Origin of the sequence: Ruegeria sp. ANG-R, from assembly GCF_000813985.1 — a bacterium.
In the GTDB taxonomy this organism is placed as follows: Bacteria; Pseudomonadota; Alphaproteobacteria; order Rhodobacterales; family Rhodobacteraceae; genus Ruegeria.
Genome location: NZ_JWLJ01000004.1, coordinates 173,015 through 285,333 on the forward strand (window position 1 = coordinate 173,015; position 112,319 = coordinate 285,333).

The 112,319-nt window shown below is 58.1% G+C and carries 116 protein-coding genes and 1 riboswitch (2 of these 117 running past the window's edge); of the genes, 75 read left to right on the plus strand and 41 right to left on the minus strand.

Annotated elements, in window-relative coordinates; genetic code table 11:
- The 5 genes from RA27_RS12680 to RA27_RS12700 all read left to right on the plus strand — a co-directional run.
- Positions 1–169: the final stretch of a carbohydrate ABC transporter permease gene (locus RA27_RS12680; RefSeq protein WP_039539381.1), read on the plus strand. 629 nt of this gene lie to the left of the window's left edge; only the last 169 of its 798 coding nucleotides appear in the window; its start codon lies beyond the left edge, outside the window; it ends in the stop codon at positions 167–169.
- 8 nt (positions 170–177) lie between these two features.
- Positions 178–582, plus strand: a complete 405-nt coding sequence (locus RA27_RS12685; RefSeq protein ID WP_039539384.1) for a DUF2160 domain-containing protein — start codon at positions 178–180, stop codon at positions 580–582.
- A gap of 66 nt (positions 583–648) precedes the next feature.
- On the plus strand, positions 649–1,044 hold the full coding sequence (locus tag RA27_RS12690; protein WP_039539387.1) for a BlaI/MecI/CopY family transcriptional regulator: 396 nt from the start codon (positions 649–651) through the stop codon (positions 1,042–1,044).
- On the plus strand, positions 1,031–2,128 hold the full coding sequence (locus tag RA27_RS12695) for a M56 family metallopeptidase (protein WP_039539391.1): 1,098 nt from the start codon (positions 1,031–1,033) through the stop codon (positions 2,126–2,128). The genes RA27_RS12690 and RA27_RS12695 overlap by 14 nt, the downstream gene beginning before the upstream one ends.
- A gap of 424 nt (positions 2,129–2,552) precedes the next feature.
- Positions 2,553–3,878 carry a UDP-glucose/GDP-mannose dehydrogenase family protein gene (locus RA27_RS12700; RefSeq protein WP_039539394.1) on the plus strand — a complete coding sequence of 442 codons (1,326 nt, stop codon included), beginning with the start codon at positions 2,553–2,555 and terminating at the stop codon, positions 3,876–3,878.
- A gap of 115 nt (positions 3,879–3,993) precedes the next feature.
- Here the strand turns inward: RA27_RS12700 and RA27_RS12705 are convergent, their stop codons facing one another.
- The 7 genes from RA27_RS12705 to RA27_RS12735 all read right to left on the minus strand — a co-directional run bounded on the left by RA27_RS12705 (position 3,994) and on the right by RA27_RS12735 (position 11,973).
- Positions 3,994–5,580, minus strand: coding sequence for a BCCT family transporter (locus tag RA27_RS12705; protein ID WP_039539397.1), 1,587 nt, complete (start codon positions 5,578–5,580; stop codon positions 3,994–3,996).
- A gap of 122 nt (positions 5,581–5,702) precedes the next feature.
- Positions 5,703–6,635, minus strand: a complete 933-nt coding sequence (locus RA27_RS12710) for a hypothetical protein (protein ID WP_039539400.1) — start codon at positions 6,633–6,635, stop codon at positions 5,703–5,705.
- Between the two features lie 6 nt (positions 6,636–6,641).
- On the minus strand, positions 6,642–7,955 hold the full coding sequence (locus RA27_RS12715; protein WP_039539403.1) for a TRAP transporter large permease subunit: 1,314 nt from the start codon (positions 7,953–7,955) through the stop codon (positions 6,642–6,644).
- Between the two features lie 4 nt (positions 7,956–7,959).
- On the minus strand, positions 7,960–8,493 hold the full coding sequence (locus RA27_RS12720) for a TRAP transporter small permease (RefSeq protein ID WP_039539406.1): 534 nt from the start codon (positions 8,491–8,493) through the stop codon (positions 7,960–7,962).
- 70 nt (positions 8,494–8,563) lie between these two features.
- Positions 8,564–9,541, minus strand: coding sequence for a TRAP transporter substrate-binding protein (locus RA27_RS12725; protein ID WP_039539408.1), 978 nt, complete (start codon positions 9,539–9,541; stop codon positions 8,564–8,566).
- A 51-nt stretch (positions 9,542–9,592) separates the two neighbouring features.
- Entirely contained in the window at positions 9,593–10,843 is a 1,251-nt protein-coding gene (locus RA27_RS12730) for an FAD-binding oxidoreductase (protein ID WP_039539410.1), read from the minus strand.
- Positions 10,840–11,973: an enolase C-terminal domain-like protein gene (locus RA27_RS12735; RefSeq protein ID WP_039539412.1), complete on the minus strand. Its 1,134-nt coding sequence runs from the start codon at positions 11,971–11,973 to the stop codon at positions 10,840–10,842. Before RA27_RS12735 ends, RA27_RS12730 begins: the two co-directional genes overlap by 4 nt.
- 97 nt (positions 11,974–12,070) lie before the next feature.
- On the opposite strand from RA27_RS12735, the gene RA27_RS12740 reads away from it, so the two are divergent.
- Complete coding sequence (locus RA27_RS12740; RefSeq protein WP_039539414.1) at positions 12,071–12,991, plus strand: LysR family transcriptional regulator; 921 nt, start codon at positions 12,071–12,073, stop codon at positions 12,989–12,991.
- Here the strand turns inward: RA27_RS12740 and RA27_RS12745 are convergent.
- Positions 12,952–14,646 carry a thiamine pyrophosphate-binding protein gene (locus RA27_RS12745; protein WP_039539997.1) on the minus strand — a complete coding sequence of 565 codons (1,695 nt, stop codon included), beginning with the start codon at positions 14,644–14,646 and terminating at the stop codon, positions 12,952–12,954. The two genes, RA27_RS12740 and RA27_RS12745, sit on opposite strands and share 40 nt — an antisense overlap.
- 112 nt (positions 14,647–14,758) lie before the next feature.
- Between RA27_RS12745 and RA27_RS12750 the strand changes: the two genes are divergently transcribed.
- The 9 genes from RA27_RS12750 (at position 14,759) to RA27_RS12790 (ending at position 23,330) form a co-directional block, all read left to right on the plus strand.
- Positions 14,759–15,463: a GntR family transcriptional regulator gene (locus RA27_RS12750; RefSeq protein WP_039539417.1), complete on the plus strand. Its 705-nt coding sequence runs from the start codon at positions 14,759–14,761 to the stop codon at positions 15,461–15,463.
- The gene (locus RA27_RS12755; RefSeq protein ID WP_039539419.1) at positions 15,460–16,170 is read left to right on the plus strand and encodes an aspartate/glutamate racemase family protein; all 711 of its coding nucleotides are present in this window, start codon (positions 15,460–15,462) and stop codon (positions 16,168–16,170) included. Before RA27_RS12750 ends, RA27_RS12755 begins: the two co-directional genes overlap by 4 nt.
- A gap of 298 nt (positions 16,171–16,468) precedes the next feature.
- Positions 16,469–17,476, plus strand: a complete 1,008-nt coding sequence (pta, locus tag RA27_RS12760) for a phosphate acetyltransferase (RefSeq protein WP_039539422.1) — start codon at positions 16,469–16,471, stop codon at positions 17,474–17,476.
- A 148-nt stretch (positions 17,477–17,624) separates the two neighbouring features.
- Complete coding sequence (locus RA27_RS12765; RefSeq protein ID WP_241484076.1) at positions 17,625–18,578, plus strand: putative sulfate exporter family transporter; 954 nt, start codon at positions 17,625–17,627, stop codon at positions 18,576–18,578.
- Between the two features lie 369 nt (positions 18,579–18,947).
- Positions 18,948–19,925: a CoA ester lyase gene (locus tag RA27_RS12770; RefSeq protein ID WP_039539428.1), complete on the plus strand. Its 978-nt coding sequence runs from the start codon at positions 18,948–18,950 to the stop codon at positions 19,923–19,925.
- A 213-nt stretch (positions 19,926–20,138) separates the two neighbouring features.
- A complete protein-coding gene (locus RA27_RS12775) occupies positions 20,139–21,368 on the plus strand; it encodes an AGE family epimerase/isomerase (protein WP_039540000.1) in 1,230 nt (409 codons plus the stop codon).
- 147 nt (positions 21,369–21,515) lie between these two features.
- The gene (locus RA27_RS12780) at positions 21,516–21,758 is read left to right on the plus strand and encodes a hypothetical protein (RefSeq protein WP_039539430.1); all 243 of its coding nucleotides are present in this window, start codon (positions 21,516–21,518) and stop codon (positions 21,756–21,758) included.
- Positions 21,759–21,881: 123 nt separating this feature from the next.
- The gene (locus tag RA27_RS12785) at positions 21,882–23,078 is read left to right on the plus strand and encodes a hypothetical protein (protein WP_241484066.1); all 1,197 of its coding nucleotides are present in this window, start codon (positions 21,882–21,884) and stop codon (positions 23,076–23,078) included.
- A 36-nt stretch (positions 23,079–23,114) separates the two neighbouring features.
- The gene (locus RA27_RS12790; protein WP_039539436.1) at positions 23,115–23,330 is read left to right on the plus strand and encodes a hypothetical protein; all 216 of its coding nucleotides are present in this window, start codon (positions 23,115–23,117) and stop codon (positions 23,328–23,330) included.
- Between the two features lie 59 nt (positions 23,331–23,389).
- On the opposite strand, the gene RA27_RS12795 is transcribed toward RA27_RS12790, so the two are convergent.
- Positions 23,390–24,859, minus strand: a complete 1,470-nt coding sequence (locus tag RA27_RS12795) for a PLP-dependent aminotransferase family protein (protein WP_241484067.1) — start codon at positions 24,857–24,859, stop codon at positions 23,390–23,392.
- Positions 24,860–25,677: 818 nt separating this feature from the next.
- On the opposite strand from RA27_RS12795, the gene RA27_RS12805 reads away from it, so the two are divergent.
- From RA27_RS12805 to RA27_RS12820, 4 genes are all read left to right on the plus strand, one after another.
- Entirely contained in the window at positions 25,678–26,178 is a 501-nt protein-coding gene (locus RA27_RS12805) for a TRAP transporter small permease subunit (protein ID WP_039539443.1), read from the plus strand.
- A gap of 68 nt (positions 26,179–26,246) precedes the next feature.
- Positions 26,247–27,296 carry a TRAP transporter substrate-binding protein DctP gene (gene dctP / locus RA27_RS12810; protein ID WP_082025120.1) on the plus strand — a complete coding sequence of 350 codons (1,050 nt, stop codon included), beginning with the start codon at positions 26,247–26,249 and terminating at the stop codon, positions 27,294–27,296.
- Positions 27,297–27,456: 160 nt separating this feature from the next.
- The gene (locus tag RA27_RS12815) at positions 27,457–28,764 is read left to right on the plus strand and encodes a TRAP transporter large permease subunit (protein WP_039539449.1); all 1,308 of its coding nucleotides are present in this window, start codon (positions 27,457–27,459) and stop codon (positions 28,762–28,764) included.
- Positions 28,765–28,777: 13 nt separating this feature from the next.
- Positions 28,778–29,188 (plus strand): universal stress protein, encoded by a 411-nt coding sequence (locus RA27_RS12820; RefSeq protein ID WP_039539453.1) that lies wholly within the window; start codon positions 28,778–28,780, stop codon positions 29,186–29,188.
- Positions 29,189–29,259: 71 nt separating this feature from the next.
- Here the strand turns inward: RA27_RS12820 and RA27_RS12825 are convergent, their stop codons facing one another.
- Complete coding sequence (locus RA27_RS12825; protein WP_039539456.1) at positions 29,260–29,559, minus strand: CcdB family protein; 300 nt, start codon at positions 29,557–29,559, stop codon at positions 29,260–29,262.
- Positions 29,559–29,789 (minus strand): type II toxin-antitoxin system CcdA family antitoxin, encoded by a 231-nt coding sequence (locus RA27_RS12830; protein ID WP_039539460.1) that lies wholly within the window; start codon positions 29,787–29,789, stop codon positions 29,559–29,561. Before RA27_RS12830 ends, RA27_RS12825 begins: the two co-directional genes overlap by 1 nt.
- 176 nt (positions 29,790–29,965) lie before the next feature.
- A riboswitch (TPP riboswitch) is annotated at positions 29,966–30,071 on the plus strand.
- A 32-nt stretch (positions 30,072–30,103) separates the two neighbouring features.
- Between RA27_RS12830 and thiB the strand changes: the two genes are divergently transcribed.
- Genes thiB through RA27_RS12845 form a run of 3 tightly spaced genes read left to right on the plus strand, consistent with a single transcriptional unit; the run spans position 30,104 to position 33,286 of the window.
- Positions 30,104–31,084 (plus strand): thiamine ABC transporter substrate binding subunit, encoded by a 981-nt coding sequence (thiB, locus tag RA27_RS12835; protein WP_039539462.1) that lies wholly within the window; start codon positions 30,104–30,106, stop codon positions 31,082–31,084.
- Positions 31,060–32,607 carry a thiamine/thiamine pyrophosphate ABC transporter permease ThiP gene (locus tag RA27_RS12840; protein ID WP_039539465.1) on the plus strand — a complete coding sequence of 516 codons (1,548 nt, stop codon included), beginning with the start codon at positions 31,060–31,062 and terminating at the stop codon, positions 32,605–32,607. The genes thiB and RA27_RS12840 overlap by 25 nt, the downstream gene beginning before the upstream one ends.
- Positions 32,594–33,286: an ATP-binding cassette domain-containing protein gene (locus RA27_RS12845; RefSeq protein WP_039539467.1), complete on the plus strand. Its 693-nt coding sequence runs from the start codon at positions 32,594–32,596 to the stop codon at positions 33,284–33,286. The genes RA27_RS12840 and RA27_RS12845 overlap by 14 nt, the downstream gene beginning before the upstream one ends.
- Here the strand turns inward: RA27_RS12845 and RA27_RS12850 are convergent.
- The 6 genes from RA27_RS12850 to RA27_RS12875 all read right to left on the minus strand — a co-directional run bounded on the left by RA27_RS12850 (position 33,274) and on the right by RA27_RS12875 (position 38,418).
- Positions 33,274–33,735 carry a putative molybdenum carrier protein gene (locus RA27_RS12850; RefSeq protein ID WP_241484077.1) on the minus strand — a complete coding sequence of 154 codons (462 nt, stop codon included), beginning with the start codon at positions 33,733–33,735 and terminating at the stop codon, positions 33,274–33,276. The two genes, RA27_RS12845 and RA27_RS12850, sit on opposite strands and share 13 nt — an antisense overlap.
- Positions 33,736–33,799: 64 nt before the next feature.
- Complete coding sequence (locus tag RA27_RS12855; RefSeq protein WP_039539470.1) at positions 33,800–34,483, minus strand: GntR family transcriptional regulator; 684 nt, start codon at positions 34,481–34,483, stop codon at positions 33,800–33,802.
- A gap of 109 nt (positions 34,484–34,592) precedes the next feature.
- The gene (locus RA27_RS12860) at positions 34,593–35,618 is read right to left on the minus strand and encodes a proline racemase family protein (protein ID WP_039539473.1); all 1,026 of its coding nucleotides are present in this window, start codon (positions 35,616–35,618) and stop codon (positions 34,593–34,595) included.
- Positions 35,619–35,685: 67 nt separating this feature from the next.
- Complete coding sequence (locus RA27_RS12865; protein ID WP_039539476.1) at positions 35,686–36,618, minus strand: proline racemase family protein; 933 nt, start codon at positions 36,616–36,618, stop codon at positions 35,686–35,688.
- Positions 36,609–37,568 (minus strand): dihydrodipicolinate synthase family protein, encoded by a 960-nt coding sequence (locus RA27_RS12870; protein WP_039539479.1) that lies wholly within the window; start codon positions 37,566–37,568, stop codon positions 36,609–36,611. Before RA27_RS12870 ends, RA27_RS12865 begins: the two co-directional genes overlap by 10 nt.
- Positions 37,569–37,815: 247 nt before the next feature.
- Positions 37,816–38,418, minus strand: coding sequence for an XRE family transcriptional regulator (locus tag RA27_RS12875; RefSeq protein WP_039539483.1), 603 nt, complete (start codon positions 38,416–38,418; stop codon positions 37,816–37,818).
- Between the two features lie 147 nt (positions 38,419–38,565).
- On the opposite strand from RA27_RS12875, the gene glyA reads away from it, so the two are divergent.
- The 11 genes from glyA to RA27_RS12930 all read left to right on the plus strand — a co-directional run bounded on the left by glyA (position 38,566) and on the right by RA27_RS12930 (position 52,487).
- Positions 38,566–39,819, plus strand: a complete 1,254-nt coding sequence (gene glyA, locus RA27_RS12880; RefSeq protein WP_039539486.1) for a serine hydroxymethyltransferase — start codon at positions 38,566–38,568, stop codon at positions 39,817–39,819.
- 11 nt (positions 39,820–39,830) lie between these two features.
- Positions 39,831–41,210: a dihydrolipoyl dehydrogenase gene (lpdA, locus tag RA27_RS12885; RefSeq protein WP_039539489.1), complete on the plus strand. Its 1,380-nt coding sequence runs from the start codon at positions 39,831–39,833 to the stop codon at positions 41,208–41,210.
- A gap of 14 nt (positions 41,211–41,224) precedes the next feature.
- Complete coding sequence (lipA, locus tag RA27_RS12890) at positions 41,225–42,169, plus strand: lipoyl synthase (protein WP_039539492.1); 945 nt, start codon at positions 41,225–41,227, stop codon at positions 42,167–42,169.
- A gap of 25 nt (positions 42,170–42,194) precedes the next feature.
- Positions 42,195–43,565, plus strand: a complete 1,371-nt coding sequence (locus RA27_RS12895) for a sodium:alanine symporter family protein (protein WP_039539495.1) — start codon at positions 42,195–42,197, stop codon at positions 43,563–43,565.
- Between the two features lie 75 nt (positions 43,566–43,640).
- Complete coding sequence (locus RA27_RS12900; RefSeq protein WP_039539497.1) at positions 43,641–44,063, plus strand: universal stress protein; 423 nt, start codon at positions 43,641–43,643, stop codon at positions 44,061–44,063.
- 16 nt (positions 44,064–44,079) lie between these two features.
- Entirely contained in the window at positions 44,080–45,174 is a 1,095-nt protein-coding gene (gene gcvT, locus RA27_RS12905) for a glycine cleavage system aminomethyltransferase GcvT (RefSeq protein WP_039539500.1), read from the plus strand.
- Between the two features lie 17 nt (positions 45,175–45,191).
- Positions 45,192–45,557, plus strand: a complete 366-nt coding sequence (gene gcvH / locus RA27_RS12910) for a glycine cleavage system protein GcvH (RefSeq protein ID WP_039539502.1) — start codon at positions 45,192–45,194, stop codon at positions 45,555–45,557.
- Positions 45,558–45,740: 183 nt separating this feature from the next.
- Positions 45,741–48,596 (plus strand): aminomethyl-transferring glycine dehydrogenase, encoded by a 2,856-nt coding sequence (gene gcvP / locus RA27_RS12915; protein WP_039539504.1) that lies wholly within the window; start codon positions 45,741–45,743, stop codon positions 48,594–48,596.
- A gap of 193 nt (positions 48,597–48,789) precedes the next feature.
- Entirely contained in the window at positions 48,790–49,944 is a 1,155-nt protein-coding gene (locus RA27_RS12920; protein WP_039539507.1) for a phosphoserine transaminase, read from the plus strand.
- Positions 49,945–50,038: 94 nt separating this feature from the next.
- Positions 50,039–51,634 carry a phosphoglycerate dehydrogenase gene (gene serA, locus RA27_RS12925; protein WP_039539509.1) on the plus strand — a complete coding sequence of 532 codons (1,596 nt, stop codon included), beginning with the start codon at positions 50,039–50,041 and terminating at the stop codon, positions 51,632–51,634.
- Positions 51,635–51,758: 124 nt separating this feature from the next.
- On the plus strand, positions 51,759–52,487 hold the full coding sequence (locus RA27_RS12930; RefSeq protein ID WP_193746511.1) for a metallophosphoesterase family protein: 729 nt from the start codon (positions 51,759–51,761) through the stop codon (positions 52,485–52,487).
- A 3-nt stretch (positions 52,488–52,490) separates the two neighbouring features.
- Here the strand turns inward: RA27_RS12930 and RA27_RS12935 are convergent, their stop codons facing one another.
- From RA27_RS12935 to RA27_RS12945, 3 genes are all read right to left on the minus strand, one after another.
- Positions 52,491–54,008 carry a malonyl-CoA synthase gene (locus RA27_RS12935; RefSeq protein WP_039539514.1) on the minus strand — a complete coding sequence of 506 codons (1,518 nt, stop codon included), beginning with the start codon at positions 54,006–54,008 and terminating at the stop codon, positions 52,491–52,493.
- Positions 54,009–54,085: 77 nt separating this feature from the next.
- A complete protein-coding gene (locus RA27_RS12940) occupies positions 54,086–54,790 on the minus strand; it encodes a GntR family transcriptional regulator (RefSeq protein ID WP_039540006.1) in 705 nt (234 codons plus the stop codon).
- Positions 54,791–54,812: 22 nt separating this feature from the next.
- On the minus strand, positions 54,813–56,168 hold the full coding sequence (locus RA27_RS12945; RefSeq protein ID WP_039539517.1) for a formimidoylglutamate deiminase: 1,356 nt from the start codon (positions 56,166–56,168) through the stop codon (positions 54,813–54,815).
- An 80-nt stretch (positions 56,169–56,248) separates the two neighbouring features.
- Between RA27_RS12945 and hutI the strand changes: the two genes are divergently transcribed.
- The 8 genes from hutI to RA27_RS12985 all read left to right on the plus strand — a co-directional run bounded on the left by hutI (position 56,249) and on the right by RA27_RS12985 (position 63,536).
- On the plus strand, positions 56,249–57,454 hold the full coding sequence (hutI, locus tag RA27_RS12950) for an imidazolonepropionase (protein WP_039539520.1): 1,206 nt from the start codon (positions 56,249–56,251) through the stop codon (positions 57,452–57,454).
- On the plus strand, positions 57,451–58,986 hold the full coding sequence (gene hutH, locus RA27_RS12955) for a histidine ammonia-lyase (protein ID WP_039539522.1): 1,536 nt from the start codon (positions 57,451–57,453) through the stop codon (positions 58,984–58,986). Before hutI ends, hutH begins: the two co-directional genes overlap by 4 nt.
- Positions 58,986–59,777: an N-formylglutamate deformylase gene (hutG, locus tag RA27_RS12960; RefSeq protein WP_039539523.1), complete on the plus strand. Its 792-nt coding sequence runs from the start codon at positions 58,986–58,988 to the stop codon at positions 59,775–59,777. Before hutH ends, hutG begins: the two co-directional genes overlap by 1 nt.
- A 1-nt stretch (position 59,778) precedes the next feature.
- Positions 59,779–61,461: a urocanate hydratase gene (gene hutU, locus RA27_RS12965; protein WP_039539525.1), complete on the plus strand. Its 1,683-nt coding sequence runs from the start codon at positions 59,779–59,781 to the stop codon at positions 61,459–61,461.
- A gap of 68 nt (positions 61,462–61,529) precedes the next feature.
- Positions 61,530–62,408: a phosphoserine phosphatase SerB gene (gene serB, locus RA27_RS12970; RefSeq protein WP_039539528.1), complete on the plus strand. Its 879-nt coding sequence runs from the start codon at positions 61,530–61,532 to the stop codon at positions 62,406–62,408.
- Positions 62,409–62,447: 39 nt separating this feature from the next.
- Positions 62,448–62,777 carry a metalloregulator ArsR/SmtB family transcription factor gene (locus RA27_RS12975; protein WP_039540009.1) on the plus strand — a complete coding sequence of 110 codons (330 nt, stop codon included), beginning with the start codon at positions 62,448–62,450 and terminating at the stop codon, positions 62,775–62,777.
- Positions 62,765–63,193, plus strand: coding sequence for an SRPBCC domain-containing protein (locus RA27_RS12980; protein ID WP_039539530.1), 429 nt, complete (start codon positions 62,765–62,767; stop codon positions 63,191–63,193). The genes RA27_RS12975 and RA27_RS12980 overlap by 13 nt, the downstream gene beginning before the upstream one ends.
- A gap of 22 nt (positions 63,194–63,215) precedes the next feature.
- On the plus strand, positions 63,216–63,536 hold the full coding sequence (locus tag RA27_RS12985; protein ID WP_039539532.1) for a YciI family protein: 321 nt from the start codon (positions 63,216–63,218) through the stop codon (positions 63,534–63,536).
- 3 nt (positions 63,537–63,539) lie between these two features.
- Here RA27_RS12985 and RA27_RS12990 read toward each other — a convergent pair whose 3' ends face one another.
- Positions 63,540–64,538: an asparaginase gene (locus tag RA27_RS12990; RefSeq protein WP_039540012.1), complete on the minus strand. Its 999-nt coding sequence runs from the start codon at positions 64,536–64,538 to the stop codon at positions 63,540–63,542.
- Between the two features lie 179 nt (positions 64,539–64,717).
- Here RA27_RS12990 and RA27_RS12995 point away from each other — a divergent pair, with 179 nt between their 5' ends.
- A complete protein-coding gene (locus RA27_RS12995; RefSeq protein WP_039539533.1) occupies positions 64,718–65,251 on the plus strand; it encodes an invasion associated locus B family protein in 534 nt (177 codons plus the stop codon).
- 9 nt (positions 65,252–65,260) lie between these two features.
- Here the strand turns inward: RA27_RS12995 and RA27_RS24400 are convergent, their stop codons facing one another.
- Entirely contained in the window at positions 65,261–65,431 is a 171-nt protein-coding gene (locus tag RA27_RS24400; RefSeq protein ID WP_193746512.1) for a hypothetical protein, read from the minus strand.
- Between RA27_RS24400 and RA27_RS24405 the strand changes: the two genes are divergently transcribed.
- The 4 genes from RA27_RS24405 (at position 65,424) to RA27_RS13010 (ending at position 68,183) form a co-directional block, all read left to right on the plus strand.
- Positions 65,424–65,594, plus strand: coding sequence for a hypothetical protein (locus tag RA27_RS24405; protein WP_193746513.1), 171 nt, complete (start codon positions 65,424–65,426; stop codon positions 65,592–65,594). The two genes, RA27_RS24400 and RA27_RS24405, sit on opposite strands and share 8 nt — an antisense overlap.
- 99 nt (positions 65,595–65,693) lie before the next feature.
- Positions 65,694–66,071, plus strand: coding sequence for a lysozyme inhibitor LprI family protein (locus tag RA27_RS13000; RefSeq protein WP_039539535.1), 378 nt, complete (start codon positions 65,694–65,696; stop codon positions 66,069–66,071).
- A gap of 77 nt (positions 66,072–66,148) precedes the next feature.
- Positions 66,149–67,336, plus strand: a complete 1,188-nt coding sequence (rlmN, locus tag RA27_RS13005; RefSeq protein WP_039539536.1) for a 23S rRNA (adenine(2503)-C(2))-methyltransferase RlmN — start codon at positions 66,149–66,151, stop codon at positions 67,334–67,336.
- Positions 67,337–67,559: 223 nt separating this feature from the next.
- Positions 67,560–68,183 (plus strand): cytochrome P460 family protein, encoded by a 624-nt coding sequence (locus tag RA27_RS13010; RefSeq protein ID WP_039539538.1) that lies wholly within the window; start codon positions 67,560–67,562, stop codon positions 68,181–68,183.
- A 3-nt stretch (positions 68,184–68,186) separates the two neighbouring features.
- Here RA27_RS13010 and RA27_RS13015 read toward each other — a convergent pair whose 3' ends face one another.
- The 3 genes from RA27_RS13015 to RA27_RS13025 form a co-directional block, all read right to left on the minus strand.
- Complete coding sequence (locus RA27_RS13015; protein ID WP_039539541.1) at positions 68,187–69,845, minus strand: U32 family peptidase; 1,659 nt, start codon at positions 69,843–69,845, stop codon at positions 68,187–68,189.
- A gap of 63 nt (positions 69,846–69,908) precedes the next feature.
- Positions 69,909–70,253 (minus strand): hypothetical protein, encoded by a 345-nt coding sequence (locus RA27_RS13020; protein WP_039539543.1) that lies wholly within the window; start codon positions 70,251–70,253, stop codon positions 69,909–69,911.
- The gene (locus tag RA27_RS13025; RefSeq protein ID WP_039539545.1) at positions 70,250–71,167 is read right to left on the minus strand and encodes a J domain-containing protein; all 918 of its coding nucleotides are present in this window, start codon (positions 71,165–71,167) and stop codon (positions 70,250–70,252) included. The genes RA27_RS13020 and RA27_RS13025 overlap by 4 nt, the downstream gene beginning before the upstream one ends.
- Positions 71,168–71,329: 162 nt before the next feature.
- Here RA27_RS13025 and RA27_RS13030 point away from each other — a divergent pair, with 162 nt between their 5' ends.
- Complete coding sequence (locus RA27_RS13030) at positions 71,330–71,713, plus strand: hypothetical protein (RefSeq protein WP_039539548.1); 384 nt, start codon at positions 71,330–71,332, stop codon at positions 71,711–71,713.
- On the opposite strand, the gene RA27_RS13035 is transcribed toward RA27_RS13030, so the two are convergent.
- On the minus strand, positions 71,714–72,811 hold the full coding sequence (locus RA27_RS13035; RefSeq protein WP_039539550.1) for a cystathionine gamma-lyase: 1,098 nt from the start codon (positions 72,809–72,811) through the stop codon (positions 71,714–71,716).
- 3 nt (positions 72,812–72,814) lie between these two features.
- Positions 72,815–73,657 (minus strand): TIGR00730 family Rossman fold protein, encoded by an 843-nt coding sequence (locus tag RA27_RS13040; RefSeq protein ID WP_039539551.1) that lies wholly within the window; start codon positions 73,655–73,657, stop codon positions 72,815–72,817.
- 78 nt (positions 73,658–73,735) lie between these two features.
- On the opposite strand from RA27_RS13040, the gene RA27_RS13045 reads away from it, so the two are divergent.
- From RA27_RS13045 to dapD, 5 genes are all read left to right on the plus strand, one after another.
- On the plus strand, positions 73,736–74,647 hold the full coding sequence (locus RA27_RS13045; protein WP_039539557.1) for a threonine/serine dehydratase: 912 nt from the start codon (positions 73,736–73,738) through the stop codon (positions 74,645–74,647).
- A gap of 44 nt (positions 74,648–74,691) precedes the next feature.
- Positions 74,692–75,291, plus strand: a complete 600-nt coding sequence (locus RA27_RS13050) for a GntR family transcriptional regulator (RefSeq protein ID WP_039539559.1) — start codon at positions 74,692–74,694, stop codon at positions 75,289–75,291.
- A gap of 119 nt (positions 75,292–75,410) precedes the next feature.
- On the plus strand, positions 75,411–75,998 hold the full coding sequence (locus RA27_RS13055) for a biotin transporter BioY (RefSeq protein ID WP_039539561.1): 588 nt from the start codon (positions 75,411–75,413) through the stop codon (positions 75,996–75,998).
- A complete protein-coding gene (bioB, locus tag RA27_RS13060) occupies positions 75,991–76,956 on the plus strand; it encodes a biotin synthase BioB (RefSeq protein WP_039539563.1) in 966 nt (321 codons plus the stop codon). Before RA27_RS13055 ends, bioB begins: the two co-directional genes overlap by 8 nt.
- 92 nt (positions 76,957–77,048) lie before the next feature.
- The gene (gene dapD, locus RA27_RS13065; protein WP_039539565.1) at positions 77,049–77,876 is read left to right on the plus strand and encodes a 2,3,4,5-tetrahydropyridine-2,6-dicarboxylate N-succinyltransferase; all 828 of its coding nucleotides are present in this window, start codon (positions 77,049–77,051) and stop codon (positions 77,874–77,876) included.
- A gap of 116 nt (positions 77,877–77,992) precedes the next feature.
- Here the strand turns inward: dapD and RA27_RS13070 are convergent, their stop codons facing one another.
- The gene (locus RA27_RS13070) at positions 77,993–78,835 is read right to left on the minus strand and encodes an isocitrate lyase/phosphoenolpyruvate mutase family protein (protein WP_039539566.1); all 843 of its coding nucleotides are present in this window, start codon (positions 78,833–78,835) and stop codon (positions 77,993–77,995) included.
- Between the two features lie 167 nt (positions 78,836–79,002).
- Here RA27_RS13070 and RA27_RS13075 point away from each other — a divergent pair, with 167 nt between their 5' ends.
- Positions 79,003–79,347, plus strand: a complete 345-nt coding sequence (locus RA27_RS13075; protein WP_039539567.1) for a hypothetical protein — start codon at positions 79,003–79,005, stop codon at positions 79,345–79,347.
- On the opposite strand, the gene RA27_RS13080 is transcribed toward RA27_RS13075, so the two are convergent.
- Positions 79,344–80,402 carry a transporter substrate-binding domain-containing protein gene (locus tag RA27_RS13080; protein ID WP_039539569.1) on the minus strand — a complete coding sequence of 353 codons (1,059 nt, stop codon included), beginning with the start codon at positions 80,400–80,402 and terminating at the stop codon, positions 79,344–79,346. The genes RA27_RS13075 and RA27_RS13080 overlap by 4 nt on opposite strands.
- A 207-nt stretch (positions 80,403–80,609) precedes the next feature.
- Between RA27_RS13080 and dapE the strand changes: the two genes are divergently transcribed.
- From dapE to rnr, 4 genes are read left to right on the plus strand one after another with little or no spacing between them, the layout of a single operon-like run.
- Complete coding sequence (gene dapE, locus RA27_RS13085; RefSeq protein WP_039539570.1) at positions 80,610–81,749, plus strand: succinyl-diaminopimelate desuccinylase; 1,140 nt, start codon at positions 80,610–80,612, stop codon at positions 81,747–81,749.
- Positions 81,746–82,171, plus strand: coding sequence for a GNAT family N-acetyltransferase (locus RA27_RS13090; RefSeq protein WP_039539575.1), 426 nt, complete (start codon positions 81,746–81,748; stop codon positions 82,169–82,171). The genes dapE and RA27_RS13090 overlap by 4 nt, the downstream gene beginning before the upstream one ends.
- A complete protein-coding gene (locus tag RA27_RS13095) occupies positions 82,168–82,743 on the plus strand; it encodes a TIGR04282 family arsenosugar biosynthesis glycosyltransferase (RefSeq protein ID WP_039539578.1) in 576 nt (191 codons plus the stop codon). The genes RA27_RS13090 and RA27_RS13095 overlap by 4 nt, the downstream gene beginning before the upstream one ends.
- A 57-nt stretch (positions 82,744–82,800) precedes the next feature.
- The gene (gene rnr / locus RA27_RS13100) at positions 82,801–85,059 is read left to right on the plus strand and encodes a ribonuclease R (RefSeq protein ID WP_039539581.1); all 2,259 of its coding nucleotides are present in this window, start codon (positions 82,801–82,803) and stop codon (positions 85,057–85,059) included.
- On the opposite strand, the gene RA27_RS13105 is transcribed toward rnr, so the two are convergent.
- Together RA27_RS13105 and RA27_RS13110 are read right to left on the minus strand one after the other, a co-directional pair.
- Complete coding sequence (locus RA27_RS13105; protein ID WP_039539583.1) at positions 85,050–85,436, minus strand: DUF1801 domain-containing protein; 387 nt, start codon at positions 85,434–85,436, stop codon at positions 85,050–85,052. The two genes, rnr and RA27_RS13105, sit on opposite strands and share 10 nt — an antisense overlap.
- Positions 85,433–86,131 (minus strand): glutathione S-transferase family protein, encoded by a 699-nt coding sequence (locus RA27_RS13110; RefSeq protein ID WP_039540015.1) that lies wholly within the window; start codon positions 86,129–86,131, stop codon positions 85,433–85,435. The genes RA27_RS13105 and RA27_RS13110 overlap by 4 nt, the downstream gene beginning before the upstream one ends.
- Before the next feature lie 82 nt (positions 86,132–86,213).
- Here RA27_RS13110 and RA27_RS13115 point away from each other — a divergent pair, with 82 nt between their 5' ends.
- Both RA27_RS13115 and RA27_RS13120 read left to right on the plus strand, forming a co-directional pair.
- On the plus strand, positions 86,214–86,921 hold the full coding sequence (locus RA27_RS13115; protein ID WP_039539585.1) for a YafY family protein: 708 nt from the start codon (positions 86,214–86,216) through the stop codon (positions 86,919–86,921).
- A gap of 69 nt (positions 86,922–86,990) precedes the next feature.
- Positions 86,991–88,307, plus strand: a complete 1,317-nt coding sequence (locus RA27_RS13120; protein ID WP_039539587.1) for a lytic murein transglycosylase — start codon at positions 86,991–86,993, stop codon at positions 88,305–88,307.
- A 40-nt stretch (positions 88,308–88,347) separates the two neighbouring features.
- On the opposite strand, the gene RA27_RS13125 is transcribed toward RA27_RS13120, so the two are convergent.
- Together RA27_RS13125 and RA27_RS13130 are read right to left on the minus strand one after the other, a co-directional pair.
- The gene (locus tag RA27_RS13125; RefSeq protein WP_039539589.1) at positions 88,348–89,745 is read right to left on the minus strand and encodes an aspartate aminotransferase family protein; all 1,398 of its coding nucleotides are present in this window, start codon (positions 89,743–89,745) and stop codon (positions 88,348–88,350) included.
- Between the two features lie 75 nt (positions 89,746–89,820).
- Positions 89,821–90,504 (minus strand): GntR family transcriptional regulator, encoded by a 684-nt coding sequence (locus tag RA27_RS13130; RefSeq protein ID WP_039539591.1) that lies wholly within the window; start codon positions 90,502–90,504, stop codon positions 89,821–89,823.
- Between the two features lie 140 nt (positions 90,505–90,644).
- Here RA27_RS13130 and RA27_RS13135 point away from each other — a divergent pair, with 140 nt between their 5' ends.
- The 5 genes from RA27_RS13135 to RA27_RS13155 all read left to right on the plus strand — a co-directional run bounded on the left by RA27_RS13135 (position 90,645) and on the right by RA27_RS13155 (position 95,931).
- Entirely contained in the window at positions 90,645–91,730 is a 1,086-nt protein-coding gene (locus tag RA27_RS13135; RefSeq protein ID WP_039539593.1) for a polyamine ABC transporter substrate-binding protein, read from the plus strand.
- Positions 91,731–91,800: 70 nt separating this feature from the next.
- Positions 91,801–92,928: an ABC transporter ATP-binding protein gene (locus tag RA27_RS13140; RefSeq protein ID WP_039539596.1), complete on the plus strand. Its 1,128-nt coding sequence runs from the start codon at positions 91,801–91,803 to the stop codon at positions 92,926–92,928.
- Complete coding sequence (locus tag RA27_RS13145; protein WP_039539598.1) at positions 92,928–93,818, plus strand: ABC transporter permease subunit; 891 nt, start codon at positions 92,928–92,930, stop codon at positions 93,816–93,818. The genes RA27_RS13140 and RA27_RS13145 overlap by 1 nt, the downstream gene beginning before the upstream one ends.
- Positions 93,815–94,633: an ABC transporter permease gene (locus tag RA27_RS13150; protein WP_039539600.1), complete on the plus strand. Its 819-nt coding sequence runs from the start codon at positions 93,815–93,817 to the stop codon at positions 94,631–94,633. Before RA27_RS13145 ends, RA27_RS13150 begins: the two co-directional genes overlap by 4 nt.
- A complete protein-coding gene (locus RA27_RS13155; protein WP_039539602.1) occupies positions 94,630–95,931 on the plus strand; it encodes an FAD-binding oxidoreductase in 1,302 nt (433 codons plus the stop codon). Before RA27_RS13150 ends, RA27_RS13155 begins: the two co-directional genes overlap by 4 nt.
- Here the strand turns inward: RA27_RS13155 and RA27_RS13160 are convergent.
- Genes RA27_RS13160 through RA27_RS13170 form a run of 3 tightly spaced genes read right to left on the minus strand, consistent with a single transcriptional unit; the run spans position 95,926 to position 98,737 of the window.
- On the minus strand, positions 95,926–96,822 hold the full coding sequence (locus RA27_RS13160; protein WP_241484068.1) for an aminoglycoside phosphotransferase family protein: 897 nt from the start codon (positions 96,820–96,822) through the stop codon (positions 95,926–95,928). The two genes, RA27_RS13155 and RA27_RS13160, sit on opposite strands and share 6 nt — an antisense overlap.
- Positions 96,823–96,847: 25 nt before the next feature.
- Entirely contained in the window at positions 96,848–97,513 is a 666-nt protein-coding gene (locus tag RA27_RS13165; protein ID WP_052265286.1) for a flagellar hook capping FlgD N-terminal domain-containing protein, read from the minus strand.
- 3 nt (positions 97,514–97,516) lie between these two features.
- Positions 97,517–98,737: a flagellar hook-length control protein FliK gene (locus tag RA27_RS13170; protein WP_039539604.1), complete on the minus strand. Its 1,221-nt coding sequence runs from the start codon at positions 98,735–98,737 to the stop codon at positions 97,517–97,519.
- Between the two features lie 113 nt (positions 98,738–98,850).
- Here RA27_RS13170 and RA27_RS13175 point away from each other — a divergent pair, with 113 nt between their 5' ends.
- The 6 genes from RA27_RS13175 (at position 98,851) to RA27_RS13200 (ending at position 102,562) form a co-directional block, all read left to right on the plus strand.
- The gene (locus RA27_RS13175; protein ID WP_039539606.1) at positions 98,851–99,123 is read left to right on the plus strand and encodes a rod-binding protein; all 273 of its coding nucleotides are present in this window, start codon (positions 98,851–98,853) and stop codon (positions 99,121–99,123) included.
- On the plus strand, positions 99,116–99,463 hold the full coding sequence (locus RA27_RS13180; protein ID WP_039539609.1) for a flagellar biosynthesis protein FlgN: 348 nt from the start codon (positions 99,116–99,118) through the stop codon (positions 99,461–99,463). The genes RA27_RS13175 and RA27_RS13180 overlap by 8 nt, the downstream gene beginning before the upstream one ends.
- Positions 99,464–99,673: 210 nt before the next feature.
- Entirely contained in the window at positions 99,674–100,915 is a 1,242-nt protein-coding gene (locus RA27_RS13185; protein WP_039540025.1) for a flagellin, read from the plus strand.
- 77 nt (positions 100,916–100,992) lie between these two features.
- A complete protein-coding gene (gene flaF, locus RA27_RS13190; RefSeq protein ID WP_039539611.1) occupies positions 100,993–101,367 on the plus strand; it encodes a flagellar biosynthesis regulator FlaF in 375 nt (124 codons plus the stop codon).
- On the plus strand, positions 101,367–101,768 hold the full coding sequence (flbT, locus tag RA27_RS13195; protein WP_039539614.1) for a flagellar biosynthesis repressor FlbT: 402 nt from the start codon (positions 101,367–101,369) through the stop codon (positions 101,766–101,768). The genes flaF and flbT overlap by 1 nt, the downstream gene beginning before the upstream one ends.
- Positions 101,765–102,562: a DUF1217 domain-containing protein gene (locus tag RA27_RS13200; RefSeq protein WP_039539616.1), complete on the plus strand. Its 798-nt coding sequence runs from the start codon at positions 101,765–101,767 to the stop codon at positions 102,560–102,562. Before flbT ends, RA27_RS13200 begins: the two co-directional genes overlap by 4 nt.
- Positions 102,563–102,706: 144 nt before the next feature.
- Here RA27_RS13200 and RA27_RS13205 read toward each other — a convergent pair whose 3' ends face one another.
- The 3 genes from RA27_RS13205 to RA27_RS13215 form a co-directional block, all read right to left on the minus strand.
- Positions 102,707–104,278, minus strand: coding sequence for a DUF427 domain-containing protein (locus RA27_RS13205; RefSeq protein ID WP_039539619.1), 1,572 nt, complete (start codon positions 104,276–104,278; stop codon positions 102,707–102,709).
- A 90-nt stretch (positions 104,279–104,368) separates the two neighbouring features.
- Positions 104,369–105,070 (minus strand): helix-turn-helix domain-containing protein, encoded by a 702-nt coding sequence (locus RA27_RS13210; protein ID WP_039539621.1) that lies wholly within the window; start codon positions 105,068–105,070, stop codon positions 104,369–104,371.
- Complete coding sequence (locus RA27_RS13215) at positions 105,042–105,329, minus strand: hypothetical protein (RefSeq protein ID WP_039540028.1); 288 nt, start codon at positions 105,327–105,329, stop codon at positions 105,042–105,044. Before RA27_RS13215 ends, RA27_RS13210 begins: the two co-directional genes overlap by 29 nt.
- A 175-nt stretch (positions 105,330–105,504) precedes the next feature.
- Between RA27_RS13215 and RA27_RS13220 the strand changes: the two genes are divergently transcribed.
- The 4 genes from RA27_RS13220 (at position 105,505) to RA27_RS13235 (ending at position 109,444) form a co-directional block, all read left to right on the plus strand.
- Positions 105,505–105,984: a hypothetical protein gene (locus RA27_RS13220; protein WP_052265287.1), complete on the plus strand. Its 480-nt coding sequence runs from the start codon at positions 105,505–105,507 to the stop codon at positions 105,982–105,984.
- A 110-nt stretch (positions 105,985–106,094) separates the two neighbouring features.
- Positions 106,095–106,712, plus strand: coding sequence for a ribonuclease HII (locus tag RA27_RS13225; RefSeq protein WP_039540035.1), 618 nt, complete (start codon positions 106,095–106,097; stop codon positions 106,710–106,712).
- A 105-nt stretch (positions 106,713–106,817) separates the two neighbouring features.
- Positions 106,818–107,921: a site-specific DNA-methyltransferase gene (locus RA27_RS13230; RefSeq protein WP_039539625.1), complete on the plus strand. Its 1,104-nt coding sequence runs from the start codon at positions 106,818–106,820 to the stop codon at positions 107,919–107,921.
- Positions 107,922–108,061: 140 nt separating this feature from the next.
- Complete coding sequence (locus tag RA27_RS13235) at positions 108,062–109,444, plus strand: adenylate/guanylate cyclase domain-containing protein (protein WP_039539627.1); 1,383 nt, start codon at positions 108,062–108,064, stop codon at positions 109,442–109,444.
- Positions 109,445–109,540: 96 nt separating this feature from the next.
- Here the strand turns inward: RA27_RS13235 and RA27_RS13240 are convergent, their stop codons facing one another.
- A complete protein-coding gene (locus RA27_RS13240) occupies positions 109,541–110,677 on the minus strand; it encodes an alkane 1-monooxygenase (RefSeq protein ID WP_039539630.1) in 1,137 nt (378 codons plus the stop codon).
- 59 nt (positions 110,678–110,736) lie between these two features.
- The gene (mutY, locus tag RA27_RS13245) at positions 110,737–111,792 is read right to left on the minus strand and encodes an A/G-specific adenine glycosylase (protein ID WP_039539635.1); all 1,056 of its coding nucleotides are present in this window, start codon (positions 111,790–111,792) and stop codon (positions 110,737–110,739) included.
- Positions 111,793–111,873: 81 nt separating this feature from the next.
- Here mutY and RA27_RS13250 point away from each other — a divergent pair, with 81 nt between their 5' ends.
- A protein-coding gene (locus tag RA27_RS13250) for a DciA family protein (protein WP_039539637.1) crosses the window boundary here: on the plus strand, positions 111,874–112,319 show its 5' portion. It continues 61 nt past the right edge of the window; only the first 446 of its 507 coding nucleotides appear in the window; the start codon lies at positions 111,874–111,876; its stop codon lies off the right edge, out of view.

Consider the following 112,319-nt stretch of genomic DNA (forward strand, 5'->3'; position numbering starts at 1 on the left):
GGTTGAGGCCAAACCCATCGCTGCGGTGATGACCCGCACGGCCTCCAGCGCGGGGTACGAGTTGGGCCTGCTGGCGGCAGCGGGCACCCTGACCATCATTCCCGGAGCCATCGTTATCTGGTTTGTCCGCAACTACATCGCGCGCGGCTTCGCGATGGGACGTGTGTGAGGTTCGATATGCGCAAACTTCTTCTCGCCCTCCCCTTTCTTCCCTCCGCAGCTTATGCCCAGGCGCAGGCCGGATGGGGCAATGTCGGTCAGCAAGAGGAAAAGGGGTTTTCCTGGACCGATCCGCTGTGGCCCGATTTCTGGATGGCCTGGACGCCGGCAACGCTGGCGGTATTCGTTGGCATTTTCTCAGCAATCGCCCTGATCGGCATTCTGGAAGGGTTCAAGTTCCGGGACGGAATCGAACGGCGCGGCGTGCTGGGGCTAACCACTACGCTGGGGGATCGGCTGTTCATCACCCTGCTGGGTTCGGCGTATATCTTCCTCGCGTGGCTCGGTCTGGTCGGCCAACCTGTCTGGACACCCCTTTTCCTGTCTGTGGGCTGGGGCATTTTCGTGTTCTGGAAAGTTTAGGCTTTGAGAAATGACGAAAGGATGCTTGTCTGGCGGGCATACTAAGACATGGCGACAACAAGACCGATGCGAAAGAAAAAAACATCCAATCTGCTGACCGAGGTCGAACTGGAGTTCATGAACGAGCTTTGGGCCCTTGGTGAGGGCTCGGTCCGTGACGTTCTTGATCGCCTGCCACCAGAGCGCAATCTGGCCTATACATCCGGCGCAACCATCTTGCGTATTCTCGATGAGAAAGGCTTTGTCGAAAGCCGCAAGGATGGAAAAACACTGATCTACAGGCCCCTTCTGGAAAAAGACAGATATCAGGCGCGGTCGCTTCAGAATCTGTCCCGCACATTGTTCGATGATACGCCCGCCACCTTGGTGGCGCGGCTGGTCGACGATGCGGGGCTGACAGAAGCCGACCTTGAGGACATTCGAGCACTGGTAGAGAGGAGACTGCAAAATGACAGCAGTTAAACCGGTTCTCGATATTTATCTCGAACTCAATTTGGTTATGGTTCTATCTTTGTTGGTCTGGCTCGGGGCGCGTTTCGCTATGAAACACACGTCTCTTCGCTTTGCGTATTTTGCTCAGTTGCGCGTCCTCAAGGTGCTGTTACTGTGCATTGTGCTAAGCCCGATGCTTGCGATCGGACTATCGGAAATTCTGAAAGTTGCGCTTCCGGGCCGGCCTGTCGCCATCGGTGACATAGCGGTTGCAGCGTACTTGCGCGGAGACATAGCGTTGCCCGCGACCCAGTTTGAAAGCTTGCTCAACGCTCGGGAACGGTGGGCTGAAAACGTCCTGAATGGGGGCTCTTTCGGTGCAACCCTGATCTTTGTCGTACTTGCCATCGGTGCGGTCGCACTGGTGTTGCGCGTCGCACATGCCGCCCTCCGGGTTCGTGAAACGGTCAACACAAGCTTTCTCTGGCGGCGATCCGCCAAAGTGGATATCCGTTTGTCAGATCGTATATCGGTGCCATTTGCAGTGCGCGGTCTCTGGCGGCGGCATGTGGTGTTGCCCACCTATCTGCTCGACAAACCGGATGAGCTGCGGTTCGCAATCGCGCACGAATTTCAACACGTGCGCGCCGGTGATGTGGAGTGGCAGTTGATGCTGGAACTCCTGCGTCCACTTCTTTTCTGGAACCCTGCCTATATCGTACTGAAATACGAATTCGAGCGCCTGCGCGAACTGGGGTGCGATCAGTCCATAGTGTCAAGGCGCCGCCTGAATGCTTCCGACTATGCAAACTGCCTGCTGGACTATTGCGGTCGGATTATCTCGCGCGATGGCTCCTATGTACTGAACGTCGCGTTGGTCAGCGGTGGTCGGGCCAAGCGTGTACTTCGGCAGCGTGTCCTGGCGTTGTCCGAGGCGCCTCGACGGTACCGTCCTTTCAATTCACTGGTGTGTGGATGTGCATTGGCGTTTGTCGGGATTCTGGCCTTCGGATCAGCGTCCGTACGTCAGGCCGATGGTTGGAGTCACGACAGGCTCATGTTGTCCACAGTCGTCAATCTCGAACGGCTGGCCGAAAGAAACCAGGGCAACTGAGGAAGGCCCACGGACCAGTAGGCTCACGCACCAAGCTCGGTCGGATAAAACCCCCGCTTTGCATCCAGATACGGTTTGACCTTCCTGACCGTACAATCGGGCGGGACGATAACCGCGATTCAAGTACCCAGGGTTTTTCTGAGCGGGCCAGTTTTTTTGTGCCAACCAGAATGCCTGATCTTACCGGAGCACTAACAGCACTTGAACATTCCACCACAAAAAGCATATTCGGTCGCGAAGAAAAACGTCCCGTTGGATTTTCACATGCATACCGATCAACACTCCTGTATTTCGAGCGGTCGTTTATAGCGAAAAGAAAAACTTACGCGGTCGTAAATCCCGAGCAACCAAAGCTCTCAGGTCAGCGGTCGACAGAGACCAATACATGCGCCACTGGCGAAAACCAAAGAAAGGAATTCGATAAATGCGCATTGCGATGATTGGCACCGGGTATGTTGGATTGGTGTCCGGTGTTTGCTTTTCGGACTTTGGTCATGATGTGATTTGTGTCGATAAATCCGAACGTAAGATCGAGATGCTCCAGGCCGGCGAAGTACCGATCTATGAACCGGGTCTCGACGTCCTGATGGCCAAGAACGTAGCTGCCGGTCGCCTGACCTTCACCACCGATCTCTCCACAGCCGTCGATGGGGCAGATGCAGTCTTTATTGCGGTTGGAACGCCGACGCGGCGCGGAGATGGACATGCCGACCTGACCTATGTGATGGCTGCCGCCGAAGAGATCGCCCGCGCCATAACCGACTATACCGTTGTCGTCACAAAATCGACCGTCCCGGTCGGAACCAACCGCAAGGTTCACGCGGTGGTATCGAACGCCAATCCCAAAGCGGAATTTGATGTAGCCTCGAACCCGGAGTTCCTGCGTGAGGGGGCCGCGATCGATGATTTCATGCGCCCCGACCGCGTCGTCGTTGGCGTCGAAAGCGAGCGCGCCGCAGAGGTCATGGGCGAGATTTATCGCCCACTCTATTTGCGCGACTTCCCGATCCTGACCACCGATCTGGAAAGCGCCGAGATGATCAAATATGCCGCCAACGCTTTTCTTGCCACAAAGATCACTTTCATCAACGAAATCGCCGGTCTGTGCGAACGCGTCGGTGGCGATGTCAAAGAGGTCGCACGCGGCATTGGTCTGGATGGACGGATCGGCAACAAGTTTCTGCACGCGGGACCCGGCTATGGCGGGTCATGCTTCCCGAAAGATACCGCCGCGCTGGCGCGGATCGGTCAGGAACACGCCCACCCGATGCAGATCACCGAAACAGTGATCCGTGTGAATGATGGCATCAAGAAGCGGATGATCGAAAAGATCAGGGACGTCTGCGATGATACGTTCAACGGCAAGACCGTTGCGGTACTGGGTGTTACGTTCAAACCCAACACCGATGACATGCGCGACGCGCCATCCCTGACCATAGTCCCAGCCCTTATCGGCGGTGGAGCCCGCGTACGCGTGGTTGATCCGCAGGGCCGCGCCGAAGGAGAAGCCTTGCTGCCGGGCGTCGAGTGGCTGGATGACCCTTATGCCGCCGCAGCTGATGCGGATGCGGTTGTCCTGCTGACCGAGTGGAACGAGTTCCGCGCGCTGAACCTGAATGAACTGGCCGAGAAGATGAAATCGGCCCGCATGGTCGACCTGCGCAACATCTATTCCCCGGGCATTGTAATGGGTTCAGGATTCGAGACCTACATCGGCGTTGGCGTTGGCGACCAGCAACAGAGCGGATAGCGGCGCAACGCCCGCTAGCGGTGGACACCGCCTGATCAGCGTCAACAGATGTTTTGTTAGCGAGATGTAGAACTGCCCGGCGCGAAGCCGGGCAGTTTCCGTGTTGATGCAATCCCTAGCGACGGCGGCGTTCGTTCGCCAGTCCTATGAAGATCGACACGCACATCAGCACCAGAACAATGGCAAATGGGAAGCCGGTCGCGATCGCCGCGGCCTGCAACGCGCCTAACCCACCGCCCAACAGCAACACAACTGCAATAGCACCTTCCAGAATGCACCAGAACACGCGCTGCGCGGTAGGGGCATCGGTTTTTCCGCCGGCAGTGATGGTATCGATCACCAGCGAACCCGAATCCGAACTGGTCACGAAGAACACGACCACAAGAATAATCCCGATGAAGGAAAGCAATCCGGTCATCGGGAAAGCCTCGAACATGGTGAACATCTTCAGTTCCAGGGCTGCATCCGACAGCTCCTGCCCGTTGCCGGACATCACCTGATCCAGAGCTGCACCGCCAAATACGCTCATCCAGAGCGCACCGACAATTGTCGGGATCAGGATGACACATACGACGAACTCACGAACAGTTCTACCTTTGGAAATACGGGCAATAAACATCCCGACAAAGGGCGACCAGGAGATCCACCAGGCCCAGTAGAACGTGGTCCAACCCTGCATGAAGTTGGTATCTTCACGACCGATCCAGTTCGAGAGGGACGGCAGTGCAACCACATATTCAAACAGACTATCCAGAAACCCGGTCAGTATCGCCACGGTTGGTCCGACAATCAGAACCAGCAAAAGCAATGCTGCTGCCAGGATCATGTTGGCCTCGGACAGACGTTTGACACCTTTGTCCAGACCAGCAACAACCGACACCAGCGCAAATGCGGTGATCAGCCCGATCAAAAGCACCTTCATCCCGTCGGTAACGGGCACGTCAAACAAGTAGTTCAAACCTGCAAGAGCTTGTGTCGCGCCAAGCCCCAGCGAGGTCGCAAGACCAAAGATAGTCGCAAAAACAGCAAGCACATCAATGATGTGTCCCAGCGGACCCCAGGTTGCTTCCCCAAAAATCGGATAGAAAACGGAACGCATGGTCAGTGGCAGGCCGCGATTGAAGCTGAAAAATGCCAGCGCCAGCGCAACCACCGCATAAATTGCCCAAGGGTGTGCACCCCAGTGGAAAATGGTCGCCGCCATCGCCAATCTGCGCGACGCTTCGGGGTCTTCAAGACCCGCACCCAGAGGTGCCCAATCGGTCCGCACGCCGTCTTCTCCGAAAGCCACTCCACCAAATGAAGCACCGTAGTGGGAAATCGGTTCGGCCACGCCCCAGAACACCAGCCCGATACCCATCCCCGCTGCAAACAGCATCGAGAACCAGCCAGCGTAGCTGTAGTCAGGTTTGGCGTCATCGCCACCCAGCCGGATCGAGCCGTAAGGCGTCACGACCAGCAGGATCGAAAAGACGACGAAGATGTTACATGCGATCATGAACACCCAGTCAAAATTGCTTGTCAGTGCCGGGCGAAGCCAACCAAAGAACTCGGCCGCTTGCTCTCGGAACACGAGCGAGAAGAACACGAAGGCAATGATCGTAAGACCCGAAACAGCAAAGACCGGATTATGGACGTCGAGGCCCATGATCTGGACGTTGTCCTGCCCAACCTCATAGTCGGTTTCCGAATTATCGGACATTTGTTTTCCTTTTTGCTAGTCTGCGAATGCTCTGTTCATCAGGCAGCCAGCAAAACGGAGTCGACTCACGCACGACCTATTTTAACCGGAAATCGACTTTCTGATCCGCTCGAACAACCCAGTCAACTTGTCGAACCTGTCCGCCGGTAAAGGCGGCGCATGATCAGCGGCGTAAGGTACATCGGAATCTGATAGGCCCCGATAAACACCATGATAGGCGCGGTCACTTCAGGTGGCAGAGCCACAAAGAAAATCGCGATATTCCTGTTCCCGGCGATCAACGACACTGCTGTCGCTTCGGCTGCGGGCATTCTGGTCTGCGTCAGCTGGAACGAGATAATCTGCGCCCCAAAATTGATCAGGCAGGCAAACACGATCCAGAAAACCGCTACACTTGGGTGCAGAAGCGCCGTCGCGCTGACAGATGGCATCAGACCCACCACAAAAACGGCAAGCGTGATCGTAGCCGCGCCTTCCAGATTTAGAAGCGTCGCCGTTGACGGTTGGCGCAGAAAGGTCCGTCGCAAAACTACGGCTGCAAGAATTGCGATTGCAATCGTAAGAAACAGACGAAGCGCGGCGATCAGGACGGTCTGAATATCACCCAGTTCCGGCATCAGCCAGAATATGGGCAACGCGGTCAATGGCAGAACCGCGGTCCCGACCACGACCAGACGCATCGCATATTCCGCAGGGTACCCCATCATCAGACACATATTGGGGCTTCCCGAAATTGAGGGCGCCGAAGCCATGATCAGCAAAGACAGGAAAACCGGCGCGCCGGTCCAACCACCGGCAAACCCTATTGCGGCCACTATCAAGGGCACGATGAGCTGGAAACCGACAATCGCTCTGGCAACCTGACGCAGATCAGCCAACGATCCCAGAATGGCGCCCGGTTCCATTCGCAGCAGCGTCAGAAACAGCAGGACCATGACCAGAGGCGACAGCAGCGGTCGCATGGGCTCGGCCAATCCGGGCAGCAGAAGGCCCGCCGCCAGCCCTGAAACCAGCACGTAAGGGCCGTGACGCGCCGCGAGGTGGAGCGGGCTCAATACCCACTACCCTCCGGGGCTCTGACGCAGGTTTTCGGGTAACCAAGTGGCCAGTTCAGGGAACCAGATCAGCACGAACACCATCAGAACCATGATCAGGAACATCGGTATTGCAGCCCGCGCAATATAGCTCATTTCGTGGTTGGTCATTCCCTGCATGACGAACAGGTTGAAGCCGATCGGCGGAGTGATCTGCGCCATTTCGACAACGACCACGATGAAGATGCCGAACCAGATCAGATCGATCCCGGCGTCGCGGATCATCGGCTCAACGACGGCCATGGTCAGCACAACTGATGAAATCCCATCAAGGAAACAGCCCAGGATGACGTAGAACACCAGCAGAACCATCAGCAGTTCGAACCGCGTCAGTTCCCATCCTGCAATCAAATCCGCAAGCCCGCGCGGCAGGCCGGTGAAACCCATCGACAGCGACAGGAACGCGGCGCCCGCAAGGATCAGAGCAATCATGGCACTGGTGCGGGTTGCGCCCATCAGGCTTTCGGTGAACGTCTTCCAGTTCAGCGACCCCTGCCCTGCGGCCAGTAAAAGGCCCCCGATCACGCCAAAAGCGGCGGCCTCGGTGGCCGTGGCATAGCCCAGATACATCGACCCGATCACAACTACTATCAGCAAGATAACCGGCAGCAGGAAGCGAGAGTTTTTGATCTTTTCAGAGAAGGTCAGTTTGCCCTCATCATTCGGGTTCCAATCCTTGCCGATCTTGGAATAGATCGCGACATACCCCATGAACATCGCCGCCAGCACGAGGCCCGGCAGGATACCTGCGAAGAACAGTTTGGTGATGGATTCATTGATCGTCACCCCGTAGACGATCAACGTCAGTGACGGCGGGATCATCAGACCCAGCGTAGCTGCCCCCGTCAGAGTGCCGATGATCATGCGCTCAGGGTAATTGCGTTTGCGCAGTTCCGGGATCGACATCTTGCCGACCGTGGTCAGGGTGGCTGCGGATGACCCGGATACGGCGGCAAAAACCGTGCATCCAACGATGTTCGTATGAACCAGCCCTCCGGGCAGAGGCGCCATCCAGGGGGACAAGCCTTTGAACATGTCCTCGGATAATCGCGTTCGATAGAGAATCTCACCCATCCAGATGAACATCGGCAACGCGGTCAGCGTCCAGGACGAGGACGCCGACCAGATGGTCGTGATCATCACGTCACCGACGGGACGGGAGGTGAACAGTTCCATCCCGACCCAGGCAACGCCCATCAGGGCCAGCCCGACCCAGACACCGGTGCCCAGCAATGTAAAGAGAACGAAGAGGAAGAGGATAATGACAGATACGTTTTCCATGTTCTCACTCCCCGTGGCTCTGATCGGCCAGATCGCGGGTGATGCGGTGATCCCCCTTGAACAGAACATGGAACAGGTGATCGGTCAGCGCGATGGCGAGGATGACCGCTCCGATCAGCATGGTTGATTGCGGTATCCAAAGGGCGGTTTTGTCCTGCCCCTGGCTTATGTCGTTGAACTTCCAGCTCCAGAACACAAAGCGATAAGCGTACCAGCAGAAATACCACATGACGGCCGAGCCGATGGTAAAGCACCAGATTTCGAGAATCCTGCGAAAGCCATCCGGCACCGCGTTCAGCAGGATGGACACCCTGATATGGCTGCCCCGATTCAGGGCATTGGCAAAGGCCAGAAAGGAGGCGGCGGCCATGGCATATCCGGCGTAGTCCGGCGCGCCGGGGAAAACCTCTCCGGTCCAGCGGGCTAGCATCTGAACCACGATGAGCAATAGTATGGCAATCAGGCTCAGCGCGGCCAGAACACCCGCCGCCTGATAGATGAAATCCAGTACGGACCGTAGCCCTCGTAATGCCGCCATGCCGTCCCCGCTTGTCGTTGATTGAGTGCAGAATGGGCGGCAGAGGACCCCGCCGCCCGTTACTCAGCCGTTACTGAGAGGAATTGAACGCGTCGACGATAGCTTTGCCCTCGTCGCCCGCGGCTTCAAGCCATTCATTGGTCATGATGACGCCGATCTCTTTCAACTCATTCGTCATCTGCTCAGACGCGGGACCGACGGTCATGCCACCATCGCGCAGACCCTGAAGCGTAAAGCCGGTATACTCCTTGGCGCGCCAATTCCCGGCATATTCGGCCAGCTCCGCACAGCCCTTGATGACGTTCTTGTTGGCATCCGAGACACCGGCCCAGACATCCGAGTTCACCATCACATAGTTACGCGGCAGCCACGCATCGACTTCGTAGAAGTAGTTCAGGCTTTCCCAGACCTTGCGGTCATAACCGGTTGAGCCGGACGATACCATGGAATCCGCCACACCGGTTGCAAATGCCTGGCTGATTTCAGCCGCTTCGATGGTGACAGGCAGCATCCCCGTCAGCTCGGCCAGCCGCGAAGTGGCATTGTTGTAGGAGCGGAACTTGATCCCCTCCATATCCGCGACCGAGTTCACTTCGTCCTTGAAGTAAAGGCCCTGCGGCGGCCATGGCACCGCATAAAGCAGGGTCAGGTTCTGCTCGGCCAACAGCTTTTCGATCGAAGGTTTGGCCGCTTCCCAAAGCTTGTTGCTGTCATCGAATGACGTTGCCAGAAACGGGATCGAGTCAAACCCGAACAGCGCGTTTTCGTTCTGGTGACCCGATAGCAGACGCTCACCAATCGGAGCTTGTCCGGTCTGGATCGCACGCTTGATGTCGGCGCCTTTGAACAAAGATCCCGAGGGGTGCGTTACAATTTCAATGTCACCGCCCGTACCGGTGGTCACGCATTTGGCGAATTCCGCACCTGTTGCCGAGTGGAAATTCGATGCCGAATAGGCCATCGGCATATCCCATTTCTCGGCCATCGCCGGCGCTGCAGCGGCAGCTGTCAGAGCGGTTGCGGCCAGAAGGCTTGTCAGTTTCTTCATCATGTTTCTCCCTGTTGGATGTCGAGTTGCCGATGTTTGGTACCGGCCATTTTATGTTGCGAACCGTGAGGGTGCGTAGACGCTCATGTCCGTATTCGGGGTTCTGCCCGCAATCATCTGCGCCAGGAGCCGACCTGTTTTAGGCCCACCCGTCAGGCCGATATGATGGTGCCCAAAACCCATATACGCGCCGCTGATGCCCGGAGCCTCGCCAATGATCGGGATCGAGTCAGACGGTGCGGGGCGGTGCCCCATCCATTCCACTTCCTCCTTCCATGTCAAACCCGGGAAGGCCATCCGGGCGTTCTTGCGCATCAGTTCAAACGGAGCCCGCGACGGCGGTGCATCAAGCCCGCCGAATTCCACAATTCCAGCCAGCCGGATACGCCCTTCCATCGGCGTGGCGACAAACTTGCCCGAGACCACCATGACCGGACTGCGCGGCATGGCAGAAGGCTCCACCAATTCAAGATGATACCCGCGTTCGCTTTCAAGGGGAACCGAAACGCCCAAACGTTTGGCCAGAGGGCCTGACCACACGCCAGCGGTTACGATCACTGTGTCGCAGGCGATGGTTTCTCCACCTGCACGGACACCCGTTATCCTGCCGTTTTCCTGGACGACATCATCAACAGAGGCGCGCAGAACCGCACCTCCGTTTGCTTCCACGTGCTTCGCCAGATCTTTGACGTAACGACCCGGATCAGTGATATGCCCATGATCCGAGAGCTTCGCCGCGAAACCGATGTCTTCACTATAAACCGGATCATAGGCATGAAAGGCCGGGCCCTCCAACTCGTCCCACGTAAAGCCATTCCGTCGCCGGACATCCCAGCCAAACGCGTCATCCTGGTAATGTGCGCGGTCTTTGTACAGAAACAGGTAGTCGGATGGCACGATCCATTTCTCGGCGCCTGTGCCCTCGGCCAGCGCCTTGTGGTCGTTCACGCTGTCACCAACTATGCCTGTCAGCGCCAAGGCGATGCGTTCTACATCGGCAGCGTTTGCGTGGCTTAGATAACGCGTAAGCCAAGGGAATAATTTTGGCAGATATCCCCATTTTAGAAACAGAGGTTGCGACGGGCTGAGCAACATTTTGGGCGCTTTTCTCAGCAGCCCCGGAACGGTTACCGGAACAATCGAACAGGATGCCAGTACGCCACCGTTGCCATGTGAGGTGCCCTCACCAGGTCCCGCCTTATCGATCAGGATTACCTTATGACCGTCCCGTTGCAGCCAGACTGCGGCTGAAACGCCGACAATCCCCGCGCCAATGATAGCTATAGTCTTTTTCCCGCTCACGCTGCCACCGCCTTGGCCACTGCATAGTGCTCCAGCTTGGTCATATCGGGTTTGCTACCCAGACCTGGCCCGTCGGGAACCACAACCTGGCCGCCACTTATCTGGAAGGGTTCTTCCAGAATGTCTTCTTTAAGGAAGTAAGTTGCTTGATAGAACTCACAGCCCAAAGTGATTTCCGGCGTCGCCGCGATCATGTGCGTTCCCGCCAGATGCGCCAATCCCGCTTCGAACATATCCCCGCCATACGCCGTAAGACCATGTGCGGCAGCGATACGGGCAACGGTTTGCCCACGGGTCAGGCCGCCCGATTTCATGATTTTCACGGAAACCCCATCACAAATACCTTCGCGCGCCGCCCGTTCCATGTCCTCCGGACCAAAGACGCTTTCGTCCGCCAGCAATGGCACCTCTGTCATCTGTCTCAACTTGCCCATCATGCCATAGTGATGGGCGCGCACGGGTTGTTCGATGAAATCAGGGGCAAACTGCGCGACGTCCCGAACCTGTGCCGGTGCATCCTCGATACCGAGCCCCTGATTGTAATCCACACGGACCGAGATGTCTGGGTGGTTCTGCGCAAGATACTCCAACCGCATGATATCGAAAGCGTGGTCCCTGAACCCGGTCTTGAGCTTTATGATCCGAACGCCATCCTCCCGCAAACGCGCCAGCAACTCGATGTCCTGAGAAAAATCCGGGTTGGCAATCGAGCAACTGAGCGGAATGGCATCGCGGCACCGCCCACCCAGAAGGGACCAGACCGGAATTCTGCTGATCCGTCCAGCAAGATCCAGCAGGGCGGTTTCCAGTGCGGCCTTGGCCTCGGTGCAATGGGCCACGGCATATGCCGCCCGCGCCATAATCGCCGAACGGTCGCCGACTCTGGCCCCGACGACGAGGGGCCGCAAATAGCGATTAAGCGCGGCATAAGTGGCCTCTGGCGTGCCGGTGAACACCGACCAAGGGGATGCTTCCCCAAAACCCTCACTGCCGTCCTCGGACCGCAGCCGCAGAATAACCACCTCGCATACGCCCTCGACGGACCCGATACCGTGATCTCGGCGGGACGTCACCGGCAACTCAAGGTGCCAAAGATCGTACCCTATGATTTTCTGCGTCAGATCGCCCATTACACCCCCAACCAGTGGCGGCAGCGTGCCTTGACCGCACCATCATTTCAAATACTATCTTTTCAAGAGATCATCAGGAAAAATGATGTAGTAAGAGATGTCCCTGCGTTTTCGCCAGCTACAGGCCTTTCACGCCATCATGGAGACCGGCACCGTGACGGGCGCAGCTTCGGTGCTGGGAATTTCACAACCCGGTATCAGCAACCTGCTGGCTCAGCTTGAACGCGAAGCGCGGTTGCCGTTGTTTGAGCGAAACAGAGGTCGCCTGTTGCCAACCCCCGAGGCCGAGCTTCTTTATCGCGAGGTCGATACGGTCGTTCGCGGGCTGGATCACGTGGCGCAGGCCGTGTCGGACCTGCAGAACAAGCACCCCGGCCAGTTGCAGGTCGCCGCCCCGCATCTGCTATCCTTCGGCTTCATGCCGCGCGAGATTGCGCGGTTTGCAAGGAGCCGCCCAAACCTCTCCGTCAGCTTCCAATCGCAATACTCGTCCAAGATCCAGGAATGGGTGATCTCGGGCCTGTTTGAAATCGGCATTGTCGAGATGCCCATTCTGCATGACACGCTGAACTATCAGGTCTTTCAGTTCGAAACGCTGGCGACCTTTCCCGAAAACAGTCCCTTGGCCGCCCATGACATTCTGACGCCTGAGATACTGGAACACGAACCGTTCATCGTGATGGGACCGGAACATCAAACTCATCGGCGGACCCGGGATATCTTCCAATCTGCGGGACGCTCCTGGCGCACCCAAATTCATACCCATCTGTCAGAAAACCTGCTGAGTTTCGTCAAGCAGGGCATGGGGGTCGCTATGATCGACCCTTTCACCGTCACCTTTGATGGCGAGAGCGGGTACCTGACCCGCCCCTTTCGACCAGCCGTCATGCTGGATTTGGCCATCATCACCGCCAAAGGACGCCCGCTTTCGACGATCGCGCAGGATTTTCTGGCTCAGCTGACCCCTTCGATCGCCTCTTACGCGACCCATTCCGAGACAGGCGCCGCCGCCTCGTGAAGCGGTTGTGAATGGATGTCGACCAGCGTTGGCCCATCATGCTCAACAGCCTGTTTCAGAACCTTCGACAGGTCTTCCGGGTCCTTCACCGTCCATGATTTCACGCCGAAGGCTCCGGCAACGGCGGCGTGGTCGGTGCGGTTGAAATCGACATTGTAGTATCTCTGACCAAACCCAGCATTCTGCCCCGCTTTGATCCAGCCAAAGACCGAGTTAGAGAAGACAATGGACGTGATAGGCATGTTGTGCCGCACCATGGTCTCGAACTCACCACAGGTAAAACCAAAAGAACCGTCGCCCATCACTGACAGAGTCTTCACCGACGGTCGCCCGACATGCGCGCCCATTGCAGCGCCCAGAGAATACCCCAACGCGCCGTGTGCCCGGTTGGTGATAAAATGCCGCCCCGCTTTTCGCCAACGGTAGTGCGCGCTGAAGTACGGGCATGGCGTTCCCGGATCGGCTACGACAATCGCGTCATCATCAAGGATATCCATCAGCGAAGCCATAACCGCCTCGGGCCGGATCGGTGTGTCGCGGCTGGCGGCAAGTGGGTTGAAGGCAGCCATCTTGGACGTCCATGCGGCGCTGGCCTTGGCGGCACCGCCGAACCTTGGCAGGTCTTGCCGCACTTCCAGCGCCTCTGCCAAGGCTTCGAGCGCCAGACGGGCGTCGGCACAAATCGCCACTTCGGTCGGATAGTTGGCTCCAATCACCATCGGATCGCTGTCGATATGAATGATGACGGCATTGCGCGCGGGACTCCTCCAACGCTCGGTCGTGACCGAGCCTGCGCGACATCCGATGAACAGAACGACATCGGCCTCATCTACGACCGCGCGCGTTGCAGGCACCCCACCGTTCGATCCAACGACACCCAACGCCAGTGGGTCCGTTTCGGCGAGTGAACCCTGCCCCGACACTGTCGTGGCAACGGGCATATCCAGCAGGCCAGCCACCCGGCGCAGCGCGTCGCTGGCCCCGGACAGAACCGGCCCCCCTCCGCAGACAGCCACAACGGATTTAGCCTTGGCGAGAATCTCTGCGGCCGCCTCAATCGCATCCAGATCGGGTCCTGCGCGTTCCGCCGGATAGCTGCGATGTCGCGCGTCGGCCCAAATCTCGGCCTCGTCCACCTGCGCTTTTTGAGTGTCGAAGGGCAGAGCCAGATGTGTCGCCCCGGGTGTTCCGGTCGTCATCGCCCGGAACGCGGCACGCACCATTGCTGGCAACCGGGTCGCATCGTCCAAAGACGCGTTCCATTTGGTCAGCGGGCTGAACAGCGCAGGCTGATCCAACTCGGTCAGCGGGTACTTCCCCCGGCTGGTCGTCGCCACGTCGGAGGTGATCGCCAGTATTGGAACAGAGCTTTCATTGGCCTCGACCACGCCCGGTAAAATATAGGTTGCTCCACCCCCGGACGGACCTTCACATACACCGGGCTTACCTGTCACCCGGGCGTAGCCATCCGCCATATAGGCCGCATGACGCTCATCGCGGGTCAGAATGTGCTGAATACCGTGATCCATCCGGGCCAGCGCATCATAGAATGGCAGAGTTGTATCGCCACACAGGCCGAACATGTGCTGCACGCCATGCGCCTCGAGCATCCGCACCATCGCCTCGGCTCCGGTCAAGTAGTTCGTCCCCGTCATGGTCTGCGATTCCTTTGCTTCAAATTGCACACAGATCTGTATACAGTTTTGTATATTGATTTCAAGGATTGCCTGTGGCACCTATGGGCCACAGAGTAAAAAGACGGAACTCATGGCGGGTCCACGCGTTGATGATATCTACGATCAGGTGAAGGCGATGGCCGTCTCTTTTCGCCTGCGCCCAGGCGACCGTCTGAACGAGGTGGCCCTGTCAAAAGAGCTGGGGGTCAGCCGCACTCCGTTGCGTGAGGCGCTGAACCGGCTGGTTGCGGAACGGTTGTTCGACTTTCGGCCGGGTCAGGGTTTCTTTTGCCGTCCACTGGATGCCCAAAGCGTGTTCGATCTGTTTGAGCTGCGCCAAATCATCGAAACCGCCGCCGTCCGCACGGCCTGCACCAAAGCCACAACCGACGAACTGAGGGCACTTCACGATGAGTTGTATGCGACGGGAATCGACATCTCCGGACTTACGGTCGAAGAGGCCGTGACCCGGGACGAGGCGTTCCATCTGGGTATCGCAAGACTGTCAGGCAACATGGAGTTGCTGCAGACCCTGACGCGGATCAATGAGCGCATACGCTATATCCGCTGGATTTCCATGAGCCTTGACCGGGTTCAACGCTCAAAAGACGAACACAAGCGCGTCATGCAGGCCTTGATGAACCGCGACGCGGATGAGGCCGCACATGTTCTGGGCGCACACATAAACAAGCGGATGGATCAGGTGCAGGATGCCGTGCGCCACGGGATATCCAGCATCTACATGGAGGGGTCCGAAGATATCTCGGCCCGCATTATTCAGGAGGCGCAGCCATGATCGCGCAGGGTGGGAAATCCATCTACGGGGCCTCAGTCGGCATTCTTATGCTGGACGCGCAATTTCCGCGAATCCCCGGCGATATGGGCAATGCTCTGACCTGGCCGTTTCCGGTGCTTTACCGCATCGTTCGGGACGCTACGCCTGATCTTGTGGTTCGGAAGCGCGCCGAGGGGATGCTGGGCACATTCATCGATGCCGCCCGGGACCTCGTCAAAGATGGGGTAGACGGGATTACCACCAACTGCGGCTTTCTCTCGCTGTTTCAGGAAGAACTGGCCGAGGCGGTCCCGGTCCCGGTCGCAACATCTTCTATGATGCAGGTCGATATGGTGAACCGCATTCTTCCCGCCGGAAAGCGTGCGGGTATTCTGACCGTTTCAGCATCGACACTTACCGAAAGGCATCTTGAGAGCGCTCGGGTCCCCGCAGGTACGCCGATTGGTTCGACCGAGGGCGGTCGCGAATTCACCTCAGCGATCCTTGGAAACAGGTTGACGCTGGATGTGGACAAAGCCCGCGCCGACAATGTTGAAGCCGCGCTTGCACTGCAGTCAGACAACCCTGACCTTGGCGCAATCGTTTTGGAGTGTACAAACATGTGCCCCTATGCGCCCGACATTCAACAAGCGACAGGTTTGCCGGTGTTTTCCATTGTTACATTTGTAAGCTGGTTTCAGGCCGGACTGACCCCGCCGAGGTACTGACCGGGCAGGAACTGTACCGTCGGCGGCACCCGGACAGATGTCGGCAACCCCGGCTCTGATCAGGTGCGGCTCTGGTGCCGCTATTCAACAATGGCGGGCTTGGACGGGCACACCAATCAGTCCAGAACAGCCGTCGTTTATAGCCAGATAACGAATCTGGACCTATCGGCAACGGCTTGACGGTAACCTGGAACCAAGCGATCAAAAGGCGAACCTGGGGCAGTGAGCCCACAATGATCGAACAGGAGCCGAAGGCCCCGTTCTGATACCGTCAACACCAGCGCAGGACCCGTGACGCATGACGAAAACACCGATCGAGTTGTTGGCGGCCAGCGCCCCGGACACACGCCCCGTCGTCGCCCTGAGCGAGGGCACCGATCCTCGCATCGTCGCCGGTGCTCTGGCAGCCCAAAAGGCTGGTTTGACCGACATCATTCTCGTCGGGCCTCAGGCCGACGTTGAAGCCGCCCTGCACGCCGAAGACGCCTCTGCCGGAGATGGCATTGAGATCCACGACCCGACGCAATCAGCTTTGACCGCCACCTTTGCCGCCGAGTACCTTGACCTGCGCAAGCACAAAGGAATCGATGACGCCGCCGCGCGCAAAGCGGCCGAGACTCCTTTGGTGTATGCCGCAATGCTGGTTCGGCTGGGACATGCCACGGGGACCGTAGGTGGCGCGGTACATACAACCGGTGACGTCGTCAGAACTGCAATCCAGGTCATCGGAATGAGCCCTGATGCCGGAATGGTATCATCGTTCTTCCTGATGTACCCACCCGAAACCGCATCGGCGGGTGCTAGGGCGATGCTGTATTCCGACTGCGGCCTCGTGATCGACCCGAACTCCGAGGAACTGGCAAGCATCGCTGCTGCATCTGCCGTTTCTGCACGCGCGTTGCTGCAGGAAGAGCCTAAAATCGCGATGCTGAGCTTTTCTACCAAAGGCAGCGCGCGGCACCCTGCAGTGGACAAGGTCATCAACGCAACCAATATTCTGCGGGCGAAACACCCAGAACTGAATGTGGATGGAGAACTGCAATTCGATGCGGCCTTTGTCCCCTCGATTGGCGAACGTAAATCGCCGGGTTCGCCCGTTGCCGGTCAGGCGAATGTCAAGATTTTCCCCAATCTGGACGCGGGGAACATCGGCTACAAGATGACGCAAAGGTTGGGTGGATATCTGGCAATCGGACCGGTCCTGCAGGGCCTTGCCAAACCGGCTAACGACCTGTCGCGCGGATGCAGTGCCGAAGATGTGACGCAGATCATCGCTGTCACCATTCTGCAGGCCCGCAAAACCTGAAAAACGGCAGCCCGCCTGCCACGTCGAGCAGGTCCGCGACCCAAGTATTACCAACAAAGGACCATCAGCTATGGCGTCCGCCGATTCCTCATCCCTGCCCCTCACCGAGCGGACCAAAGAGCGTGTTCGCACGCTCTTTCCCGGTATCATGATTGCCGTGACCGTCGCTGTTGCCGCCAAGTTCCTGTCCGAACACTATGCCACCCCAGCCATGCTGCTGGCCCTTCTGCTGGGCATCGCGGTCAGCTTTCTTGGCGAAGAAGGAAAAACCGTTGAGGGGATCGCATTTTCCGCCCGCACACTACTGCGCCTCGGCGTGGCCCTTCTGGGGGTACGTGTGTCGATGACCCTGATGCTGGGATTGGGCTGGGACCTGATTGCTTTGGTGATCGCAGGGGTGTTGCTGACCATAGGCTTTGGTCTGTCCGTCGCCCGTTTCTTTGGCCACAAATGGCGCTTTGCCTTTCTGACTGCAGGTTCGGTCGCAATCTGCGGTGCATCGGCAGCGATGGCGATCAGCGCAATTCTGCCAAAGGACGAACGCTCGGAAGAGCGCCTGATCTTCACGGTGATGGGTGTAACCGTGCTGTCCACCATCGCCATGATCGCCTATCCGATCCTTGTGCGCACATTGGGTATGAACGAGATTGCGGGCGGTGTCTTTCTGGGCGGCACCATTCATGATGTGGCTCAGGTGGTAGGTGCCGGCTTCTCGATCTCGGAACAAACCGGAGATACGGCGACCCTCGTCAAATTGTTCCGCGTTGCGATGCTTGCGCCCGTGGTTCTGGTCGCCTCGCTGATCATCCGCAGCTTTGCCGAAATGGACGAAGAAGGCAAGCGCCCACCGCTGCTACCCGGCTTCGTACTGGGGTTTCTGATACTGGCGGCGGCATCCTCGTTCGGACTGATCCCGCCGGTGCTTGCTGAATTTCTCAGCCAGTCTTCCCGCTGGCTTTTGCTTGTCGCAATCGCGGCTGTGGGAATGAAGACAAACCTTAAACAGATTCTGTCTGTCGGCGCTGCGGCAATCGCGCTCATCATTGCGGAAACGCTGTTCATCGCCGGAGTCATCCTGGCGGGAATCACCGTGCTGACCTGAAGCATCCGCTTCGCTCTGCAAGAGCCAGCCATGCATCTGATCAGTATCCCCGGTTTGGTAAGGCTGGGGATGCCCGCGCACGGTGCCGATTGGTCCTTGCCCATTGAATTTGCGGTCTAAATAAATCCCAGCCACTCTGATGGGTAGGCAGGGCGTTGGTATACAGCGGTATATTTACCGAAATGGGTGGGGAATTACCTATCCAAATAGATGTGCCGTGACAGTAGTAAGTTACGTTGCATCCTGACGTGTGGATCGGTTCTTCTGCTCGGCAATAACACCGTCAAAGCCAGAGACAAATCTGAATTAGCAATACTCTGTGCCAAGCCACTGATCGATCCCAATCCCTGAGACGAAGGACCAAACCCCATGAGTTTTTTCGCCATTGACCAAGCCACTGCACGTCTGAACCGCAGCGAGCTGGCAGTTCCCGGAAGCCAGCCAAGTATGTTTGAAAAGGCTGCTCAATCGGATGTCGATGTGATCTTTCTTGACCTCGAAGATGCGGTAGCACCCGATGAAAAGGAACAAGCCCGCAAGAACATCATCCGGGCCCTGAATGATATTGACTGGGGCAGCAAAACGATGTCAGTGCGCATCAACGGGCTGGACACGCATTACATGTATCGCGATGTGGTGGACGTAGTCGAACAGGCCGGGGAACGGCTGGACCTGATCATGATCCCCAAGGTCGGCACGGCGGCGGATGTCTACGCGGTCGATATGATGGTCACGCAGATCGAAGACGCGATGGGCTACAAAAACCGCATCGGGTTTGAACACATCATCGAAACCGCGCTTGGGATGCAGAATGTCAGCGAGATTGCGGCGGCCTCAAAGCGCAATGAAAGCCTGCATTTCGGTGTCGCGGATTATGCCGCGTCGACCCGGGCCCGCACCACAATCATTGGCGGGGTGAATCCGGACTATTCGGTACTGACCGACCCCGATCACGGCGCCAACCGCGCGACCCACTGGGGCGATATGTGGCATTACGCACTTGCCCGCATGGTGGTTGCTGCACGCGCCAATGGGTTGCGCCCGATTGACGGACCATTCGGAGATTTCCAGGACCCTGAGGGCTACAAGGCTGCTGCAAAACGCGCCGCCGTTTTGGGGTGCGAGGGGAAATGGGCGATCCATCCAAGCCAGATCGCCCTGGCAAACGAGGTGATGTCCCCCAGCGAAGCGGAGGTGACCAAAGCACAGCGCATACTGGTCGCCATGTCAGAGGCGGAAACCGCCGGGAAAGGGGCTGTATCTCTGGATGGCCGACTGATCGACTATGCCTCGATCCGTCAGGCGGAAGTCATGGTTGAAAAGGCCAGACAAATCGCAGCTGCCTGACGCCCTTGCATAATGCAAGAACGCGACAGGTTTGTCCGCGGCGCATGTCGCGGGCAACACCGTCACTCTGAGGTCGAGTACTTTTTTGTGCCGGGCCGACAAATGACACCTATCATCCGCACGGAATTGATGCGTATGTAGGTGCATCCGCAGAACGGCACCACTGCTGAAGCGCGCTTTACGCCCGATTGACCCCCTTGTGAGATGAAGAAGATGGACAATGCTCAGTCGCTACCACCCGGTCAAAATGCCGAGCCGGGCTTCTGGCTTGATACATCCGAGCACCGCAGCTGGTTGAAGGATCAGGCTGTCCGTCAACTGGAGTTCTTCAGCACGAGTTGCCGGGACGAGCCCGGATTTTTCATCCTCGGATACGACGGCAGCGCGCTACCGAACAAGCTGCAGGAACTGCACACAACCACGCGTCTCGTGCATTCATATGCTCTGGGACATCTTGTCGGCTTTCGGGGCGCCGAGCGGATCATTGACCACGGCATGGCATATCTCAACAGCCACCACAGAGACCGGGATCATACCGGTTATCTCTGGGCGCTGGAGGGTGATCAAATCAAGGATGATCGCAAGCTTGCCTACGGGCATGCCTTTGTTCTTCTGGCCGCATCGAGCGCAGAGCAAGCGGGTCACCCGGATGCAGATAGGCTCCTGTCAGACGTCCGGCGGGTTTTGGACACGCATTTTTGGGACGAAGATGCAGGACTGTTCTGCGATGAATGGAACCGGGACTGGACGCCTTTCTCCTCGTACCGGGGAATGAACGCGAATATGCACAGCGTTGAGGCGATGCTTGCAGCCTATGAGGCGACGGACGATGAAATCTACCTTTCGCGCGCCGGTCGCATTCTCGACTTCTTTACCGGTCGGATCGCGCCCGCAGAAAGCTGGCGTTTGCCCGAGCACTACACAGCCGACTGGCAGATTGATCGCGACTATGTGGGCGACCCGATGTTCCGGCCCGCGGGAACAACCCCGGGCCATTCATTCGAACTTGGACGGCTGCAGCTGCAGCATTGGGATTTGTCGGGCCGACCGGACACGGATGCACCGGTTGCGGCGCGTCGATTGATTGAACGGGCTCTGGACGATGCATGGCTGCCCGGCGGAGGCTTGGCCTACACTTTGAACTTTAAAGGTCAGGTCGCCAATGCGTCACGGTTTTGGTGGCCGGTGACCGAAGCCATCGGCGCGGTCGCCGCATTGATCGCAATGGACAAAAGACCGGAAGATGAAATCTGGTACAGGAAGCTTTGGACCTATGCGAATGAAACGCTTGTGGATCATCAAAATGGTGGCTGGTTTCCTGCCGTGGACGACGCCGGGAACATCGTGACATCAATTTTCGATGGCAAACCGGATATCTACCATTCGCTGCAGGCTTGTCTGTTCCCTCTCTCGGGCCGCCTGTCGAGAATGCTACCTCTTTAGTTGACGCGAATTCGGACAGAGTGAGAACCGCATCCGACCAGTTAAATTGAAGATTCGGGCAAAACCTGCTATATTTGCCACATTCAACATCATCTGACGACCTGACCAATTCGGATGCGTTTATCAACGAACGGATAGGAGAGTTGAATGGCAAATCAAGCACGTGGAAAGCGAAGTACCCGCAAGGGCAAGGTCGAGGTGCGACCGCAACCATCAGCCCATTCCGCATTGGGAGAGCGGGCAGAAGCAGCGGGCCTCATGACCCCCCAAATGCTGAGTGAACGCGACGAGAGAGTGTCGAAAATCCGCAAAAAGGGCGGTCCCGACCTCGAAGAGGACAACTCGGACCGTTCCGGCAGCGAAGCCGGACCGACTGAACTGGATTACTAATCGATTCTTCGCATCTTTTGACATGAGTAATTTACGGAGGCTGCTATGCCCTCGACCCACCAGCCAAGGATATTTAATACTGTAAATCTAACCGATTTTGACACCAATGGACAAACTTCAACCGTGGGCGAACCGACGGTGTCCAATAACGGAAATCAGATTCTGGCCACCGGGAACTGGTATGCAAGCCGGTCTTTGGACGGTGGCCAAAGCTGGTCTCATATGAGCCCGTTTACGTTGTTCCCACCTGTAGACGGAGGCTTCTGCTGTGATCAAACCACCATATACGACCCAAGCCGGGATCTGCTGATTTGGCTGCTTCAATACATCGAGCAAGGCGGCACCAACACGCTGAGGGTTGCTGTAAAACAGGGCCGCACGCTGGGAAACGACACATGGAACTTGTGGGATTTTACACCTGCGGGGATTGATCCGGCCTGGGCCGGAGAGTGGTTTGACTACAACCACGTTTCACTGTCTGAAAACTACATGTACGCGGGCACAAATGTGTTCTCAGCCGCAAGCAACCTTTTTACAAGATCCGTCATTCTGCGGATATCTCTGGACGAGCTGGCGGCTGCAGCCGCGCTGTCATTTGACATATTCGAAACGGAAGACAACTTTTCCCTGCGATGCGTTCAGGGCGCCCGCGGGGCAATGTACTTTGCCAGCCACAACACGAACTCGCAGATCCGCGTATTCAGATGGCCCGAGAACTCTTCCGACGTTGATGAGTTCGACATTGACGTAACACCTTGGTTTGCTGGCAGTTATTCTGCGCAGACCACCGGTGGCGACTGGATGTCGCGCACCGACCCACGCATTATGGCCGGATGGCTGGGGCGGGGCGTGTTGGGCTTTATGTGGACGGCCAACCGGCAGGCGAACAGACCCCGGCCCTTCATTCGAACCGTACGCATTGACGAAGCGACCATGTCGCTGATCGACGAGCCCGATATCTGGAACAGTCAGATCGCATTCGCCTACCCTTCGACCGCCGTCAACCGGTTTGGCGATGTAGGGCTGTCGGTCTTCGCGGGCGGTGGAAACCTGCATCCAAGCCATGTTGTCGGCTCTTACGACGACATCGATCAGGTCTGGCGGCTGGCACTGGCGCGGCAGGGCACCGATACCCCGGCGTTGGGGAAATGGGGCGACTATACGAACTGCGCGGAGGTCGCCGACGATGGCTTCACCTGGCTGGCGGCCGGTTACACTCTGCAAGGTGGGAACACCCAAAGCGATATCGAACCGACGATGACCTGGTTTGCGCAACAGCGCTACGATGCACCGCGCCGCCATCCGCCTGTGATTGTCTAACCCGTTATCTTAATTTAAAAATCAGGGATCAAAATCATGCATAGAGCGATCAAATCACAGGGTGTTAAGTCATTCATACGTCAGGAAGGGCCCTGGCTGCTGATTGCCTTCATTATTGCTGACGTGTTCTACAAATGGGGATCATTTGCCCTGGAATGCGTCGGCTTTCTGCTGACATGGTATGCCCTGAGCCTTTTATCCAGTCTGGTCGCGCGAATGCTGGGCGGACAAAACTCGGCCCTTGAAGACTAAATTCCACGGGTCATCGTCCAAGGGAAAACCTTGGTCAGCTCAGGCCTCGCATCATGTCGCTAAGGTTCTGCGGACCGCAGGTCAGAAATGACCTCTGAGAGCAACTCGATTCCCTGCCGGATCAAACCCGGCTGGATTGACGAAACGCCGAGGCGAAAGTGATACTTCCCCTCATTTGCATTCGAAAAACAGGGTCCGATGGGCTCTACGATAACACCACGTTTCAACGCGGCGTGGCAGATGGTCATGGCGTCCAACTTGGTTTCGGGGTCAGCAAGAACAAAAACCGTCCCTCCAAACTCACCAGTTCTGAGAAAATTGGGCAACTTCTCCCGAATCATGCTGTCAGCGAGATGCCAGCGTTGCTCATAGTTTTGGCGTACCCTGCGCAGTAATCCATCGTAGTATCCCAATCTGATGAATGCGGCAGCGGTATGCTGCAGGATCATGGGTGGATGGCGCATCATCATGCCCCGGCAATCGCGCGCTGCGTCGATGAATTCAGGTGCGGCAGCCAAATAGCCCAACCGCAAACCCGGTGAGAGACCTTTGGAGAGGCTTCCCAGGTAAATCAGGCGATCTGTATCATCCAGACTGCGGAGCGGCAGCAAAGGGGAGTGCCGGTAATCCACGTCACATTCGTAGTCATCCTCGACAATGTAGAAGTCATACTCCTCTGCGGCCTGCAACAAAGCCCGCCGCCGGCGCTCGGACATCGTAACAGTAGTCGGGTGATGACGATTGGGGGTTATGAAGACCAGATCAGCTTTGCGCAGACGCTCGTCCACGATCAGCCCTTCATCATCGATAGGCTGAAAATTCACCTTCCCGAAATTTGCCTGAAGAATCTTGCGGGCATCAGGGTACCCCGGGTCTTCCATTACGGCCGTTCGATCACGTCCACCAAACAGAAGGCTGGTGATAAACAATCCGTTTTGCGAACCCAGTGTGATCAGAATTGAGTCACTTGGTTCGAAGATGCCGCGACGCGGCAGGATACGCTGCCGTACCTGATTGATGAGTTCGAAACTGTCCGAGTACAGCCCATCCGCAGACCATATTTTCAGGTCTTTCCGATTCATGGCCAACCGTGTGCATTCTCGCCAGTCCGCTACTGGAAATGCACCATCATCGATCTGGTTGCATACAAAAGGAAAATCGTAACGGTACCAGTCGTTTGGTCGAAAGATGGTCTCGATCTCTTCGGTGCGGCGCAGCTTGTTCAGTTTCAGGCTAATCGGTGCGCGCTGCCTGTCATCGGATCGTCCGTTTACGCCGCTATCCGTACGCATCCCCCGATCAGAACAGACAAAATAACCCGAACGAGGCCTAGCCTCGATCAACTGCTCTTCCTCGAGTTTTCGATACGCCGCGACAACCGTATTGATCGATACATCAAGATCGCGTGCCAATTCCCGACACGATGCAAGCTTCAACCCCGACGGCATCAAGCCTTCGAAGATGAGCCGCGAAATCTGAGAAACAATCTGGTCGCGTAAGCCACTGGGCAGAGATTTATCGATACTCAATCGTTGTGTCATACCGTGTCAGGCCCTAGTCGCAGTTTCATTGGCGCGACTTGCAAACTGTATCCAGGTTTTCAAGTGTTCCGAGTATAAGAGACACGTCGACAAAAGCCAGAAAAAGCAACCCGGATTAAGCAGCCAAATCATGCGGTTTTCGGAGGCGTCCGCATGTGACAACTCGCACAAGAGTGGTCGGCCAACTGTATGTAAAGTAATGGTTCTCTCAATTTTGGTAGCGCGGGGGCACCTCTGTGCTGCCTGCTTGTTCCACGGCCATAAATCTCTGACCAACTCCGGATCGCAGTGCAGGTCCGGCGCTTCGCGTTGCTGCATCTGTACCTATTATAATTGGCAACTGTATCTTTCTCAGTTGAACTCCTTGGCGTTTGCTGTAGCGATCCGAGGGGTTCCGTATGCAAGATATGGCTCTCCCCGGAGCGTTCGATGCGACTAGGGAGGGAGACCGTTCGCATGGTTTTGGATGAGTGTTATACGCGTCGAGCCCCTGAGAGGTTCAGCATTTTCGCGCGCCCTCTGCCTTTCGAACCTGTCTTAACCACGAAAATCAAACTTCCGTTCTGTGCTGCGCCTGAACAGTTTTTGCACGACGCGGACAGAATAGGCTATGCTGATCTGGCGTCAGTCGGACAGCACCCAAAAGCAGAGCGGATTCAGACCGTTGTCTTCACATCGGACAGAGTTTCATCGAATAATTTTTCGGTACCTGGCAAAATCTCGGCTTCTGCGGAAACGGTACATCCTGCTGGTGCACAGACTTCTTGAAGGAGAACAAGGTCCATGAAAAATACAGTGAGGGCGGAATGCTGATGCGCGGACTGGAAAAGGTGACAAGCGCAATTTCTGAGGTCATGGGCCGTATCGGTTGGTTCCTGATTTTGTATTGCATGGCGTTTGGCGTGTCGGACGTGTTCATGCGTTATATACTCAACGCCCCATCCCAATGGATCGGCACAACCTTGCAGGCAGCGATGGTCTTGCTGGCCTGCACGGGCGGTGTCTATGCGCTCCAGCATGACAGTTTCGTCAAGCTTGATCTGTTTTATGCAAACGCCAGCACCCGATCGAAAGCAATTCTGGACGTGTTAACGGCGCCGATCGCAATCCTGTTTCTGGTCGCGTTGATCTGGAAAGGTTACGAAGCGGCATCGCTTTCGCTGATGCTCAATCAGAAGACGCCGACATCCATTCCGATCCCGATCTATCCGATCAAATTTGCCATCCCGCTAAGCGGAATCATGGTTCTTCTGGTCGTACTGAAACACTTGCTCCGAGACCTGCAAACGATTTTCGGGCGCAGCTAGGTCAAATGGCCTGGCCACTCCCAAAAACAAACCAAGACAATCTGATCCACTAACAAGGAGGAACTAACATGAAACCAGACAGGTTTATGCACACGACTATGTGGGCGGGCGCCTTTGCCGTGACCGCAAGCATCGCCGTGGCACAGGACGGCCCGCCGGATGAAGTAACCGAGTGGACATTCCAGCCCGCATTCGACCAGACCGATGCCGGATGGGACAACGGATTGATCCCGTGGGTGGAAGCTGTTGAGAAAGCAACCGAAGGCACGGTGAAAATCCGCGTCGAGCCCGCGGGCGCGCTGGTCAGCGGCGCAGAGGCCTTTGGCGCTGCTGCGGCAGGTCTGACCGACGGTTATGCCGGTTGGGGGTCCGTGTATGGTGGCGATATGCCCGAAGGTATGCTGGCCTTTGGCATGGCAATGGGCGCCAACAACACCGAGGAAGCCTGGGAAGTCATGTGGGGCAACCCTGACTACCGTGTGGGCGATATCGTTCAGGAAGCTGCGCACGCACGCAACCTGCACTGGGCTGGCTGGACCAACCAGGGCCCGAACGCGATGTTCACCAAATTCCGCGTTGAGAAAATGGAAGATCTGGAAGGGCACAAGATGCGTGCCGGTGGACCTCAGGCCATCTTCCACTCGACCATGGGTGGCGCACCGGTTTCGATGAATGGCGGTGAAATCTACACTGCGATCAAACTTGGCACGATCGAAGGTACCTATTGGGATACCGGCGGCATCGACGACATGTCGTTCCACGAAGTGATCGACTATGCCATCATGCCGGGTTGGAACCCTGCTCAGCATCAGGAAATCTTCATCAACCTGCAGAGCTGGAACGCCCTGACCGACTGGCAGCGGGAAAAAATCGATGGCGTCTTTGAAGAGACCTATTTCGAAACCAGCCGTATGCACGCGGAAGGTGTCGAAGAGGCGCTGCAGATTCTGCGGGACGCAGGTGGTGAAGTGATCGAGCTGAGCCCTGAAGAAGTCGCGCGTATGCGTGAGAAATCCATTGCGGAAGTATGGCCGCAGGTTGCAGCTGCTTCTGATGGCAACGCCAAAGGCGTCGAAATCTTCAAGAAGTTCCTGGAAGACAAGGCAAACGCGCAATAATCCGCGCCGCGTGAAGGCTCACGCATTGCCAAAAACGATTCTGCTGGCCCGACAATCGGGCCAGCAGACCAGATGGACGCATGTCAGCGTTCGATAGACTGCTGATTTGCAACCCGACAAAGACCGCGCGAACGGCCATTAGGTAAGGAATCTGAAGATCATGAGCCTCGAACTAATTACAGCGCTGTATTTCTTAATATTGTTTGGGATCCTTTTCATGGGGCTGCCGGTTGCGTTCGGTCTGGGCGGAACAGCGGTTCTGTTTGCCCTGGTATTCGAACCGCGTGCACTGCTTTCCGTCCCCAGCGCATTCTATTCAACACCCTGGAACTCAGTTCTGGTAACGGTACCCCTGTTCCTGTTCATGGGCTCACTCATACGATTTTCAGGGATAGCCGAGACGGCCTATGATGCGGTGTACAAGCTGATCGGCCATATTCATGGTGGTCTTGCCATGGGTACCGTACAGGTTTGCACGGTCTTCGCCGCCATAACCGGCATTACGCCCCCGGCGACCACCACCATGGGGCAGATCGCCTACCCTTCGATGATGCGCTACAAATATGACCGTCGTATCGCCATCGGCTGTATCGCTGCGGGCGGCGCGTTGGGCGCGCTGATCCCTCCAAGCGTTCCCTTCATTTTCTACGGGCTTCTGGCCAAAGTATCGATTGGCGATCTGTTCATGGCGGGCCTGCTGCCGGGCCTGATGCTGGCGACGTTCTACACAATCTACATCGGTGTCCGCTGCAAAATACAGCCCGAACTGGGCCCCGCCCTGCCCGCCGATCAGAAATTCACCCGCACCGAAAAACTGACCGCTGTTCTCAGCATTTGGCCGTTTGCACTGCTGATCATCATCGTGCTGGGCGTCATCTGGGGCGGCATTGCGACACCGGCTGAAGCCGCCGCATTCGGCGCCGCAGGCGCCTTTGTCATCAACCTGATCTATGGAAAACTGACCTGGGCGGTTTTGAAGGAGTCGCTGGTATCCACCCTGAAGCTCAGCGGAATGGGGCTCTGGATTCTGATTGGCGCGACCGTCTATCTGAACGTGTTCAACACACTGGGTAGCCAGGATCTGCTGACCAATCTGGTTCTTTCCATGCCCGGCGGCAGCACCGGCATCCTGCTGATGATGATGCTGATCATCCTTGTACTGGGTATGGTCATGGACGATTGGGCCATCATCATGCTCTGCACCCCGCTTTTCATTCCGATCGTTGACGAACTGGGCATCGACAAGCTGTGGTTTGGTGCGCTGTTCATCGTGAACATCCAGATTGCATATCTGACGCCTCCGTTCGGCTTCGTGCTGTTCTGGATCAAAGGGGTACTGCCCAAGGATGTTAGCATGGGTGATGTCTACAACTCGGTCGGCCCATTCGTGGCGCTGCAGTTTGTCGGTCTGACCCTGATCTTCATCTTCCCGCAGATCGCCACCTGGCTGCCCAGCATCCTGAAATAATCCGGAGGTTCCGATGTATAACCATATCCTCGTTCCAGTCGCCCCCGATCACATCAACGACTGTTCCCAATCTCTGGATGCTGCAAGCCGTCTGTTGGCAGAGGGCGGCACGGTATCGGTACTGTCGGTTCTCGAAGAGCTTCCGTCATATATCGGGTCGTATTTCCCGCCCGATCAAGTTCGGAAAAGCGTTTCTGAATTTGAGGACAAGCTGAGTTCGGCAATGGATACTCCGAAAATGGCGACGCACGTGGTTACCGGGCATCCAACCAATTCAATTCTCGACTGGGCTGAGAAACACAAGGTGGATTGCATCATCGTTGCATCGCATCAACCGGGCCTTTCAGACTATCTGATCGGCTCGACTGCGGCGCGCGTTGTCCGGCACGCGCATTGCAGCGTTGTCGTGCTTCGGGGGAAATAGAACCGAGATAAAGCACCTGACCCGTGTTTGAACGAGATTGATGGCTGGCCCTTGGGGCCGGCCATTGTCAACTAGAACCCCTGCATCAGCATATCTACGGCAACAGTGATGAGTTCAAACTCGTCTTTCAGATTCCCCAAGGGGGATTTGAGTATGCCCGCAGGAACAGCCGCCATGAACTGAGTCACCATGACGACCTGTTCGCCGTCGACCAGGAACACGGGATTGAGGCGGGCAGCCGGCATAGGCGCCGTTGATTTTGGCAAAAGCGGCACAACCACGCGCGTATTCAGATCACTCAGAAGGTCTGTCTGCACATCCAGCACGTAACCCTCACCAGATGGATTTGGAAATACATCGTATTTTGGCATCAGAACTGGCGGAAGCCTTCCAACGGCAACCCGTGTTTCTCGACATAAGAATTGGAACTTTTCAGAGCTTGCGCATTCTCCAGCTTCCACCGCTCGGCCTTTGCAGCAGTAACAGCCGCGCGAACCCCTTCCTCCGCAGCGCGGGAAAGGTTCACATTCAGGGCTCTTGCCTCGGCAAGCAAAGCACTATCAAGCGACAGGTTGGTTGGTTTGCGTGGTTGAGCATTCATCAGACTCGCCTCCGTATAGCGAAGAATACTCACATGATATATGCGCGTCAAATATGCGCATATTCCTGAAACACATGTCAATCATCACAGCGACGACGCCCGCGCAGCATTCGACCGCTGATCTCCTATGGGAATAAGGAATTCGGTTGAAATTACCCTCTTATCACCCTAATCACAGGCCTACCTCGGGGTGCGCTCAAGACTGCGCTGAGATGCCAACAGGCGAACCCGTTGAACCTGAACCGGCTAGAACCGGCGGAGGGAAAGGTAAAGGTTTCGTCCATCCTTGCCCTCTCGCCGCATTGGAGGATGAAATGAAACATCTGGCAATTGCTGCGGGAATACTGACTGCCACCTCGGCTGTGGCAGACGACAAACCCAAGTTGACCGTTTACACCTATGATAGCTTTGTCTCAGACTGGGGTCCCGGCCCGCAAGTAGAAGAGGCGTTTGAGGCGGAATGCAACTGCGACCTGCACCTTGTCGGGGTCGAAGATGGGGCCGCGCTGCTGTCGCGTATTCGGCTTGAAGGCCAAAACAGTGAGGCTGACGTCGTATTGGGGCTGGATACCAACCTGATGTCGGCGGCCAAGGAAACCGGCCTGTTTGCGCCGCATTCCGTGACGGCCGATTACACCTTGCCCATTGAGTGGACTGATACAACGTTTGCCCCCTATGACTGGGGCTACTTTGCGTTTGTGCACAATGCGGATTTCCCGGCACCCACCAGTTTTCGTGAGCTGGCGGACAGCGACGCCAAGATCATCATTCAGGACCCACGATCGTCTACCCCGGGCCTGGGCCTTCTGTTGTGGGTCAAGGCCGCTTATGGCGATGACGCCCCTGAAATCTGGGCGGGCCTTGCAGACAATATCGTGACGGTGACCAAGGGCTGGTCCGAAGCCTACGGGCTTTTCCTTGAGGGCGAGGCTGACATGGTGCTCAGCTACACGACCTCACCAGCCTATCACCTGATCGCCGAGGAAGATGCCAGCAAAGCAGCGGCGGCCTTCGACGAAGGCCACTACATGCAGGTCGAAGTTGCCGCCAAACTGGCTGGTTCTGATCAACCCGAACTGGCTGATCAGTTTCTGAACTTCATGGTGTCCGATGCGTTCCAATCGATCATTCCAACAACCAACTGGATGTATCCGGCTGTAACCCCAACTTCCGGTCTGCCTGACGGGTTCGAAACCCTCGTTACCCCTCAGAAATCCCTGCTCATTGATCAGAACGAAGCCGCCGCTGCGCGGGAACAGGCGCTTGCGGAATGGTTGGGCGCACTCAGCCAATAAACCCCTGGCCCGGTGTCGGTGCGGCTGCTCTGGTTGCCGCGCTGATACTGGGCACTCTGATCACGGTGGCACTGCGCGCAGAAGCGGGCGGCGGATTTGGTCCTGCCGATTGGGCTGCCTTACGCTTTACATTGTTGCAGGCAACACTGTCAGCCGTACTGAGCGCGGCTCTGGCCATACCTGTCGCACGGGCGCTGGCCCGACGACGGTTCTTCGGCAGACGGGTCCTGATCGCGCTTCTGGGCGCGCCATTCATCCTCCCTGTCATTGTCGCCATTCTCGGGCTGTTACAGGTCTTTGGACGGGCGGGATGGATATCCGATGCCCTGGGTTTTCTTGGCTTGCCACCCATTCAGATCTACGGCTTGCACGGAGTTGTCCTGGCCCATGTCTTCTTCAACCTCCCCTTGGCGACGCGCCTGATTCTGCAGGGATGGCAGGAAATCCCTGCTGAGCGCTTCCGGCTTGCGGCGCAACTCGGCTGCGAAGGACTGACGATGTTCCGTTTGATCGAGTTACCGATGTTGCGCCGTATTTTGCCCGGCGTTCTGGCGGTGGTGTTTGCCATTTGCCTGACCAGTTTTGCGGTTGCCCTGACACTGGGCGGTGGACCGCGTGCAACCACGATCGAGCTCGCGATATATCAGGCATTTACATACGACTTTAACCTCGGGCGGGCTGCTCTTCTATCTGCTGTGCAACTGGCACTGACCGCCGCCGCCGCGTTGGCAGCGCTGAGGTTTTCACAAGGTGACGGGTTTGGTGCCGGGCTGAATCGGGCGATCCGACGCTGGGACGGCGGGGCACCGTTGCTGGATGCGTTCTGGATCATCGCCGCCGCCGTTTTCCTGCTCCTGCCCCTGGCCTCGGTTACGATTTCTGGCTTCGCCGGCCTGTTTGAAATGCCCGCGTTGGTGATCCAAGCAGCCGTGACCTCGATCTTGGTTGCCGCAGCCAGTACCGTAGTCCTTTTGCTGATTGCGTTGCCTATGGCCACGACGATCGCGACTGGCCGATACGGGATCGTAGAACTTAGCGGCCTTCTGGGCCTCGCGGCCTCGCCTCTGGTCATCGGAACGGGCCTGTTTATTCTGATTCGGCCTGTGGCAAATCCGACCGCGCTTGCACTGCCAGTCACCGCACTTGTCAACGCGATCATGGCCTTGCCCTTCGCGCTTCGGATTCTGGTACCGGCAGCGCGCGACGCCTTAGAGCGGCACGGGCGCTTGGCCCTGTCGCTGAATATGAGCAACAAGTCCTTTTTCATGCGTGTCATATTGCTGCGACTACGCCCGCAGATCGGATTTGCCGCCGGCCTGACCGCGGCCCTTTCCATGGGAGATCTGGGTGTAATCGCACTTTTTGCGGATGCTCAGATCGCGACGCTGCCTCTTCAGATTTACCGCCTGATGGGGGCCTACCAGATGCAGGCGGCGGCGGGCGGGGCGTTACTGCTGATGATACTGTCGATGGGGGCGTTCTGGATTCTGGACCGAGGAGGGCGCTGGCATGTTGAAGCTTGATAACTGCACCATCGCAAACAGCAATTTCCTGCTGCGGGCCGATCTTGAGATCGAGGCCGGAACAAGCGTTGCCATCATCGGCCCGTCCGGAGCAGGAAAATCTACGCTTCTTGAAACCATCGCCGGTTTTAGGGATCTCAAAAGCGGTCAGATATTCTGGAAGGGCGACGATCTGACAGCACGACCACCGGGTAAACGACCGCTGGCGATGTTGTTTCAGGACGGAAACCTGTTTCCTCATCTGAGCGCCGAGCAGAATGTCGCTCTGGGATTACGCCCCAACGGTGGCCTGTCTCAGGATGATCTGAAACAGGTCCGGTCCGCTCTCGGTCGCGTCGGCCTGCCCGATATGGGGGCCAGAAAGCCGGCCGATCTGTCAGGGGGTCAACAAAGCCGGGTGGCGCTGGCAAGAATACTGGTGCAAAAACGGCAGGTCCTGTTGCTGGATGAACCCTTCGCTGCTTTAGGTCCCGCGCTGAAGGTTGAAATGCTAGATTTGGTTGCGGATCTGATAGCCGAGACCCAAACCACCCTGCTTATGGTCAGCCATGATCCCCAGGATGCGCTTCGCATAACGGAGAAAACCGTTCTGGTTGCGGATCAAATCGCACATCCACCCATCGCTACGGCACAACTTTTCGAGAATCCTCCGCCAGCTCTGCGTGATTACTTGGGCTGAATAAGCTGATCCCGACAGACCCCGAGCACCTTACTCAGACGCGCGCCAAGCTCAGGGGCTTCGGAGGCGCGCGGGCCGGCGATATTCAGAACATCGGCAGGGTTGGCGTGCAGCCACGCCTGCACTTGCCTTGCGCTTTCGCTTATTCCTTGTCTCACATCGACCACCAGATACGGCTTCTTAGCTTCGGCGGCGAAAACTATTGTTTGCTGTGTGCCGGGACTGGTTGATCCGTCGACAAAAACAAGTGTGGCGTCGCTGGTCATAACGTTGAGCTTTGTCCTCTCCGCTACATTTTCGGATAGCGTCTCAAGCAGCCCATCAAAGTGGGCGGGGATGTGGCCAGCCTCGTTTGTTCTGCCCTTCGGGACCCAACCGCCGTAGGCAATGCCGTTTTCGCGCGCAAATTCCAACGCGGCCATATCAACCCCAGTTTGTCCGCCTGTCACGATTTTCAAGCCCGATCACCCGATCAAAGATGTTGAACTACTGTGCCCTGAAAACAACCTCGCCTCAAAGAGTTTCCTGCTCAGACCGCTTAGCGGCAATCATCTCCAGTAGTTGTTCTTTGGAGCGCCGGATATGCCGCGACAACAGCTCACACGCCTCCTCCACTTTACCGCTTTGCGCCAATTCCAGAAGGTCCCGGTGTTCTTTCCTGGCAGGTTCACGCTGTTTCATCACACTCAGATGCATCCGAACATAGCGATCGGCCTGCAGGCTGACACGGTCCAGCAGTTCATTGGTGAGGTTGCGCCGGGACGCTGCATATAGCGCCGTGTGAAACGCGTGATTCAGCTTACCCCAGCGACCAACATCGTTCTTGTCATATGAGGTTTCCATCTGCCGCAATATATCCTCACACCGAGCGAAATCGCTGTTTGTCATGCACGGAATGGCCCTGCGAAACAGATCCACTTCGATCAGTATCCTAAGATCAAAAATCTCGCCGATCTCCGGCAGCGAATGTCTGGTCACCGAGCCTCCGCGATTGTTGGCCCATTGAACCAGACCTTCGGCGCTGAGGCGTTTAAGCGCCTCGCGTATCGGCATACGCGAAACATCATACTCTTCTGCCAAAGCTTCCTGACGGATCGTTTCGCCCTCAGCGAGTTCGCCGCTTAAGATGCGCTGTCTGAGGTCATCTGCTATGACGTCAGGAAGGCTTTGTTTTTTGATCGCACGCTTGGCTGCCATGTCAGGCCAACCCCTTGCTGTATTTTGGATACGAGTATCTTTTGTGCACGGTCTCTCCAAGAAGCAGTGTCAGCTTGGCGGCAGGTTAGGATCAGAACCTGAGGTCGGTTCAGGCGCCCCAGGTATCGGACAGCCTGTATCCTTCCGGCCAGGGATCGCCGGGGTCCAGCATGTGTTGATGTGTGCCGGTGATCCACCCACGGCCACTTATCTCGGGGATAATAGCCGCACGGCCATCGATCTGAGCGGTCTCCAGAATCTTCCCGGTAAAACGTGACCCGATGATCGACACAGCCTCGAAGGTATGCCCCGTCCTCATCTGACCCCTCGCTGCCATAACCGCCATTCGGGCTGACACCGCCGTTCCGGTCGGCGAACGGTCGACCTTACCGGGTTGGATCGCGACGGCCGACTTACCGCTAAGACCCGTTTCGGTTACCTCCAGCGGACCGCAGAAGGCACAAAAAGAGATATGGTTCCAATCAGGGTTCTCAGGATGCCTGAACCCCAGTTGCGCGTTGGCGGCGTTGGTAATGGTCACGCCCAGCCGGGCGATATCTTTGGCTTCGTCTTCGACGATCTCGAAGCCAAGCGCGCCCGCATCGACAATCACAAAACTGTCCCCACCATAAGCGGTATCGACTGTAAGTGTCCCCAGACCCGGCACCTCCAGCGGCACCGATAACTTATCCGCAAAGCTCGGCAGGTTCCGGACGAATATGCGCTCGGCTTTCCCATTGCGGCACGCAGCCCGAATGCGAACAAGCCCGCCCGGCGCCTCGAGGATCAAATGTGTCTCCGGCTCCTGCATTGGTAATATCCCACCATCCAGCAGAACCGTTGCGACGCAGATCGAATTGGACCCGGACATCGGTGGCGTATCTTCGGGTTCCATGATGATAAAGGCGGCATCCGCTTCGGGATCTTTTGGCGGCACCAGCAGGTTGACGTGCCGGAACACGCCGCCGCGCGGTTCGTTCAAAACAAAACGACGCAGGGTGTCGTCCTGTGCAATATGGCAGCGTTGCTGCCACAGCGTAGCCCCGGGCGGTGGTGCGACCCCTCCGACAATGACATCGCCGACCTCGCCTTCGGCGTGGGCCGAAATCACATGAACTATTTTGCTGCTGCGCATGAGGATATCTCAGAAATAGTGCCGGCTGGATCGCCCAAGTCAGAGCCCGATTTCCTCTTCGTGCGCATCATCGGCCTATGCCCGTCCGGAAGGGATCACTTTCTGCAAAGATAAGCTTACTCTCCGACATGATATACGCCTGCCCGGTCAATCGTGGGATCACCCCGTTGCCCCGCGAGGGCTGATAGGACAGCCGGTACGTACTTCCGATGACGCTTTCCTGTATGATTTCCTCGCCCGCAGCCAGACGCCCGCTTGCTGCCAAACAGGCCAGTCGCGCCGAACTACCGGTCCCGCAGGGCGAGCGGTCGTAATCATTGTCCGGGCACAGAACAAAGTTTCGGCTGTGAACACGTTCGTTCGGCGAAGTGCCTTGAAAGATGACATGGTCGACCGGCTCGCCATTTTCGCCGCCAATCTTCTGGGCAATGCAGGCCTCGCGGATCGAGATTGCCATGTCCACCATCTGGCGGATGTTTTCAGGTGCCACGGGGATTGGGCTCGGCTCGATGATGAAGAACCAGTTCCCGCCATACGCCACATCGCCAGTGACCGGACCAAAACTCTCGGTTTCGACCGTCACCGCATGAAGAACCCGTCGGCTTTCGATATTGGTGACCTGAACGGTGTTGGCATCCTTGAGATCAATCGCTACCTCGCCCACCGGAGTGTCGATCCGATGCACTCCTGCGTCGATCCGACCAAGATGGGCCAGTGTCACACCAAGGCCGATTGTCCCGTGGCCACACATACCCAGAACCGCATCCGCATCGAAATAGATGACACCTGCAGCGCAATCGGGATTGCGCGGCTCGACAAGAAGTGCTCCGACCATACCGGGCTGGCCGCGCGGCTCCAGCAGGACGGATTTGTAGAACTGCTCGTGTTCCGTTGCCAGGCACCTGGCACGTTCGGCCAATGTCGCGTTGCCCAGATCGGGGCCGCCATCCAGGATAACCCGCGTGGGCATCCCGCCGGTATGGCTGTCAATCACATGCATTCGGCAATGACCCCACCCTGCCGGACCCAATCGGCAAACCAGGCTTGGAACAGGCTGTATTGTTGCTCGCAATAGTTCCTCTGAGCGTCGGACAACTCATCTGTTTCGTTGAAGTGCAGGCGGTATTCTTCTTCGCCGTTCAGCACCAGCAGATGCTTGTAATACAGAACCAGATCCGTGCCCTCATCAAAACTTGCCAGGACACCGAACGCTTCTTCCAGTTCACGCGCGCGTCGGCGCGCCTCGGCATGTCCGCCCGCTGCCTTCTTTGCCAGAGCCGCAAGCAGCAACGCCTCTTTGGGCAGCGCGGTGCCAATCCCGGTGATCGCGCCGGTGGCCCCGCAGTTTACAAAACCATGGTATACTTCTGTATCGACACCAACCATCAACGTGACCTGATCATCCTGCGAGGTGATGTGTTCTGCAGCATAGCGCAGGTCGCTCTTGCCGCCGAACTCTTTAAAACCAACCAAATTCGGGTGCTCAGCGCGCAACGCAAAAAACAGATCCGCACGTGTGGCGAACCCATAGACCGGGCTGTTGTAGATGATTGCAGGCACATCCGGAGCCGCAGACAGAATAGCCTTGAAGTGGTTCTTTTGCGCGGCAATCGATGAGCCGCGCGACAGAACCCGTGGAATAACCATCAGGCCGGATGCTCCAACTTTCTGAGCGTGCGTCGCGTGGGCCACCGCAGATTTCGAATTGATGGCTCCGGTACCGACGATCACCGGCACCCCGGCAGAGATCAGCCGCTCCACCCCCTCCATCCGCTCGGCATCTGTTAGCAGCGGCCAGTCGCCCATCGAACCGCAATACACAACGGCAGACATGCCGGCCTCGATCATCTCATTGCCTTTTTTCACCAGTGCATCGTAATCCGGTGTCCGGTCAGCCTTGCAGGGCGTCATCAGGGCCGGCATCGTGCCGGTGAAAATGGTCTGGGTCATGGAGTACTTCTGTTGCTACGGATCGGAACATAGTGAGCGCTCGGCCCTACCCGCCAAGAACACCCGGGGTGAAAAGGTCACCACTGAAAGCGTAATTGCCGACACAGGATTAGCTCACTGAGGGTCAAATTAACTAATTTTGTATCCAATATCCACTTTAAACTCGATCGCCGATGGACAAATTGGCTACAAGCCAAACAGGCAGCCACCTACCGATGATGGAAATATCAACCAGCGCATCCTGGCGCTACTCAAGCGAAACCCATAGCACCTTGGCGTCCTCATCGCTGGTCGAGATACAGCCATGGCCCATGCCGCTGTCGTAATACAGTGAGTCCCCGGCTTTCATGGGCAAGGGTCGGTAATGTTCAGAAACGAAAATCAATTCTCCACTGAGCACATACATGAATTCTTCGCCGGAATGCCTGATCCAGGTGTCATATTCTGATATATCACGCGCCTTTATCGTCGCGATATAGGGAAGCATTCGCTTGCTGGTGAGTTCCGAACACAACAGCTCATGCATGTAGGTTGGCGTATTTCTGGTCTCGCCCTCGCCTTTCGGCGTAAAATCACGGCGCCCCGAGATTCCAGACTGGGCGGACTGCAAGAACAGCTGTGGCGTGTTCATATCGAGGGCTTGCGTCAGCCGTCGAACAATCTCGAAACTTGGGCGAGTCTGATTGTTTTCAATCTTTGAAAGCGTGGAACGACCGATTCCCGCAGCGCGCCCCGCCTCTTCCAAAGTCCAACCTTTCGCGCGCCGCGCGTCCCGGATCGAACGGCCCAAAGCCGCGCCTTCGTCCTGATCGTCCGGCCCGGAAGCATCATTTCGGCTGTCCTCAGACATGAAAAACTCCTTGTTTTATCGGAGTTTACCCATCTCCCCCAAAATAAACAACATTGCGGTAACGAGTTTTTTGTTGCCTTATGCGCACTATTTCCACTATAGGAAACAAAATTTCGTACACTGGAAACGAGATTGTCGGAGGAGATTATGTTCACAAAACCGCTCACTGAGACAGATCCGGTCATCGCTGCCTCGATCACGCGCGAAGGCAAGCGTCAGGCCGAACAGATCGAACTGATCGCATCTGAGAATATCGTCTCTCGGGCTGTGATTGATGCGCAGGGTTCCGTGCTTACGAACAAATACGCCGAGGGGTATCCGGGGCGCCGCTACTATGGCGGGTGCGAATATGTGGATGAAGTCGAGGTCGAAGCCATTGACCGCCTCAAGCAACTGTTTGGCTGTGAATACGCAAACGTTCAGCCACACTCGGGCGCGCAAGCCAATGGCGCGGTCAAGTTGGCGCTGCTCAGCCCCGGTGACACGATCCTTGGCATGTCTCTGGATGCCGGTGGCCACCTGACCCACGGCGCAAAGCCTGCCCAATCCGGCAAGTGGTTCCGTCCAATCCAGTATGGGCTGACCGAGGCCGGACTGATCGATTACGATCAGGTTGAGGCGCTTGCGAAGGCCGAAAAACCCAAGCTCATCATTGCGGGCGCATCGGCCTATTCGCAAAAGATTGACTTTGCGCGGTTCCGTGCAATCGCCGATGAAGCCGGTGCGTGGCTGCTGGCAGACATGGCCCATATCGCCGGGCTGGTTGCAACCGGGCTGCACCCCTCGCCCGTAGGGCACGCACATGTTGTAACGTCGACCACGCACAAGACCCTACGTGGCCCGCGTGGCGGGATCATCCTGACCAACGATGAAACTCTGGCAAAGAAGATTAATTCGGCTGTATTCCCGGGTTTGCAGGGCGGCCCTCTGATGCACGTAATCGCCGGCAAGGCCGTTGCCTTTGGCGAGGCGCTGAAGCCCGAGTTCAAGGAATACATGCAACGCGTCGTAGACAGCGCGTCGGCTTTGGCAAACGTGATGATGGCGCGCGGGTGTGACATCGTTTCAGGCGGCACAGAAAATCACCTGATGCTCGTCGATCTGCGCCCCGTTGGCGTAACTGGCAGAGATGCCGAAGCTGCGCTCGAGCGTGCGGGCTTTACCTGCAACAAAAACAGCGTTCCGGGTGACCCTCAGAAACCGACAATCACCAGCGGCATCCGTTTGGGTACCGCAGCTGGCTGCAGCCGCGGCTTTGGACCGGAAGAGTTCAAACAGATCGGCCATATGATCGGTGATGTGCTGGACGCGCTGGCACAATCGCCGGACGGGGATGAAGCCGTCGAAAAAGAAACCCGTGAAAAAGTCCGCGCCCTCTGCGCAAACCACCCGATTTACTGAAAGAAAACCAAATGACTTACGACGTTATTGTAATCGGTGGTGGCCCGGGCGGCTATGTCGCAGCGATCCGTGCGGCACAACTGGGCCTGAAAGTGGCCTGTGTCGAAGGCCGTGGCGCGCTTGGCGGAACTTGTCTGAATGTGGGGTGCATACCCTCCAAAGCGTTGCTGACCTCCTCGGCCAAATATGCCGAACTTGCAGATCTCTCCTCCCACGGTATTGCGGTCGAGGGGGCCAGCATCGATATGCCCGCAATGATGGGGCGCAAAGATAAGATCGTAGGCGACCTGACCAAGGGCATCGCATTTCTGTTCAAGAAAAACGGTGTCGATCTCATCGAGGGCTGGGCCAGTATTCCGGCCGCTGGTCAGGTCAAGGTGGGCGACGAAGTCCATGACGCGAAGAATATCCTGATCGCCACAGGGTCGGAGCCCTCCCCTCTGCCTGGGATTGAGATTGACGAGCAGGATATCCTCAGCTCGACCGGAGCCATCGCCCTGGAGACTGTTCCGGAACATCTGGTGGTCATCGGTGCGGGTGTGATTGGGCTCGAGCTGGGTCAGGTCTGGGCGCGTCTGGGCGCCAAGGTTACGGTCGTCGAATATCTGGATCGCGTGCTGCCGGGAATTGATGGCGAAATTGCCAAACTGGCCCAACGCGCTCTGTCCAAACGCGGCTTGAAGTTCCAACTGGGCCGCGCACTGAAATCGGTCGACAAAACCGAAGCTGGCCTGAACCTGACAGTCGACCGCGTTGGCAAAGACAAGGAAGAAGTGATCGAGGCCGACAAGGTCCTGATCGCGGTCGGTCGGCGTCCTGTAACGCGTGGCCTTGGCTTGGAAGAGCTGGGCGTGGCCGTGAACCAACGTGGCTTCATCGAAGTTGACGACTCCTTCCAAACATCGGTCCCCGGCATCTACGCCATCGGTGATTGCATTCCCGGACCGATGCTGGCGCACAAGGCCGAAGAAGATGGTGTCGCCTGTGTTGAGATTCTGGCAGGCGAAGCCGGACATGTGGATTACAACACCGTTCCCGGCGTGGTGTATACCGACCCCGAGGTCGCCTCGGTTGGTTTGACCGAAGAAGCGCTGAAAGAATCCGGGGCCGAGTATTCCGTCGGCAAGTTCGCCTTCATGGCCAACTCCCGCGCGCGCTCGACCGGTGAAACAGACGGTGCGGTCAAGGTACTGGCAGACCCGAACGGTCAGATTCTGGGGGCACATATCTGCGGCGCCCATGGCGGTGATCTGATCGCCGAACTGGTTCTGGCAATGACCAAGGGCGCGACCGTGTCCGAGGTCGCGGCGACCTGCCACGCGCACCCGGCCATGGGAGAGGCGGTCAAAGAAGCCTGCCTCGACGCCCTAGGCCGCGCGATCCACGCATAAGGGAAATCAGCCAGATGACCGTCCAGCTTCGCCCTCGCCATCCGGAGAAAGCCAAAAAGGCCGACAGTGTCATCCCGCGCAAGCCGAAGTGGATTCGCAAGAAAAAAGGCGACAGCGCAGAATACTACGAAACCCGCCGACTGATGCGCGAGCATGATCTAGCGACGGTCTGCGAAGAAGCCGCCTGCCCCAATATCGGTGAATGCTGGTCCAAGCGCCACGCCACCATGATGATCATGGGTGAGGTTTGCACACGGGGTTGTTCGTTCTGCAATGTCTCAACCGGTCGCCCGGATGCTCTGGATGTGTTTGAACCCGGGCGAGTCGCCGCCGCCGTCAAGAAACTGGGCCTGCGTCATGTGGTAATCACCTCGGTCGATCGCGATGATCTGGATGATGGCGGGGCTGAGCATATCGCTCAGACCATCCGTGCCGTGCGCCACCAGAACCCCGGTACCACTGTCGAGGTACTGACACCCGATTTTCTTGGAAAAGGTGCCGCCTCAGAGATCGTATTTGAAGCCGCACCGGACGTTTTCAACCACAATCTGGAAACTGTGCCGCATCTTTATCCGACGGTGCGTCCGGGTGCACGCTATTACACCTCGCTGCGCCTGCTGGACGATGCCAAACGAGCGAACCCGGAACTGTTTACCAAATCCGGCCTGATGGTTGGGCTGGGCGAAAGCCTGAACGACGTACGACAAGTCATGGATGACCTGCGCGCGGCCAATGTCGATTTCCTGACCGTCGGTCAGTATCTGCAACCGACCCCGAAACACCATCCGATTGACCGGTTCTGGACACCAGAAGAATTTGCCCAATTGGAACAGATCGCGCGTTCCAAGGGCTTCCTGCACGTGTCGGCCACCCCGCTGACCCGTTCGTCGTTCCATGCGGACGAAGACTTTGCCGCCCTCAAGCAAGCCCGCCAGCGGGTTCTTGCCGCCGGGGCATAATCCAAACGCATATGGGAGGGAAACCATGGAAGCGTTATCAAACTTTGTAGGAGCCGTTAATGGCGTCGTGTGGGGGCCGCTGATGCTGGTTCTCATCCTTGGCGTCGGCTTCTTCCTGCAGGTCGGCTTGAAATTTATGCCGATCCTGCGCATCGGCACGGGCTTCAGCCTGCTGTTCAAAGGCCGCGAAGGTCAAGGTGATGGCCAGATCAGCCCGTTCAACGCGCTGATGACCTCGCTGTCGGCGACCATCGGTACAGGTAACATCGCCGGTGTGGCCACTGCTGTCTTCCTGGGCGGTCCGGGCGCATTGTTCTGGATGTGGATGACCGCCCTGGTGGGCATGGCCACCAAATATGCCGAAGCCGTCTGTGCGGTGAAATACCGTGAAAAAGACGAGCTGGGTAACTTTGTCGGTGGCCCGATGTATTATATCAAGAACGGTCTGGGCGCGAAATGGGCCTGGCTGGGCGTGGCATTCGCTCTGTTCGGTGCAATCGCGGCCTTCGGGATCGGCAACGGTGTACAGGCCAACGGTGTTGCGCAGGTTCTGGAATCGAACTTCGGCGTGAACACTTCGGTCACCGGCGTTGTCCTGATGGTCCTGACCGCAGCTGTCATTCTGGGCGGCATCACCCGCATCGGTGCGGTTGCCGGTAAACTGGTTCCTGCCATGGCGATTGCATACATTGTTGCTGGCCTGTTGGTTCTGATCATCAACATCGGTGAAATCGGCAATGCCTTGTCGCTGGTCTTCACCTATGCCTTCACCCCATCAGCCGCCGAAGGTGGTTTCGCGGGCGCAGCCGTCTGGGCCGCTATCCGCTTTGGTGTGGCACGCGGTGTCTTCTCGAACGAAGCCGGTCTGGGTTCCGCACCCATCGCGCACGCTGCGGCCGAAACCAAAGGTCCGGTCAACCAGGGCCTGATCGCGATGCTGGGTACGTTCATCGACACCATCATCGTCTGCTCGATCACTGGTCTGGCGATCATTTCGACCGGCGCGTGGACCTCGGGTGAATCAGGCGCGGCTCTGACCTCGCTGGCCTTTGCAAGCTCTCTTCCCGGCGGCGGTCACCTGATCGCAATCGCGCTGTCGATCTTTGCCTTCACCACGATCCTTGGCTGGTCGTTCTATGGCGAGAAATGCGTCGAGTTCCTGCTGGGCGTCAAATCCTTGATGCCTTACCGCGTCCTGTGGATTGTGGCCATCTACTTCGGTGCAACTGCAGATCTGGGCTTTGTCTGGCTGCTGGCAGACACGCTGAACGCCATGATGGCCATTCCGAACCTGATCGCCCTGGCCCTACTGAGCCCGATCGTCTTCAAACTGACGAAAGAGTTCTTCGCCTCGGGCGGCCAGTCTGAAGAGCCCGGCAGTACACCCGCCGAATAATCTCGGATGAAAATACGGGGGGCCATCCCGGCCCCCCGGCTTCAAACAGAATTCCATTTCTCGAGGAGAAACGTGATGGCCACGAAAATCCTGCTGCCGATTGATCACACTGACGAGCGTTCGTGGAAGAACGCCCTGCCGCTCGCACAGGAACAAGCAAAGTTCTACGGTGCCGAATTGCACGCGATTGCCGTCATTCCTGAGATCATCCAGCTGCCGAACCTACCCGCCAATTACGGTGCAGGCGCAAAAGACCACGTGCGCGATGCGGTTCAGGCCATACTGGATCACAACGGTGCATCTGATGTGGCGGTTCATATCGAAGAAGGCAGCGTCTACCGCGAAATTCTGAAGCTCGCTTACAAAGAGGGCTTTGATCTGATCGTCATGGCCTCGACCAAAGGCGATTTCCCGAACTACGAGATTGGCCCGAACCTGGCCCGTGTCGTGCGCAACGCACATTGCACCGTCACGGTTGTTCGCGACCAGTCCCGCTGATTGAAAGGTTAAGTTGATGACCGAATTAAAGCGCACGCCTTTGTACGATCTCCACGTTGAGTTGGGGGGTAAGTTGGTTGATTTTGCTGGGTGGGAGATGCCTGTTCAGTATCCTTTGGGGATCATGGGGGAGCATAAGCAGTGTCGTGAGAAGGCGGCGGTGTTTGATGTGTCTCATATGGGTCAGGTGATTTTGCGGGGCGAGAATGTGGGCGAGAAGCTGGAAGCTTTGTGCCCGCAGGCCTATGCGACGCTGAAGGAAGGCAAGGCACGGTACGGGTTCTTTACGAACGCGGATGGCGGAATCATGGACGATTTGATCGTGTCGAATGCGGGGGATCATTTCTTCGTGGTGGTGAACGCGGCGCTGCGGCATCAGGACATTCCGCATATGCGCGAACATCTCGACGGTGTTGAAGTGATCGAGATCTTCGACCGCGCGCTGGTAGCTGTCCAAGGCCCCGCAGCGGAAAACGTTGTGGGCGAGCTCTGCCCTGCGGCGCGGGATCTGAAGTTCATGGAAACCACTGTGGCGGATATCAACGGTGTTGAGTGCCGTATCTCGCGGCTGGGCTATACCGGCGAGGACGGGTACGAGATCTCGATCCCCGAGGACAAAGCGATTGAGATCACCAAGGCCTTCCTGGCGCATGAAGATTGCGAGGCGGCCGGTCTGGGCGCGCGTGACAGCCTGCGGCTGGAGGCGGGCCTGTGCCTCTATGGCAATGACATCGACCAGAGCACCTCACCGATTGAGGCCAGCCTGGCCTGGGCCATTCAGAAGCGCCGCAAGGAAGAGGGCGGCTTTCCCGGTGCGGACCGGGTGCAAAAGGAACTGGCCGAAGGTCCCGCCAAAAAGCTGGTGGGCATCAAACCGACAGGCCGCGCGCCTGCGCGTCAGGGCGTTGAGATCCAGTGCAGCAATGGCAACACGATCGGCCAGATCACCTCGGGTGTGTTTGGCCCCACGGTGGGTGGACCGGTGGCGATGGGCTATGTCGCGGCAGGTCATACTGAGCCGGGCGAGACGGTGAACCTGATCATCCGGGGCAAGCCGCAACCGGCTGAGATCGTGGCGCTGCCCTTCGTCAAACAGAATTACAAGCGTTGAAGTCAGGAGAGAGAGACATGGCAACCTATTATTCCGAAGAACATGAATGGCTGGCTGTTGAGGGCGACACCGCCACGCTGGGCATCACCAAACACGCCGCCGAGCAACTGGGCGACGTGGTGTTCGTGGAACAGCAGGAAGCAGGCGACGAGTTCGAAAAAGGCGGCGAGATCGGCGTGATCGAATCCGTCAAGGCGGCCTCCGAGCTTTACGCACCGGTTGATGGCGAGATCACCGAGGTCAACGAAGCGCTGGCCGACAATCCCGGCGCGCTGAACGAAGACCCCGAGGGCGAGGCCTGGATCTACAAGATCAAGATCGCGGACGCCGCGCAGCTCGAAGACCTGATGGACGAAGCCGGCTACAAGGCCTTCATCGGTTAACTCTCGCAGGTGGCGGAGCCTTTCGGGGATCCGCCTTCCCCTTTCATCTGGAGCCGCTGATTTGGGCTCCGCCCGTTCGGGCCTGAAACTGTCCCCCGGACAGTTTCCAAGACGGCCCTCACCCCCCCGCCAGAGGCATCCGCCACAGCGGCCGGGTCTGACCTATCCTTGAGGAGCGCACACATGGCCTTCAAACTGACCGATTACGAAGCCTATGACTTCGCCAACCGCCGCCATATCGGGCCCAGCCCGACCGAGATGCGCGATATGCTCAAGGTGATCGGCTTCAAAACCCTGGACGAGTTGATCGACGCCACCGTCCCACCCGCGATCCGGCAGAAAGAGCCGCTGGACTGGGGTCCGGCGATGACGGAACGCGATGCTCTGTTCCACATGAAAGAGGTGGCGAGCAAGAACAAGGTTCTGACCTCGCTGATTGGTCAGGGCTATTACGGCACCACGACGCCTGCGCCGATCCTGCGCAACATCCTGGAAAACCCGGCCTGGTACACGGCCTATACGCCCTATCAGCCCGAGATCAGCCAGGGCCGTCTTGAAGCTCTGCTGAACTTCCAGACCATGGTCAGCGACCTGACCGGGCTGGATGTGGCCAACGCCTCGCTGCTGGACGAAGCCACTGCAGCCGCCGAAGCGATGGCCATGGCCAAGCGCGGCGGGCGTTCGAAAGCCAACAACGCGGCCTTCTTCGTCGACAAGAACTGCCACCCGCAGACCATCGCGGTCATTAAAACACGCGCCGAGCCTCTGGGCATCGAGGTGCAGGTGGCTGATCCGGACACGCTGGATGCAGGCGCGGTCTTTGGCGCGATCTTCCAGTATCCCGGCACCCATGGCCATGTGCGCGACTTCACATCGGAAATCGCCGCTCTGCATGAACACAAGGCTATCGCAATTGTCGCCGCCGACATCCTGTCGCTGGCACTGCTGAAGTCGCCCGGCGAGATGGGCGCGGATATCGCCATCGGCTCGACCCAGCGCTTTGGCGTGCCGATGGGCTATGGCGGCCCGCACGCCGCCTATATGGCGACCACCGACAAGCTGAAGCGCTCGATGCCGGGCCGGATCATCGGTGTCAGCATCGACAGCCGGGGCAACAAGGCCTATCGCCTGGCGCTGCAGACCCGCGAGCAGCATATCCGCCGCGAGAAAGCGAACTCGAACGTCTGTACCGCGCAGGCGCTGCTGGCGGTGATTGCTTCGATGTATGCCGTGTACCATGGCCCCGATGGCATCAAGGCCATCGCGCAGTCAGTGCACCGCAAGACCTCGCGCATGGCGGCCGGTCTGGAAGAGGCGGGCTTTGCCGTCGAGCCGGAAGTGTTCTTCGACACGATCACGGTTGAGGTTGGCCATCTGCAGAACGTGGTGATGGAGGCCGCTGTGGCCCGCGGCGTCAACCTGCGCAAGGTCGGTGACACGAAAGTGGGCATCAGCCTGGACGAACAGACCCGGCCCGAGACCATCGAGGCCGTCTGGGGCGCCTTTGGCATCGACCGCAAGGATGACAGCTCGAACGTGGCCTACCGCCTGCCGGATTACGCGCTGCGCGAAAGCGAATACCTGACCCACCCGATCTTCCACAAGAACCGGGCCGAAGCCGAGATCACCCGCTATATGCGCCGTCTGGCCGACCGTGATCTGGCGCTGGACCGGGCGATGATCCCGCTGGGGTCCTGCACCATGAAGCTGAACGCCACGGTTGAGATGATCCCGGTCACCTGGCCCGAGTTCGGCAATCTGCACCCGTTTGTGCCGCAAGATCAGGCGCAGGGCTACACGCAAATGATCGACGATCTGAACGACAAGCTGTGCCAGATCACCGGCTATGACGCGATCTCGCAGCAGCCCAACTCGGGCGCGCAGGGTGAGTACGCGGGCCTTCTGACCATCCGCAATTATCACTTCGCTCGTGGCGAGGGGCAGCGCAATGTCTGCCTGATCCCAACCTCGGCGCATGGGACCAACCCGGCCTCGGCCCAGATGGTGGGCTGGCAGGTTGTGCCGGTGCAGGCGGATGACAAGGGCAACATTGACCTGAACGACTTCCGCGCCAAGGCGGAAAAGCACAGCGATCATCTGGCCGCCTGCATGATCACCTACCCCTCGACCCACGGCGTGTTCGAGACCACCGTGCAGGAGGTCTGCCAGATCACCCATGATCACGGCGGTCAGGTCTATATCGACGGCGCCAACATGAACGCCATGGTTGGCCTGGCGCGTCCGGGCGATGTGGGCGGTGACGTCAGCCACCTGAACCTGCACAAGACCTTCTGCATCCCGCATGGCGGCGGCGGCCCCGGCATGGGTCCGATCGGTGTCAAGGCGCATCTGGAGGAACACCTGCCCGGCCACCCGGAATACGGCACCGCCGTCGGTCCGGTCTCGGCGGCCCCCTTCGGGTCTCCGTCCATTCTGCCGGTCAGCTGGGCCTATGTTCTGCTGATGGGCGGCGCGGGTCTGACGCAGGCCACGAAAGTGGCAATCCTGAACGCCAACTACATCGCGGCGCGGCTCAAGGATGCCTACCCGATCCTCTACACCTCGGAAACCGGTCGTGTGGCGCATGAATGCATCCTCGACACCCGTCCGCTGGACGAGGCGGCCCATGTCAGCGTCGACGACATCGCCAAGCGTCTGGTCGATTCAGGCTTCCACGCCCCGACGATGAGCTGGCCGGTGGCCGGCACGCTGATGGTGGAACCCACTGAATCGGAACCCATGGATGAACTGGACCGCTTCTGCGACGCCATGCTGTCGATCCGCTCGGAGGCACAGGACATCATCGACGGCAAGATCGACGCGGAGAACAACCCGCTGAAAAACGCCCCCCACACGGTGCGCGATCTGGTCGGCGACTGGGACCGGCCTTACTCGCGCGAACAGGCCTGCTTCCCTCCGGGTTCCATGGGCGTCGACAAATACTGGTCCCCCGTCAACCGCGTCGACAACGCATACGGCGACAGAAACCTCATCTGCACATGCCCACCCATGTCAGAATACCAAGACGCCGCAGAGTAAACACTCAGAACCCCCGCCAAAAAGGCGGGGGTTTCGCCAATCGGAAACCTGTGTTCTGATTTGAGCCTGTTTTTGATGTCGTTTTTACCCAACGAAGCGTCTTTTCTGCTTGCTGCAGGTGCGAAGGCCCCGTACCTCTGCCCGTGGGACACCCCTCCCCAACGAGGGGCGTGTATCTGGAAGGGTAATACAGATGACTATCGAACAACCGGCGACGCGGCCGGCCAATCCGCGTTTTTCCTCGGGCCCTTGTGCCAAACCCCCCACATTCGATCTGACCAAACTGGCCGATGCCGCGCTGGGTCGTTCGCATCGTGCCGCTGTCGGTAAGGACAAGCTAAAGGCAGCTATTGAAGGAACGCGTGAGATTCTGGGCGTTCCGGCGGATTACAAGATCGGTATCGTTCCAGCCTCGGATACCGGCGCGGTCGAGATGGCGCTTTGGTCGCTGCTGGGCGAGCGCAAGGTCGAGATGCTGGCCTGGGAAAGCTTTGGCTCTGGTTGGGTGACCGACGTGATCAAACAACTGAAGATCGACGCCGAGGTCAAAACCGCCGACTACGGACAGATCGTTGATCTGGCTTCGGTCGATTTCACCAATGATGTCGTGTTCACGTGGAACGGTACGACCTCGGGTGTGCGGGTTCCGAACGGGGACTGGATCGCGGATGACCGTCAGGGCCTGACGATCTGTGACGCGACCTCGGCTGCTTTTGCGATGGACCTGCCTTGGGACAAGCTGGATGTCACCACCTTCAGCTGGCAGAAGGTTCTGGGCGGCGAGGCGGCCCACGGGATGCTGATCCTCAGCCCCCGTGCTGTTGAGCGGCTGGAAAGCTACACCCCCGCATGGCCGCTGCCCAAGATTTTCCGCCTGACCAAAGGAGGCAAGCTGATCGATGGCATATTTACCGGCGCGACGATCAATACACCCTCGATGTTGGCGGTTGAGGATTACCTTTTTGCGCTGGAGTGGGCGCGTTCGGTCGGCGGCCTGCAGGGGCTGATTGCCCGGGCAGATGCCAATGCCGGTGCGGTGCACGCGTTCTGCGAACAGAATGACTGGATTGCCAATCTGGCCGTGGACCCTGCTACCCGGTCGAATACGTCAGTGTGCCTGAAATTCACCGATGCGCGCATTCAGGACGGTGCCGGTTTTGCCAAAGCCGTCGCCAAACGGCTTGAGGCCGAGAATATCGCGCTGGACATCGGTGCCTATCGCGACGCACCTGCCGGCCTGCGCATCTGGTGTGGCGGCACGGTCGAGACCTCGGATATCGAAGCGATGCTGCCCTGGCTTGCATGGGCGTTCGACGCTGAGATTGCGGCGCAAATTGAGGCCGCTTGAGTTTTTCTGCCGGGCTGAAGCCCGGCTTACGCGAACACCAATGTAGGGCGGGCCTCAGCCCGCCATTCCCCGAACTTTTCAAAGGACCAGAGATATGGCCCCCAAAGTACTCGTATCTGACAAGCTCAGCGAAACCGCCGTGCAGATTTTCCGCGACCGCGGCATCGACGTGGATTTCATGCCCGATCTGGGTAAAGATAAGGATAAACTGGCCGAGGTGATCGGCCAGTATGACGGTCTTGCCATCCGCTCGGCCACCAAAGTAACGCCAACCATTCTTGAGAAAGCTGACAAGCTGAAGGTCATCGGCCGTGCTGGGATCGGGACTGACAATATCGACAAGGATGCGGCCTCGAAAAAAGGCGTGATCGTGATGAACACGCCCTTCGGCAACATGATCACCACGGCAGAGCACGCCATCGCGATGATGTTCGCCGTGGCCCGGCAAATCCCCGAGGCCAGCACCTCGACCCATGCGGGTAAGTGGGAGAAATCAAAATTCATGGGGATCGAACTGACCAACAAAACCCTTGGCGTTATCGGTGCGGGGAACATTGGCGGGATCGTTTGCGAGCGCGCTCTGGGCCTGAAAATGAAGGTCGTCGCCTATGATCCCTATCTGGGTGAAGAGAAGGCCGCCAAGATGGGCGTCGAAAAGGTCGAGCTGGACGAACTGCTGTCCCGCGCTGACTTCATTACATTGCATGTGCCGCTGACCGATCAGACCCGCAACATTCTGAGCCGTGAGAATCTGTCCAAAACCAAACCCGGGGTGCGCATCGTCAACTGTGCCCGCGGTGGTCTGGTCGACGAAGAAGCCTTGGCTGAGTTGCTGAAATCCGGACACATCGCCGGCGCGGCGTTTGATGTGTTCAGCGTCGAACCCGCCAAGGACAATCCGCTGTTCAACCTGCCCAACGTGGTCTGCACCCCGCATCTGGGCGCGGCCACCACTGAAGCGCAGGAAAACGTGGCGCTGCAGGTGGCCGAGCAGATCTCGAACTATCTGCTGACCGGAGCGGTTGAAAATGCGCTGAACATGCCCAGCGTCACCGCCGAAGAGGCCAAGGTGATGGGGCCATGGATCAAACTGGCCGGGCATCTGGGCAGCTTCATCGGTCAGATGACGGATGAGCCGATCAAGGCGATCAACATCCTCTATGACGGTGTCGCCGCAAGCATGAATCTGGCAGCACTGAATTGTTCGGTCGTCGCGGGGATCATGAAGAAATTCAATCCCGAGGTGAACATGGTTTCGGCCCCGGTTGTCGCGCGAGAGCGCGGTATACAGATCTCGACCACCAATCAGGACAAATCAGGTGCATTCGAGGGCTATATCAAAGTCACCGTTGTGACCGAAAAGCGGGAACGTTCGATCGGCGGTACAGTGTTCAGCGACGGCAAGCCGCGATTCATCCAGATCAAGGGTATCAACATCGATGCCGAGGTCGGCGCGCACATGCTCTATACCACCAACGAAGACGTGCCGGGCATCATCGGTGCGCTGGGTCAGACCATGGGCGAAAACGATGTGAACATCGCGAACTTTACCCTTGGGCGGTCCGAGGCCGGGGGCGAGGCGATTGCATTGCTTTATGTCGACGAACCGGTACCCGCCGAAGCGCGTGCGAAGCTCGCCGAGACCGGTCTGTTCACCCAGATCAAGCCGTTGGAGTTTGACGTGGTCTGAACGCCTCTGTTGTCTTCCCGAGACAGATTGATGCCCGCGCCTGTCCAATGCGCGGGCATCGCCTTTTCAAAGCGCTGAAATTGCGCCAGAAGTGCAGCAATCGCAAATGCCCGAGGGGAACCAGATGACCAATCCGATCTACGCCATTGGAGATCTGCACGGGCGTGTCGATGAGTTCGACCGCGCCATGTCTTTAGTCGAACGCGATGGCGGCCCGGAGGCCGAGATCGTGTTCTTGGGCGACTATGTCGACCGGGGGCCTGACAGTCGGGGCGTTTTGGATCGTCTTATTGCCGGGCGCGATGCGGGCAGGCGTTGGATCACTCTGTTGGGCAACCATGACCGAATGTTTTCATGGTTCCTCGAAGATGTCCCGCGCCACGATCCGCATATGCTGGTCGGATATCACTGGCTGCACGAGCGGTTGGGTGGGATTGAAACACTGCTAAGCTACGATGTGGTTTTCGACCAGAGGACCCGGTTGGAAGACCTGCATTCCATAGCGCGGGGCGCGGTCCCGGATGCGCATCGGATATTTCTGCAAGGGCTCACAGCCATGCATCAAACACCCGAGATTGCCTTTGTTCATGCGGGCATCCGGCCCGGTATCCCGCTGAGCGAACAACGAGAAAACGATCTGGTCTGGATCAGGGACATCTTTCACAACCACCGTGGCCCGCATCCGAAACTGATTGTCCATGGGCATACGCCGGTGGATCAGGCAACGCACTATGGCAACCGCATCAATCTGGACAGCGGCGCAGGGTATGGCCGCCCGGTTGGGGTTGCGGTGTTCGAGGGGCAGGATTGCTGGCTTTTGACGGACAGGGGCCGTGTCGCGCTGGTGCCCTGACGATCATGCTGTTGCAAACAGCTCCTTGTAGGTTTCGCGCAGGGTGTTCTTTTGCACTTTGCCCATCGTGTTGCGGGGCAGTTCGTCCAGCAGGATCAACTGGCGCGGATGTTTGAACCGGGCGAGGGAGCCTAGGACCGTGCGCATTATGGCGTCGAGATCCGGCGCCTGGCCGGGGGCAGGGACCAGAATGCCGACCGGGGTCTCTCCGAAATCCGGGTGGGGTACGCCGATCACCGCACTCTCCAGCACGCCGGGTTGTTCGTCCAGCAGCAACTCGATCTCTTTGGGATAGATGTTATACCCGCCCGAAATGATCAGGTCTTTGCCGCGCCCGACGATATGGACGTAACCATCCTCGTCGATCCGCCCCAGATCGCCGGTGATGAAGAACCCGTCTTCACGCAGTTCGGCGGCGGTTTTCTCGGGCATTTTCCAGTAGCCTTGAAACACGTTTGGGCCGCGGACTTCAATGATACCAATCTCACCATCGGGCAATGTCGCTCCCGTTTCGGGGTCCGTGACTTTCAGCTCGACATCCGGCAGCGGGAAACCGACGGTTCCTGCCCGGCGCTCGCCGTCATAGGGGTTTGACGTGTTCATGTTCGTTTCGGTCATGCCATAGCGTTCCAGAATGCGGTGGCCTGTCCGCGCTTCGAATTCCGAGTGCGTATCCGCCAGCAAAGGTGCCGACCCCGAAATGAACAGCCGCATGTCCTGCGACAACTCCCGGATAAAACGGTTGTCGCCCAGCAGGCGTGTGTAGAAGGTGGGCACCCCCATCATCGTTGTCGCCTGCGGCATCAGGCGCAACATATCGTCCAGATCGAACTTCGGTAGAAAGATCATCGACCCGCCCGAGGCGAGGATGACGTTGGTTGCCACAAACAGTCCATGCGTGTGAAAGATCGGCAGCGCGTGCAGTAGCACGTCGCGGTCGGTAAAGCGCCATTCCTGCACCAGCGTTTCCGCGTTCGACAACAGATTGGCCTGCGTCAGCATCGCCCCTTTCGAACGCCCTGTTGTGCCTGAGGTATAAAGAAACGCAGCCAGATCATCCTCGGATCGGTTCGCCGGTTCGAAGGCCGGAAGCATCCCCAAAGCGCGACGCATCAAGCTGCCCGACCCATCGGCGTTCAATGTCTCTAACCGGGCTCTGTTGTTCTGAGCGATAGCGGTAAGTGCTGTTTCGCTGGCGGCATCGCACACCACCAGCGACGCGCCGCTGTTTTCGATGAAGTAACTCAGCTCTCGTGCGGTGTAGCCGGTATTCAGGGGCAGAAAGATCAAACCCGCCTGTGCGCAGGCGGCATAGAGCGCGAGCGCCTCAGCAGATTTTTCCACCTGCACAGCCACGCGGTCACCCGGTTCCAGTTCCAGTCCGGTCAGCGCGTTGGCGATACGGGCGGCCATGTCCAGAAACCCGGCATGAGTCAGCGTCTGGCCATCGGGAAGATGCAGAAACGGCGTGTCCTTGCCCGCATGGATACCAAACAGACGATCATAGAGCGGGTTGCCCATCCCGGTATCCTTTCCATCCGACGCGACACTCTGCGGTAAATCTGTCTTGGAAATGAAAAGGGGTAAAGCCCGGAAGATCAGAATTCGGTGGTCATTCGGTAACCGGCGGCAAAATACATCTTGGCAAAGGTCACGGGCTGACCCTCCAGCCATGTTATGCGTTCGGCGGTAAAGACCGGTTCACCTTCGGAGACGTCGAGAAATCCGGCCAAGGCCGCATCGGCACGGCTGGCCAGAAAGGTCAGCTCGACATTGGTGAAGGGGACGGTCTGCACCAGCCAGTCATTGGGTCCGGTGCCGGAGAAATCTGCCTGCACGACCTGCGGAACGCTGTCGATCACGATCCAGCGGTCTTCGAACTGAAACGGTGTGTTGCCGGAAAAATGCATACACCGCACATGCATCACGCTTTGATCCGGGCGCAGGGCCAGCCGTGCGCCCAGCCAATCGGGGGCGGGCTGCGTTTCGGTTGACACCAGCGCATATCGATAGGTGCCGCCCATCGCCTCGATCTCGTCGCGCACCAGTGGGATGGTGAAGCGCGCCTGTCTCTGCGGCGCGCTCAGAACCCGGGTTCCAGCCTTTCGCCGTCGTTCCAGAAACCCCTCATCCGCCAGTTCCCGCAGCGCCCGGTTGACGGTGGTGCGGGTACATGAAAACTCGACCGCCAGTTCCTGTTCATTGGGCAACAGCGACTCGGGCTGCCACTCGCCCGAACGGATACGGCGCAGGACGGTTCGCTTGATGTCCTTGTAGCTTGTGGTGTCGCTGGTTTGGGTCATATCGGCACTGATAATTGGTTTTTCAGATTTCGGCCAGAAGGTCATCCATTGCCGTGCGATAGGCGGACAGGATTGAGTCGCGGGCGATGTGCCGGCCTGCACGCACCTGATGCCGTCCGGCAGACCACAGATCGGTAACGGTCCCGTCCGGTGCTGCAAAACTCAGCCCGTCGAGCAGTTGTTCGTCCCGCAAGGTGCAAAGAGTTGGATGAGTCCGGTCGATCGCGACCAGATCGGCCAACTTGCCGACGGCAATCTCTCCTGCGTCGCGGCCCAAAGCCTGTGCACCGCCCCGTGCGGCTCCGGTATAAAGCGTCTGACCTACCGAACCTTCGCCCGGCACCAGAACCGTGCGGGCTTTGTCGCGTAGACGTTGGGAGTATTCCAGCATCCGCAACTCCTCTGGCAGCGAAATACGCACATTCGAGTCCGAACCGACGCCAAAGGCGCCTCCGTTTTCGATATAGACGGCACCGTTGAAGATGCCATCGCCAAGATTGGCCTCGGTAATGGGGCACAGGCCAGCAACGGCGCCGGATCGGGCAAGGGCCCGGGTCTCATCGTCGGTCATATGGGTGGCGTGGATCAGACACCAGCGCGCGTTTACCTCGACGTTGTTCAGCAGCCAGTCCACCGGGCGCTGGCCCAGAACGGCCTCGACATCTGCAACTTCCTGCACCTGTTCAGAGATATGAATATGGACCGGCCCTTCTGGTGCTTGGCTCAGGACGCGACGCAGATCATCAGGGGATGTTGCGCGTAGTGAGTGGGGCGCGATGCCTGTCTGGCTGTCCGCATGGGGCAGCACAGGTTTGCAATCATCGACCAGCCGTAAAAACCGATCCACGTCATTGCCGAATCGCAACTGCCCCCCGGCCAGAGGCTCCTGCTTAACGCCACCATAGGTGTAGAGGACCGGCAGATGCGTCAGCCCGATACCGGTCTGACTTGCTGCAGAAAAGATGCGTTGGCTCAGTTCCGACAGATGCGCATATGGCGCGCCGCCGGGCTGATGATGGACATAATGGAATTCTCCGACCGAGGCATATCCCGCCTCCTGCATCTCCATGAAGACCAACGCGGCGATGGCTTCGATCTGTGCCGGCGTCAGGCGGTCCAGAAAGCGGTACATCAGATTGCGCCAGGTCCAGAAGCTTTCGCGCCCGGCTGCTCGGGTTTCGGTCATACCGGCCATAGCGCGCTGAAAAGCGTGGCTATGAAGGTTCGCGAGGGACGGCAGCAAGACATCGACGCACGAGTCGTTTGGCTGTGCGTCGCGTCCTGATTCCAGTGTCGTGATCCGACCGTGTTCGATTTCAACCCGAAGATCGTTGACCCAGTCAGAGCCCAACAGGGCAGTTTTTGCATGAATCGTCATCGCAATTCCATTTTGTATAGACTTTAAATTTTTATCAGTATACGAAAAAACAAGCGCAGGGGGAGCCCAAAAGAATTGCCATGACGAAAAAAACCGTTCTATGCAGCAAACACGTGGCCACCATGGGGGGAGAACACCCCTATGGGATGGTCGAGGATGGCGCGATTGCCATCGAGGGGTCGCAGATCGTTTGGGTCGGCCGCCAGGCCGAGATCCCCGGGGCATATGCCGGATCGCAGCGTATCGACTATGGCAGCCGCCTGATCACACCCGCCCTGATCGATGCGCACACTCACGTTGTTTTCGGGGGCAACCGCGCGGTCGAATTCGAGATGCGCCTAAATGGTGCGACCTATGAGGAAATCGCGCGTGCGGGCGGCGGTATCCTGTCGACCGTGAACGGTACGCGCGCGGCGTCGGAAGAAGATTTGCTTCGAGAGGCCCTGCCGCGCGTTGATGCGCTGTTGGCTGAAGGCGTGTCCTGCATCGAAGTAAAGTCAGGTTACGGGCTGGATGCCGAAACCGAACTGCGTATGTTGCGCGCCGCACGCCGAATCGCGCTGGAGAGACCTGTTCGGATCAAGACCAGCTTTTTGGGCGCGCACGCGGTCCCGCCTGAATACGCGGCCCGGTCCGATGCCTATATCGATGAGGTCTGTATTCCGGCCCTGCGTGCCGCACATGCCGAAGGGCTGGTGGATGCGGTGGATGGGTTCTGCGAAGGCATCGCCTTTGATCCCGACCAGATCGAACGGGTTTTTGCCGTTGCAAAAGAGCTCGGCCTGCCCGTGAAGCTACATGCCGAACAGTTGTCCAATCTTGGCGGGGCCAAACTGGCGGCCTCTTACGGGGCTTTGTCAGCGGATCATATTGAATATCTGGACGCAGAGGGGGTCGCGGCGATGGCCGCAGCCGGCACTGTCGCGGTCCTGCTGCCGGGCGCGTTCTACACGCTGCACGAAACGCAGATGCCGCCCGTTGACTTGTTGCGTCAGCAGAAAGTTCCGATGGCGCTGGCGACCGACTGCAATCCCGGCTCATCGCCTCTGACCTCTCTGCTTCTGACGATGAACATGGGGTGCACCCTGTTTCGGATGACGCCCGAGGAGGCGCTGGCAGGTGTAACCCGCGTTGCGGCCCGCGCACTGGGTCTGGATGATACCGGCATAATAGCGGCAGGTATGCGTGCCGATCTGGCCGTTTGGGATGTTACCCATCCGGCGGAACTGTCTTATCGCATCGGGTTCAACCCCTTGCATGAACGTCTTTTTGGAGGTCAGAAATGACATCAATGCCGCTTACTCCGGGACAGGTTTCTCTGGAGCAACTGGCCGAGGTTTATTGGGCCGAGGCTGCGATCTCGCTGGACAGCGCATGTCAGCCCGCCGTTGAGGCCGCTGCGGCCCGAATTGCGCGTGCTGCCGAAGGGACCGAGCCGGTATATGGCGTAAACACTGGTTTTGGCAAACTGGCGAGCCACAAGATTGCGGCCAAAGATACCTCGACCCTGCAACGGAATCTGATCCTCAGCCATTGTTGTGGTGTGGGTCCGGCCGTGCCGCGTCGTCTGGCGCGGCTGATGATGTCGCTCAAGCTGCTGTCCTTCGGGCGCGGGGCGTCGGGGGTCCGCTGGGAGCTTGTCGAATTGCTGCAACAAATGCTGGCCCGCGGTGTGACACCTGTGATCCCGGCGCAGGGTTCGGTCGGCGCATCAGGAGATCTTGCGCCGCTGGCCCATATGACCGCAGTTGTGATTGGCGAGGGCGAGGCTGAGGTAAATGGCGCCGTTATGCCGGGTGCGGAGGCTTTGAAAACAGTTGGCTTAGAGGCGATTCAACTTGGCCCAAAGGAAGGCCTCGCGTTCATCAACGGGACGCAATTTTCGACGGCCTATGCGCTGGCCGGCCTGTTCGAAGGATGGCGATCGGCGCAAAACTCGTTGGTGATTTCGGCGGCCTCAACGGATGCGATCATGGGATCTACGGCCCCTTTGCAGCCCGAAATTCACGCGCTTCGGGGACACCGCGGGCAGATCGAAGCGGCCGCCGCGATGCGGGCCATTCTGGGCGGATCTGAAATCCGCGAGAGCCACCGTGAAGGTGACACGCGGGTGCAGGACCCATACTGTATCCGCTGCCAGCCGCAGGTAACGGGCGCGGCGATGGATGTGATCCGGCAGGCCGCCTCGACCCTTGTGACCGAGGCCAACGCCGCAACCGATAACCCGCTGGTTCTGACCGAGGCGGATGTCATCGTCTCGGGCGGGAATTTCCATGCCGAACCCGTGGGTTTTGCCGCCGATATGATTGCGCTGGCCCTGTCCGAGATCGGCGCCATCGCGCAACGCCGGATCGCGCTGATGGTCGATCCGGCACTCAGTTTCGATCTGCCGCCCTTCCTGACACCGGAACCGGGGTTGAACTCGGGTCTGATGATCGCCGAGGTCACCACGGCGGCGTTGATGAGCGAAAACAAGCATCTGGCCAACCCCTGCGTGACGGATAGCACGCCCACATCGGCTAATCAGGAAGACCACGTCTCGATGGCCGCTCATGGCGCGCGGCGTCTGAGCCGGATGGTGGATAATCTGAACTATATTCTGGGAATCGAACTGCTTTGCGCTGCACAAGGCATCGAATTCCGTGCGCCTCTGGCTACCAGCAAAGCACTGACCAGTGTGGTTGGGCGTTTGCGCGAGGACATCCCGTCGCTAGGCGATGATCGCTATCTGGCGCCCGAGTTGGAGTCTGCGAAGTCGCTGGTCGAAAGCGGCGCTATTCTACAGGCGGCTGCTCTGACTATGCCGGAGCTGTCGTGATGCAGGTGTTCAGCGTTCAGCGTGGCGATGGGCCTATCGTGTTGGGGCAGCCGCATGGCGGCACGTTTGTACCCGACGACATTGCCGCGCGACTGAATGCGAATGGGCAGGTTCTGGCGGATACGGATTGGCACATCAATCAGCTTTACGATGGGTTGGTGGCCAATGCGACGGTCGTGCAGTCCCATGTCCACCGCTATGTCATTGACGCCAACCGAGACCCTGCGGGCGCATCATTGTATCCGGGGCAGAACACCACAACTCTGGTGCCATTGACCGATTTTGACGGTCAGACGATCTGGGCAGAAGGGCAGGAGCCCTCAACCGATGAGATTGAAGCGCGACGCATCGCCTACCACGCGCCCTACCACAACGCGCTTGAGCAAGAGCTTGAAAGGGTGCGGGCAAAGCACGGGGTTGCGATCCTGTTTGACTGCCACTCGATCCGCAGCAAGATCCCGTTCCTGTTCGAGGGCACCCTGCCGGAAATGAACATCGGCACCGATGGCGGCGTGACCTGCGCTCTCGGCATTGAGGCCGCGGCCTACGAATTCTCTCATTCCTCCCCATACAGTACCGTCTTGAACGGGCGATTCCGAGGGGGCTGGACGACCCGTCACTATGGCCGCCCGAATGAAGGCCAGCACGCGATCCAGATGGAGCTGGCACAATCTACCTATCTGTCCACCGAAACCCCTCCGTGGGCATTTGACGAGAAGAAAGCCACCCGTCTGCGTCGCTGGCTGGTGGATATCCTCGACGCCATCCAAGACACTGCATTGGAGCTTTGACATGACCGATCCTCGCAAGAATACCCGCGATATCTATCCGCCCACCGGCCCCGAACTGAACGCAAAAAGCTGGGTGACCGAAGCGCCATTGCGGATGATGATGAATAACCTGCATCCGGACGTGGCCGAAAACCCGCATGAGCTGGTGGTTTATGGAGGCATCGGTAGGGCGGCGCGGACATGGAACGATTTCGACCGGATCGTCGCAGGGCTGAAGGATCTCGAAGAAGACGAAACCCTGATCGTGCAGTCGGGCAAACCAGTGGCGATCATCCGTACTCATAAAGATGCACCGCGCGTTCTGATCGCCAACTCAAACATCGTGCCGCATTGGGCCAATTGGGATCACTTCAACGAGCTCGATAAGAAGGGCCTGATGATGTACGGCCAGATGACGGCTGGGTCGTGGATCTATATCGGTACGCAGGGCATCGTTCAGGGCACCTATGAGACCTTTGCCGAGGCAGGTCGTCAGCACTATGGCGGTGACCTGACCGGCAAGTGGATTCTGACCGGTGGTCTTGGCGGCATGGGTGGCGCGCAGCCTTTAGCGGCCGTATTTGCCGGGGCCTCTTGTCTGGCGGTTGAGTGTAATCCGGACAGCATCGATTTCCGCCTGCGCACCAAGTACCTCGACGAAAAAGCCGAAACGCTGGACGAAGCGCTTGAGATGATCGACCGCTGGACCAAGGCGGGCGAGGCGAAGTCCGTGGGACTATTGGGTAACGCGGCCGAGGTGTTCCCCGAGATTTACGCGCGGATGCAGGCCGGTGGAATGCGCCCCGATATCGTTACCGATCAGACCAGCGCCCATGACCCGATCAATGGATACCTGCCCATCGGCTGGAGCATGGCTCAGTGGAAAGATAAGCGCGAAACTGATCCTAAATCGGTTGAAAAAGCCGCCCGTGCCTCGATGAAACAGCATGTCGCTGCGATGGTCGACTTCTGGAATGCGGGCGTTCCGACGCTGGATTACGGCAACAACATCCGACAGGTGGCTCAAGACGAAGGTCTTGAGAACGCCTTTGCGTTCCCCGGCTTTGTCCCGGCTTATATCCGCCCGCTGTTCTGCAAGGGCATCGGCCCGTTCCGCTGGTGCGCCCTGTCTGGTGATCCCGAGGATATCTACAAAACCGACGCCAAGATGAAGGAGTTGTTCCCCGAGAACGAACACCTGCATCGCTGGCTGGACATGGCGCAAGAACGCATCGCGTTTCAGGGTCTTCCGGCACGTATTTGCTGGATCGGCCTCGGCGATCGCCATCGCGCCGGGTTGGCGTTCAATGAAATGGTGGCCAATGGCGAGTTGAAAGCGCCGGTTGTTATTGGGCGCGACCATCTGGACTCGGGCTCGGTCGCCAGCCCGAACCGTGAGACCGAGGCGATGCTGGACGGCTCGGATGCGGTATCGGACTGGCCGCTGCTGAACGCGCTGATCAACACAGCCAGCGGTGCAACCTGGGTCTCGTTGCATCATGGCGGCGGCGTGGGTATGGGCTTTAGCCAACACGCGGGCGTCGTGATTTGCGCAGATGGCACCGACGATGCCGCACGGCGTCTGGAGCGCGTTCTGTGGAACGACCCTGCCTCTGGCGTATGGCGTCACGCGGATGCGGGGTACGAGATCGCTAAGGACTGTGCCCGCGAACATGGGCTACGGCTGCCCGGTATATTGGGCTAGATCAAACTGCCTCTGGCGAAAATGCTGCGCCTGCGATATCTCGCGGGTGCGCAATTCGGAGGCCTGACATGTACGTAGCCACTCTGCTGACCAACCCGGCGACCCCTTTGCTGGAGGCAACGCTGGTCGAGTCGCTGCGGAATGCATGGGGTGGGGGTGATGCGCAATGGCTCAGCCCGGATGAGGCGGCCGAATTTTCGCTGACCGATATTCCAGATAATCAATGGGATGTCTGGGCAGACCTGCAGAACATGGGCGTTGATCTTGTCGTACAAGCCGCCGACGGGCGGCGCAAGAAGATGCTGCTGGCCGATATGGACAGCACCATGATCCAACAGGAATGCATCGACGAATTGGCCGATGAGGCCGGTGTGGGCGATCGGGTCAAGGACATCACTGCCCGGGCGATGAATGGCGAGCTGGATTTCGAAGCTGCGCTGACCGAGCGCGTTGGCCTGTTGCAGGGATTGGATACTGCCGTCATCGACAACGTATTGGATGAGCGCATCACGCTCATGCCCGGTGGCAAAGCGCTTGTAGCGACGATGCGGGCAAATGATGGCTATGCTGCGCTCGTATCCGGCGGGTTCACCGCGTTTACGGCGCGCGTCGCTGAACTGCTGGGGTTCGATGAGAACCGTGCCAACACTTTGCTGTCAGAAAACGGAAAACTCACTGGTGAGGTCGGTCGTCCGATCCTAGGGCGTCAGGCCAAAATCGAGGCACTGGAACAGATCACCGACCGACTGGGTCTTGCCGAGGCTGATGTAATCGCCGTTGGTGATGGGGCCAATGATCTGGGAATGCTGGGACGGGCCGGAACCGGTGTTGCCCTGCACGCCAAACCCTCGGTCGCGGCTGAGTGTGATGTGCGTGTCAATCACGGTGATCTGACGGCATTGCTGTATCTGCAAGGATATAGCAGGTCCGAGTTTCGGGGCCTCTAAAGAGCTTCCATAAATTTAACTTGTATGTTAAATAATGTCATGAACACGCTTCTGACCACGTTTTCCGCTTTGTCTGACGCCACCCGGTTCTCGATTGTCGAGCAGTTGATGGCAGAGGGCGAATTGCCCGTCCGTGACCTGATCGAAGGCAAGGGCATGTCAGGGGCCGCGATCTCGCGCCACCTGAAAGTTTTGCGTGAGGCCGGGTTGGTGCAACAGCGGGTGCGGGGCACGCAACGGATGTATTCGGTGCAGCCCGAGGGGCTGCGCGCGATTGCCGAATGGACGATTTCGAAACGACAATTCTGGGAAGGCAGCCTCGACCGTTTGGGCGAACTTATCGAAGGGGAAAACTCATGGCCGACCTGAGACTGGAACGAGATTTTCCCGTCAGTCCTGAGGTTTTGTTCGCTTGGGTCAGTGACGGTGCAAAGCTGCTGCAGTGGTGGGGGCCTGAGGGTCTGCATGTGCCGGAACATGACCTCGATTTCTCGCGCATCGGTCCGTGGTATTCGGTGATGCAGAATGGCGAGGGTCAGCAGTTCAAGGTCTCGGGCCATGTCACCCATATCGACCCGCCAAAATCGGTTGGGTTCACCTGGGGCTGGCATGACGATCAGGATCAGCGCGGGCCTGAAAGTCACGTGACCTTTTTGGTCACCGCGACCGACAGCGGATCGAGGTTAGTGGTCGATCATCGTGAGCTTGCCGATGCCGACGCGGCCACGAACCATAACGAAGGATGGACGTCTTCGCTGCGCAAGCTCGAAGCGCTGTGCAAATAGGGTCTCATCAGGGAGGAGCGATATGCCCCAGTATTTGTTTGTCTATCACGGGGGTCACACCCCAACCGATCCCGCCGAGGTCGAAGCGACCATGGCCGCCTGGGGCGCATGGTTTCAGGGTCTGGGAGAGGCTTTGGAGATTCCGGGTAATCCGGTTGGCCAGTCCTATACAGTCAGCAGCGGCGGGGTTGCCGATGACGGAGGAGCCAACCCGGCATCAGGTTTCACAGTCATCAAGGCTGATAACATCGAGGCAGCAACTGCGATGGCCAAGGGCTGCCCGATGGTTGTGAACGGTTCGGGCTCGGTCGAGGTCGCCGAGGTGCACGAAATCGAGATGTAAGCCTTAGCCGGGGAAGCTCGGCGCCGGTTTGATCACGCCGCATTCCAGCCCGCGACGGCTGTATTGGATAGCGTTCATGAATTTGCGGGTGGCCGGGTGGTCGGCCTCCAGCACACCCAGGCTCACCAGAATGGCCGCGATGGCGCATTCGCTGGCCCGCGTGGTGCCATCGGTGATTTTCAGCGCCACGCCCATGCGCTTTTCAGGGATGATGGCGACGAACACGGCCTCGGCCCCCGTCTTGATTGCCACACGCCCATTCATCGCACGCATCAGCTCGGTGCAGGCGCGGGTTTCACCTGCGACAAGTTCCGGGTGTTTCGTCATCGCGGCCGTAAGCTGGACCGCCGCATCACTGGCACGGTCCGACCGGTCCGCGGCTGACGCAAACCACGCCATTGACCGCGCCAGCCCCACCAGCGACGTCGCAAAGTTCGGAGCTGAGCAGCCATCGATTCCATAGGTTGGGCTGGTCTCGCCCGTGGTTTCTTCGATGGCAGATAGGCAGGCCTGCTGAACCGGATGATCGATCTCCAGATACTCGGGTCCCGCACCCATATGCTGCGCAACGGTCAGAAAGCCGCAATGCTTGCCTGAGCAGTTGTTGTGAATCTGGCAGGGCGTATCATCTGCCAGAATCAACCCGTCGCGCGCCGCCATGTCGGCAGGTTCCTGCGGGCCGCAACGCAGGTCGGGCTCGGACAGACCAAGATGATCGAGCCATGCGGACACGCGGTCCGTATGGATATGTGCCCCGTTATGTGAGGCGCAGGCCAGGGCCAGATGCTCGCTGTTCAAACCGTATTTCGCGGCCGCACCCGAGGTGATCAAAGGCAGGGCCTGAATCATCTTGGCCGAGGATCGGGGATAGATCACCGCGTGCGGATCACCCCAGCTGCGTACGATCTGGCCGCTGTCGTCACAGATCACCGCGTGGCCCAGATGCAGGCTTTCCAACAACGACCCGCGCCAGAGTTCTGTCATTGCTACGGCCTGCGTCATGTTCATCCCCTGCGTTATGCGCAAAAATCTGCCAATCGCCCTTTCGCCTGTGGCGAAACCTGCGTTAGTGTGTGTATGTCGACAATCATCGGAATACGCAACTTAACAGACGAACCGGCAGAGTTCGCACGCATCTCCGATGGGTATGAGGTATTAGGTCGGGCTAGGAGGCTGGACAGATGGGATCAAAGCTCGTCCGCGTGATTGCGGGCCTGTGTGTGGCAGGAATGGCGACAACGGCGATCGCTCAGCAGGCGACCAGCACCAATCGGGTCGCGGCAAAGACAGATTGGAGTGTTTTTGTCGAGGAAGACCCTACTGAATGTTGGAGCGTTTCGGCGCCCAAAGAAACAGTGAATACGCGCGGCGGCAGGGTTGTGTCGGTGCGGCGCAGCGACATTTTGTTGTTCGTATTCTACCGCCCCAACGCCGAGGTCAAAGGACAGGTGACATTTACCGGGGGGTATCCGTTTGCCTCTGGGTCGACCGTCAATCTGGTTGTCGATGGCAGCGAGTTTGAACTGTTCACCGATGGCGAGTGGGCATGGCCCGCGACAGCTTCGGACGATGCCAAGATCGTCACTGCCATGAAACGCGGCAGTGAGGCGGTTCTGACCGCTCGTTCGGAACGTGGCACGCAGACTAAAGACACGTTCTCGTTGCTTGGCTTTACGGCGGCTATCGAAGACGCCGAGAAGCGCTGCACGAACTAGGCCATAGACTCATCGGACCTCGAAGCCCTGCCATTCGGCGGGGTTTCTTTGTTTGGGATGGCCCTTGTTTTTCGGGAGTTTACGCAACGTCGAGACGAAATTTTGATCCGCATCAAGGTCAATCCCTCTGATTTCTGAACTAATCGGTTCAGAACCAATCGAGGAGATGACGATGAACATGAACAAATACCTGGCCGTGTTGTTGGTAGCGTCTGCGGCGATCCTGGCAGGTTGCGAGAAAGGATCGGAGACCTACCCAATTTCCGGCGAGCAATGCGGGCCGGAAGATCCGGTGAAAACTCTGGATGCCGAGGATTGCTATATTCCGCCCGCCGTGAACTGACTTGATGGGCCGCCAGGGAATATGCTCTGGCGGCCCGTCTTGAATCGGCGCGCAATCTGATCTGTGATAGACAGAGGTTTCTGTCTGGAGGATTGATTGATGCGATGGGTCTTGGTGTCTATGTTGTTTCCACTTGCTGCGGTGGCGGACCCGACGATGGAGTGTATTGACGCCGGATCGCAGGTGGAAATCGGGTCCTGCGTGTCGAACATGGAAACACGCGTAAACGCGGCGATTGAGTCCAGCTATTCTTTGGCGCTCGGGGCTGCGCAGGAACTGGACGAAGTGACCGGGCGCGTCGTGGCCGTGCCCGCACTGGAGGCCGCGCAGACGGCTTGGCAGACCTATCGTGATGCGCAGTGTGAGGCAGTGGGCGCTTCGTTCGGTGGCGGATCAGGCACTGGCATCGCAATCACGGCCTGCCGGGTTGATCTTGGTCGGGCTCGTGTCGACGCGCTGTTGCGTTACGCGAATTGAAACACGATTTCTTTTGATCTTTGCGCGCGTTCCTATATAGAGGCGCATCCCAAGCCAGAATCCACCGAGATAGACACATGTCGCCCAAAGCGCCGATCACTCAAGATGTCATGACCATCCCCCGCAAATTGCCGGAGGGGAAGGTGAACCTTGTTGGCCTCACCCGTGATCAATTGCGCGATGTGCTGATTGAGCATGGTACACCGGAAAAGCAGGCCAAAATGCGCACCGGGCAGATCTGGCAATGGATTTATCAGTGGGGCGTGCGTGATTTCGCCGAGATGACCAATCTGGCGAAAGCGTACCGGGCGCAGCTGGCCGAACATTTCGTAATCGAAATCCCCGAGGTGGTGATGCGACAGGTATCTGAGGATGGGACACGCAAATACCTGTGTCGCATCGCGGGTGGGCATGAAGTTGAGGTTGTCTATATCCCCGAAGAGGATCGGGGCACTCTATGTATTTCTTCGCAAGTTGGCTGCACGCTGACCTGCTCGTTCTGTCACACGGGTACGCAGAAGCTGGTGCGGAATCTGACGGCGGCCGAGATCGTCGGGCAGGTGATGATGGCACGCGATGATCTGGATGAATGGCCAACTCCTGGCGCGCCCAAGGATGAAACGCGGCTGTTGTCGAACATCGTTCTGATGGGCATGGGGGAGCCGCTTTACAATTTCGAAAACGTCCGCGACGCGATGAAGATCGCCATGGACCCGGAAGGGATCTCTCTGTCCCGCCGTCGGATCACCTTGTCAACTTCAGGCGTGGTGCCCGAGATTGCGCGTACGGCTGAGGAAATCGGCTGCCTATTGGCGATCTCATTCCATGCGACCACGGATGAAACCCGCGATGTTCTGGTTCCGATCAACAAGCGCTGGAATATCGAGGAATTGCTGCAGGCGCTGGCCAGCTACCCCAATGCGTCGAACTCAGAGCGTATTACGTTCGAATACGTGATGCTGGATGGTGTGAACGACAGCGATGAAGATGCGCACCGCCTGATCGACCATATCAAACGCCACAACATTCCGGCAAAGATCAACCTGATCCCCTTCAACGAATGGCCGGGCGCACCGTATAAGCGCAGCTCGAACAACCGTATTCGGGCCTTTGCAAATATCGTTTATCAGGCGGGCTATGCGTCGCCCATCCGCAAGACACGGGGTGAGGACATCATGGCCGCCTGCGGTCAGTTGAAATCCGCCACCGAGCGCGCCCGGAAATCGCGCAGGCAGATTGAGGCTGAGGCTGGGTTAAACCGCTGAACGGGGTGCCAACGCGCGCCTCAAACTTAATGTTTTTGCTGCTGCCTCTACATGCATAATTTGATATATTTGATTTGGAGCGGGCCCGATTGGGGGGTCTCACCTTCGTGCACAAGGCGGTGAGGTAATCGGGACTGTTCTGGCAAGATTTTACAAGGTCGCTATCATTTATTGTTCTGAAAGCGATAAAAAGGCGAACTGAGTATTCAGGTAGGCCAATATTATGTTTGAAACACACAGTCACTGGAATGGAATTTTAGCGGTATTGGCCATTTGCGCTGTCAGCGTGCCCGAGGGGGTTGCGCAGGCAAGCGATCAGGATGCGCATTTAGCTATAGAAAACCCCGCCGAGCTGACCAAGGACGAAGCGCAGCAGCACTACCGATCATTGATACGGCGCATGTCACGGGGTTATGCCGCTGCGCAGCTGGATTTGATCCGCAACTATCAGAACTGGCCGCTGTTCAACGACGCTCCTTACATCTCCGCCACGCACGGGCAGCGATATGTAAACAGCTACGCCAACCGTATGGCCCACAATTACGGCACGTTGCAGGAAGGCGATGTGCTGCCTGCAGGTTCGGTGCTGGCCAAGGACAGCATGACGGTTACTGACGAGGGCAACGTGCATCCCGGCGCCATGTTCGTGATGGAGAAACTGCCCGCAGGTACCAATCCCGAGACTGCCGATTGGCGCTATATCATGGTGATGCCGGACGGATCGCTGTTTGGCGACACGATGGGGTTTCGCGCGGCGGCCGTCGACTATTGCCATGTCTGCCACGAAGCCGTCGCAGACCGGGATTACACCTTCTACGTGCCCGAAGAGTATCGGGTCGCCGAGTAGGCCTCAGACAGCCTGATCCGGAAGTTTCAGTACCGTCGCTTCACGACGACTGAGTTGTTCTCCCTGTTTGCGTTTTGACAGGACTTCGCGCGCCAAAGCGTATTTCTCGTCCTGCCAGAAGATGAGACAGCCGTTGCAGCCCTTGCCGCAGCAGCCTTCGGTGCCGATCCTGTTGGTTTTGAACCGACGTTCATTGCCATCTTCACCGATCTTGTCGACCAGTTCATCTCGTCGCCGGGCATAGGCCGTGGGGTTGTCGCGGCCCGAGGTTTCCAGACCCTGCACCAGTTTGTCGAAGCGGATGCGACTCCAATGTTCATCGGTCAGCGCGCGTTCCTTGCGCAGGACCGAATAAACCGGGAAGCGGGCGCGCAGATCGTCGATGTCTTCGTGGTCGAACAGGGTGAAGGGCAGGCGGATTACGGTTTTTGTACTGCCATGCACCACGTCCAACCGCGCGCCATCCTGGGCGCGTTCGAAATCGTAGACGCGCAGCAGAACCGTTTCGCGTGAGATGGGGGAGACGAAATCCAACACATCACCCGGTTCCAGCTTGTTCTTCACCTCTACCAAGAACGCGTCCTCGGTCACCTCAGTGACGATGCCTGCATATTCCCATTGCGCGATCGAGGCCGTGTGCTCGTAATCGTGCGCGTAATTGGTCAGGCGGCCTTCGTGGAAGGCCAGCGTGTAGCCCCGGTTTCCGACGGTTTCGAGTTCGCGCATATACGGCTTGGGGTCCCAATTCTGGGGATCGGCGTAATAATCGTCGATGGCCATGCGATAGGCACGGGCGACGATGGCGGCATAGTATTCCGACTTGCCGCGCCCTTCGACCTTCAGGCTATCGACACCGATCTTCAGATACTCGTCCAGTTTCGGCATGATGCACAGATCGCGCGAATTGAGGATGTACGAGCCCCGGTCGTCCTCTTCAATCGGCATCAGGTCACCGGGGCGGCAGCCTTCTTCCAGCAGAAACTCGAACAGGTCGGCGTTTTCGTCGGTGATGCGAAGTTCCTGATGCGTGCCGTCTTTCAGGCGCAGTTTCAGGCCATAGTTCCAACGGCAGGAATTGGCGCAATTACCTTGGTTCGCGCCCCGTTCGGCCATGAAATTAGACAGCAGGCAACGGCCAGAATAGGTCATGCACATGGCGCCGTGGACAAACGCTTCAAGCTTGATGTCGGGACATTTCTCGCGGATTTCCACCAGTTCAGGGTATGAAACCTCACGCGCCAGCACCACAAGCTCGGCCCCCTGATCCTGCCAGAATTTCACGGACAGCCACGAGCAGATATTGGCCTGGGTCGAGATGTGCAGGGGCAGTTCGGGGGCACGTTCACGGACGTATTGGAAAACACCGGGGTCGGCGATGATCAGCCCGTCGGGTTTCACCTTGCGGACCGTGTCGATGTATTCGTCCAGCTTCGGGATGTCCTTGTTGTGCGAAAACAGATTGAGCGTCAGATACGCACGCCGGCCATGGCTGTGGCAGAACTCGACCCCTTCGATCACCTCTTCCAGCGAAAACTCGGATTTTGTGCGCAGCGACATATCAGGGGTGCCAAGATACACCGCATCCGCCCCGTAAAGGATAGCGAGTTTCAGTTTGCGCAGATTGCCCGCAGGCATCAGCAATTCGGATCTGGACTGGGTCATGGGAACACCGGGCAAAGGATCAAGGGCGCCTTCTACGCCAAATGCCCCAGTTCCAAAACCCCGTTATCTGCGACTGAACCGCGCTGTGCCAATGACTTCGATCAGTTGCTGCCGAACGGGTTCGGGTTGCGCCTCGACCGCGTTCAGGACCTCGCGTAGCTCGGCCCGGAGCCCGTGCATCTGGTCAATGAGTGAGATCATCATCGACAGGGCGTCGGTCTCCATATCGTATTGCTCGTGCAATTCGCAGGCCAACTCCAGCCGCGCCACGTCGATGGATTGATAGACCAGACCCGCTTCGGACTGTTCCGGGATTACGATCTCGGCGGCGAGATACTCGGTCAGCCGATCCGAGGTCAGGCGGGTAATGGCTTCGATCAGCTGGGCTTCTGTAAGGGTGCGGGTCATGACGGCATTCCTTTGCGCGGATCATAGCTGTGGGTTTCGCGCCATGTCTCCATGAATTGCTTCAACTCATCGTCCACCTTGTCAGGCATGGTGACAGTCAGTTCGACCAACTGATCACCCCGCTCGGACGAGCCACGTTTTTTGACCCCCTTGCCGCGTAAGCGCAGGGTTTTGCCGCTGCTGGTGCCCGGGGGAACGCTGACATTTACGCCACCGTCGATGGTGGGGGCGGGAACCTTGCCACCCAGTACGGCCTCGTCAATGGTGATAGGTAATGTGATGTGAATATCATCGCCCTGACGGTCAAACACCGGATGATCCGTGACGGAGATGGTAACAAGGGCGTCGCCGGGCGGTCCTTCACCATATCCCGGTGCGCCCTTGCCGCGCAGACGGATGGTCTGGCCGGTGGTGATACCTGCCGGTATTTTCACCTCAATCCGGTTGCCGTCCGGCAGGGTCAGTTTTTGGCTGGCCCCGAACACAGCGTCCAGGAAACTGATCTGAAGTGAGTAGTTCAGGTTATGACCGGGTGCGTGGAACTCTTGGCTCCGCTGGCCATATCCGCCCCGTCCGCGCATGAACTCGGCAAAGATATCGGACATGTCGTCCTGTTCGGCCGAATACCCGCGATAGGGGTTGCCTGCAGCTTCGGCGTAGTCCCGATAATATTGCTGTTGCGGACGTTCCTGACCCGACGCATCAATCTCGCCATTGTCATAGCGTTTGCGCGTCTCGGGGTCCTTCAGCAGGTCATAAGCGGCGGCCGCGGCTTTGAACTTGGCTTCGGCCTCGGCATCACCGGGCTTAAGGTCGGGATGACACTCTTTGGCGATACGCCGATAGGCTTTCTTTATCTCGGCATCGCTGGCGTCTTTGGCGACGCCAAGAACAGAATAGGGATCGTCGCTCATCTTGCCTCTCGTGGATGTGGTGTGTCGTCTGGCCTTGATGAAGGTATTTTATCATGTGATTTCAACAGGTCAAAAAGAAGAGGCGGCTATTTTGCCTCGCAAAACCCTCATGCTCTGCTAATATCGGGATGTTTCAGATTGTTCATTGACGGAGATCGTTCCATGACGCGCAGGCTCAAATCGGTTCTGGCCTTGCTGGCCGGAAATGCCATCGGGCTGTTATTGGCCAGTTTGCTGCTGTCGGGATTTGCGATCCGACCGATCTCGTTCATCGTGGTCGTGATTGTATTTACACTGGTGCAGGTCGTGGCCGAGCCTTTGATCCTGAAGCTGGGGGAAAAGAAGGCACCGGCACTCAAGGGCGGGATTGCTTTGATCGTAACATTCGTTGGACTTCTGGTCACCGACCTGATTACGTCCGGGCTGACGATCGGCGGAATTTCCAATCTTCTGGCTGCGACCCTGCTGGTTTGGCTGGGTGCCCTGATCGGCAGTATCATAATGCCGATCTATGTGTTCACCGAATTGCGTGCGCCAAAGAAGTAGTCATACCGCTTTTAAACTGGCCTCGATTGCCTGCCACAGTTCCTCCAACGGCTCACACCCCACCGACAGGCGGATGAAGGCCGGATCGACCGCATCGCCCCAGCGGGCGCGCCGCTCAGCTGAGCTGTGAACACCGCCGAAGGATGTGGCGGGGCGCAGCAGCGGGCAGGCATTGATGAACTGTTCGGCTTTGGCCTCAGAGTCCAGCGTGATGCTCAGCAGAAACCCGAAGCGCGCAGTTTGGGCAGCCGCCAAAGTATGCGCTGGATCACCGGGCAGGCCGGGATAGCGGATGTGTTTCACGGCCGGGTGGGCTGCCAGCCGTTCGGCCAGAACCTGCGCCGAGCTACACATCCGATCAAACCGTACGTCCAGCGTTTCCAGGCCACGATGCAGCAACCATGCCTCGTGAGGACCCGGAATCGCACCAGAAACGCGGCGCCATTCCTCTACCCGCTCCATGATTTGCGGATTGCGGCTGGCGACGTGGCCCATCAGAAGGTCAGAGTGCCCGCCCATTGCCTTCGTATCCGAACTCACCACCACATCGACGCCAAGGTCCAGCGGGCGTTGGCCCAATGGTGTCATGGTTGTGTTGTCGGCGACCGTGATGCCACCGGCCTCGCGCACGGTTTCGGCGATTGCAGGCAGGTCAAGCATATCCAGGCCGGGATTCGACGGGCTTTCCAGAAACACCACATCGAATTCGTCCAAGCCGCCCTCGGCGAAGGCGGTGGTTGGGCGCTCGACGACTGAAACGCCCAGATGTGACAGGAACCGGTCGGCCAGAAGCCGGGTCACATAATATCCGTCGGACGGGATCAGCAGGCGCGCTCCTGCTTTGACTGTCGCAAACAACGCAGCCGAAATCGCTGCCATGCCAGAAGGAAAGCTGAGGCAGGGTGCGTTTTCCAGATGTGACAGGACGTGCTCCAGATGCACCCAGGTCGGGTTGTCGACCCGGCCATAGCTGGCGTACCCATCTGGCGCGCCGGGCAGATGGTACATGCTGCTTTGGGTCAATGGCAGGGCCACAGGCTCACCCTTGTTCAGGGCGTTCCCGCGCAGGTGCAACATTTCTCCGGTCTTCGGGCTCATGGCTCAGCGCCCCGGTATTTCATCGCGTGGCGGTGCAGGTTCCCAGTTCTCAATGATCTCGACCGCCTCTTGCGCGGTGTCGACAAAGCGGAACAGGTCCAGATCCTCGTCAGAGATGGTGCCCGCATCGGCCAGAGCTTCCCAGTTGATCACCTTTTCCCAGAACTCACGCCCGAACAGCAGGAAGGGCACACGCTCCATCCGTCCGGTCTGAATCAGCGTCAGGGATTCGAACAACTCATCCATAGTGCCGAACCCGCCGGGGAAGACGGTGATGGCGCGGGCGCGCATCAGGAAGTGCATCTTGCGGATGGCGAAGTAGTGGAAGTTAAAGCTGAGATCAGGCGTTACGTATAGGTTCGGGGCCTGCTCGTGCGGAAGCACGATGTTCAGCCCGATGGAACAGCCACCCGCATCCTGCGCGCCACGGTTGCCCGCCTCCATCACGCCGGGGCCGCCACCTGTGACGATCACGTTCTCGCGGCAGCCTGTCTGATTTGACTTCTCGGTCATCAGCCGCGCAAACTCGCGCGCTTCATCGTAGTATTTTGACAGCCCGGCCAAGGTCTCAGTCCGCGCCGTGTGTTTCTGGGCCGGTTCCGGGATGCGCGCACCGCCAAACATGACAATGGTCGAGGTGATCTCACGCTCGGTCATGATCATCTCGGGTTTCAGCAGTTCCAGCTGTAGTCGAACGGGGCGCAGCTCATCCCGGCACAGAAAATCATCATCGGCAAAGGCAAGACGATAGGCCGGAGACCGCGTCTGCGGCGTGTCCGGTACTTCACTCGCGGTCGAGCGATCGGTCTGTGCGTCGCGAAAGGGGCTGAGGCGATCTTCTCTCATAAACGGGGTTCCCTGCTTGCGTGTTTCCAAAACAGCTATAGGGTTCGCGGGCAGAGTGCCAGTCACGGAAAGACAAGAATGGATTGGAAAAGTGAAATATTGGCAGCGCGGGACCGCATTGCCGGACACGCGCAGGTCACGCCAGTGATGGAAAGCCACATTCCGGGCTATCCGGTTGAAATGAAGCTTGAACATATGCAGCACACCGGCAGCTTCAAAGCGCGCGGGGCATTCAATACCCTGCTCAGCATGGATGTGCCTGCAGCAGGGGTGGTGGCCGCATCGGGTGGCAACCATGGCGCGGCTGCGGCCTATGCGGCGCAATCGCTGGGCTATCCGGCGAAGATTTTCGTGCCTGAGCTCGCGGGGCCATCCAAGATCGCGCTGATCGAACGGATCGGGGCTGATCTGAGCGTGGTTCCGGGTGAATACGCCAATGCTCTGACCATGGCGCAGGCGCACGAGGAAAGCACCGGTGCCATGCAAATCCACGCCTATGACGCGCCAGCGACGGTGGCGGGGCAGGGGACATGTTTTGCGGAATGGGACACTCAGGGGTTACAGGCGGATACCCTGTTGGTTGCCGTGGGCGGCGGCGGGCTGATTGCAGGGGCGCTGGCCTGGTTTCAGGGTGCGCGCAAAGTTGTGGCGGTCGAACCGGAAACCTCCTGCGCACTGAACGCGGCGTTGGCTGCGGGCAAGCCGGTTGATGTTTCTGTATCGGGTATCGCGGCGAACGCGCTGGGCGCACGGCGCATCGGTGACATCTGCTTCGGGCTGGCTCAGGGGATGACCTCGGTTCTGGTTGCTGATGATGCGATATCGCAAGCCCAGAATGCTCTGTGGCAGACGCATCGAATTCTGGTCGAACCGGCGGGGGCTGCAGCTCTCGCGGCGCTGATTTCGGGCGCATACCAGCCAGAGCCTGATGAGAAGGTGGCAGTGTTGATCTGCGGCGGGAACATCGCGCCAGATCCGCTAACGGGTTGAAAATACGGCTTGTAGAAGTTGGTCATGGATTTTATCTATAATTCATGACCGCCACTATCGCCGACACAATCTATAGTGCCCTGAGCCAGCAAATCATCACCGGCGACTTGGCTGCCGGTGAGAAACTGCGCCAGGACCATATTGCACGTGCCTTTGATACCAGCCACGTGCCGGTGCGCGAGGCATTGCTGCGGCTTGAGGCGCACGGATTGGCGAAAAGCGAACCGCGAAAGGGTATGCGGGTCACCGCGCTTGACCCTGCCGAGGTGCGTGAGGTGATCGAGATGCGTGTCGCCCTGGAAACGCTGGCGCTGCAATATTCAACGCAGAACATGACGCCAGCAGCGCTAAAGGTGGCTGATGATGCGCGAAAAGCCTGTGATGCAGCCGAAAACATGCCGCAGTGGGAGGCGCGGAACAGAGTGTTTCACCGGGCGATCCTGACCCCGTGCGGATTGCCGCGTTTGCTGCACACAATAGATGATTTGCATATCGCCAGCGCTCGGCATCTGTTCGCGCATTGGCGGCCAAAATGGGTGCAGCGGATCGATACGGATCACGCAGCGATAATTCAGGCACTGAAAAGCAAAGACGTTTCGGCTGCGACATCGATTCTGGTGCGCCATATCCGCCGCGCAAGCTGACCCCTTCCGGCAGTTCAAAGGCAATTTGAGTTGCGTCGAAGATTTCGCTTGATTTTTAATAGATAAAAATGATGATGAAGATAGAATCTGGAAATAATTATCTATAAAAGAGAAATACGATGAAAACCACGCCACAATCCGCCTTGCCCGCCATTGGTGCGCTCAGCCCTGCGGGACAGATCACCCGTGTCGTAATCGGCATCCTTCTGCTGACCGCCAGCGCCAAAGTCCAAGTGCCGTTCTGGCCCGTGCCGATGACCCTGCAAGTCGCGGCCGTCATGGCAATTGCAGCAGCCTTTGGGATGCGCCTCGGCTCCGCGACCGTAATTGGCTATATGGTCGCCGGGGCTGTTGGTCTGCCGGTGTTCGCCGGGACGCCGGAAAAAGGCATCGGGCTAGCTTATATGATGGGTGGAACGGGCGGCTATTTGCTGGGCTTTGTCGTCGCATCTTTCATTGTCGGCTGGGCGGCGGACCATCTGCGTAAGCTGCTTCTGGTGCCTGTCATGCTGGCCGGTCTTGCGGTCATCTATGCGCTGGGTCTGGGATGGTTGGCCCAGTTCGTGCCTGCAGACAAAGTTCTGGTGTACGGTTTCAGCCCGTTCATCTTGGGCGATCTTGTCAAGATAGCGCTGGCGGCAGTTCTGGTGATCGGTCTGCCGGCGGGCCTGATGCAGAAAATCCGTGGGTCGCAAACGGATGCTTGATTCTGCTCAAGACATCCGCAGCGACTGGACTGTCGACGAAGTGGAGGCGCTGTTGCGCCTCCCTCTGCTTGAGCTGGTAGGTCGCGCAAATGTGGTTCACCGGACGTATCACGATCCAAACGGCATCCAAAAAGCCAGCCTGCTGTCGATCAAAACCGGCAGTTGTCCCGAGGACTGCGCCTATTGTCCGCAATCCGCGCATCATCGCGAGGTTGAACTGACCAAGGAAAAATTGATGACCCCCGCGCATGTCATCTCGCTCGCCAAACGGGCGCGGGATGCGGGGGCCGAGCGGTTCTGTATGGGTGCCGCGTGGCGGCAGGTGCGGGATGGCGAAGAATTCGACAACGTTCTGGAAATGATCCGGGGCGTCCGCAACCTGGGGATGGAGGCCTGTGTGACGCTGGGTATGCTGAAACCGCATCAGGCCCAGCGGTTGGCCCAGGCGGGGCTGACGGCGTATAATCACAACCTTGATACCTCGCCCGAGTTCTATGCTGAGATCATCGGGACACGCACCTATCAGGATCGTCTGGAAACCCTCAGCTATTGTCGTGATGAAGGCATCGATCTGTGCTGTGGCGGTATCATCGGCATGGGCGAAAGCCTGCGGGACCGTGCCTCATTGTTGCAAGTGCTGGCGAATTTCGATCCGCACCCGGAAAGCGTACCGATCAATGCGCTGATCCCGATCAAGGGGACTCCGCTGGCGCATCGTGAAAAGGTGGGGATATTCGATCTGGTGCGCATGGTTGCGGCCGCCCGGATCACCATGCCAGAGACGCGTGTGCGCCTGTCGGCTGGCCGCTCGGATTTCTCCACCGCCGAGCAGGCGTTGTGTTTTCTGGCCGGGGCAAATTCGGTGTTCTACGGAGATGTTTTGCTGACCGCACCCAATGCCGGCACGCAAAATGACCAGGAAATGTTCGCTGCGCTTGGCGCCGTGGCCGAAGGTTGACGCAAACAAGGGGGCCTGCGTCGCATTGCGCCATGGGTCCCGCTTGCGTATAGGCCACACCAACGTGAACAGATTCTCTAGGGAGACGCCCCATGTCCAATGCGCAACTGGAAGCCGCCATCGAAGCCGCCTGGGAGGCACGCGATACAATCACCCCCGCCACCACCGGTGAACAGCGCGAGGCGATTGAGGAGACGCTGAATGCGTTGGACAGCGGATCGTTGCGTGTCGCCGAAAAGCAGGCTGATGGCAACTGGCATGTGAACCAGTGGGCCAAGAAAGCAGTGCTGTTGGGATTCCGTATCAAGGACATGGAAATCCAATCGGGTGGTCCGCAGGAAGGCGGCTGGTGGGACAAGGTGGACAGCAAGTTCGCGGGCTGGGGCGAGAACCAATGGCGCGCGGCTGGATTCCGCGCCGTACCCAACTGCGTCGTGCGTAAGTCGGCCTTCGTCGCGCCGGGTGTGGTGCTGATGCCGTCTTTCGTCAATCTGGGCGCCTATGTGGATGAGGGCACCATGGTCGACACCTGGGCCACAGTCGGGTCCTGCGCGCAGATCGGCAAAAACGTGCACCTGTCCGGCGGCGTCGGCATTGGCGGCGTGCTGGAGCCGATGCAGGCTGGTCCGACCATTATCGAGGACAACTGCTTTATCGGTGCGCGTTCGGAAGTGGTCGAAGGCTGCATCGTCCGCGAGGGCTCGGTTTTGGGCATGGGCGTATTTATCGGCAAATCCACCAAGATCGTTGACCGTGAAACCGGCGAAGTCATGTATGGTGAGGTTCCGTCTTACTCAGTGGTTGTTGCCGGTTCGATGCCGTCCAAGAACAATGTCAGCCTGTACTGCGCGGTGATCGTGAAGCGTGTTGACGAAAAGACCCGCTCGAAGACAGGGATCAACGAGTTGCTCCGCGATTAAGTATCCCCACAAATCCAATGATCAGGGCTGCAAGACGCACTTGCAGCCCTTTTTGATATCCCGAGTTTTCTGTGCCGGATTGAAGATCAGTTCAAGCCAGATGGCTCAGGAATTGTTCATCCCCTGTTGTCGCATTTCTCCGGAGCCATCAGATTGCTGATTTCGGACCCGGGCATCGCGTCTTCGGCATAGTCGAAGCTGCCATAGGTCTTCACCTCTTCCGCAGCCCGCTTCAACGCGCCCAGCGCCGCACGGGCAAATGACCCGCCAACACTGATGCGGCATACACCCGCCTGCGACAGCTGCTCCACGGTATAGCGCGGGCCGGTAAGCCCCATCACGACGTTTACGGGTTTGTCGACCTCGGTGCAGACGGTTCTGATAGCCTCGATATCCGGCAGGCCCGGGGCATAGAGCACATCTGCTCCGGCCTCCGAAAATGCTTGCAGACGATTAATAGTGTCGGTCAGATCAGTCTGCCCCCACAAAAAACCTTCGGCTCTGGCGGTCAAAAGGAAGGGCAGGTCTTTCGCGGCCTCCGCTGCTGCCTGAACGCGTTCCTTCGCCAGAGAGAGATCGTATATGGGCGTGTCTGGGTTTCCGGTCGCGTCTTCGATTGATCCGCCGATCAGACCCGTCTGACTTGCCATGCGAATGGTTTGTGCGCAGGTTTCCGGGGCTTGTCCGAACCCGTCTTCAAGATCGGCAGAAACCGGCAGATCGATGGCTGCAACGATTTCGGCTGCGTTTTCCAGAATTTCATCTCTGCCAAGCGCTGCAAAAGAGTCTCTTTTGCCCTTTGAGAACGCATATCCAGCGCTGGTCGTTGCGAGGGCGTCAAAGCCCATGCTCTCAAGCAAGCGTGCAGAACCGGCATCCCAAGGGTTGGGAATCACGAAAGCGCCTTCCCTGTCGTGAAGGTTCTCGAAACGCTGAAATTTATCTTGTTGCTCTGACATGTCGTACTCCCTCGTCCGATTTGGATGAAGGGTATATCCAAGCAGAACATAAAGCGAACAAAATATGTGGTGTGCAATCCGCAAGGATCGGCGAGCGTTCAAACTCTTCTGTCGAAACGACGGGCCCAACCTTGACCAGAACTTTATGCGCCGCTAAGGGCCGCGTTATGGAAAAGCAAAAGAAACCCTCGCGCCAACAGGTCTATACACTGTTGGTTCAGATTGGTCGCAAGGATGGCGACGGGCTGCCCGATGGGGCGACCGGGGCGGCGTTGATGTGTTTTGCCAGCGGCGTGGATGAGGCAGAGGCCGTGCGCGAAACCGTGGCCATTCTGAAACAGGCCGATACAGCGCCTCTGGACGTCACCGGCTACGGTACGCTGGCCGAACGCGAGGCGCAGGGCCATGAGATTGACCCGGACGAGCGGGCGCTGATGCAGCGGGCGCTGGATGAAAATGCGGTTATTGTCGCGCAGATGACGCCATTCTTCGGGGATGAAGAAACCGCCTAGTTCCGCGATCCGAACCATTTACGATAGATTTCGTCATAGGTGCCGTCTTCGCGCAGGGAAAGCAGCGCCTGATTGACGTCTTCGACCAGCGGCGATCCGGTCGGAAATGCGATCCCGTAATTCTCGCGCAGAAAGATTCCGCCAGTCATAGTCGCCAGCCTGCGCCCCTCATGCGAGGCGTAGTAGGACAGGATGGGGGCGTCGAATACGACTGCGTCCAGTTCTTTGTCGGTGAATGCCGTCAGCATTTCCTGAAGGTCGCCGTATCCGGTAAATTCGATCTCGCGCCGGTTCAGAAAGTTAGCTGCAGTCGAATCGGCTATGGTACCGACCTGTTTGCCATAGAGATCGTTGATCGAGTTCACGTTGCCGGTGATCGCGTCCACCGTCATTACCGACGTAATCCGCGCCGTAAAGACGGATACGATGAACAGCGAAGAAACCACCAGCACAACACCAAGCAGGCGCCCAAACGGCGTCCGAGGCATCCTTTCTTCGAATCCACCGTTGACCACGAGGTTGAGGGCCCACCAGAACGAAGGGAACCACGCCTCGTTCAGTTTGCGGTCAAAATAGGGTTGAGCGCGTTTCTCGAAGCTCCACATCAGCATCCCGCCGCCAAGCAATATGGCGAAGGCCAGGCCGATGGCGATAAACAATTCGCGCGACAGCAGCGCGTGCAGCAATGACGGCTGGCGCGCGGCCTCTGACGGCACCATGATCTGCAAACCGGCTTCGAAAATGGGCTGGGTGAAATCCATACGGGTCTCGCGCATGGCGGTAATCGAAATGTTTGCGATTGCCATGTCGGCAGAACCGTCCTGAACGGCGCTCAGCATTTCGCCAAAGCTATCAACCCGGTTGATGGAATAGTCCCAACCCAGCGATTCGGATAGCGCGGCCAACAGATCCATCGAGAAGCCGGATTGGGCACCGTCTTCGACAAAGGAAAACGGAGGACGGGTTACCGTTGTAACCGTAAGGGTCTGAGCCTGGCTTTGCTGCGCGAATGTCGCGAAAGTCAGGCAGATCAATGCAAAGAAGACACGCTTCATGAGGACTCACCTGTTTCGCGGCGCTCTAACGCAATTCAGGGTGGCGCGGCAAGGCAGCCGCTAGGTCAACGCTTATGTTTTATCGGGGGTTCAAAACATGATGCCTGGGGGTTTGGTCCACAAATCTGACTATTCGGGGTTGGCAATCCGGGCAATTCGTTGAATCTGTGCAGGAACACCGGCACCCTTCAGAACAAGAGGCCCCCAATGACCGATCCAGTTGCGCTGACAGCAGATTTGATCCGTTGCCCTTCGGTCACACCCGAGGAAGGCGGGGCGCTGGTTCTGCTGCAGCGTGTGCTGACGGATGCGGGTTTCGAATGCACTCGCGTGGACCGTGGCGGCATCTGTAACCTGTTCGCCCGATGGGGCAAAAAAGGACACGCGCGGAGTTTCGGCTTCAACGGTCACACGGATGTCGTTCCGGTGGGGGATGAGGCCGCCTGGACCATGTCGCCCTTTGGCGCAGAGATCCGTGATGGGGTGATGTATGGCCGTGGTACGACGGACATGAAATCGGGTGTGGCCGCCTTCGCCGCTGCGGCCATCGACTTTGTGCGCAACACACCGCCCGACGGAGCAGTCATCCTGACGATCACAGGTGATGAGGAAGGGGACGCGCTGGATGGCACTGTCGCTCTGCTGGATCACATGGACGCAGCGGATGAGCGGATGTCGGTTTGTCTGGTGGGGGAACCAACCTGCCCGAATACGATGGGTGAGATGATGAAGATCGGCCGACGTGGCTCGATGACCGCCTGGTTCACGGTGACCGGGGTGCAGGGGCATTCGGCTTATCCGCACCGGGCGAAGAATCCATTGCCCGCAATGGCGCGTCTGATGGATCGGTTGGCCAGTCGCGAACTGGATCAGGGAACCGATCACTTTGATGCCTCGACCTTGGCTGTGGTGACGATCGACACGGGTAATCCCGCGACGAATGTCATTCCCGCGCAATGCGATGGAGCGGTGAATATCCGGTTTAACGACCTGCATTCCGGCGCAAGCCTGAGCGGCTGGCTGAAATCAGAAGCAGAGGCCGTTGCCGAGGCATTTGGCGTCGAGATCGAGACCCGGATCAAGGTATCCGGAGAGAGTTTTCTGACCCCACCGGGGCCTTTGTCTGATCTTGTGGCGCGGGCGGTCGAGGCGGAAACCGGCGTGCAGCCCGTGCTTTCGACGACTGGCGGTACGTCGGATGCGCGGTTTGTCAAGAACCACTGCCCGGTGGTCGAATTCGGTTTGGTTGGGCGCACCATGCATCAGGTCGATGAATGCGTCGAGGTGGCGCAGATCGATCAACTCAAGGCGATCTATGCCCGTATCCTGACGGATTACTTCGCATGACTCGGAATATCGAAGTTACGCAGGACCTGCGCAGCTGTTTTGATCTTAGGCATCAGGTGTTCGTTGTCGAACAAGGTGTGCCCGCCCGTGAAGAACTGGATCACCTGGACGAAACCGCCACCCATCTTTTGGCGCACGACGTGCTGGGCCCAGTAGGAACCGCGCGCATTGTGTTTGACGGCGACGTAGCAAAGATCGGCAGGGTCTGCGTCTTGGAGCGCGCGCGGGGGAGCGGGTTGGGCGCTGATCTGATCCGCAAAGCAGTTGAGCTTTGTGAAGGAACGGCGGGTATTGTCACAGTCAGGCTCGGCGCCCAGCTTCATGCGCTGAGCTTTTATAGGAAACTGGGCTTTGTCGCCGTCGGCCCCACCTATTTGGATGCAGGGATCGAGCATCAGGACATGTCTCGGGAACTGACTTGAGACGCACACTGGTCATCATGGTGAAAGAGCCGCGCCCGGGGCGGGTCAAGACGCGACTGGGACGCGATATCGGCATGACGGGCGCTGCCTGGTGGTTCCGGCATCAGACCCGATCTCTGACCCGGCGCTTGCGCGATCCGCGCTGGCAGATCGTTCTGGCCGTGTCTCCGGATCGTGAGGGGATGCGCAGTCGTGTCTGGCCTGTCGATCTGCCGCGCGCGGCGCAGGGGCGCGGTGATCTGGGTGATCGCATGGGGCGGATGTTGCGTGCTGCCCCCAAAGGGCCGGTTTGCCTGATCGGCGCGGATATTCCGGGAATAACGCGGGGTCACATCGCGCGGGCCTTTAACGCGCTGGGACGGGCTGAGATGGTATTTGGCCCTGCCCCCGACGGGGGGTACTGGCTGGTTGGCGCACAGCGATATGGTGCGATACCCGCGCGGCTGTTTCAGGATGTGCGCTGGTCTACAGAATATGCGTTGGCCGACACGCTGGCTTCGGTTCGCGGGCACCGGGTGGCGCTGCTGGATCATCTGCGCGACGTGGATACCGTGGCCGATCTGCACGGCTGAACCGATGCGCCGCTTTTTGGTCATGACGCGGTCGCATACCCGTGCTAGGCCAAACTCATGACACGCATTCCGACCAAGCAAGAGGTCCTCGACTGGATCTCGGCGAACCCCTCCCTGACCTCGAAACGCGATATCGCCAAGGCCTTTGGCATCAAGGGCGCGGATCGGATCGACCTCAAGCGCATCCTGAAGGAGCTTGAAGCCGAGGGGCATCTGGAAAAGCGCAAGCGCAGCTATCGTGATCCTGACCGCCTGCCGCCGGTCAGCGTGTTGCAGGTCAAGGCTCCGAACGCGGATGGCGACCTGTTTGCGCGTCCACTGGAATGGCATGGCGAAGGGGTCGAGCCCATTGTGCTGCTGATCACCCGCGCCAGTGATCCGGCCCTGGGTGAGGGCGATCGCATTCTGGCCCGTCTGACCGTGGTGCAGGAAGAAGACCACAATTACGAGGCGCGCCTGATCCGCCGCATCGGCACCAACCCGCGCAAGATCGTCGGCATCTTCCGCAAGGGGGCCGAGGGTGGCCGGATCGTGCCCATAGACAAGACCGGTCAGACCGAGTGGTTGGTCCCCGATGGCGCGGTTCATGGCGCCAAAGACGGAGAACTGGTCGAAGCGGAACAAGCCGGCCCCAAGAACCGCATGGGTCTGCCGCGTGCGCGTATCGTCGAACGGCTGGGTGATCCCTCAGCGCCCAAGGCCGTCTCTCTGATCGCGATACATCAGCACGGAATCCCGGACGAATTTCCCGACAAGGTGATCGAAGAGGCCGACAAGGCCAAACCCGTTGGCCTGAAAGGGCGCGAGGATTTGCGGGATATGCCGTTGGTGACCATCGACCCCTCGGACGCGCGCGATCACGATGACGCCTGCTATGCGCACGCGGACGATGACCCGAAGAACAAGGGTGGCCATGTGATCTGGGTCGCCATAGCCGACGTGGCCGCCTATGTGCAGCCCGGCACGGCGCTGGATCGTGAGGCGCGCAAGCGCGGCAATTCCAGCTACTTCCCTGACCGCGTGGTTCCGATGCTGCCGGACCGTCTGTCCGGTGATCTGTGTTCCCTGCACGAAGGGGTGCCGCGCGCTTGTATCGCCGTGCGGATGCAGATCGATGCCGATGGGAATAAGATCGGGCACCGGTTCGTGCGCGGCCTGATGCGCTCTGCCGCCTCGTTGAACTATACCGAGGTGCAGGAGGCCATCGACGGCAACCCGAACGACCGTACCGGGCCGTTGTTGGAGACGGTTCTGAAACCGCTCTATGTCGCCTATGCTGCCTTGAAAAAAGCGCGGGCGGAGCGCCAGCCGTTGGAACTGGACCTGCCTGAACGCAAGATCGTACTCAGCGACGCAGGTGAGGTGACCAGCGTTGCGTTCCGTGACCGGCTGGATGCACATAAGCTGATCGAAGAGTTCATGATCCTCGCCAACGTTGCCGCCGCCGAGACGCTGATCGCAAAACGTCGCCCGCTGTTGTTCCGCGTGCACGAAGAACCTGCACCGGAGAAGCTGGAGAGCTTGCGCGAAACGGCGCAGGCGGCGGGGCTGAATCTGGCCAAGGGGCAGGTGCTGCAGACCCGTCATTTGAATGCCTTGCTGAACGCCGCTGCTGGAACCGAAGATGCGGAACTGATCAACCTCACGACCCTGCGGTCGATGGCGCAGGCGTATTACAATCCCGAAAATTTCGGCCATTTTGGTCTGGCACTGAGGAACTATGCCCATTTCACCTCGCCCATCCGCCGCTACGCCGACCTGATCGTGCACCGCGCGCTGATTACGGCGCATGGCTGGGGCAAGGACGGGCTGACCGAGGATGAGATCGGGCGCTTGGAGGAAACCGCCACCCATATTTCGGACACCGAGCGCCGCTCGATGATGGCCGAGCGCGATACGACGGATCGCTATCTGGCTGCCTATCTCAGCGAACGGGTGGGCAATGAATTTACTGGCCGCATCAGCGGCATCGCCCGGTTTGGCGCCTTCGTGAAGATGGATGAGACCGGGGCGGACGGGCTTGTCCCGGTGCGGTCACTCGGGCGCGAGTTCTTCCATTTCGACCGTGAGGCCGGAACGCTGATGGGCTCGGACACCGGGCTGATTATCGCCATCGGCCAGCGCGTTACCGTGCGACTGACCGAGGCCACACCGGTGACGGGCGGGTTGGAGTTAGAATTGCTCTCCATCGACGATCAGGCCCTGCCGCGCGGACGCGGCCCGGCGAAACGTGGGTCTCGGCGCAAGGCGGTCAGCACCAAGCGCAAGAAGGACAAAATCAAGCGCAAGGTCGAACGCAAACGCCGTCAGAGGTGATAGGTCAGCGCGCGGGCAATCAGCCAGCCATGGCGCGTCGGATCGATCTGATCGAGGGTATCGAATAGAACAGCACGATTGCCATCAACCTGATCCTCTCCGGGAAAGGCTGAGGTGAAATCGCCCATCAACCGGCTTTGGCAGTGCACGAACAACGCAAACTGGGCCGCCTTGTGTCCGCCCAGCCGGATCGTCGAGCCTTTGGGTGCTAAATAGGCTGGCTGGCCCCACCGCAACGCTTCTTCCAGCGGCTGGGCGCGTGGGAGCGAGGCCGCCGTTTCGAAGATCAACTCGCGCAGTGCCAGTGCGCCTGCACGTGTCTCTTCCGGCAGCGCCTCGTAAGCTGCGGCGACTTTTGCATCCTCAAAGGGTGTCATGACAGTGGGATCGCCTGTTCCATTCGATCAATATAGCTGCTGAGCAGCTTATCCTGTTTGATCCGGCGGGTCAGGGGGGTGTCGGACGGTGTCGCGCGCATCGCGGCCAGCATCGGACCGACGCTCATGTCCGCCGAGGTTGGTTCCTCACCCATCAGGTAGGGCGCTTGCCAAAGATAGGTCGAGATCGCCTCAAGATCGCGCTCCAACCGGTCCTGTCGTTCGGCAGGTGAAAAGCGGGAAACGCCCTGGAACGCCAACCCTTTGACAACGGATTTGCGGATCGAGTTCGAAACCGGTTTGCGGATCAGCGCAGGAATGACGGTGAAGAACGTATCGCGCAGGATTGGCCAGACCTCATCATTGGCCCAGCGGTCCTGCACGACGTGGAAGTACAGATGTTCCTCGGCCATGCGGATCAGGGCTCGGGCTTGGGCCTTTTGCAGATCATTCAGGCCGACATCGAAATCAGCGCCCTGAGACTCGAGCCACTCGCGGATCAGGTCGCTGTCAGGGATCAGGCGTTCGGGCGTGCGCAGAACGGGCAGTTTCTGGTGTGGCATCTTGCGGGGGTCTAAAAGATCGGACCGTTGCCAGTGCTGGCCTGCGCGTTGAAGCATCAGGGCTGTTTTCACGCAGAACGGGCTGGCACTGAACAGGCCGAAGGCAGAGGGGAAGGTGAGAAGGGTCAGCATCATCAGCTCCATAATTGGGACGCCCGATGAATACGCCGGACTAATGACAGTTTCTGACATTAGGTTTAGAGTAATGTGCACTATGTCCCGCACCGCCCGTCTGTTTCAGTTGATGCAAGCCTTGCGTTCTGGCCCCGCGCCCAGAACATCGCTTCAGTTGGCGCAGGATTTGGGTGTGTCGTCGCGTACCGTTCATCGGGATATCGACGCGTTACGTGGTTTGGGGGCTGTGATCGACGGCGAAGCCGGGTTTGGGTTTACTCTGATCGAAGACGCGACACTGCCGCCTCTGGGCTTCACCAATGATGAGCTTGAAGCGTTGGTTCTGGGCCTGCGTGAGGTGCAATTGATTGGTGATCCCGCGTTGTCGGATGCTGCAAGCGCGGCCCTACGCAAGCTGCAGGGCCGTTTGCCGCAGCGCCAGTCGCATCGGCTGAGCCATGCTGTTCTGACCGCCACGCGATTTGACAGGCCAGCGGTGCCAACAATTGACGTCGCCATTCTACGCCAAGCCGCATGGGATGAACGCGTGATCGAGTTCGCCTATACCGATGCCAAAGGCGCGGATACCCGGCGTCGGGTCAATCCGCTGAGCATCGTCTATATGGATCGCGCCAGCGTACTGCTCAGCTGGTGTCACTTGCGCCAGGATTTCCGAGTGTTTCGGCTGGATCGTATGCAGGGCATGGATGTGACCGACGATAGCTTTCGACCCAATCGCGTATCGCTGTTGCGCGAGGCGATTGCCCGTATTCGCGCGGAACGCGAAGCACAGGATCAGGAAACCTAGCGCCTGGCACTTTGTGAAAACGCGATTCTGCGCTATCATCGGTTCTGAGCAGTAATCAGGAAAAACGGAATGCGTAAGTGCGTAGGTGGCGTCATGACCGCCGCATTATGGGCATCCATCGTGCAGGCGGATACAACAGACGAATCGAAACGGCCTCTGGCCCGACCTTTAGTGGAAAATGTGCAATTGGCCTCGGCAGACGTGACGGTCTCGGTCCGGCCCGTGCTGCGCCCGAAGATTGAGGCGCATCGCGTATCGGCAGAAGGGAATGCCCGCTTTCAGGCCTGGCTGGGGGCGTTCCGCAAGCGGGCGCAGGAGCAGGGCATATCGGGTGACACGCTGGATCGTGCTTTGGCCGGGGTGACCTATGACAGCGACATCATCAAACGAGATCGCAATCAGGCAGAGTTTTCCAAACCGATCTGGGAGTATCTGGATGGTGCAGTTTCAAAGACGCGGATTTCCAACGGTCGTGCCGGGCTGGACAAGCACCGGGAGACTTTGACCCGTATCGAAGCGCAATATGGCGTTGAGAAAGAGGTGGTCACAGCGATCTGGGGTCTTGAAACCTCGTTTGGAACTTATCGCGGCAGCAAGCAAACCATCCGGTCGCTTGCTACGCTGGCCTTTGACGCTCGACGTGCGCGATTCTTCGAAACGCAGCTGCTGGCCGCGCTGCAGATCCTGCAGGCCGGGGACGTCGATGCCGGGAATATGGTTGGCAGCTGGGCCGGAGCGATGGGTCACACGCAGTTCATGCCGACCTCGTTTCTGGATCACGCGGTTGATTTTGACGGCGATGGGCGTCGCGATATCTGGTCGGATGATCCAACGGATGCTCTGGCTTCGGCGGCGGCATATCTGTCCAAACATGGGTGGACGAAGGACCAACCTTGGGGGGTTGAGGTACGATTACCGTCAGAATTCGACTACTCCGACGCGCGGCGAGATTTTACGCTGATGCCATCGGAATGGGCAGCGCGTGGGGTTCAGACCCCTTCCGGCCAACCCGTGCCTGATCATGGACAAGCCGCGATCCTGTTGCCTGCAGGTGGTCGGGGTGTTGCCCTGATGATCTTCGACAATTTCAAGGTAATCGAGGCCTACAACGGTGCAGACGCCTATGTGATCGGAATCGGGCATCTGTCCGACCAGCTTGCGGGGGGCAGCCCGTTTCAGGCCGATTGGCCGCGTGGAGATCGCGTATTGAGCTTTACCGAGAAGAAAGAACTGCAACGCCGGCTGACGCAGGCGGGCTTCGACACGCAGGGGGTCGATGGGCGCACCGGGCCGAATACGATCAATGCGGTCCGTGCGTTTCAGGTTGCGCAAGGGTTGGTTCCGGATGGGTACCCGTCGCTCAGTTTGCTGGAGCGGATGCGTTGAACGCAAGGGCGACCCAAGAGGGTCGCCCGTGATTTACCGATCAGGACGCGGGTTTCATCAGGCCCTTTTCGTTGATTTCAGCCAGTGCATCGTCCAGTGATTTGTGAATGCGCACAAACATCTCATCGATCTCAGCCGGCGTGATGACCAGCGGAGGAGAGATGACCAGCCGGTCATCCACATGGCGCATGATCAGGTTGTTTTTGAAGCAATGCTCGCGGCAGATATACCCGATTGTGCCGGGGTCTGATGCGAACTTCGCCCGGCTTGCCTTTTCGGGTGTCAACGCGATGGAGCCCATCATGCCCGCGATCGTCGCCTCGCCGATCAGCGGATGCTCGGTCAGTGCCTCCCATTTCTTTTTGAGGTAGGGGGCGGCTACGCTACGCACGTGATCGATGACCTTCTCTTCTTCAAGAATGCGCAGGTTTTCAAGTGCCACCGCCGCCGCAACCGGATGGCCGGAATAGGTGTAACCGTGGTTGAACTCGGTGGCGCTGATGACGCTGGCAACCTCGTCACACACAATCGAACCGCCGATGGGTGCATAGCCCGAGCTGAGGCCCTTGGCGATGGTCATGATATGCGGCCTGATCCCAACCGTTTGGGACCCGAACCAGTTGCCGGTTCGGCCAAAGCCGCAGATCACCTCATCCGCGATCAGCAGGATATCGTACTTGTCGCAGATGCGCTGGATTTCCGGCCAATAGCTGTCGGGCGCGATGATGACGCCACCCGCGCCCTGAACGGGCTCGGCAATGAAGGCCGCCACACGGTCTTCACCCAGTTCCTGTATTGCCTCTTCCAGTTCGCGGGCACGGGCTAGACCGAATTCTTCCGGGCTCATGTCGCCGCCCTCTGACCACCAATTGGGCTGGTTGATGTGGTGAATATTCGGGATCGGAATGCCGCCCTGAGCGTGCATACCGGCCATGCCGCCCAACGAGGCCGAACCGACGCTCGATCCGTGATAGGCATTCTTGCGGCTTATGATGATGTTCTTGTCGGGCTGACCCTTCTCGGCCCAGTAGGTGCGCACCAGCCGGATGTTGGTATCGTTGGCCTCGGACCCGCCGCCTGCGAAAAAGACGTGGTTCAGATCGCCCGGTGCCAGTTCGGCCAGCTTTGCAGCCAGCGCAATGGCAGGGGCATGGGTCGTTTTGAAGAAGGTGTTGTAGTAGGGCAGTTCGCGCATCTGGCGGGCGGCGGCATCGGCCAGTTCGTCCCGGCCATACCCGATGTTCACGCACCACAGTCCGGCCATACCATCCAGAATGTCGTTCCCTTCGCTATCGGTCAGATATACGCCGTTGGCACGGGTAATGACCCGGACACCTTCGGTTTCCAGTGCATCATTGGTTGAAAACGGATGCAGGTGATGTGCCGCATCCAACGCCTGCAATTCAGCGGTGGGCAAGTGATTGGTGATGATGGACATCGGGGACTCTCCTGCAACAGTGGTTGCCGGATAGAATATGATCAAATTTTACGCTGTCAATCGAATCGCTGGTTCTCAGCCGTTGTTCAGGGCGTCTCCCATCATTCCCATACCCTGCTCGATGTCCTGAGCCGTTGCTACTGCAGCTTTTTCCACATCGCGATCACGCAGAGCCAGGATGATGTCTTTATGCCTGTCGGGCAGGCTCTGAGTCCCGAAACGGCCGCAAACAATCCTCAATGAGGGGCCGAATCTCAGCCACAACCGCTCGGCCAGATCAACAAGGATCGGGGCATCGGCGTGCGAATAGAGGGCCTGGTGAAACGCATGGTTCAAACGCAGGTAGCCGCTGACATCCCCATCCGCGATCATATTGTCCAGGCGTTGATCCAGCTTTTCTAGGTAGTCTATCTCGGCATTGGTGATGTTCGCGGTCGAGCGTCTGGAAAGCTCTGTTTCTATTGATATCCTCGCGAATATCATCTGTTCGATATCACCCGCAGACAACAGAGGTACGCTGACCCTGCGGTTGCCCTGAAAGATCAGGGCGCCGTCAGAAATCAGTCGCCGAATCGCCTCGCGCACAGGGGTCATGCCGACGCCCAGAGAATCAGTCAGCCCCTGAATTGTAACCGGCTGACCGGGTACAAGATCACCAAACAGGATCTGCGATTTCAGAGTGCGATAGACCTGTTCATGCACCGGGCGTTTTTCGTCATCCGTAAGAGCTGCGACTGCTTTATTTTTGATCAAATCCAAAAGGTTTGCCCCAATCCGAGTGTTTCAGATTTACCAGAATCTGCACCAGATCCAACCATAGGTGAATCGGGTGCAAAACGCAAAACTTGATCAAATCCAAAAAAAGGTGAAAATAGCCGCATAATCGCAGGGAGAAAATCATGACACTGAAAACGCTGGGGATGACAGCGATCGTCGCATTGGGGACTTCGGCCGCGTTCGCCGAAGAGGTGCGCGTCTATAACTGGTCCGACTATATTGACGAAGAACTGCTGAGCAAATTCGAAGAAGAGACAGGTCTGACGCTGATCTATGACGTGTTTGACAGCAACGAAGTTCTGGAAACCAAGATGCTGGCCGGCGGGTCCGGTTATGATGTCGTGGTGCCTTCGGGAACGTTTTTGCAACGTCAGATTCAGGCTGGGGCGTTTCAGGAACTTGACGCGGCCAAACTGTCGAATGCTGGCAATCTGTGGGATGTGATCCAGGAACGTACCGCTGGTTATGATCCCAACAATGCTTACTCGATCAACTACATGTGGGGGACAACCGGCATTGGCGTGAATGTCGACAAGGTCAAAGAGGTATTGGGCGATGATGTTGCGCTCAATAGCATGGATCTGGTGCTAAAGCCGGAAAACATGGAAAAGCTGGCATCATGCGGCGTCCATTTTTTGGACGCGCCTGCTGAGATTATCCCGATGGTACTGCAGTATATCGGAGAAGACCCGGATAGCCACGACAAGGATGTGATAGCGAAAACCGAAGAGGTTCTGACCAGCGTACGACCGTATGTTCAGAAGTTCCATAGCTCAGAATACATCAATGCGCTCGCCAATGGTGATATTTGCGTGGCCGTGGGTTGGTCGGGCGATATTCTGCAGGCCCGAGACCGCGCGGCAGAGGCAGATAACGGTGTGGTGATCGAATACCACCCGTTCGCAGAGGGATCGTTGATGTGGTTTGACCAGATGGCGATACCTGTCGATGCTCCGAACCCGGAAGGTGCGCATAAGTTTCTGAACTTCATCCTGGACGCCAACAACATGGCCGCTGCATCGAACTATGTTTACTACGCCAACGGCAACAAGGCTTCGCAGGAGTTCCTTGAGGAAGATGTAATCGGCGATCAGGCGATCTATCCGGATGATGGCACGATGCAAAACCTTTATATCACCACGCCCTATCCGGCGAAGACCCAGCGGGTCGTGACCCGTCTTTGGACCAAAGTGAAATCAGGCACCTGATCTGATTGCAGCGCAAGGCAGGTTGACTGCCTTGCGCCTATTCCATCTCGTCCGATAAACGGGGGCCGCTTTGAATTCAGAAGTATTTGCGCCGTGGGATGACCCGCAGGCGAAACCCTTGATCCAGTTCCAGAACGTCACCAAACGCTTTGGCGCCTTCACCGCAATAGATAATCTGTCGCTGGATATCTATGAACGCGAGTTCTTTGCGCTGCTCGGGCCGTCGGGCTGTGGCAAGACCACGATGATGCGGATGCTGGCCGGTTTTGAAACCCCGACCGAAGGACACATCCTTCTTGGGGGTCAGGATATCGATCCGATCCCGCCCAATAAACGGGCGGTGAACATGATGTTTCAGTCTTACGCCCTGTTCCCTCATCTCAGCATCTGGGACAATATCGCCTTTGGTCTGCGTCGGGACAACATGCCCAAACGCGATCTGGAAGAACGCGTTGAAGAGATGCTGCGCCTGACCCGGCTCGAGCAATTTGCGCGCCGTAAGCCGCATCAGATCTCGGGCGGTCAACGCCAACGCGTGGCGCTGGCCCGGTCATTGGCCAAAGCGCCAAAACTGCTTTTGCTCGACGAACCCTTGGGCGCGCTGGATAAGAAACTGCGTCAGGATACTCAATTCGAGTTGATGGACATTCAGGAAAAGACAGGCACGACCTTTGTCATCGTAACCCACGACCAGGAAGAGGCGATGACCGTTGCCAGCCGAGTGGCCGTTATGGATCAAGGCAAGCTCATGCAAGTGGCGACGCCCGATCGCATCTATGAGACACCGAATTCCGTCTATGTCGCTGATTTTATCGGCGACGTGAACATCATCGAAGGGCGTGCCACAGCACAAGGCGATGAAAGCTATCAGATCGATTGGGCCGAGGGTCAGCCTCCGCTCACGGCGTCATCCGCGACCGCGTTGTCCAATGGGCAGCGCTGCCATCTGGCGATCCGTCCCGAGAAAGTCGCCATTTCTGCCGAGCGGCCCGCAGATGCGATTAATGCGATCCAAGGTAAGGTGCATGACATCGCTTATCTGGGCAATCTGTCGACTTATCATGTTGAGCTGCCGAACGGTACAATCATCAAGGCACAAACGGCGAATACCCGTCGTATCTCGCGCCGTTCCTTCACGTGGGAAGACCCGGTCTGGCTGTCCTGGACAGCGACTGCCGCGGTCTTGTTGGAAAACTGATGCGTCGCGCCGTTCTGATCGCCATTCCCTATGTCTGGCTTTTGGCGCTGTTTCTGGTGCCGTTCTTTATCGTTCTGAAAATCTCACTTTCGGACACCGCGCTGGCCATTCCACCTTACACGCCGACATTGGATTTCTCTGAGGGCTGGACTGGCATTAAGAACTTCTTCAGCCAGCTTGATCTTGAGAACTTCGTTTGGCTGACTGAGGATGATCTATACTGGAAAGCTTACCTTTCCAGCGTCAAAATCGCTCTGATTTCGACAATTCTCACTCTGATTGTCGGCTACCCGATCGCCTACGCGATGGCGCGTGCGCCTGAAGAATGGCGACCCACATTCATGATGTTGGTTATCTTGCCGTTCTGGACCTCGTTCCTGATCCGGGTTTACGCGTGGATGGGCATTCTCAGCAACGAAGGTTATCTGAACCAGCTGTTGTTATGGACGGGCATCATCTCGACCCCGCTGACCATTCTGAACACCAATACGGCGGTCTATATCGGTATCGTCTACACTTATCTGCCCTTCATGATCCTGCCGATTTATTCGTCGCTGGAACGGATGGATGGCTCGCTGATCGAAGCGGCTGAAGACCTGGGTTGCTCGCGTCTGCAGGCTTTCTGGTTGGTGACTATCCCTCTGTCACGCCCCGGTATAATAGCAGGCTGTTTCCTGGTGATGATCCCGGTGATTGGTGAATTCGTGATCCCGTCGCTTCTGGGTGGATCGGGTACATTGATGATCGGCAAGGTGCTCTGGGAAGAGTTCTTCTCGAACCGCGACTGGCCGGTTGCAAGCGCAGTGGCGGTGGTTCTGCTGCTTATCCTCGTAGTCCCGATTGTGCTGTTCCAGCGGAACCAGCAAAAGCAGACGGAGGCTGAAAAATGAGCAGACTCAGCTGGTTCAATACTGTCTCTCTGACGCTTGGTTTCGCGTTTCTCTATATCCCGATGATCATCCTGATCATCTTCAGCTTCAACGAAAGCAAGCTTGTCACCGTTTGGGCCGGGTTTTCGACCAAATGGTACGGCGAGTTGATGCAGAACGAAGCCTTTCTTGATGCGGCTTGGGTCACGCTGCGGGTCGCGGTGTTCTCGTCAACGCTTGCGACGATTCTGGGCACCGCAGCAGCCTATGTTCTGGTGCGCGGCGGGCGGTTCTTTGGACGAACACTGTTTTCCGGGATGATCTATGCCCCGCTGGTGATGCCCGAAGTGATCACGGGCCTGTCGCTGCTGTTGTTGTTCATCGGCATCGGATTGGATCGGGGTATCCTGACCATCGTGCTGGCGCATACGACATTTTCGATGTGTTTCGTTTCAGTCGTCGTGTCCTCGCGTCTTGTGACCTTTGATCGGTCGCTGGAGGAGGCGGCGCTGGATCTGGGCTGCTCACCTGCGCAAGCCTTTCGTCTGGTGACCTTGCCGATCATTGCGCCGGCGGTGATTTCGGGTTGGTTGCTGGCCTTTACCCTGTCGCTTGATGATCTGGTGATCGCCTCGTTCACATCCGGACCTTCAGCCACCACGCTGCCGATCAAGATATTCTCAGCCGTGCGTTTGGGTGTCAGCCCTGAAATTAACGCGCTGTCCACGTTGATGATTGCGGTTGTCACAGTGGGCGTTATCGTCGCGTCACTGGTGACAAAACGGGCGATGGTTCGGCAGAAACAGGATGAGCAGGCAGCGGCGCAGGTCGAATGAGGCGGGTTTTCTCGGATTACGCCTATGGCCCCGCCCCCCGTGCAGGGTGTTGGTGGGACGAGACAATCGCGGCACCGGACTGGCCGACGCTGGAGGGCGACCTCAGCTTTGATGTCGCTGTTGTCGGCGGCGGTTTCACCGGCTTGTCTGCCGCGCTGCATCTGGCTGAGGCGGGGGCTTCGGTCGCCGTTCTTGAGGCGGAAACTCCGGGTTGGGGGGCGTCCGGGCGAAACGGCGGGTTCTGCTGCCTGGGCGGTTCGAAGTTAAGCGAGGCAAGCCTGACCCGCCGATATGGCCCGGCGGCGACGCGGGCATATTTCAGGGCAGAGGAAGATGCCGTATCGCTGGTTGCCGACCTTTTGTCTTGTCACCGAATTGATGCGGATACGCATTCCCGCGGCGAAACTCAGCTCGCCCATTCAGAACGTGCCATGGAACGTCTGCGTCAGTCGGCCGATCCGACCGGGCAATTGCATGAGAGAAACGAGTTGCAGGGACTTGGGTTGGGTGGCGCATTCTTTGGGGGCTATACCTCGCCCGTAGGTTTTGGCCTGAACCCGAGAAAGTATCTATTCGGGCTGGCGGAAGCCGCTCGGTCAAAGGGTGCAAAACCATTCCAGAACAGCCCGGTTACGCAGATCGATAAGACCGCTTCAGGATATGTCCTTACCTCACCTGCGGGCAACGTTCGCGCTTCGACGGTCCTCATCTGTACAAATGGCTATTCAAGCGAGGACCTGCCGCCATGGATGGCCGCGCGCTATATGCCAACACAATCAACTGTTCTGGTTACGCGCCCCCTGACAGATGCTGAACTGCAGGCGCAGGGGTGGACATCGGATCAGATGGCCTATGACACACGCAACCTGCTGCATTATTTCCGATTGATGCCGGATCGGCGGTTTCTGTTCGGGATGCGCGGCGGTTTGATGTCATCGTCCCGGGCCGAGGCCCGCATTCGGCGAAAGGTACTGCGAGACTTCAAACAGATGTTCCCCGCCTGGGCGAGGATTGATGTCACGCATATCTGGTCTGGTATGGTTTGCCTGGCCCGAGATCTCGTGCCCTTTGCGGGTCCGGTTCCGGGCCAAGGCGGGATGTATGCGGGGTTTGCCTATCATGGCAACGGTGTCGCAATGGGTACCTATTGCGGGCGTGCGTTGGCACGGCTGGCTTTAGGACAATCGACCGGCCTTCCGCCGCCGATTGCAGAACCGCCAAGCCGATTTCCTTTGGGCCGCTGGCGCCGTGTCTTAATGCCGCCGGCCTATGCTTTTCTGGGTTTGGCGGACCTATAGGGCTGCGACTTCAAGCTCATATCCAGGCGCGTAGTCAGGTGATCCGTTCTCGATCCGCCAAAGACAATAGGCCGCCATGCGCCACGCAAACCAGGGACGCAGTGTCAGATAGCGTTCGGTAACTTTGGGACAGTCGTAAGCCGCAAGGAACTGCGCCATGTCAGCCTCGGACAAGGGTGCGCCGCGATAAAGCTGCTGCATCGCTGGTGAAAGGAACATCGCCAGATCTTCACAGGGGTCGCCCAGAGCGGGGCATTGCCAATCGATCAGTGTCAGCCCATCCGGGGATTGCAAAATATTTCCCGCGACGGGATCGCCATGGATCAGGCACTGATCGGAGAGCGGCGGGATATGACCCTGAGGTTGCATCGCAAGCAACGATTTCTGTTCCTGCGACTGGCAGGACGCCAAAATCTGACGCGCGTGCCGGTCCAGGTCGTCGCTGCCGTTGCAGCCGTCCGGAAGGTCCAGATCGACCGGAATCTGGTGAAGTTTTCTGAGCAGAAGGGCGACGCATTCAACTCCGTCCCGCCATGGCGCACCCGGCGCGTGGTCATAGTAAACCCAGCTATCGTTCCCGAACGAGCCGGTCGCGCGCAGATTGGGGACGAAACCAGAGCTGTTGAGTGCGCGCAGGCACTCGGCCTCAAGCCTTGCATCATTTCGGAACAACGGGTTTTGGAACGAGGCGCAATAAAGCTTCAATACGGCGTCGTTCTTGCCCGACAGCACCTTCCAAACACGATTGGTCCGCCCCCCATACAGCACTTCGAAGTTCACTGCGGGATCAATCAGCTCTCGGGTGCGGAGCAGGGCAACAAGACCGGGTGGAGGTTGGTTACGATCAGACAGGGGATATACCGGATTTGGAGGCGAGTCGCGATTGGCCAAGCTTTGGCCCGCCTTGCGCTCCAGATCAAGCACCCGTGCGGATTTGTGTAACCTTGTCGACAGACACCTCGGCACCGCTGTCCAGCTTCAACACTACAGCGTCCTCGCTGACCTGCGCCTCGACCACGCGGCTGAAGGCGGAAGCGGGCGTATCGGACAGTAACTTGCCGCCCTTGAAGCTTTCCAGAGATGCCGAGTAGTTGCCCGCTGGCAAAGGGTCACCGGTGCTGCTCACTCCAGCCCACTCAAATTCGGACTTGTCGCTGGGTACCGGGATGCGGTCGACGACCGTATCCTGATCGTCACGAATGACCAGTTCCGCCCGGTCTGCGGTGGGCTCGGCCTCCGCGAAAATCGGAATGGGGTGAGTCTCAAAGCGGAATGGCGCAGCGACCTGGACGTCCATTCCGACCCAGCCAGCGAGTTGGTTCAGATTGACGGCCCCCAAAGTCAGGGCCAGACCGGACAAAAGCTCGTTGGCTTTGACCTGTTGTTCAACCATAGAAAACTGTGCCAGCTGCGACGCATATTCGGATGAATCCAGAGGTTCCAAAGGGTCCTGATTGCGCGCCTGTACGGTCAACATGCGCAGAAAGGTTTCGAAATCCGAAGCCAGGGCCGAGCGTTGATTGTTGCTGACCGCGCTGGGGTTTGCGGCTTGTGAAGCCGCTGACGTGGGTGTTGTAATCATCGATCAAAGCCTCATATCAAGGCCCCGGTCAGGGCCGATGGGGATCGTTGGAGCCGGATGATCTGTTGCGCCTGCCATTTCGACTGAATCCACAGCGGTATCGGATTCTGGATGGCCTCCCTGCTGTGGCGCTTCTCCGGACATGCCAAGATCGAGCGACAGATCTCCGTACCCCAGCCTTTCGAATTCCGCGGACAGGATCGCAATGTGCCGCCGCATCAGATCAAGCGTCTCAGGGCGTTCAGCGGCGATGGTCAGAAAAAACCCGTCTTCTCTGCTGTTGAGTGTAATGGATACGCGTCCAAGCTCCTCTGGGTTCAAGGCGATTTCCACGCCACCTGCACCGGGACGGGTCGATACCACGGCGGCAAGCTGTCCTGCGATCGCGCGTGCTGTCTCCGCGCGGGCATTGGCGATGGGCGCCGTTGGCATCGTGTCACGAAGGGTGTGACCAGCGGTCAACTCTTTGAGCGAGGGTATGTCTTTCGGCTCTGGGTCTGCTGGGGTGTCAGTGATGCCAGTGTCCTGCGTCCAGCCTGAGGTCTGCGTCGGTGCCTGTGTCTTGAATGCGGCAGAGATGGCAGCTTGCTGAGCTGATTGGTCTTTTGCCAGCTGGTTTGGATGAGTGGCAAAACGGTCCCCTGCTTCAACTCTGCGTCGTGGTGGTTTCGGGTCCGCACCCGGTGCCGAATCTGGACTCGGCGCAACTGGGGCAAGACTCTGCTCCGTAACTTGGGTGTGCCCGGTTTCAGGCTTTTGAACTGGGCCATTGGCGTTGGGAAAATTGTCGCTCGATGTTGGAACGGCTGCCCCCTGAGTTACTCTCTTGTTGTACTGACCCGGTTCTTCCGTGGATGAGGGAGGGACCCGCTGTATTGCGTCGGAGGGCGAAGCCGCAGCGCCTGTCTTATCGGCCATCACATCCTCAGGTTCGGTGGGCGGGTCTTGCAGGCCTGCCTGAGGGTGGATTGGCTTTGGCTCATCGGTTTTGCCTGGAGCCGGCGACTCGGTAGAAGTGACTGCCTCGGGGTTCGATGGCTCTGCCGACAGTTCGGGATCAGCCGCGGCCACCAGCGCGTCTTCCGCTTCTTGTTGTTCGACGCCCTCGTTCAGCACGTCCTCAAAGGCAAATCCGCCCCTGGTCTCCCGCTCCTTTCCTTGAGGCGCGCCGGTTTTGGCCCCGGTGGAATGCGCGGTCGTCATGAGTGTCAGCGGGTTGGGCATTTTTTGCTCCGGCTCCGTTTGTCTGGCCCGCACTATGTACCCAAGGAGTTACGTTTATTTTAACTGCTTTCCTCTTTGATCGCGAAAGTTCGAAGCAATTTTCGGAGAAACCGATGACGATCACAGCGACCGGGGCCACCGCGCTTTCCGCACAGATTCCACAGAAACTGAAAGCCGCGTCTGTTGAGCTTGAAGCCGCTTTTCTGGCTGAGATGCTGAAATCCGCGGGCCTTGGCCAGACGCGCAGTTCCTTCGGAGGGGGGGCGGGTGAGGATCAGTTTGCCTCGTTTCTTGTCCAGCAGCAGGCGCGGCAGATGGCCAGAGCCGGAGGAGTTGGGCTTTCCGAGATAATATTCAACTCAATGATGGAGAAGTCCGATGGATAACAACCCGATCCGGGCATTGGAAGACTTGTTGGATCTTGAGCGTGCGGCTTTGATCCAAGGGGACCTGACTGATTTGAGCCGATTGACACCTGAAAAGGAAACCCTGATTGGCGTTATTAACCAGCTGCATGTGCTGGAAAGCGATGATCTGATCCGGGTTCAGAAAAAGGTCGCACGCAATCAGGCCCTTCTAAACAACGCGGCCGAGGGTATTCGCGCCGTCGCGGACCGGATGTCGGAACTGCGCCGGGTAAAGCAGGAATTCAGTACGTACGACGCCGCTGGTCAGCGGAACGGGTTTGTTCTGCGGTCGCAGGCAAAGCTGGAAAAACGGGCTTAGATCCTGGTTTGATTCAAATCCGAGGTTTTGGATTTTCTTGTCTTAGCACTCCGTTAGGGGATGGCGGTCAAATGTGACGGTGCACCTGAAACAGCAGGTGGCGCGAAGGCCGCAGGGTACGACGCACAAGTCAGAAAGACAGAATGCCTGCCGGCTCGGTGGGTCCAACATGGGCGTCAAACGCGCCCGCACGTATAAAGGATGACAAATATGTCCAGCATTCTGACAAACAATGGCGCCATGGTTGCGCTGCAAACTCTCAAATCGGTCAACAAGAACCTGGCAATGACGCAGAACGCGATTTCGACCGGTAAGGATGTGGCCACGGCCAAGGATAACTCTGCCGTCTGGGCCATTTCGAAGGTGATGGAATCCGACGTTAAGGGCTTCAACGCCATCAAGGACAGCCTTGCGCTGGGTGAATCGACTGTTGCTGTGGCGCGGAACGCCTCGGAAACGGTGACCGATCTGCTTAGCCAGATGAAGGAGAAGATCGTCGCGGCACAGGAAGACAATGTGGATCGCGGCAAGATCAATACCGATGTGTCCGCTCTGCGCGATCAGATTACTTCGGTCGTCGGGGCTGCACAGTTCAACGGGCTGAACCTGGTGGACGGCACAGCTGGCACCGCATCTATTCTTTCCTCCCTGGATCGTGATGCAGCTGGCGGTGTGACTGCATCCTCGATCTCGGTTGCCAGTCAAAACCTGTCTACCGGAGGCTATGTCAGTAAGGCCGTTCTGGCTGGTTCGGACAATACGGCCACAGACGAGGATGCCGCCGGTTTCACCATGGACAGAGATGGTGGCTCCGGGACCATCGTCATTGACAGCTCGACTGATAACTTCGCAGTTGGTGACAAGGTTTCGATCACCGTTGGTGACCAGACCGTTTCGTATACGGTGCAGGATGCTGACCTTGATCCCTCTGGAACCTACGATGCTGCCAATACTGATGCAGTTGTGGCGATTGGGCTGAAAAACCAGATCGATGCGTTGGGAATTCAAGGTGTCTCGATCGACTACGATCCTAGCTCACAAGGCACGTTGTCATTTGTTACTGGCACAGGCGCCGATGCTGCTGATCGGGACGTGTCTGTTTCCGCGCAGTTTACCAATGCGAACTCGGGTGGCCTGGGAGCACTGGCATCGATTGATGTATCGACCGACGCAGGGGCCGCTGCAGCGTTGGGCACAATTGAAAGCCTTATCGACACATCTATTGATGCGGCAGCGGCGTTTGGTTCGGCTCAGGGACGGATTGAGACTCAGAAAGAGTTCATCTCGAACCTGTCTGACTCGTTCAAATCCGGCATCGGCTCGCTGGTTGACGCCGACATGGAAGAAACCTCGGCCCGTCTGCAGGCACTGCAGGTGCAGCAGCAGCTGGCGACGCAATCGCTGTCGATTGCAAACCAGGCACCGCAATCCATCCTGTCGCTGTTCCGGTAACCCAGGACCAGAACCGGGGCGCGCGCGTCGTGCCCCGGTCATAACCGCCCGCTGATGGACAATTGGAAGGATTTCTCGTGACACCTCAAACGCTCGCTCACCGCGCTTACGCGCAATCTGCTGCACCGACGCGAACACCTCGGGATACGGAGTATGAGGCGATTTCCAGGATTACACACCGGTTGAAGACCGCCGCAGCGCGTAAGGCAACCGATTTCGCCGGGTTCGTGCAGGCCCTGCACGAGAATCGCCGTCTTTGGAGCGTGCTGGCGACGGATGTCGCGAATTCTGACAATGCGTTACCGAATAACCTGCGGGCTCGAATCTTCTATCTGGCTGAATTTACCGAACAACACAGCAGTCAGGTGTTGGGGAACAAGGCAACGGTTGAGCCGCTGCTTGAGATCAACATGGCCGTCTTGCGCGGGCTGCGTCAGATGAGGGGGAACTGATGGGCGGACTGGTTTTGAAACTCGCCCCCAAGGAACGAGTTCTGATCAACGGTGTTGTGATCGAAAACGGGGATCGTCGAAGCAGGTTCTCGATCATGACGCCACAGGCTAACGTCCTGCGTCTGCGCGATGCGATACATCCTGAAGAGGTCAATACACCGGTGCGTCGTGTTTGTTACGCGGCGCAGCTGGTTTTGTCTGGCGATACCGAACCCGATCAGGCGCGCCAGCAATTGCTGCGACGTGTCGAAGAGTTGAGCCAGGTATTTACAGATGCCGACAGTCGCCGGGTTCTGGCCGACGCAACCGAGGCGTTGGTGGCCGAGCAGTACTATAAGTGCTTGAAAGCGTTGCGTTCACTCTTGCCACGCGAGGAACGGCTGATGGCGTATCAGCAGTGACTTTTCAACCAGTCATACCGACGGGCGGGCTGGTTGGCTGGCGCTTTCTGCAACGCACATATGATGCGCAGCTTCAAAGTTATTCAGCTTCAGCGATCAACGAAAGAGAAACAAAGTACTTCCTCGAACACATCGGAAAAGTTCGCTCGGCCGAGGATCTGGTTTCGGATCGCCGGCTGTTGCAGGTTGCTCTCGGCGCTTTCGGTCTGGAAGGCGATCTGGACAATCGGTTCTTCATCCAGAAGGTTTTGTCGGACGGCACGCGGGCCGACGACGCGCTGGCGAACAGGTTGGCTGATGGTCGGTATCGTGATTTTGCGAACGCTTTTGGCCTGGGTCCAGGCGACGTGCGCAAAACCGCCTCGGCCAAAGCCATGGAACAGATTGCCAGCGACAATCTGGTGGCCCGGTTCGAAATCTCGGTTGGTGAGGCAGATGAATCGATGCGTATCGCTCTGTTTGCTCAGCACGCCTTGCAAGAGATAGCGACACAGGGCGGAAGTGAGAACAGGAAATGGTTCGATCTGATGGGATTGCCACCTTTGCGCAATATGATGGAAACGGCCCTGGGGCTGCCAGCTGCTTTTGCGCAGCTGGACATAGACAAACAGCTCGAGGTGTTCAAAGACCGGTTGCTGCGCGCCACCGGATCGTCGGACTTGGCTCAATTCACGGAAAGTGAAGCTGTCGATAAACTGACCGATACATATTTCGCCCGCAATCAGGTCAAACAGATCCAAAGCGTAACTTCACCCGCACAGACGGCGCTGATCCTGCTTGGCGGTGGAGGTTGAACCAGGCTTTTGGAGTATCGCCGGGAGATCGCGCAGATCGCCATAGGTTTGAGCGATGCTTGGCTGTCAATCTGGATAGATCAACAGGCCAACACTGATGAAAGATGGGTATTCTGATCTTAAGAGCCCACCCCGATGGATCGCTTATGCATCCAGTAAGTCATCAGCAGAGGTTCGCAGAGCAAATGAGTTGACCGGTTGTGAGACATTGTGAAGCTTGATCGCCCCCAATGGTATCGCGTGTCTGCAGGCGGGCTCGATATCCTGAGAGACAACGATTCTATGACCTACGGTTTTGCCATACTCGCCCAATCTGGCGGCGACATTGGCCGCCTGGCCAATAACGGTAAAATCCAGTCGCTCACGAGAGCCCACATTGCCATAGGTCACGCGACCATAAGCGACGCCTATTGAGCAGTCGCTATGGTGATCCTCGTTACTGCCGCGCAATTCGGCCAGTTTTTCAACGATCTCAATGGCTGAATGTTGCGCGTTCGACCGGGCCGTGGCCGCGTCGTCCCCCGCAGGGAAGACAGCCAGCACAGCGTCGCCGATGAATTTCAGAACCTCGCCGTCATGATCATGCACGATCCCGGATACTGTTTCAAAAAAAACGTTCAGCAGATCGATATAGTCGTCGCGCCCCAGTTTTTCTTCCAGCGCAGTTGAATTGCGCAGATCGCAGAACATGATCGCTGCATTGATGTCATCACCGTCACCCCGGCGGATTTCGCCCCCGAGCACCCGCGCGCCCGAACGTTTGCCCACATAGGTTTCCAGCAGGGCCTGTGCGTTTTCGCGCTGCATGAATACCTCGTAAAAACGTGCGATGACGGACGAGCACTCGAAGACCAGACCGAGGTTCTCAGTGGTGAACCCGTCAGGATGATCGCAGGTCAGGGTCAGGACGTTTGTCCGCCCGTCCGAAAAGGGCAGCGGCATGGCCACGTAATCGGTGGCTCCTTTGGCGCGCAGGTCCTCTATGATCGGAAAGCTGTTATGCGGGTTGTTGTCGTTCAGACGCTGCCGCACGCCACCCAACCCGTTGGAGACGTGGCGCAAGGGGCTGTTGGTAAAGGCCGGGTGGTCATGGATTTCATAGGTTGGCGTATGGGTTGAAATCTCGGCCGCGTCCTTTTCCCAGATATAGTGCTTTCCGGCGATCAGGGGATGCAAGGACCAGACCAGAATGCTGAGACGCTGAATGGCGATCCCATGTTCCAGCATTTTCTCGGCCAGCGCCTTGGTGAAGGCATCTGGTGTGTCGATTTCCGAGGCACCGCGCATCAGCCAATCGATCAGCGGCCCGCTGATATTACCATCTTCGGGCTGGCGTAATTGATTATCTCCAAGATCAATCCGCGTTGCCGTATCAGGCATGAAACCGATATGGCCCTGAATGGCCGCGCTTTCGGGAAAGGCGTCTTCATAAGCCCAGATCGAGTTGGTCAGGCGCTCTTCGGGCAGGCTGATGTCGTGGTATGTCGCGGTGCCCTTGAATGGACAAAACGTCTGCAGCTCGGTCTCGGGGCTGAGCTCGACGCACAGGTCTTCGCGCGGGACATAAATCGCGGGTGGCAGTCGTGTTTCGTACATGACCTTGGCGTTGCGGCTTTCGGCCAGCAGGATGTCGCCGCGGTAGATCGCGATCCGACCCATCAACGGTTCAACGGAAATTCCATAGCCTTTGACATTTGGTGTGGCATGGACGTTCATCTGCAACCTCCCCTGGCCAGGCTCTTATAGGATGGGCTCTGGGGACCAAAATTCCAAGATGTGCACGTAGATTTTACCTTAAGGGCGGCTTTAGACCATCTGAATGACGTCTTTCTCGATCGATAGCATATAGCCTTTTTTGGCTATGTTTTTGACCAGAAGTTCGCTGACCATCTGATTGCCCAAGGCATCTCGCAGGCGCTTGATACGGGTTGCCCCGGCGGCTTCATCACAGTCAGCCGCGTGCCTGCCTGAAATCATTGCCTCGATCTGAGCGCCCGACAGGACCTCGTCATCCAGCCGGGATTCGGCCAGAACCGACAGGGTTTCCATAGCGGCAGGCGTGAGTTTGAAATCCATGTTGTTGAGGTAGACGGTGTTTTCCTCGCGGCTGATCAAGAGTGACGTCACCTGAATCCCCGTCCGCTCGATCTGCGCCATGCGGCGGTTCAGCAGAACCAGCATAACCAAAAAGACCAACGCCGCGATCAGCATGGCGCTGGCAAAAACCAGCAGCACGAAGATGACCATCCTATAGCTGGACAGGGTATCGGCAAATGCGGTGCCGGATTGGGCGAGAATCTCCAGTAGCCGGATTTCCGACTGCGAGGTCAGATCAGCCTCGACAAACAGACGCTCGACCCGCGCGTTGAATGCATTGGCATCCGGCAGGGTCCAGAACAGAAAAACCGCCGCCGTTATGAGAATGACGACGATTGCTGCGATGCCGATCCCGACGAGCCGAACGCCCGAGCGGCGGGCCTCAGTAACGGAGGTAGAATTTTCCGGCATTCGCCTTCCTTTGATCCAATCCTTCTGGCCCGAATACGGACATGACGTTCAGCAAGGTCCAACCGTTCGATTTCAATCGCTTCGTGACCTCTCTCTTGGCCGCTCCGGCGTTACAGTCCGATACCTGCATCACGCCGTAATGCAGCCGTAAAGGATTGTCCTGTTTGGCCTTGTAGTCAGCATAGCACTCGGCGGCCGAGGCGGGCGCGCTCAGCGATATCAGGGCTGTCAGCGCCAGAGAAGAGAAGATCTGTTTCATGGGCTGCATCCTGCGCATGGCTTTGCCGGATATTCAATAACCTGAGGGGGTTTGAGGGGCTGATATCGAATAACACACAGCCGTTATTGCTTGTCTGATTGGGGCTGACCCAATGTCGGAATATCGAGTTTGCGGTTCTTCACGGGATCGCCAGTTATCCGAAAGGACAGGTATCATGCATCGGAAATTCATTGCCCTGATCGTCGCTACGGCTGTTTTCATCACTGGGCTGTCGGCATCGCAAGCGCGCGCAGCAGACACCAGAGATATACTCGGCGGGCTGGCGGCAATCGCGATCATCGGTGCGGCGGTCAATCATTATCATCAGGAGAAAAAGCGCGACGAAGAGGCAGAACGGCGGAAACGGCACAAGCGGGCTGAGGCCAAAGCGAAGAAAGCCAAGAAAAAGCACAAGGTACGTCCATTGCCCAACCGCGTTGCGCGCTACGATCTGCCGTATCGTTGTATGCGCACATTCAACGCCTATTCGGCAGATCGGCAGTTGCTGGGTCCGAACTGTCTGAAAAAACACTACAAACATGCTGATAGCCTGCCTAGCCAGTGTAAGGTTGGTTTCTGGAATGGAAAAAAGGTAAAACGGGCATATGAACCCGCCTGCCTGCGCCAGAAAGGATACCGTGTCGTTTACCAGTAACCGGTTTCGAGCAGGAGTGGCGCCACAGAAGCGTCGCGCGGGAGAGGGTGGCGCAAGCTGCCCTCTTCTTTTGTCTTGCGCCTGCCGCAGAAACGCGGTTTGCCAAAGGCATGACGACACCTGATTTTGAACTAGAACGGGCCTTGCTGGCCAAGGGATATCTCCGGGTCGCTGGCGTGGATGAGGTCGGGCGCGGCCCTTTGGCCGGACCGGTCGTTGCTGCAGCTGTTGTTCTGAACCCGCACGATATTCCCGACGGGCTGAATGATTCTAAGAAACTGACAGCCAAGCGTCGCGACGCGTTAGAGGTCGCATTGCGCGAACGGGCCGACGTGGCGATTGCCGAGGCGTCGGTTGCCGAGATCGATGAATACAACATCTTGCGGGCCTCGCATCTCGCGATGGAGCGCGCGGTGGCCGCATTGGACCCGGCACCGGATTTCCTGTTGATCGACGGAAACCTGATCCCGCGCGGACTGGATATTCCATCCGAGGCGGTGGTGAAGGGCGATGCGCGGTCGGTGTCGATTGCGGCGGCTTCGATCATTGCCAAAAACTGGCGCGATCAACTGATGGTGGATTTGGCGCAACAGCATCCCGGATATGGCTGGGAGGCAAACGCGGGTTATCCGACAAAACAACACCGCGAGGCGTTGCAAAATCTCGGCGTAACCCCACACCATAGACGTTCGTTCAAACCGGTCCACAATATCTTGTATCAAGAGTAAATCGTAAGTTGCTGATTCAAAAAAGAAATTGACGGCGAATCATCTTTGACTCATCCTTGTCTCAACCAAATGAGCGCAAAAGCGCCGTGGAACTGAGGCAGTGATATGACCACAATCAAGACAAAGGGCGCAACCGCGCTCCCTTTAAACACGATTCTATCCGGGGACTGCATCGAGGCGATGAACAGTCTGCCTGAGGCGTCGGTTGACCTGATTTTTGCGGACCCCCCGTATAATCTGCAGTTGAAAGGCCAGTTGCACCGGCCAGACAACTCTCAGGTCGATGCGGTCGATGATCACTGGGATCAATTCTCAAGCTTTGGCGCCTATGACCAGTTCACGCGTGATTGGCTGAAAGCGGCGCATCGTTTGCTGAAACCCAATGGCGCGATCTGGGTAATTGGGTCTTATCACAACATTTTCCGCGTGGGTTCAGCCCTGCAGGATGCGGGTTATTGGATTCTGAACGACGTGGTCTGGCGCAAATCGAACCCGATGCCGAATTTCCGTGGCAAGCGGTTCACCAATGCGCATGAGACGATGATCTGGGCCTCCAAGCGTGAAGGCGCCAAATACACGTTCAACTACGAAGCACTGAAAGCGCTGAATGAGGGCGTGCAGATGCGCAGCGACTGGGTGCTGCCGATCTGTACCGGACATGAACGCCTGAAGGATGAAAACGGGGACAAGGCGCATCCGACGCAGAAGCCGGAATCGCTGTTGCACCGGGTGCTGATTGGTTCGACCAATCCGGGTGACGTGATCCTCGACCCGTTCTTTGGCACCGGAACGACCGGGGCCGTTGCGAAGATGCTGGGCCGCGAGTTCATTGGGATCGAACGCGAAGAAAGCTATCGCAAGGTTGCCGAGAAACGTATCGCTAAGGTTCGCAAATTCGACCGTGAGGCTCTGGAAGTCAGTGCCAGCAAACGTGCTGAGCCGCGCGTGCCCTTTGGCCAGCTGGTCGAGCGCGGCATGTTGCGCCCGGGGGAAGAGCTCTATTCCATGAACCAGCGCCACAAGGCCAAAGTTCGGGCCGATGGCACGCTGGTGGGCGATAACGTCAAAGGCTCGATCCATCAGGTGGGGGCGCATCTGGAAAACGCGCCGTCCTGCAATGGCTGGACCTACTGGTGCTTCAAACGCGATGGCAAGACGGTGCCGATTGACGTTTTGCGTCAGCAGATCCGATCCGAGATGCATAGCTGATAACACCAATACCGCCGGTGCCTGTGGCCTGACACAAGGCACTACGCCTTGCCCCGCCGTTCCCGGCGGGGTCTTTTGTTTTTGCGCCGGGGATGCTTGCATAGGATAGCCCCAGACAGCCCTTGTGGGAGATACAGGCAATGACCGAGACCACCGTCAGCCAATCGCGCCTGAGCAGGCTATTTGTCACGCAGCCCGACAATTTCGGCCTCGACAACAAATACACCGAGGCCGCGCTGGAACGAAACAAGCGGGAAGGGTTGGAGCTGGCCGTTCGGGCACGTTGGATTGCAATGGCTTTGACCGGTGTGTTGCTGATCTATCTGAACCCCCAGTGGGATGTCCTTTGGTACCATTTCATCCTTCTGCTGATCTGTGCCAATGGCTGGCTGATCCGGCGTGCAGGCCGTGTAGGTCAATCCCGGACCGAGTTGCTTTTGATCTTCGTCGACCTGCTGATCATGACGCTTGGCATGATCGTGCCCAATCCGTTCAGTGATGATGTGCGACCGCTGGCGATGCAGTATCGGTTCGATAACTTCCAGTATTTCTTCATCATTCTGGCTGCGGGTACGCTGGCCTATTCCTGGCGCACTGTGATCGCGATCGGCTCATGGACCGCTGCGATGTGGACGGCAGGTTGGATTGTTGCCTGGTGGGTCGCAACACCGATACCCGGGATCAGCGAGGACGTGGCCGAGGCGTTGCGAGGGTATCCGGCAGTTGCCGAGATGCTTGATCCAAACAGCTTCATGGTATCGCAGCGTATCCAACAGGTAATTGTATTTGTCATGGTTGCAGTGACGCTCGGGGTGTCGATGCGGCGCCTCAATCGCTTGCTGATGTCGAATGCCGGGCTGGAGCGCGAGCGCGCAAACCTTTCGCGTTACTTCTCGCCGAATGTGGTTGAAGAACTGAGCCAGAACGACGAGCCGCTGAAACAGATCCGCAAAGAAGACATTGCGGTTCTGTTCATAGATATCGTGGGTTTCACGAAATTTGCCGGCGGGCGTGACCCATATGAGGTGATTGAAGTCTTACGCGGCTTTCACGCCCGGATGGAGACCGAAGTGTTTCGTCATCACGGAACGCTCGACAAGTATCTGGGCGACGGGTTGATGGCCACGTTTGGCACGCCGATACCCAGCGGGTTGGATGCGAGCAACGCGCTGGCCTGTGCCCGGGCGATGGTCGAGATGATCGAGCGTTGGAATCGTGATCGTAAACGCTTGGGTGAGCCTGAGATTCAAATCGGCATCGGGGTCCATCATGGATCGGTTGTTCTTGGTGATATCGGGGCCAACCGGCTGGAATTTGCGGTGATCGGCGATGCAGTGAATGTTGCTGCAAAGCTCGAGGCCCTGACACGCGATCTTCATGCGCGCATTATTGTCAGCGACGCGGTGCGGGTTCAGGCGTTGAAAGAGATACCGAATGCGCAAGATATGATGGCTGGATTTCGGTTACGCCCAGACCAGGTCGTGCGCGGGGTAGCCGCTCCGATGGATGTCTGGGTGCTGTAGTCGCCAGAGCTCCCGCCCGTCAGGACCGCATCAAAGATGCGATTCCTCCCGTTGGGCCGGGCAGCGCGCTGGCGCACGCTGCGGTCAGGGTCAGGGTCAGGGTCGGGGCGCGGGGTTTTGTGCTTTGTTATAGAGCTTCCAATTGGTGATCTCGGGGTAGTATTGCCGCCGCCACGCTCGGACCTTGGGGTTCATGATGCGCCGCCACAGAGGCGGGATCATCGCGGCAATCGTCATGACCGGATACCCATGCGGCAGCTGAGGCGCTGTGTCCTGCGAATGGTGCTGCAAAAGTGGGAAACGGCGATTTGGCTTATAGTGGTGGTCAGAGTGGCGCTGCAGGTTGATCAGCAGCCAGTTTGATGCTTTTTGCGAGGAATTCCACGAGTGGCGCGGGCGCACATGTTCATATTTGCCGTCGCCCAGATGTTTGCGCGTCAGCCCGTAATGTTCAACATAGTTGACAAGCTCAAGCTGCCAGATCGCGGTGCCTGCCTGTACAAGGAACAGGCCCAGACCCGCCCATCCGCCAATCAGCAGCGCCAGCAGAAGCATCGCGAATTGCAGGGCCCAATAGCGCCAGAACGGGTTTGCCGGGTCGGTCCACGGGCGATCTTTGCGCGCCAATTTGTCCCGTTCCGCACGGAAGGCGGATATGAGGCTTTGGCGTAGGACGCGTGGATAGAACCGGTGAAAACCCTCGTTGTAGCGCGCGGTTACCGGATCGCGCGGGGTGCCGACATAACGGTGATGGACCAGCAGATGCTCGGACCGGAAATGGGAGTACAGCACCATCGCCAACAGGATGTCTCCCAGCCAGCGCTCCAGCCTGCCGTTCTGGTGCATCAGTTCGTGACTGTAGTTGATCCCGATGGTGCCTGAAATGACCCCCATTCCGAAGAATATGCCGATCTTTTCGATAGAAGACAGATCAGTGGCGCGGGTTGTGTACCAAATCAGTCCATAAAGGGTCAGGAACTGTACGGGCGCCCACGCTTTGGTCAGCCAGATATACCAGTGCAATGCTGCATCCGGTGTTTCCGGGTCGGCGTTTTCCAGATTCAACCCCGTAAGGCGGTCAAGCACAGCGAAGGCCCACCAGGTCGAAAGCGGTACAAGCAAGACCCACCAGCCGCCTGCGGCAGAGGTCACCCAAATCAGCGGGATCAGCAGATATGAAATCCAGAAAGGAAGGGCGGATTGCCAGCGGGACAGGGTGTCAGATGCGATCATCTTGAGGCTCCGAAACGTTGGCGGCACAGTAGACTGCGCATCAGGCTTTGCACAGCGGTCTAATGGCCGCGCCAGAGATCAAAGGCCTTGCGCATAACCGTCGGCAGGTCGCCGGGTCTGAACTGGTGTTTATCCATGATTATCAGGCCATCGGGGTCCGCCCCAGAGGGAAGCTCGGCCGTCCAGATACGCAGGATGAGGTGGAAATGGGTGAAGGTGTGGCGCACTTCGCCCGATAACTCCTGCCACTGGGCCGGAAAAGGAGGGCCCTCCTTCGGCGCGTCTGACCAGTCCGAGCCGGGCCAACCCAGCATACCACCCAGCAGACCTTTGTCGGGGCGGCGTTCCAGCAGCATTGCGCCATCACCGCGTCGAGCGATGTAGACATGGCCCAGCCGTGTTGGTTTCGGTTTCTTGGGTGTTTTTTGCGGCAGGTCTGGCTGAGTACCCGCCGCCCGCGCCTGACAGGACGCGCAAAGAGGGCATATGCCGCAGGCGGGTGACTTTGGTGTACAGATCGTCGCGCCCAGGTCCATCACCGCCTGCGCGTAGTCTCCGGGTCGGCGTGGCGGTGTCAGCGCTGCTGCTTTTTCTTTCAGTTCTGGTTTTGACCCCGGCAGGGGCGCGTGGATGTCATAAAGCCGGGCCATGACGCGTTCGACATTGCCGTCCAGCACGGTTTCCTGACGATCAAATGCAATAGCGGCAATGGCAGCAGCGGTGTAGGGTCCGATGCCCGGCAGTTTCAGCAGTGCATCGTAGCTGTCGGGAAATTGCCCGTCATGTTCCGACACCACAGCCCGTGCGCATTTCAGCAGATTGCGGGCGCGGGCATAATAGCCAAGGCCCGCCCACTCGCCCATAACCTGATCGTCTTTTGCGGCTGCCAATGAACCGACCGTCGGCCAGCGAGAGGTAAACCGCAGGAAGTAATCGCGCACGGCGGCAACAGTGGTTTGCTGCAACATCACTTCTGACAGCCAGACGCGGTAGGGGTCAGGCAGCACTCCAGCCGCGCGATCGGCCGGGCCAACACGCCATGGCATCTCTCGCGCGTGGTGGTCATACCACTCCAGCAGCGTATTGCTCAGGTCAAGTTCAGTGCAGTCACGCAAGTTTTATGTAACTCCCTGTCGGGTTTCACTGGCGCCCGGGTTTCAGCCTATTACAATAGTCGGGCAGCAGTTGGAAACCAGATGCAACGCAGACGTTCCTCGACCCGCGGGTTCAAACGCACCGCCACTTTGCTGAACGACCGGATCAGGCAGGCCGGGGAAAGCCGTGGCTTTGCCGTTTCGCGTCTGTTGACCCATTGGGCTGAGATCGTGGGCCAGGATATCGCTGCGATCGCCCGACCGGTGAACGTGGGCTATGGCAAAGGCGGCTTCGGCGCGACATTGACAGTGCTGACCACCGGACCGCAGGCACCGATGCTGGAGATGCAGAAAGAGCAGCTGCGTGACAAGGTGAACGCGGTTTATGGCTACAATGCGATCAATCGGGTGCGTATCACCCAGACTGCGCCTACCGGATTTGCCGAGGGGCAGGCCAGTTTCGATCACAAGCCGAAACAGACGAAACCTGCCATTTCACCGGAAATTGCGGCTGAGGCCGACAATGTGTCGCGCGCAGTTCATGATGA

Excerpts from the sequence above, each read along its gene's own strand:
- RA27_RS12685 (WP_039539384.1), top strand. The coding sequence starts at position 178 with ATGCGCAAACTTCTTCTCGCCCTCCCCTTTCTTCCCTCCGCAGCTTAT.
- RA27_RS12690 (WP_039539387.1), top strand. The coding sequence starts at position 649 with ATGCGAAAGAAAAAAACATCCAATCTGCTGACCGAGGTCGAACTGGAG.
- RA27_RS12695 (WP_039539391.1), top strand. The coding sequence starts at position 1,031 with ATGACAGCAGTTAAACCGGTTCTCGATATTTATCTCGAACTCAATTTG.
- RA27_RS12700 (WP_039539394.1), top strand. The coding sequence starts at position 2,553 with ATGCGCATTGCGATGATTGGCACCGGGTATGTTGGATTGGTGTCCGGT.
- RA27_RS12705 (WP_039539397.1), bottom strand. The coding sequence starts at position 5,580 with ATGTCCGATAATTCGGAAACCGACTATGAGGTTGGGCAGGACAACGTC.
- RA27_RS12715 (WP_039539403.1), bottom strand. The coding sequence starts at position 7,955 with ATGGAAAACGTATCTGTCATTATCCTCTTCCTCTTCGTTCTCTTTACA.
- RA27_RS12720 (WP_039539406.1), bottom strand. The coding sequence starts at position 8,493 with ATGGCGGCATTACGAGGGCTACGGTCCGTACTGGATTTCATCTATCAG.
- RA27_RS12725 (WP_039539408.1), bottom strand. The coding sequence starts at position 9,541 with ATGAAGAAACTGACAAGCCTTCTGGCCGCAACCGCTCTGACAGCTGCC.
- RA27_RS12735 (WP_039539412.1), bottom strand. The coding sequence starts at position 11,973 with ATGGGCGATCTGACGCAGAAAATCATAGGGTACGATCTTTGGCACCTT.
- RA27_RS12740 (WP_039539414.1), top strand. The coding sequence starts at position 12,071 with ATGTCCCTGCGTTTTCGCCAGCTACAGGCCTTTCACGCCATCATGGAG.
- RA27_RS12745 (WP_039539997.1), bottom strand. The coding sequence starts at position 14,646 with ATGACGGGGACGAACTACTTGACCGGAGCCGAGGCGATGGTGCGGATG.
- RA27_RS12750 (WP_039539417.1), top strand. The coding sequence starts at position 14,759 with ATGGCGGGTCCACGCGTTGATGATATCTACGATCAGGTGAAGGCGATG.
- RA27_RS12755 (WP_039539419.1), top strand. The coding sequence starts at position 15,460 with ATGATCGCGCAGGGTGGGAAATCCATCTACGGGGCCTCAGTCGGCATT.
- pta (WP_039539422.1), top strand. The coding sequence starts at position 16,469 with ATGACGAAAACACCGATCGAGTTGTTGGCGGCCAGCGCCCCGGACACA.
- RA27_RS12765 (WP_241484076.1), top strand. The coding sequence starts at position 17,625 with ATGATTGCCGTGACCGTCGCTGTTGCCGCCAAGTTCCTGTCCGAACAC.
- RA27_RS12770 (WP_039539428.1), top strand. The coding sequence starts at position 18,948 with ATGAGTTTTTTCGCCATTGACCAAGCCACTGCACGTCTGAACCGCAGC.
- RA27_RS12775 (WP_039540000.1), top strand. The coding sequence starts at position 20,139 with ATGGACAATGCTCAGTCGCTACCACCCGGTCAAAATGCCGAGCCGGGC.
- RA27_RS12780 (WP_039539430.1), top strand. The coding sequence starts at position 21,516 with ATGGCAAATCAAGCACGTGGAAAGCGAAGTACCCGCAAGGGCAAGGTC.
- RA27_RS12790 (WP_039539436.1), top strand. The coding sequence starts at position 23,115 with ATGCATAGAGCGATCAAATCACAGGGTGTTAAGTCATTCATACGTCAG.
- RA27_RS12805 (WP_039539443.1), top strand. The coding sequence starts at position 25,678 with ATGCTGATGCGCGGACTGGAAAAGGTGACAAGCGCAATTTCTGAGGTC.
- dctP (WP_082025120.1), top strand. The coding sequence starts at position 26,247 with ATGAAACCAGACAGGTTTATGCACACGACTATGTGGGCGGGCGCCTTT.
- RA27_RS12815 (WP_039539449.1), top strand. The coding sequence starts at position 27,457 with ATGAGCCTCGAACTAATTACAGCGCTGTATTTCTTAATATTGTTTGGG.
- RA27_RS12820 (WP_039539453.1), top strand. The coding sequence starts at position 28,778 with ATGTATAACCATATCCTCGTTCCAGTCGCCCCCGATCACATCAACGAC.
- RA27_RS12825 (WP_039539456.1), bottom strand. The coding sequence starts at position 29,559 with ATGCCAAAATACGATGTATTTCCAAATCCATCTGGTGAGGGTTACGTG.
- RA27_RS12830 (WP_039539460.1), bottom strand. The coding sequence starts at position 29,789 with ATGAATGCTCAACCACGCAAACCAACCAACCTGTCGCTTGATAGTGCT.
- thiB (WP_039539462.1), top strand. The coding sequence starts at position 30,104 with ATGAAACATCTGGCAATTGCTGCGGGAATACTGACTGCCACCTCGGCT.
- RA27_RS12840 (WP_039539465.1), top strand. The coding sequence starts at position 31,060 with ATGGTTGGGCGCACTCAGCCAATAAACCCCTGGCCCGGTGTCGGTGCG.
- RA27_RS12845 (WP_039539467.1), top strand. The coding sequence starts at position 32,594 with ATGTTGAAGCTTGATAACTGCACCATCGCAAACAGCAATTTCCTGCTG.
- RA27_RS12855 (WP_039539470.1), bottom strand. The coding sequence starts at position 34,483 with ATGGCAGCCAAGCGTGCGATCAAAAAACAAAGCCTTCCTGACGTCATA.
- RA27_RS12860 (WP_039539473.1), bottom strand. The coding sequence starts at position 35,618 with ATGCGCAGCAGCAAAATAGTTCATGTGATTTCGGCCCACGCCGAAGGC.
- RA27_RS12865 (WP_039539476.1), bottom strand. The coding sequence starts at position 36,618 with ATGCATGTGATTGACAGCCATACCGGCGGGATGCCCACGCGGGTTATC.
- RA27_RS12870 (WP_039539479.1), bottom strand. The coding sequence starts at position 37,568 with ATGACCCAGACCATTTTCACCGGCACGATGCCGGCCCTGATGACGCCC.
- RA27_RS12875 (WP_039539483.1), bottom strand. The coding sequence starts at position 38,418 with ATGTCTGAGGACAGCCGAAATGATGCTTCCGGGCCGGACGATCAGGAC.
- glyA (WP_039539486.1), top strand. The coding sequence starts at position 38,566 with ATGTTCACAAAACCGCTCACTGAGACAGATCCGGTCATCGCTGCCTCG.
- lpdA (WP_039539489.1), top strand. The coding sequence starts at position 39,831 with ATGACTTACGACGTTATTGTAATCGGTGGTGGCCCGGGCGGCTATGTC.
- lipA (WP_039539492.1), top strand. The coding sequence starts at position 41,225 with ATGACCGTCCAGCTTCGCCCTCGCCATCCGGAGAAAGCCAAAAAGGCC.
- RA27_RS12895 (WP_039539495.1), top strand. The coding sequence starts at position 42,195 with ATGGAAGCGTTATCAAACTTTGTAGGAGCCGTTAATGGCGTCGTGTGG.
- RA27_RS12900 (WP_039539497.1), top strand. The coding sequence starts at position 43,641 with ATGGCCACGAAAATCCTGCTGCCGATTGATCACACTGACGAGCGTTCG.
- gcvT (WP_039539500.1), top strand. The coding sequence starts at position 44,080 with ATGACCGAATTAAAGCGCACGCCTTTGTACGATCTCCACGTTGAGTTG.
- gcvH (WP_039539502.1), top strand. The coding sequence starts at position 45,192 with ATGGCAACCTATTATTCCGAAGAACATGAATGGCTGGCTGTTGAGGGC.
- gcvP (WP_039539504.1), top strand. The coding sequence starts at position 45,741 with ATGGCCTTCAAACTGACCGATTACGAAGCCTATGACTTCGCCAACCGC.
- RA27_RS12920 (WP_039539507.1), top strand. The coding sequence starts at position 48,790 with ATGACTATCGAACAACCGGCGACGCGGCCGGCCAATCCGCGTTTTTCC.
- serA (WP_039539509.1), top strand. The coding sequence starts at position 50,039 with ATGGCCCCCAAAGTACTCGTATCTGACAAGCTCAGCGAAACCGCCGTG.
- RA27_RS12930 (WP_193746511.1), top strand. The coding sequence starts at position 51,759 with ATGACCAATCCGATCTACGCCATTGGAGATCTGCACGGGCGTGTCGAT.
- RA27_RS12935 (WP_039539514.1), bottom strand. The coding sequence starts at position 54,008 with ATGGGCAACCCGCTCTATGATCGTCTGTTTGGTATCCATGCGGGCAAG.
- RA27_RS12940 (WP_039540006.1), bottom strand. The coding sequence starts at position 54,790 with ATGACCCAAACCAGCGACACCACAAGCTACAAGGACATCAAGCGAACC.
- RA27_RS12945 (WP_039539517.1), bottom strand. The coding sequence starts at position 56,168 with ATGACGATTCATGCAAAAACTGCCCTGTTGGGCTCTGACTGGGTCAAC.
- hutI (WP_039539520.1), top strand. The coding sequence starts at position 56,249 with ATGACGAAAAAAACCGTTCTATGCAGCAAACACGTGGCCACCATGGGG.
- hutH (WP_039539522.1), top strand. The coding sequence starts at position 57,451 with ATGACATCAATGCCGCTTACTCCGGGACAGGTTTCTCTGGAGCAACTG.
- hutG (WP_039539523.1), top strand. The coding sequence starts at position 58,986 with ATGCAGGTGTTCAGCGTTCAGCGTGGCGATGGGCCTATCGTGTTGGGG.
- hutU (WP_039539525.1), top strand. The coding sequence starts at position 59,779 with ATGACCGATCCTCGCAAGAATACCCGCGATATCTATCCGCCCACCGGC.
- serB (WP_039539528.1), top strand. The coding sequence starts at position 61,530 with ATGTACGTAGCCACTCTGCTGACCAACCCGGCGACCCCTTTGCTGGAG.
- RA27_RS12975 (WP_039540009.1), top strand. The coding sequence starts at position 62,448 with ATGAACACGCTTCTGACCACGTTTTCCGCTTTGTCTGACGCCACCCGG.
- RA27_RS12980 (WP_039539530.1), top strand. The coding sequence starts at position 62,765 with ATGGCCGACCTGAGACTGGAACGAGATTTTCCCGTCAGTCCTGAGGTT.
- RA27_RS12985 (WP_039539532.1), top strand. The coding sequence starts at position 63,216 with ATGCCCCAGTATTTGTTTGTCTATCACGGGGGTCACACCCCAACCGAT.
- RA27_RS12990 (WP_039540012.1), bottom strand. The coding sequence starts at position 64,538 with ATGACGCAGGCCGTAGCAATGACAGAACTCTGGCGCGGGTCGTTGTTG.
- RA27_RS12995 (WP_039539533.1), top strand. The coding sequence starts at position 64,718 with ATGGGATCAAAGCTCGTCCGCGTGATTGCGGGCCTGTGTGTGGCAGGA.
- RA27_RS24405 (WP_193746513.1), top strand. The coding sequence starts at position 65,424 with ATGAACATGAACAAATACCTGGCCGTGTTGTTGGTAGCGTCTGCGGCG.
- RA27_RS24400 (WP_193746512.1), bottom strand. The coding sequence starts at position 65,431 with ATGTTCATCGTCATCTCCTCGATTGGTTCTGAACCGATTAGTTCAGAA.
- RA27_RS13000 (WP_039539535.1), top strand. The coding sequence starts at position 65,694 with ATGCGATGGGTCTTGGTGTCTATGTTGTTTCCACTTGCTGCGGTGGCG.
- rlmN (WP_039539536.1), top strand. The coding sequence starts at position 66,149 with ATGTCGCCCAAAGCGCCGATCACTCAAGATGTCATGACCATCCCCCGC.
- RA27_RS13010 (WP_039539538.1), top strand. The coding sequence starts at position 67,560 with ATGTTTGAAACACACAGTCACTGGAATGGAATTTTAGCGGTATTGGCC.
- RA27_RS13015 (WP_039539541.1), bottom strand. The coding sequence starts at position 69,845 with ATGACCCAGTCCAGATCCGAATTGCTGATGCCTGCGGGCAATCTGCGC.
- RA27_RS13020 (WP_039539543.1), bottom strand. The coding sequence starts at position 70,253 with ATGACCCGCACCCTTACAGAAGCCCAGCTGATCGAAGCCATTACCCGC.
- RA27_RS13025 (WP_039539545.1), bottom strand. The coding sequence starts at position 71,167 with ATGAGCGACGATCCCTATTCTGTTCTTGGCGTCGCCAAAGACGCCAGC.
- RA27_RS13030 (WP_039539548.1), top strand. The coding sequence starts at position 71,330 with ATGACGCGCAGGCTCAAATCGGTTCTGGCCTTGCTGGCCGGAAATGCC.
- RA27_RS13035 (WP_039539550.1), bottom strand. The coding sequence starts at position 72,811 with ATGAGCCCGAAGACCGGAGAAATGTTGCACCTGCGCGGGAACGCCCTG.
- RA27_RS13040 (WP_039539551.1), bottom strand. The coding sequence starts at position 73,657 with ATGAGAGAAGATCGCCTCAGCCCCTTTCGCGACGCACAGACCGATCGC.
- RA27_RS13045 (WP_039539557.1), top strand. The coding sequence starts at position 73,736 with ATGGATTGGAAAAGTGAAATATTGGCAGCGCGGGACCGCATTGCCGGA.
- RA27_RS13050 (WP_039539559.1), top strand. The coding sequence starts at position 74,692 with ATGACCGCCACTATCGCCGACACAATCTATAGTGCCCTGAGCCAGCAA.
- RA27_RS13055 (WP_039539561.1), top strand. The coding sequence starts at position 75,411 with ATGAAAACCACGCCACAATCCGCCTTGCCCGCCATTGGTGCGCTCAGC.
- bioB (WP_039539563.1), top strand. The coding sequence starts at position 75,991 with ATGCTTGATTCTGCTCAAGACATCCGCAGCGACTGGACTGTCGACGAA.
- dapD (WP_039539565.1), top strand. The coding sequence starts at position 77,049 with ATGTCCAATGCGCAACTGGAAGCCGCCATCGAAGCCGCCTGGGAGGCA.
- RA27_RS13070 (WP_039539566.1), bottom strand. The coding sequence starts at position 78,835 with ATGTCAGAGCAACAAGATAAATTTCAGCGTTTCGAGAACCTTCACGAC.
- RA27_RS13075 (WP_039539567.1), top strand. The coding sequence starts at position 79,003 with ATGGAAAAGCAAAAGAAACCCTCGCGCCAACAGGTCTATACACTGTTG.
- RA27_RS13080 (WP_039539569.1), bottom strand. The coding sequence starts at position 80,402 with ATGAAGCGTGTCTTCTTTGCATTGATCTGCCTGACTTTCGCGACATTC.
- dapE (WP_039539570.1), top strand. The coding sequence starts at position 80,610 with ATGACCGATCCAGTTGCGCTGACAGCAGATTTGATCCGTTGCCCTTCG.
- RA27_RS13090 (WP_039539575.1), top strand. The coding sequence starts at position 81,746 with ATGACTCGGAATATCGAAGTTACGCAGGACCTGCGCAGCTGTTTTGAT.
- rnr (WP_039539581.1), top strand. The coding sequence starts at position 82,801 with ATGACACGCATTCCGACCAAGCAAGAGGTCCTCGACTGGATCTCGGCG.
- RA27_RS13105 (WP_039539583.1), bottom strand. The coding sequence starts at position 85,436 with ATGACACCCTTTGAGGATGCAAAAGTCGCCGCAGCTTACGAGGCGCTG.
- RA27_RS13110 (WP_039540015.1), bottom strand. The coding sequence starts at position 86,131 with ATGCTGACCCTTCTCACCTTCCCCTCTGCCTTCGGCCTGTTCAGTGCC.
- RA27_RS13115 (WP_039539585.1), top strand. The coding sequence starts at position 86,214 with ATGTCCCGCACCGCCCGTCTGTTTCAGTTGATGCAAGCCTTGCGTTCT.
- RA27_RS13120 (WP_039539587.1), top strand. The coding sequence starts at position 86,991 with ATGCGTAAGTGCGTAGGTGGCGTCATGACCGCCGCATTATGGGCATCC.
- RA27_RS13125 (WP_039539589.1), bottom strand. The coding sequence starts at position 89,745 with ATGTCCATCATCACCAATCACTTGCCCACCGCTGAATTGCAGGCGTTG.
- RA27_RS13135 (WP_039539593.1), top strand. The coding sequence starts at position 90,645 with ATGACACTGAAAACGCTGGGGATGACAGCGATCGTCGCATTGGGGACT.
- RA27_RS13145 (WP_039539598.1), top strand. The coding sequence starts at position 92,928 with ATGCGTCGCGCCGTTCTGATCGCCATTCCCTATGTCTGGCTTTTGGCG.
- RA27_RS13150 (WP_039539600.1), top strand. The coding sequence starts at position 93,815 with ATGAGCAGACTCAGCTGGTTCAATACTGTCTCTCTGACGCTTGGTTTC.
- RA27_RS13155 (WP_039539602.1), top strand. The coding sequence starts at position 94,630 with ATGAGGCGGGTTTTCTCGGATTACGCCTATGGCCCCGCCCCCCGTGCA.
- RA27_RS13165 (WP_052265286.1), bottom strand. The coding sequence starts at position 97,513 with ATGATTACAACACCCACGTCAGCGGCTTCACAAGCCGCAAACCCCAGC.
- RA27_RS13170 (WP_039539604.1), bottom strand. The coding sequence starts at position 98,737 with ATGCCCAACCCGCTGACACTCATGACGACCGCGCATTCCACCGGGGCC.
- RA27_RS13175 (WP_039539606.1), top strand. The coding sequence starts at position 98,851 with ATGACGATCACAGCGACCGGGGCCACCGCGCTTTCCGCACAGATTCCA.
- RA27_RS13180 (WP_039539609.1), top strand. The coding sequence starts at position 99,116 with ATGGATAACAACCCGATCCGGGCATTGGAAGACTTGTTGGATCTTGAG.
- RA27_RS13185 (WP_039540025.1), top strand. The coding sequence starts at position 99,674 with ATGTCCAGCATTCTGACAAACAATGGCGCCATGGTTGCGCTGCAAACT.
- flbT (WP_039539614.1), top strand. The coding sequence starts at position 101,367 with ATGGGCGGACTGGTTTTGAAACTCGCCCCCAAGGAACGAGTTCTGATC.
- RA27_RS13205 (WP_039539619.1), bottom strand. The coding sequence starts at position 104,278 with ATGAACGTCCATGCCACACCAAATGTCAAAGGCTATGGAATTTCCGTT.
- RA27_RS13210 (WP_039539621.1), bottom strand. The coding sequence starts at position 105,070 with ATGCCGGAAAATTCTACCTCCGTTACTGAGGCCCGCCGCTCGGGCGTT.
- RA27_RS13215 (WP_039540028.1), bottom strand. The coding sequence starts at position 105,329 with ATGAAACAGATCTTCTCTTCTCTGGCGCTGACAGCCCTGATATCGCTG.
- RA27_RS13220 (WP_052265287.1), top strand. The coding sequence starts at position 105,505 with ATGCATCGGAAATTCATTGCCCTGATCGTCGCTACGGCTGTTTTCATC.
- RA27_RS13225 (WP_039540035.1), top strand. The coding sequence starts at position 106,095 with ATGACGACACCTGATTTTGAACTAGAACGGGCCTTGCTGGCCAAGGGA.
- RA27_RS13230 (WP_039539625.1), top strand. The coding sequence starts at position 106,818 with ATGACCACAATCAAGACAAAGGGCGCAACCGCGCTCCCTTTAAACACG.
- RA27_RS13235 (WP_039539627.1), top strand. The coding sequence starts at position 108,062 with ATGACCGAGACCACCGTCAGCCAATCGCGCCTGAGCAGGCTATTTGTC.
- RA27_RS13240 (WP_039539630.1), bottom strand. The coding sequence starts at position 110,677 with ATGATCGCATCTGACACCCTGTCCCGCTGGCAATCCGCCCTTCCTTTC.